The 115,343-nt window shown below is 45.5% G+C and carries 111 protein-coding genes, 1 tRNA gene and 2 pseudogenes (1 of these 114 running past the window's edge); 35 read left to right on the plus strand and 79 right to left on the minus strand.

What is annotated here, in order from left to right:
* The coding region (locus WC882_04455) for a hypothetical protein (protein ID MFA5842885.1) at window positions 1–254 on the minus strand (254 nt) is incomplete at its 3' end.
* Between the two features lie 624 nt (window positions 255–878).
* Here WC882_04455 and uvrB point away from each other — a divergent pair.
* Complete coding sequence (gene uvrB, locus WC882_04460; protein ID MFA5842886.1) at window positions 879–4,265, plus strand: excinuclease ABC subunit UvrB; 3,387 nt, start codon at window positions 879–881, stop codon at window positions 4,263–4,265.
* Window positions 4,266–4,407: 142 nt separating this feature from the next.
* A complete protein-coding gene (locus tag WC882_04465) occupies window positions 4,408–4,716 on the plus strand; it encodes a GIY-YIG nuclease family protein (protein MFA5842887.1) in 309 nt (102 codons plus the stop codon).
* Window positions 4,717–4,882: 166 nt separating this feature from the next.
* On the opposite strand, the gene WC882_04470 is transcribed toward WC882_04465, so the two are convergent.
* The 4 genes from WC882_04470 to carA form a co-directional block, all read right to left on the minus strand.
* A complete protein-coding gene (locus tag WC882_04470; protein MFA5842888.1) occupies window positions 4,883–5,179 on the minus strand; it encodes a type II toxin-antitoxin system RelB/DinJ family antitoxin in 297 nt (98 codons plus the stop codon).
* A gap of 84 nt (window positions 5,180–5,263) precedes the next feature.
* Window positions 5,264–6,082 carry a zinc transporter ZupT gene (gene zupT, locus WC882_04475; protein ID MFA5842889.1) on the minus strand — a complete coding sequence of 273 codons (819 nt, stop codon included), beginning with the start codon at window positions 6,080–6,082 and terminating at the stop codon, window positions 5,264–5,266.
* A gap of 20 nt (window positions 6,083–6,102) precedes the next feature.
* On the minus strand, window positions 6,103–8,472 hold the full coding sequence (locus WC882_04480; protein MFA5842890.1) for an exonuclease domain-containing protein: 2,370 nt from the start codon (window positions 8,470–8,472) through the stop codon (window positions 6,103–6,105).
* Entirely contained in the window at window positions 8,472–9,635 is a 1,164-nt protein-coding gene (gene carA, locus WC882_04485) for a glutamine-hydrolyzing carbamoyl-phosphate synthase small subunit (protein ID MFA5842891.1), read from the minus strand. Before carA ends, WC882_04480 begins: the two co-directional genes overlap by 1 nt.
* A gap of 120 nt (window positions 9,636–9,755) precedes the next feature.
* Here carA and WC882_04490 point away from each other — a divergent pair, with 120 nt between their 5' ends.
* The 3 genes from WC882_04490 to purQ all read left to right on the plus strand — a co-directional run bounded on the left by WC882_04490 (window position 9,756) and on the right by purQ (window position 16,377).
* Window positions 9,756–12,407, plus strand: a complete 2,652-nt coding sequence (locus WC882_04490; GenBank protein ID MFA5842892.1) for a hypothetical protein — start codon at window positions 9,756–9,758, stop codon at window positions 12,405–12,407.
* Window positions 12,408–12,543: 136 nt separating this feature from the next.
* The gene (locus WC882_04495; GenBank protein MFA5842893.1) at window positions 12,544–15,516 is read left to right on the plus strand and encodes an AIR synthase-related protein; all 2,973 of its coding nucleotides are present in this window, start codon (window positions 12,544–12,546) and stop codon (window positions 15,514–15,516) included.
* A gap of 45 nt (window positions 15,517–15,561) precedes the next feature.
* The gene (purQ, locus tag WC882_04500; GenBank protein ID MFA5842894.1) at window positions 15,562–16,377 is read left to right on the plus strand and encodes a phosphoribosylformylglycinamidine synthase I; all 816 of its coding nucleotides are present in this window, start codon (window positions 15,562–15,564) and stop codon (window positions 16,375–16,377) included.
* On the opposite strand, the gene WC882_04505 is transcribed toward purQ, so the two are convergent.
* Window positions 16,370–17,389 (minus strand): hypothetical protein, encoded by a 1,020-nt coding sequence (locus WC882_04505; protein ID MFA5842895.1) that lies wholly within the window; start codon window positions 17,387–17,389, stop codon window positions 16,370–16,372. The genes purQ and WC882_04505 overlap by 8 nt on opposite strands.
* Before the next feature lie 156 nt (window positions 17,390–17,545).
* Here WC882_04505 and WC882_04510 point away from each other — a divergent pair, with 156 nt between their 5' ends.
* From WC882_04510 to WC882_04550, 9 genes are all read left to right on the plus strand, one after another.
* Window positions 17,546–18,628, plus strand: a complete 1,083-nt coding sequence (locus WC882_04510) for an AIR synthase-related protein (protein MFA5842896.1) — start codon at window positions 17,546–17,548, stop codon at window positions 18,626–18,628.
* Window positions 18,629–18,640: 12 nt separating this feature from the next.
* Window positions 18,641–19,591 (plus strand): aspartate carbamoyltransferase, encoded by a 951-nt coding sequence (pyrB, locus tag WC882_04515; GenBank protein ID MFA5842897.1) that lies wholly within the window; start codon window positions 18,641–18,643, stop codon window positions 19,589–19,591.
* Between the two features lie 16 nt (window positions 19,592–19,607).
* Window positions 19,608–21,056 carry a dihydroorotase gene (gene pyrC, locus WC882_04520; protein MFA5842898.1) on the plus strand — a complete coding sequence of 483 codons (1,449 nt, stop codon included), beginning with the start codon at window positions 19,608–19,610 and terminating at the stop codon, window positions 21,054–21,056.
* Window positions 21,043–21,789: a hypothetical protein gene (locus WC882_04525; GenBank protein MFA5842899.1), complete on the plus strand. Its 747-nt coding sequence runs from the start codon at window positions 21,043–21,045 to the stop codon at window positions 21,787–21,789. The genes pyrC and WC882_04525 overlap by 14 nt, the downstream gene beginning before the upstream one ends.
* A gap of 76 nt (window positions 21,790–21,865) precedes the next feature.
* On the plus strand, window positions 21,866–22,813 hold the full coding sequence (locus tag WC882_04530; GenBank protein MFA5842900.1) for a dihydroorotate dehydrogenase: 948 nt from the start codon (window positions 21,866–21,868) through the stop codon (window positions 22,811–22,813).
* Window positions 22,814–22,843: 30 nt separating this feature from the next.
* Window positions 22,844–23,713 (plus strand): dihydroorotate dehydrogenase electron transfer subunit, encoded by an 870-nt coding sequence (locus WC882_04535; protein ID MFA5842901.1) that lies wholly within the window; start codon window positions 22,844–22,846, stop codon window positions 23,711–23,713.
* Window positions 23,714–23,777: 64 nt separating this feature from the next.
* Complete coding sequence (pyrE, locus tag WC882_04540) at window positions 23,778–24,440, plus strand: orotate phosphoribosyltransferase (protein ID MFA5842902.1); 663 nt, start codon at window positions 23,778–23,780, stop codon at window positions 24,438–24,440.
* Window positions 24,441–24,464: 24 nt separating this feature from the next.
* Complete coding sequence (gene pyrF / locus WC882_04545; GenBank protein ID MFA5842903.1) at window positions 24,465–25,460, plus strand: orotidine-5'-phosphate decarboxylase; 996 nt, start codon at window positions 24,465–24,467, stop codon at window positions 25,458–25,460.
* Between the two features lie 92 nt (window positions 25,461–25,552).
* Complete coding sequence (locus WC882_04550) at window positions 25,553–27,166, plus strand: hypothetical protein (protein ID MFA5842904.1); 1,614 nt, start codon at window positions 25,553–25,555, stop codon at window positions 27,164–27,166.
* A 1-nt stretch (window position 27,167) separates the two neighbouring features.
* Here the strand turns inward: WC882_04550 and WC882_04555 are convergent, their stop codons facing one another.
* The 4 genes and pseudogenes from WC882_04555 to WC882_04570 form a co-directional block, all read right to left on the minus strand.
* Window positions 27,168–27,551: a hypothetical protein gene (locus WC882_04555; GenBank protein MFA5842905.1), complete on the minus strand. Its 384-nt coding sequence runs from the start codon at window positions 27,549–27,551 to the stop codon at window positions 27,168–27,170.
* A gap of 11 nt (window positions 27,552–27,562) precedes the next feature.
* Entirely contained in the window at window positions 27,563–28,333 is a 771-nt protein-coding gene (gene rsmA, locus WC882_04560) for a 16S rRNA (adenine(1518)-N(6)/adenine(1519)-N(6))-dimethyltransferase RsmA (GenBank protein ID MFA5842906.1), read from the minus strand.
* A 17-nt stretch (window positions 28,334–28,350) separates the two neighbouring features.
* A pseudogene (locus WC882_04565) lies at window positions 28,351–28,560 on the minus strand (DUF167 domain-containing protein).
* A gap of 29 nt (window positions 28,561–28,589) precedes the next feature.
* Window positions 28,590–31,283, minus strand: a complete 2,694-nt coding sequence (locus WC882_04570) for a cation-translocating P-type ATPase (GenBank protein MFA5842907.1) — start codon at window positions 31,281–31,283, stop codon at window positions 28,590–28,592.
* Window positions 31,284–31,443: 160 nt separating this feature from the next.
* On the opposite strand from WC882_04570, the gene WC882_04575 reads away from it, so the two are divergent.
* Both WC882_04575 and WC882_04580 read left to right on the plus strand, forming a co-directional pair.
* Complete coding sequence (locus WC882_04575; GenBank protein MFA5842908.1) at window positions 31,444–31,809, plus strand: hypothetical protein; 366 nt, start codon at window positions 31,444–31,446, stop codon at window positions 31,807–31,809.
* 1 nt (window position 31,810) lies between these two features.
* Window positions 31,811–32,278, plus strand: a complete 468-nt coding sequence (locus WC882_04580) for a hypothetical protein (GenBank protein MFA5842909.1) — start codon at window positions 31,811–31,813, stop codon at window positions 32,276–32,278.
* Here the strand turns inward: WC882_04580 and trmD are convergent.
* Window positions 32,270–32,941 carry a tRNA (guanosine(37)-N1)-methyltransferase TrmD gene (gene trmD, locus WC882_04585; protein MFA5842910.1) on the minus strand — a complete coding sequence of 224 codons (672 nt, stop codon included), beginning with the start codon at window positions 32,939–32,941 and terminating at the stop codon, window positions 32,270–32,272. The genes WC882_04580 and trmD overlap by 9 nt on opposite strands.
* A 120-nt stretch (window positions 32,942–33,061) precedes the next feature.
* On the opposite strand from trmD, the gene WC882_04590 reads away from it, so the two are divergent.
* Entirely contained in the window at window positions 33,062–33,583 is a 522-nt protein-coding gene (locus WC882_04590; GenBank protein ID MFA5842911.1) for a hypothetical protein, read from the plus strand.
* 337 nt (window positions 33,584–33,920) lie between these two features.
* On the opposite strand, the gene rpsI is transcribed toward WC882_04590, so the two are convergent.
* From rpsI to rpsJ, 39 genes and pseudogenes are all read right to left on the minus strand, one after another.
* A complete protein-coding gene (gene rpsI / locus WC882_04595; protein ID MFA5842912.1) occupies window positions 33,921–34,322 on the minus strand; it encodes a 30S ribosomal protein S9 in 402 nt (133 codons plus the stop codon).
* An 89-nt stretch (window positions 34,323–34,411) separates the two neighbouring features.
* On the minus strand, window positions 34,412–34,849 hold the full coding sequence (rplM, locus tag WC882_04600; protein MFA5842913.1) for a 50S ribosomal protein L13: 438 nt from the start codon (window positions 34,847–34,849) through the stop codon (window positions 34,412–34,414).
* A gap of 11 nt (window positions 34,850–34,860) precedes the next feature.
* Window positions 34,861–35,232, minus strand: coding sequence for a 50S ribosomal protein L17 (rplQ, locus tag WC882_04605; protein ID MFA5842914.1), 372 nt, complete (start codon window positions 35,230–35,232; stop codon window positions 34,861–34,863).
* Window positions 35,233–35,269: 37 nt separating this feature from the next.
* On the minus strand, window positions 35,270–36,268 hold the full coding sequence (locus WC882_04610; protein ID MFA5842915.1) for a DNA-directed RNA polymerase subunit alpha: 999 nt from the start codon (window positions 36,266–36,268) through the stop codon (window positions 35,270–35,272).
* A gap of 93 nt (window positions 36,269–36,361) precedes the next feature.
* On the minus strand, window positions 36,362–36,982 hold the full coding sequence (gene rpsD / locus WC882_04615) for a 30S ribosomal protein S4 (protein MFA5842916.1): 621 nt from the start codon (window positions 36,980–36,982) through the stop codon (window positions 36,362–36,364).
* Between the two features lie 27 nt (window positions 36,983–37,009).
* On the minus strand, window positions 37,010–37,498 hold the full coding sequence (gene rpsK, locus WC882_04620; protein ID MFA5842917.1) for a 30S ribosomal protein S11: 489 nt from the start codon (window positions 37,496–37,498) through the stop codon (window positions 37,010–37,012).
* 99 nt (window positions 37,499–37,597) lie between these two features.
* Window positions 37,598–37,981 carry a 30S ribosomal protein S13 gene (rpsM, locus tag WC882_04625; GenBank protein ID MFA5842918.1) on the minus strand — a complete coding sequence of 128 codons (384 nt, stop codon included), beginning with the start codon at window positions 37,979–37,981 and terminating at the stop codon, window positions 37,598–37,600.
* A gap of 95 nt (window positions 37,982–38,076) precedes the next feature.
* Window positions 38,077–38,193 (minus strand): 50S ribosomal protein L36, encoded by a 117-nt coding sequence (gene rpmJ, locus WC882_04630; GenBank protein ID MFA5842919.1) that lies wholly within the window; start codon window positions 38,191–38,193, stop codon window positions 38,077–38,079.
* 20 nt (window positions 38,194–38,213) lie between these two features.
* Window positions 38,214–38,516, minus strand: coding sequence for a translation initiation factor IF-1 (infA, locus tag WC882_04635; GenBank protein ID MFA5842920.1), 303 nt, complete (start codon window positions 38,514–38,516; stop codon window positions 38,214–38,216).
* Between the two features lie 449 nt (window positions 38,517–38,965).
* On the minus strand, window positions 38,966–40,024 hold the full coding sequence (locus tag WC882_04640) for a prepilin-type N-terminal cleavage/methylation domain-containing protein (GenBank protein ID MFA5842921.1): 1,059 nt from the start codon (window positions 40,022–40,024) through the stop codon (window positions 38,966–38,968).
* A gap of 62 nt (window positions 40,025–40,086) precedes the next feature.
* On the minus strand, window positions 40,087–42,180 hold the full coding sequence (locus tag WC882_04645) for an adenylate/guanylate cyclase domain-containing protein (protein MFA5842922.1): 2,094 nt from the start codon (window positions 42,178–42,180) through the stop codon (window positions 40,087–40,089).
* A gap of 54 nt (window positions 42,181–42,234) precedes the next feature.
* A complete protein-coding gene (locus WC882_04650; protein MFA5842923.1) occupies window positions 42,235–44,679 on the minus strand; it encodes a putative metal-binding motif-containing protein in 2,445 nt (814 codons plus the stop codon).
* Between the two features lie 68 nt (window positions 44,680–44,747).
* Window positions 44,748–45,869 (minus strand): hypothetical protein, encoded by a 1,122-nt coding sequence (locus WC882_04655; protein MFA5842924.1) that lies wholly within the window; start codon window positions 45,867–45,869, stop codon window positions 44,748–44,750.
* A gap of 1 nt (window position 45,870) precedes the next feature.
* The gene (locus WC882_04660) at window positions 45,871–46,521 is read right to left on the minus strand and encodes a hypothetical protein (GenBank protein ID MFA5842925.1); all 651 of its coding nucleotides are present in this window, start codon (window positions 46,519–46,521) and stop codon (window positions 45,871–45,873) included.
* 67 nt (window positions 46,522–46,588) lie between these two features.
* Window positions 46,589–47,347, minus strand: coding sequence for a type I methionyl aminopeptidase (map, locus tag WC882_04665; GenBank protein ID MFA5842926.1), 759 nt, complete (start codon window positions 47,345–47,347; stop codon window positions 46,589–46,591).
* A gap of 12 nt (window positions 47,348–47,359) precedes the next feature.
* Window positions 47,360–48,025, minus strand: a complete 666-nt coding sequence (locus WC882_04670) for a nucleoside monophosphate kinase (GenBank protein MFA5842927.1) — start codon at window positions 48,023–48,025, stop codon at window positions 47,360–47,362.
* Window positions 48,026–48,135: 110 nt separating this feature from the next.
* Window positions 48,136–49,437, minus strand: a complete 1,302-nt coding sequence (gene secY, locus WC882_04675; GenBank protein ID MFA5842928.1) for a preprotein translocase subunit SecY — start codon at window positions 49,435–49,437, stop codon at window positions 48,136–48,138.
* A 27-nt stretch (window positions 49,438–49,464) separates the two neighbouring features.
* On the minus strand, window positions 49,465–49,926 hold the full coding sequence (rplO, locus tag WC882_04680; protein MFA5842929.1) for a 50S ribosomal protein L15: 462 nt from the start codon (window positions 49,924–49,926) through the stop codon (window positions 49,465–49,467).
* A gap of 11 nt (window positions 49,927–49,937) precedes the next feature.
* A complete protein-coding gene (gene rpsE / locus WC882_04685) occupies window positions 49,938–50,549 on the minus strand; it encodes a 30S ribosomal protein S5 (protein ID MFA5842930.1) in 612 nt (203 codons plus the stop codon).
* A 21-nt stretch (window positions 50,550–50,570) separates the two neighbouring features.
* The gene (rplR, locus tag WC882_04690; GenBank protein ID MFA5842931.1) at window positions 50,571–50,912 is read right to left on the minus strand and encodes a 50S ribosomal protein L18; all 342 of its coding nucleotides are present in this window, start codon (window positions 50,910–50,912) and stop codon (window positions 50,571–50,573) included.
* Between the two features lie 47 nt (window positions 50,913–50,959).
* A complete protein-coding gene (rplF, locus tag WC882_04695; protein MFA5842932.1) occupies window positions 50,960–51,517 on the minus strand; it encodes a 50S ribosomal protein L6 in 558 nt (185 codons plus the stop codon).
* Window positions 51,518–51,534: 17 nt separating this feature from the next.
* Window positions 51,535–51,921 (minus strand): 30S ribosomal protein S8, encoded by a 387-nt coding sequence (gene rpsH, locus WC882_04700; GenBank protein MFA5842933.1) that lies wholly within the window; start codon window positions 51,919–51,921, stop codon window positions 51,535–51,537.
* A gap of 102 nt (window positions 51,922–52,023) precedes the next feature.
* The gene (locus tag WC882_04705) at window positions 52,024–52,248 is read right to left on the minus strand and encodes a type Z 30S ribosomal protein S14 (protein ID MFA5842934.1); all 225 of its coding nucleotides are present in this window, start codon (window positions 52,246–52,248) and stop codon (window positions 52,024–52,026) included.
* Between the two features lie 34 nt (window positions 52,249–52,282).
* On the minus strand, window positions 52,283–52,837 hold the full coding sequence (rplE, locus tag WC882_04710; protein ID MFA5842935.1) for a 50S ribosomal protein L5: 555 nt from the start codon (window positions 52,835–52,837) through the stop codon (window positions 52,283–52,285).
* Between the two features lie 12 nt (window positions 52,838–52,849).
* The gene (gene rplX, locus WC882_04715; protein ID MFA5842936.1) at window positions 52,850–53,188 is read right to left on the minus strand and encodes a 50S ribosomal protein L24; all 339 of its coding nucleotides are present in this window, start codon (window positions 53,186–53,188) and stop codon (window positions 52,850–52,852) included.
* An 18-nt stretch (window positions 53,189–53,206) separates the two neighbouring features.
* Entirely contained in the window at window positions 53,207–53,575 is a 369-nt protein-coding gene (gene rplN, locus WC882_04720; protein MFA5842937.1) for a 50S ribosomal protein L14, read from the minus strand.
* 5 nt (window positions 53,576–53,580) lie between these two features.
* The gene (gene rpsQ, locus WC882_04725) at window positions 53,581–53,826 is read right to left on the minus strand and encodes a 30S ribosomal protein S17 (protein ID MFA5842938.1); all 246 of its coding nucleotides are present in this window, start codon (window positions 53,824–53,826) and stop codon (window positions 53,581–53,583) included.
* A gap of 30 nt (window positions 53,827–53,856) precedes the next feature.
* Complete coding sequence (locus tag WC882_04730; GenBank protein MFA5842939.1) at window positions 53,857–54,081, minus strand: hypothetical protein; 225 nt, start codon at window positions 54,079–54,081, stop codon at window positions 53,857–53,859.
* An 11-nt stretch (window positions 54,082–54,092) separates the two neighbouring features.
* The gene (rplP, locus tag WC882_04735) at window positions 54,093–54,512 is read right to left on the minus strand and encodes a 50S ribosomal protein L16 (GenBank protein ID MFA5842940.1); all 420 of its coding nucleotides are present in this window, start codon (window positions 54,510–54,512) and stop codon (window positions 54,093–54,095) included.
* 135 nt (window positions 54,513–54,647) lie between these two features.
* A pseudogene (rpsC, locus tag WC882_04740) lies at window positions 54,648–55,271 on the minus strand (30S ribosomal protein S3).
* A gap of 26 nt (window positions 55,272–55,297) precedes the next feature.
* A complete protein-coding gene (gene rplV, locus WC882_04745) occupies window positions 55,298–55,696 on the minus strand; it encodes a 50S ribosomal protein L22 (GenBank protein ID MFA5842941.1) in 399 nt (132 codons plus the stop codon).
* 58 nt (window positions 55,697–55,754) lie between these two features.
* On the minus strand, window positions 55,755–56,078 hold the full coding sequence (gene rpsS / locus WC882_04750; protein MFA5842942.1) for a 30S ribosomal protein S19: 324 nt from the start codon (window positions 56,076–56,078) through the stop codon (window positions 55,755–55,757).
* Window positions 56,079–56,165: 87 nt separating this feature from the next.
* Window positions 56,166–57,032 (minus strand): 50S ribosomal protein L2, encoded by an 867-nt coding sequence (gene rplB / locus WC882_04755; protein ID MFA5842943.1) that lies wholly within the window; start codon window positions 57,030–57,032, stop codon window positions 56,166–56,168.
* A 5-nt stretch (window positions 57,033–57,037) separates the two neighbouring features.
* Window positions 57,038–57,331: a 50S ribosomal protein L23 gene (locus WC882_04760; protein MFA5842944.1), complete on the minus strand. Its 294-nt coding sequence runs from the start codon at window positions 57,329–57,331 to the stop codon at window positions 57,038–57,040.
* 5 nt (window positions 57,332–57,336) lie between these two features.
* Window positions 57,337–57,963, minus strand: a complete 627-nt coding sequence (gene rplD, locus WC882_04765) for a 50S ribosomal protein L4 (protein MFA5842945.1) — start codon at window positions 57,961–57,963, stop codon at window positions 57,337–57,339.
* A gap of 35 nt (window positions 57,964–57,998) precedes the next feature.
* On the minus strand, window positions 57,999–58,604 hold the full coding sequence (gene rplC, locus WC882_04770) for a 50S ribosomal protein L3 (protein MFA5842946.1): 606 nt from the start codon (window positions 58,602–58,604) through the stop codon (window positions 57,999–58,001).
* Window positions 58,605–58,822: 218 nt separating this feature from the next.
* Window positions 58,823–59,482, minus strand: coding sequence for a hypothetical protein (locus WC882_04775; protein ID MFA5842947.1), 660 nt, complete (start codon window positions 59,480–59,482; stop codon window positions 58,823–58,825).
* 10 nt (window positions 59,483–59,492) lie between these two features.
* Entirely contained in the window at window positions 59,493–59,804 is a 312-nt protein-coding gene (locus WC882_04780; protein MFA5842948.1) for an SMR family transporter, read from the minus strand.
* A gap of 1 nt (window position 59,805) precedes the next feature.
* On the minus strand, window positions 59,806–60,192 hold the full coding sequence (gene rpsJ, locus WC882_04785) for a 30S ribosomal protein S10 (GenBank protein ID MFA5842949.1): 387 nt from the start codon (window positions 60,190–60,192) through the stop codon (window positions 59,806–59,808).
* Window positions 60,193–60,475: 283 nt separating this feature from the next.
* Here rpsJ and WC882_04790 point away from each other — a divergent pair, with 283 nt between their 5' ends.
* Window positions 60,476–60,730 (plus strand): hypothetical protein, encoded by a 255-nt coding sequence (locus tag WC882_04790; GenBank protein ID MFA5842950.1) that lies wholly within the window; start codon window positions 60,476–60,478, stop codon window positions 60,728–60,730.
* A gap of 93 nt (window positions 60,731–60,823) precedes the next feature.
* Here WC882_04790 and tuf read toward each other — a convergent pair whose 3' ends face one another.
* The 11 genes from tuf to WC882_04845 form a co-directional block, all read right to left on the minus strand.
* Window positions 60,824–62,014 carry an elongation factor Tu gene (gene tuf, locus WC882_04795; protein MFA5842951.1) on the minus strand — a complete coding sequence of 397 codons (1,191 nt, stop codon included), beginning with the start codon at window positions 62,012–62,014 and terminating at the stop codon, window positions 60,824–60,826.
* Between the two features lie 82 nt (window positions 62,015–62,096).
* Window positions 62,097–64,202, minus strand: a complete 2,106-nt coding sequence (gene fusA, locus WC882_04800; protein MFA5842952.1) for an elongation factor G — start codon at window positions 64,200–64,202, stop codon at window positions 62,097–62,099.
* A gap of 131 nt (window positions 64,203–64,333) precedes the next feature.
* Complete coding sequence (locus tag WC882_04805; GenBank protein ID MFA5842953.1) at window positions 64,334–64,846, minus strand: hypothetical protein; 513 nt, start codon at window positions 64,844–64,846, stop codon at window positions 64,334–64,336.
* A 155-nt stretch (window positions 64,847–65,001) separates the two neighbouring features.
* Window positions 65,002–65,502, minus strand: a complete 501-nt coding sequence (locus tag WC882_04810; GenBank protein ID MFA5842954.1) for a hypothetical protein — start codon at window positions 65,500–65,502, stop codon at window positions 65,002–65,004.
* Between the two features lie 130 nt (window positions 65,503–65,632).
* Window positions 65,633–66,091: a 30S ribosomal protein S7 gene (gene rpsG, locus WC882_04815; protein ID MFA5842955.1), complete on the minus strand. Its 459-nt coding sequence runs from the start codon at window positions 66,089–66,091 to the stop codon at window positions 65,633–65,635.
* A 24-nt stretch (window positions 66,092–66,115) separates the two neighbouring features.
* Complete coding sequence (rpsL, locus tag WC882_04820) at window positions 66,116–66,541, minus strand: 30S ribosomal protein S12 (protein ID MFA5842956.1); 426 nt, start codon at window positions 66,539–66,541, stop codon at window positions 66,116–66,118.
* A gap of 126 nt (window positions 66,542–66,667) precedes the next feature.
* On the minus strand, window positions 66,668–70,483 hold the full coding sequence (gene rpoC / locus WC882_04825; protein ID MFA5842957.1) for a DNA-directed RNA polymerase subunit beta': 3,816 nt from the start codon (window positions 70,481–70,483) through the stop codon (window positions 66,668–66,670).
* 74 nt (window positions 70,484–70,557) lie between these two features.
* Window positions 70,558–71,082, minus strand: a complete 525-nt coding sequence (gene ssb, locus WC882_04830; protein ID MFA5842958.1) for a single-stranded DNA-binding protein — start codon at window positions 71,080–71,082, stop codon at window positions 70,558–70,560.
* Window positions 71,083–71,131: 49 nt separating this feature from the next.
* Window positions 71,132–74,848 (minus strand): DNA-directed RNA polymerase subunit beta, encoded by a 3,717-nt coding sequence (locus WC882_04835; protein MFA5842959.1) that lies wholly within the window; start codon window positions 74,846–74,848, stop codon window positions 71,132–71,134.
* Between the two features lie 234 nt (window positions 74,849–75,082).
* On the minus strand, window positions 75,083–76,675 hold the full coding sequence (locus WC882_04840; GenBank protein MFA5842960.1) for a hypothetical protein: 1,593 nt from the start codon (window positions 76,673–76,675) through the stop codon (window positions 75,083–75,085).
* Window positions 76,676–76,859: 184 nt separating this feature from the next.
* Window positions 76,860–77,606: a sugar phosphate isomerase/epimerase gene (locus WC882_04845; GenBank protein MFA5842961.1), complete on the minus strand. Its 747-nt coding sequence runs from the start codon at window positions 77,604–77,606 to the stop codon at window positions 76,860–76,862.
* A 122-nt stretch (window positions 77,607–77,728) separates the two neighbouring features.
* Here WC882_04845 and WC882_04850 point away from each other — a divergent pair, with 122 nt between their 5' ends.
* Window positions 77,729–78,400: a hypothetical protein gene (locus WC882_04850; protein ID MFA5842962.1), complete on the plus strand. Its 672-nt coding sequence runs from the start codon at window positions 77,729–77,731 to the stop codon at window positions 78,398–78,400.
* Window positions 78,401–78,409: 9 nt separating this feature from the next.
* On the opposite strand, the gene serS is transcribed toward WC882_04850, so the two are convergent.
* Window positions 78,410–79,702, minus strand: coding sequence for a serine--tRNA ligase (gene serS / locus WC882_04855; protein MFA5842963.1), 1,293 nt, complete (start codon window positions 79,700–79,702; stop codon window positions 78,410–78,412).
* A gap of 117 nt (window positions 79,703–79,819) precedes the next feature.
* Between serS and WC882_04860 the strand changes: the two genes are divergently transcribed.
* Window positions 79,820–80,590 carry a hypothetical protein gene (locus tag WC882_04860; GenBank protein MFA5842964.1) on the plus strand — a complete coding sequence of 257 codons (771 nt, stop codon included), beginning with the start codon at window positions 79,820–79,822 and terminating at the stop codon, window positions 80,588–80,590.
* Window positions 80,591–80,593: 3 nt separating this feature from the next.
* Here the strand turns inward: WC882_04860 and dnaK are convergent, their stop codons facing one another.
* Both dnaK and WC882_04870 read right to left on the minus strand, forming a co-directional pair.
* Complete coding sequence (gene dnaK / locus WC882_04865; GenBank protein MFA5842965.1) at window positions 80,594–82,531, minus strand: molecular chaperone DnaK; 1,938 nt, start codon at window positions 82,529–82,531, stop codon at window positions 80,594–80,596.
* Window positions 82,532–82,621: 90 nt separating this feature from the next.
* Window positions 82,622–83,497, minus strand: coding sequence for a hypothetical protein (locus tag WC882_04870; protein ID MFA5842966.1), 876 nt, complete (start codon window positions 83,495–83,497; stop codon window positions 82,622–82,624).
* Between the two features lie 171 nt (window positions 83,498–83,668).
* Here WC882_04870 and WC882_04875 point away from each other — a divergent pair, with 171 nt between their 5' ends.
* Window positions 83,669–83,923 (plus strand): hypothetical protein, encoded by a 255-nt coding sequence (locus WC882_04875; protein ID MFA5842967.1) that lies wholly within the window; start codon window positions 83,669–83,671, stop codon window positions 83,921–83,923.
* A gap of 277 nt (window positions 83,924–84,200) precedes the next feature.
* Here the strand turns inward: WC882_04875 and WC882_04880 are convergent, their stop codons facing one another.
* The 5 genes from WC882_04880 to gap (WC882_04900) all read right to left on the minus strand — a co-directional run bounded on the left by WC882_04880 (window position 84,201) and on the right by gap (WC882_04900) (window position 88,188).
* Entirely contained in the window at window positions 84,201–84,809 is a 609-nt protein-coding gene (locus WC882_04880) for a nucleotide exchange factor GrpE (protein MFA5842968.1), read from the minus strand.
* Window positions 84,802–85,530 carry a hypothetical protein gene (locus WC882_04885; GenBank protein MFA5842969.1) on the minus strand — a complete coding sequence of 243 codons (729 nt, stop codon included), beginning with the start codon at window positions 85,528–85,530 and terminating at the stop codon, window positions 84,802–84,804. Before WC882_04885 ends, WC882_04880 begins: the two co-directional genes overlap by 8 nt.
* A 38-nt stretch (window positions 85,531–85,568) precedes the next feature.
* Window positions 85,569–86,348 carry a hypothetical protein gene (locus WC882_04890; GenBank protein MFA5842970.1) on the minus strand — a complete coding sequence of 260 codons (780 nt, stop codon included), beginning with the start codon at window positions 86,346–86,348 and terminating at the stop codon, window positions 85,569–85,571.
* Between the two features lie 62 nt (window positions 86,349–86,410).
* Window positions 86,411–87,097: a hypothetical protein gene (locus tag WC882_04895; protein MFA5842971.1), complete on the minus strand. Its 687-nt coding sequence runs from the start codon at window positions 87,095–87,097 to the stop codon at window positions 86,411–86,413.
* An 89-nt stretch (window positions 87,098–87,186) separates the two neighbouring features.
* Complete coding sequence (gene gap / locus WC882_04900; GenBank protein MFA5842972.1) at window positions 87,187–88,188, minus strand: type I glyceraldehyde-3-phosphate dehydrogenase; 1,002 nt, start codon at window positions 88,186–88,188, stop codon at window positions 87,187–87,189.
* Window positions 88,189–88,387: 199 nt separating this feature from the next.
* On the opposite strand from gap (WC882_04900), the gene WC882_04905 reads away from it, so the two are divergent.
* Window positions 88,388–89,095 (plus strand): L-threonylcarbamoyladenylate synthase, encoded by a 708-nt coding sequence (locus WC882_04905; protein ID MFA5842973.1) that lies wholly within the window; start codon window positions 88,388–88,390, stop codon window positions 89,093–89,095.
* 40 nt (window positions 89,096–89,135) lie between these two features.
* Here the strand turns inward: WC882_04905 and WC882_04910 are convergent, their stop codons facing one another.
* Window positions 89,136–89,624, minus strand: coding sequence for a small multi-drug export protein (locus WC882_04910; GenBank protein MFA5842974.1), 489 nt, complete (start codon window positions 89,622–89,624; stop codon window positions 89,136–89,138).
* A 9-nt stretch (window positions 89,625–89,633) separates the two neighbouring features.
* Complete coding sequence (locus WC882_04915; protein MFA5842975.1) at window positions 89,634–90,329, minus strand: hypothetical protein; 696 nt, start codon at window positions 90,327–90,329, stop codon at window positions 89,634–89,636.
* A gap of 253 nt (window positions 90,330–90,582) precedes the next feature.
* On the opposite strand from WC882_04915, the gene rsmH reads away from it, so the two are divergent.
* On the plus strand, window positions 90,583–91,518 hold the full coding sequence (gene rsmH / locus WC882_04920; protein ID MFA5842976.1) for a 16S rRNA (cytosine(1402)-N(4))-methyltransferase RsmH: 936 nt from the start codon (window positions 90,583–90,585) through the stop codon (window positions 91,516–91,518).
* Between the two features lie 18 nt (window positions 91,519–91,536).
* On the plus strand, window positions 91,537–91,908 hold the full coding sequence (locus tag WC882_04925; GenBank protein MFA5842977.1) for a hypothetical protein: 372 nt from the start codon (window positions 91,537–91,539) through the stop codon (window positions 91,906–91,908).
* Between the two features lie 429 nt (window positions 91,909–92,337).
* Here the strand turns inward: WC882_04925 and WC882_04930 are convergent, their stop codons facing one another.
* Both WC882_04930 and WC882_04935 read right to left on the minus strand, forming a co-directional pair.
* Window positions 92,338–92,733 carry a hypothetical protein gene (locus tag WC882_04930; GenBank protein MFA5842978.1) on the minus strand — a complete coding sequence of 132 codons (396 nt, stop codon included), beginning with the start codon at window positions 92,731–92,733 and terminating at the stop codon, window positions 92,338–92,340.
* Between the two features lie 116 nt (window positions 92,734–92,849).
* On the minus strand, window positions 92,850–93,845 hold the full coding sequence (locus WC882_04935; protein ID MFA5842979.1) for a class I fructose-bisphosphate aldolase: 996 nt from the start codon (window positions 93,843–93,845) through the stop codon (window positions 92,850–92,852).
* 118 nt (window positions 93,846–93,963) lie between these two features.
* Here WC882_04935 and gap (WC882_04940) point away from each other — a divergent pair, with 118 nt between their 5' ends.
* From gap (WC882_04940) to WC882_04955, 4 genes are all read left to right on the plus strand, one after another.
* Window positions 93,964–94,965, plus strand: a complete 1,002-nt coding sequence (gene gap, locus WC882_04940; protein ID MFA5842980.1) for a type I glyceraldehyde-3-phosphate dehydrogenase — start codon at window positions 93,964–93,966, stop codon at window positions 94,963–94,965.
* Window positions 94,966–94,974: 9 nt separating this feature from the next.
* Window positions 94,975–95,877, plus strand: a complete 903-nt coding sequence (locus WC882_04945) for a class 1 fructose-bisphosphatase (protein ID MFA5842981.1) — start codon at window positions 94,975–94,977, stop codon at window positions 95,875–95,877.
* Window positions 95,878–96,033: 156 nt separating this feature from the next.
* On the plus strand, window positions 96,034–96,696 hold the full coding sequence (locus tag WC882_04950; GenBank protein MFA5842982.1) for a sigma-70 family RNA polymerase sigma factor: 663 nt from the start codon (window positions 96,034–96,036) through the stop codon (window positions 96,694–96,696).
* A 28-nt stretch (window positions 96,697–96,724) separates the two neighbouring features.
* Window positions 96,725–98,773, plus strand: coding sequence for a DUF5667 domain-containing protein (locus WC882_04955; GenBank protein MFA5842983.1), 2,049 nt, complete (start codon window positions 96,725–96,727; stop codon window positions 98,771–98,773).
* Here the strand turns inward: WC882_04955 and mraY are convergent.
* From mraY to WC882_04970, 3 genes are read right to left on the minus strand one after another with little or no spacing between them, the layout of a single operon-like run.
* Window positions 98,770–100,803: a phospho-N-acetylmuramoyl-pentapeptide-transferase gene (mraY, locus tag WC882_04960; GenBank protein ID MFA5842984.1), complete on the minus strand. Its 2,034-nt coding sequence runs from the start codon at window positions 100,801–100,803 to the stop codon at window positions 98,770–98,772. The genes WC882_04955 and mraY overlap by 4 nt on opposite strands.
* A 23-nt stretch (window positions 100,804–100,826) precedes the next feature.
* On the minus strand, window positions 100,827–101,522 hold the full coding sequence (locus WC882_04965; GenBank protein ID MFA5842985.1) for a pseudouridine synthase: 696 nt from the start codon (window positions 101,520–101,522) through the stop codon (window positions 100,827–100,829).
* On the minus strand, window positions 101,509–103,074 hold the full coding sequence (locus WC882_04970) for an LCP family protein (GenBank protein MFA5842986.1): 1,566 nt from the start codon (window positions 103,072–103,074) through the stop codon (window positions 101,509–101,511). The genes WC882_04965 and WC882_04970 overlap by 14 nt, the downstream gene beginning before the upstream one ends.
* Before the next feature lie 112 nt (window positions 103,075–103,186).
* Between WC882_04970 and WC882_04975 the strand changes: the two genes are divergently transcribed.
* Both WC882_04975 and WC882_04980 read left to right on the plus strand, forming a co-directional pair.
* Window positions 103,187–104,608: a ComEC/Rec2 family competence protein gene (locus tag WC882_04975; GenBank protein ID MFA5842987.1), complete on the plus strand. Its 1,422-nt coding sequence runs from the start codon at window positions 103,187–103,189 to the stop codon at window positions 104,606–104,608.
* Between the two features lie 151 nt (window positions 104,609–104,759).
* The gene (locus tag WC882_04980) at window positions 104,760–105,590 is read left to right on the plus strand and encodes a Fic family protein (protein ID MFA5842988.1); all 831 of its coding nucleotides are present in this window, start codon (window positions 104,760–104,762) and stop codon (window positions 105,588–105,590) included.
* A gap of 612 nt (window positions 105,591–106,202) precedes the next feature.
* On the opposite strand, the gene WC882_04985 is transcribed toward WC882_04980, so the two are convergent.
* On the minus strand, window positions 106,203–106,733 hold the full coding sequence (locus WC882_04985; GenBank protein MFA5842989.1) for a hypothetical protein: 531 nt from the start codon (window positions 106,731–106,733) through the stop codon (window positions 106,203–106,205).
* Window positions 106,734–106,846: 113 nt separating this feature from the next.
* Window positions 106,847–107,056, minus strand: a complete 210-nt coding sequence (locus WC882_04990; GenBank protein ID MFA5842990.1) for a hypothetical protein — start codon at window positions 107,054–107,056, stop codon at window positions 106,847–106,849.
* Between the two features lie 250 nt (window positions 107,057–107,306).
* Here WC882_04990 and WC882_04995 point away from each other — a divergent pair.
* Window positions 107,307–107,381: transfer RNA gene (locus WC882_04995), tRNA-Glu, on the plus strand.
* Window positions 107,382–107,599: 218 nt separating this feature from the next.
* The gene (locus WC882_05000) at window positions 107,600–108,223 is read left to right on the plus strand and encodes a hypothetical protein (GenBank protein MFA5842991.1); all 624 of its coding nucleotides are present in this window, start codon (window positions 107,600–107,602) and stop codon (window positions 108,221–108,223) included.
* A 46-nt stretch (window positions 108,224–108,269) separates the two neighbouring features.
* Here WC882_05000 and WC882_05005 read toward each other — a convergent pair whose 3' ends face one another.
* Window positions 108,270–108,704 carry a hypothetical protein gene (locus WC882_05005; protein MFA5842992.1) on the minus strand — a complete coding sequence of 145 codons (435 nt, stop codon included), beginning with the start codon at window positions 108,702–108,704 and terminating at the stop codon, window positions 108,270–108,272.
* Window positions 108,705–108,834: 130 nt separating this feature from the next.
* Between WC882_05005 and WC882_05010 the strand changes: the two genes are divergently transcribed.
* From WC882_05010 to sufC, 3 genes are all read left to right on the plus strand, one after another.
* Window positions 108,835–113,826, plus strand: a complete 4,992-nt coding sequence (locus tag WC882_05010) for a hypothetical protein (GenBank protein MFA5842993.1) — start codon at window positions 108,835–108,837, stop codon at window positions 113,824–113,826.
* A gap of 184 nt (window positions 113,827–114,010) precedes the next feature.
* Complete coding sequence (locus tag WC882_05015; GenBank protein MFA5842994.1) at window positions 114,011–115,039, plus strand: DUF4349 domain-containing protein; 1,029 nt, start codon at window positions 114,011–114,013, stop codon at window positions 115,037–115,039.
* Between the two features lie 84 nt (window positions 115,040–115,123).
* A protein-coding gene (gene sufC, locus WC882_05020; protein MFA5842995.1) for a Fe-S cluster assembly ATPase SufC crosses the window boundary here: on the plus strand, window positions 115,124–115,343 show its start. Its footprint extends 530 nt past the window's final position; 220 of the gene's 750 nt are visible here — the first part of the coding sequence; it begins with the start codon at window positions 115,124–115,126; its stop codon lies beyond the right edge, outside the window.

Here is a 115,343-nt window from a genome sequence, read left to right on the forward strand (position 1 = left end):
CCGGCTCCGAGACCGACCCCGCCAGCGCCAGCGCCTACACAACCGGCTCCGAGACCGACCCCGCCAGCGCCAGCGCCTACACAACCGGCTCCGAGACCGACCCCGCCAGCGCCTGTAGCGGCGCCTTCGTCGCGATTAACCAGTGCTTCTTCCACTTCTTTAGAGCCAGAGTCTTTGACTAGGACCTCTCCTCGTTTAGAGAGAATTGCCGCTGTGGTTACGATTCTTAATGAACCCGTGCCTCCTGCTCCCACAAATCAATTTATTGTGTCTAGTCCGGATCCCCTTAGGCATTATAAGGGAGTTGTTTCCCGTGCTTATCTACGGGCTCAAGAATTGGGATTAATTAATGATAGATCTTTTGCAAATAATTCGCGTCAGCAAAGGGATTCATTAATTCAGGCTTTAGGAAGGAATAGTATTCCGAATATAATTTTAAGATGTAATTTTTAAGTGGGTTTTTAAAATTCTCTCTTAATTTTTTATTTATTCCACGTTATACTTCCTTTTACGTGAGTTTTTTAATATGTCTTTGAAAAATTATGCCCCCTAAGAAAAAACAACAGACTCAGAATGATAAGAAGATTCTCGGCGAGGAAGTCTCAACGACCCGCGAAGCTTCTATGCATGGCGTTCAAAGCAGTGATAAACCGGAGCAACTTTTTCAATTTGTTTCCGATTTTACTCCAAAAGGGGATCAACCGCGTGCCATTGCTCAACTTGTGGATGGACTTAAAAAAGGCCAGCGCCATCAGACGTTATTGGGAGCCACGGGAACAGGAAAAAGCCTTGTCGCGGATTCCAATGTTTGGCTTTATCGTTTACGACAAGGCCAATACGAATCTTTTGAGTCTTCCATCGGGGAAGTCGTGGATCATATGATTCATCAATCCAAACATGTTGTTCGAGATCGAGATGATGTTGAAATTGCTTTTGATACTTTTTGTCCGGAACTCCTTTATGCAGCTAGCATCAATCCAAATACCGGACAGTCTGAAATTAAGCGTATCACCGCTTATCAACGTCATCTTTCACCTGCTTATTTGTATGAAGTTGAAACTCGATGCGGGAGAAAAGTTCAAGTAACAGGAGATCATAATTTTTGGGTTTTGCGTAAGGGGCAATTGGTGTTAACTCGCACCGAAGCGCTTACGAAAAATGATTGTATTCCTTTGCCTCGTTGCCTGGAGTCTTTGGCTCCTCAAAAAGATTTAAAAACAATAGATTTGTTGCGTTATTTGGAACGTGAGGATCTTTTTGTGGAAGCGCAACAAGATTTAAAAGAAATGGTTTTGGCAGTTGGGGAAAATGCCGCGAGAAGAAATTTACATGGAGCTTTGTTGCGTCCGCGAGCTGAGAAATTTAGCGCTGTGAATTCCGGAAGAGAACGATTGTCTGCGGCCGCATATTCCCGTTTTATGGGAGGGAGGAATGGTCACGGAGTTCTTGGTTCTTTGCATTCGCCCACTTCATTCCTTTTGGATCTTCCCGTTACGTCGGATTTTTTGAAATTGCTTGGTTTATTCATCGCTGAAGGATGCACAACGTCTCGTAGTGTTTGTTTGTCGGTTCGTGAAGAAGAATTGGTTCGGCAAATTTCAGGGATTTTAGATCGAATGAAGTTTTCTTATGGCCGGAGAAAAACAGATGGAGATTTTTATGTGAATGATAAGACTTTCGCTGTATTTTTTAGGACGATTGCCGGTCATGGTGCTTTTAAAAAACAATTGCCGGATTTTTGGACGGAACTTTCGTTGGAACAGTTGGGCTTGTTGTTGAATATGTATTTTACCGGAGACGGATGGGTGGATAAAAATGACGTGAAATGTACGACGGCGAGTGAGAAATTGGCTTCACAACTTTTGTATGCGTTGAATCGATTTGGCATTTGGGGTCGGTTGAAAAAACGTTGGCAACGTGCCACCAATTCAACGAATCCGGGGAATTGGTATTATCAAATCACAATTTCCGGACAGTCTTCGCTTAAATGTTTTTCTGAAAATATTGGATTTTCTTTGGGGCGAAAAACTTGCAAATTGGAGCGTCTTTTAAAGAGGGTTTCTTGCGAGAATACCAATGTGGATTTGGCTCCCGGTGCAGGTGTCTTTTTGAAACGCCTTCGCGAAAAATATAGCTTATTCCAGCGGCAAATGGCTTGTTATGCGGGATTGGGACGTGCTGCAATAGGTATGATTGAGCAAGGGAAACGGCAGATTTCACAACAGGCTTTGAGACGATTTTTAGAACAATGGCCCCATGGGGAATCCGAGGATATTTTGAGCTTAAAACTTTTAACAAAATCGTATTGGACGCCGGTTGAATTTTCTAAAAAATATCTTTCCAAAGAAAAATACGTTTATGATTTTTCAGTGGAAGACAATGAGACTTTTTTGGCCGGATTTGGCGGAATGTATGTGCATAACACCATGACCATCGCGAAAGTCATTGCCGAGGTTCAGCGTCCCACCATCGTGATCGCGCACAATAAAACCCTTGCCGCTCAACTTTGCTCTGAGTTTCGGGAATTTTTTCCGAACAATTCCGTGCATTATTTTGTTTCGTATTACGACTATTATCAGCCTGAGGCGTACAACCCACACACAGATACGTACATTGAAAAAGACGCGGCCATCAATGAGGAAATCGATAAGTTTCGTCATGCGGCAACCATGCATCTTCTCACGCGGCGCGATGTGATTATTGTGGCTTCGGTTTCTTGTATTTACGGCCTCGGTTCTCCGAGCGAATACCTGGATCTCAGTATTGAAATTAAGGCCGGGGACAGCATTCCGCGCGACCGTTTGCTTCGTCGGCTCACGGATTTGTTGTACACGCGCGCGGCTATGGATTTTAAACCCGGCATGTTTCACGTGCTTGGCGATACGGTGGAGATTTTGCCGCCGGGCCAGGATTTTGCGTATCGGTTGGAGTTTTTTGGAGATGAAATTGAGCGAATTTCCGAGGTGGACGCGTTCACCGGGGAGCTTCAACATGAAATGGAATCCATTCGACTTTTTCCGGCCAAACACGCCATCACAACCAAGGAGCGTATTGAGAAATCGGTTCAGCAAATTCGCGCAGACCTTGAGGTTCGCGTGGAGGAATTGCAAAAAAGCGGGCGCATGATTGAGGCGCAACGCCTGCGCACCAAGACCGAATACGATCTCGAAATTTTGATCGAAACCGGGTATTGCCCGGGTGTTGAAAATTACACGCGCTATTTGAATGACCTTAAGCCCGGCCAGCCGTCCGCCACATTACTCGATTATTTTCCGGATGATTTTTTGATGGTGATTGATGAATCGCACATGACGGTTCCCCAAATCGGGGCCATGTACAACGGGAATTTCAGTCGCAAACAGACCTTGGTGGAGTATGGATTTCGTCTCCCGTCTGCGCACGACAATCGACCGCTCAAGTTTGAGGAGTTTGAAAATTATATGAAGCAGGTGATTTTTGTTTCCGCCACGCCGTCCAAATACGAGTACGAGCACACGCCAAAAGAATCGATTGCCGAACAAGTCATTCGTCCGACCGGTTTGTTGGATCCCGAAATTGAAGTGCGTCCGACCGAGGGTCAAGTCCCGGATTTACTCGAGGAAATTAAGAAACGCACGGTTCAAAAAGAACGAACCCTTGTCACGACTTTGACCAAACGGGCCTCAGAAACGCTGACCGATTTTTTGACGGAAAAAGGCATTGCGGTTCGCTATTTGCACTCGGATGTGGATACGCTCGAGCGTGTGGAAATTTTGCGCGATTTTCGATTGGGAAAATTTGATGTGTTGGTGGGAATCAACTTGCTGCGTGAGGGACTCGACTTGCCCGAGGTTTCATTGATTGGAATTTTGGATGCGGATAAACAAGGATTTTTGCGGTCTGCTACGGCGCTCATTCAAACCATTGGTCGTGCAGCGCGCAATGTGAATGGTCGGGTGATCATGTATGGCGATAAAATTACGGATGCCATGAAACAGGCGATTGATGAAACCGACCGTCGTCGTACGATTCAGCGTGAGTACAATACTAAGCATGGCATTACGCCGGAAACGATTGTAAAAGCCGTGAAAGATTTAATGCTTCATCGTCAAGATGCGGCCAAAAAACAGGTTCGTCATTACGACAAACGCAAGATTCCCAAGAGCGAAATCAGCCGACTTGTTGAGTCTTTGGAGGCGGAAATGGATTTGGCGTCGCAGAATATGGAATTTGAAAAAGCCGCGGAATTGAGGGATGAAATTGAGAGTCTGAGAGAGGGGCTTTAGGCGTCACACTGAGTTGGAATGTCACACTGAGCCTGTCGAAGTGTGACCTCAAGAAGAGGTTTGTCCTTGAATGTGTCCTTCGACAGGCTCAGGACGACATAAAAAAGCTCACCATGGCAAAAGGTTGGAGTATAATACTTGCATGAGAAAAACATACTGGGTTTATATTTTGAGATGTTCGGATAATTCTTTTTATACTGGAGTTACGAATCATTTGGATCGTCGCATGAATGAGCATTTTGAAAGTGATGATTTGAATGGATACACTTGCACTAGGAAGCCCTTAACATTGGTTTATTATGAGGAATTTGGGGATATTAAAGAGGCCATTATTCGTGAAAAACAAATCAAGAAATGGCGACGTGAAAAGAAACAAGCTTTGATTGATGAGAATTTTAAAAAGTTAAAAAATTTATCGAAAAATTATTCTCAATTTTTTAAGAACGAATAACGTTTGATATTTTATTTGTCATACTGAGCTCAGCCTGCCGTGAGCCTGTCGAACGGTCGAAGTATGACCTTAAGAATAGGTTTGTCCTTGAAGGTGTGGTTCGACAGGCTCACCACGACAAAAAAATAGGCTTACCATGACAAAGTATGTAACGAATTGAAGTATTTTATGCTTTTGTTTTTTTTGTTAAGCGTTTAAGGGCTTTGATGGCTTCTTTTGCGGTTTTAAAAGGGCCGATTTGGTCTTTTTGAGAAGAAGCTTTTAGAATTTCTTCTTCGAAGTCAGGAGTAAATCCGTTGATAGTTTTTTCGCTTTTGAGTTCGAAGGGAATTGATTTTAGTAAAACCAGTTTTTTTAAAAATAAACGGATTGCGGTGGGCATATCCAGCCCAATGTCTTCCAAAATAAAATCAGCGTCTTTTTTGAGTTGATCGTCTATTCTAATTTGTACAGCTTTTGCCATGCTTGTGTTGTTAAACTATATTAAAAACAATCTAATTGTATGCTTTTTGCATGATAAATGCAAGTATTTGATGTAAGCTCGTCTTTACTGGAGCAATAATAAACTCATGGCCATGGTTGCCATTCCTCCGATGAGCCCGTACATCGCAAGATGGTGTTCTCCGTATTTTTGTGCGGTGGGTAAAAGTTGGTCGAGTGAGATAAAAACCATGATTCCGGCAACGGCTCCAAAGGTGATCCCAAAGGCTATCCCCCCGAAAATGGAAGAGAGAATAAAGTAACCCAGGAGTCCGCCTATGGGTTCCGCCATCCCGGATAATAAAGAATATAAAAATGCCTTTTTGCGGCTGCCGGTTGCGTAAAAAATAGGAATGGAAATCGCGATACCTTCCGGAATGTTATGAATGGCGATAGCCAAAGCGATGATGATGCCCAGTTTTATGTCTTTTAATGCGCTGAAAAAAGTAGCGATTCCTTCGGGGAAATTATGAATGGCTATAATCATGGCCGTCAAAATTCCCATCTTGAAAAGTCTTCGGTATTTTTTAGCTAAATTTTTGTCCTCCATCTCTTCTATTTTGTGTATTTCATGCGGGTTTTCAAATGCAGGTAAAATTTTATCTATTATGGCAACGATAAATATTCCTATGAAAAAGGCCAATAAGCTGACCCACCCCCCAAGGGTTTCATTGACTTCCTCTGCAAAGCAAAGTCTTGAGGTGGGTAGAATTTCCATAAAAGAGACGTAGATCATCACTCCCGCGGAAAATCCGAGCGCTACGGAAAGAAATTTTGTATTGGTTCGTTTTGCAAAGATTGCAATGAGGCTTCCCAGTCCGGTGGATAATCCTGCAAAAAGAGTGAGGCTAAATGCGATTAACAGATTTTTGAATGTTTCGTTCATGAAGAAATGGGGGGGGTAATTTAAAGCTTCACCCCTTTGGGCAAGGCCATGAGAAATTTGCGGTCATAGTGTTCGAAGCGCGGGTCCAGGATGTGGATGTCTTCGACCGACGTGTGTTCGAGGAGGCGGTAGAGATGTTTTTTGAAGAGGATCATGGCGCGCGGCAGGCTGTATCCCATGAAGCTGTTTTGAAGTTGAGCCGCCATTTTTTCGTGCAAGGGGTGAGACGCGGGATAAAACGGCAAACGTAATAAAAGGAAGGTTTTAATGGCTGTGCTTTTTTCGCTTTTGAGTGCGGCTTGGAAGAGACGTTCGGTGCCGATGAGTACGCATTTTTCAGCTTCGTGTTCAAAGCGTTGAATGATTTTTCCGATGCCGCCGGTGACGTTTTGCCCGAGTAAAATGCGGCCTTGCGATTTGCAAAATCCGGCCATGCCGTCGTGAAATTGTTCGGTGGCTTGGTTGGAATTGGCGAGGATGAAAATCGCGCCGGGTTCACCAATTTTTCCCAGGAAAATGTTTTTGATCGTGCTCAATGAGGCGCTTAAATTTTTGGGAGAATTGGGGGTTGGGAGTTCAGGATAGAGATGGAGTTGAGGGAATGTGAGTTTTCCGGAAGACGCGGGCGGGAGTTGGATTTCCTCCAAATCCGGAGAAAGCGCGTTGTTGGTTTTCATCAAGGAAAAAGAGCCTTGAATCGTGGCGAATCCGCTGACAAAAAGTTGAGTTTTGTATCGGCTCCATATTTTTTGTTGAACCAATTCTGTGATTTGAGTGGGGCAGGATCGGATCATGGGTGAGCCGTCTTCTTTGAGTTGAATCCATGTGAGCATGGTGGGTTTTAAAGAGAGTGCTTTTTTAAGTTTTTCAAAATTAAGTCGCAGTAGAATGAGCGGGACCGAGGGGGTTTGATGGGGCTCACTTAAAAGTTCCTCAAGATTTTGCAAATTGCTTTCCAAATCTTGCCATTCTTTCGCGCCCGTGAGTTCGTTGCTGAGGATGAGCTTGGGCGTGTAGTCGTTATGGGCTGCGTATTTTTCAAATAAAATTCCAATGAGTCCGAAGAGAATCATGAGGCGATTTTTGAGGGCTTCGTTTTGGGTTTTATCCGCGAGTCTCAGGAATTTTTCAGAGTGAAAATAGCGCGTGAAAAGATCGAGCGTTGCGAGTTCGAAATTTTCAATTTTATCAAAAATGAGGGCGTTGCGTTGGGGGATGAGACGTTCTTGTTCGATCACGTTTTCAAGGAGGAGATCCGGGGAAATGAGAAGAACCGGGGCACGGTGCGCTTTTTCAAGAGCGCGGGCATAAAAACAATCGGGATCTGTGCAAGGATTGGGGAGAAGATGGCTGTAAGCCGAAAGTTCGAGCCATACGTTTTCTTCGTCATCGCAAAGTGTGATTTCGTGTTTGGCGCCTTCGTGGATTTGGTCTTGCCAGAGGATGATTTTGAGAAGGGTGCGGGTTTCGGCGTCCGTGAATTGCGGTTTTTCGAGTAAGGTTTTAAGAGCCGTGGTACAGAGATATTTTCCCGGGGCGTGAAGGTGCGAGACGCGGGCGTCGGGGTCGATTTGATTGAGGGCGTCGGTGGCGATGAGAACTTTTTCGCCTGTGGATTCCACGGCTTCGGCCGCGGCAATGACGAGGTCGATGGGATTGTAAAAAGGAGCTTCGATGATGGCGCTTTGGTTTTGTTCGAGTTTTTCACGCAGTAAATCTTTAAGCGCGAGATGGGTCGGAGTGAGCCGTTTTTGATCATCGGGAGGAATTGTTTTTTGGGCCGAGTCAGTGTGCGTTTCGTTGCTTGGATTTTTTCCGAAATTTTCTTTAAATATTTCTCGCCAAGCCCATCCACTTTTCTCTAAAATGGCTTGCATCTGCGGAATCATCGTTTCCGGAATTTTTGTAATTTTTTCTTTTAAAAATTGAAATAACGCGATGGTGGCTTTCACGTCGTCCAGGGCGCGGTGTTTGCTTTCGTGAAGAAGTTTGTATTTTTCGCTTAAAATTTCCAGGCTGTAGGAAGCCTCGTGAGGCAGGAGCGTTTGCGACAAATGAAGGGTGTCGAACACGGCGCCTGAGACCGGAATTCCGTTGGCGACAAAAAAATCGATGTCGAATTGAACCGAATGGCCGAGGATGGGCGCATCGCCGATAAAGGCGATGAGGTCGTTTTTTACGGATTCGATCGCAGGGGCGGTGCGGAGATCTTCGTCTTGGATGCCGGTGAGGTTTTTGATGAATTCCGAAAGCGCGATGCCGGGGTTGATCAACGTGTGAAACGTGTCGAGCACGGTTCCGTTTTCGTCGATTTTAAGAGCTGCGATTTCGATGAGGCGATCGTTTTTGGGATCCAAGCCGGTGGTTTCGGTGTCGAGGGCGATGAACATTATAATTGGGCGATGAATTGGTCGAATAAGCCGATGGTGTCGGTGGGTCCGGGAGTGGATTCGGGATGAAATTGAACGGAGGAGAAGGGAAGAGATTTGTGTTTGATGCCTTCCACGGTTTGGTCGTTGGCGTTCTGGAGCCAGACTTTCCAGTCTTTGTTCATGGATTTTGGGTCCACGGCGTAGCCATGATTTTGGGAGGTGATGTAACAACGTTTGGTTTCAAGATCGATGCAGGGTTGATTTTGTGAGCGGTGACCGAATTTGAGTTTGAAGGTGGTTCCTCCTGCGGCAATGCCCATGATTTGTGAGCCTAGACAGATGCCGAACGTGGGGATTTTTCGTCGGAAGGCTTCTTTCATGGTTTCAACGATTTCGGGAAGGCGTGCCGGATCGCCGGGGCCGTTGGAGAAAAAGATGCCATCAAATTTGGCTTTGGGATCCTTTTTCCAGGGGTTGTAGTTCCACGGTACGCGCGTGACGCTGATGTCACGCTCGAGAAAACTTCGTAAAATATTGAGTTTCATTCCGCAATCCACGAGAATGATGTGTTTGGGATGCTTTGGTTGTGGAAAATGAGGGGAAGAAGAAGGGAAGAGCGCACTTCGCTGCGCTGTGTGCGTGCGGTAAGTGATCGGGCGTTTTACGCTGACTTTTGCCACGAGATTTTCTTTGTTTGGGTCGTAGAATTTTTCGAGAATTATTTTTCCACGAGAATCGAAGAATTGTTCCGGGTGCTTGGTGAGGACGCCGAGCATGGCGCCTTTGCTGCGAATTTTTTGCGTGAGAGTGCGGGTGTCGATATCGGTGATGGCGGGAATGTTTTGCGATGTGAGCCAGTCTCCGAGCGATTGTTTTGCTTCCCAATGATTGAAATTTTCCGAATAGTTTGCGACTACAGCTCCGGAGATGCGAATGCGGTCGCTTTCGAAGTGTTTCTCGAGCTTGTGAGCGTTTTTTGACGAGCCAGGCACGCCATAATTGCCGATGAGCGGGTAAGTGAGGACTAAGATTTGACCGGTGTAGGAGGGGTCTGTGAAACTTTCGGGATAGCCCACCATGCCGGTGTTAAATACGACTTCGCCTGAGGTTTCGGTGTCCGCCCCAAATGATTCGCCGGGGAGAGCGGTGCCATCTTCGAGGAGGAGAGTGAGTTTTTTCATTGGGGGTATTGTAGAAGGAAATCGTGGCGGAAGCGAGTTGCTTTTTAGCTTCCTTTATGTTATAATTTCACGAAAATCGCTGTTTGGCGGTTTCAAAAATAAAATTTAACATCTTGAAATATGCCTTCCGACGATCTTAGTGCTCGAAGTACTCCTTCCGGTGAATTTTATGTGCCGAAAGAAAAATATGTTGGTATGACCGCGCAAGATCGCAGTAAGGTTTATAAATCCACCAAAGAGGCGCTTGCCGGAGATTTGAGCAAGGCTTCTCTTGAGTCTTTGGCTAAAAAAGCGTGGGATGATATTGCGAATCCTTCATTGAATTATTCTTTAAAAAAGAAAGCGTCCGATCTTAAAGGGATGCCGGTGAGTCAGGCGATTTTGGAGGCTTTTACTCAGGCGAAAAAAGGCAATGCCGAGGCCTTGGGTAAACGAACGCCCAGACAAGTGATGTTTTATTGTTTGGATTATCTTCAGAATAAAGAAAAAATGCCCAACATCGATTTGGTGAAGAGAGATGAATATGTTGAAGTTTACAAAGAAGCAAGCACTCAACGTTGGAAACTTCGCGTAACCAATGACAAAGGCGAGGTTCAACGCGGGATGGATTCTTATCTTTTTCCCCCTGCCACGAGGGTGTCAAAGGCTGTGCTTTCCGGAACCGTGACTGCCGGGCGGAAGGATCCAGATGAGGAGGGAGTGAAACCGGGCGAAAAAGTAGCTGCGAAAGCTCCGGAAGGCATTAATCGAAGTCCTTTAGTTATTGAAAAATTAAATAAAGATTGGGAAGACTTGAAAGATCAATTGCCGAAATCTTATTCTTCATTTGGATTGGATTGGGGTTTTTCCGGAAATAATTATTGGGATCGAAAGATCGAGCTCGGAAAAGGAGGCAAAAAGGTGGTTGTTGAACTTGCGGTTTCGAATGAAAATTTAAATACGCAAGATCTTTTAGATTATGGTTATAAGAGTAGTAAATTGGATCTTTTTTATAATGAAACACCGGAGAAACCCGAGGCAAAGAAAAAGGCTTTAACCGAGAATTTGATCATTTTATTGGATGATTTAGTGGGGAGGAATTTTTCTGTAAAAGTCGAAGAACCCAAAGTCGAAGAACCCAAAGTCGAAGAACCCAAAGTCGAAGAACCCAAAGTCGAAGAACCCAAAGTCGAAGATCCCAAAGTCGAAGATCTCAAAGTCGAAGATCTCAAAGTCGAAGATCTCAAAGTCGAAGATCCCAAAGTCGAAGATCCCAAAGTCGAAGATCCCAAAGTCGAAGATCCCAAAGTCGAAGATCCCAAAGTCGAAGAGCCCAAGGCCGAAGAGCCCAAGGCTGAAGAGCCCAAGGCTGAAGAACCCAAGGCTGAAGAGCCCAAGGTCGAAGAGCCCAAGGTCGAAGAGCCCAAGGCTGAAGAGCCCAAGGCTGAAGAACCCAAGGCTGAAGAGCCCAAGGCCGAAGAACCCAAGGCTGAAGAGCTTAAGGAATCTTCTTATGTTCGGATGCTCAAATTAGAAGGTGAATGTATGAGTATTCTTACCGGTTACAGCAAACAACCTTTTACCGCTTATCGTTCGTCAACGGGAGGATTGACCGTAGCGCGAGAGGGGTCCGATTATAAAGGAAATTATACGGTTAACTTAAATGTGAACGGGGAGGCTCGCTCTCTTGCTTTATCCGTCGTTGTTTCATCAACAGAGCTTATTGAAGAAGGGACAGACGCACAATTTTCCAGAGATGCGGATCTTTTTCAAAAAGTTAAGGATGCGTTGCCTCAATGGCTGGAACGGGAAAATGAAAATTTAATTGTTGAAGATGGGCTTTTACAAGATATCTCTCAATTGAAAGAACAAAGTCTTGAAATCATTAACACGTATTCGCCCTTAAAGGATTATCTTGTTGGGGAGCAAGTTGCTTTTCAATCTCTGGGTTTATCGGGTAATTCTTATTATGGATTTTTGCATGTTTATTTGAAGGTGAATGGGAAAAAGCTTGATTTAAGTTTCGGGGAGGCGCTTCCTATGGCCAAGGTTAACATTCCTGCTTCCGCTACACCTATTCAAACAGCACGCTTAATTAAGAAAATGTTGTGGGCAAAAGCTCAAAAAAGCCTTTCTGAGAATCTTGAAATGTCTAATGATAAGTTAAGACAAGAACTGGAAAAAGAAGAGGCTCGTAAAAATAGAGAAAAAGAATTAAAAAAACTAGTTGCAGATTTAGGTGAAGGCTCTGTGGAGCTTGATAATCCTGCTTTGTCTGAGAAAGAAGAAAAAGCGGAAGAAGGAGGATTAGATGAAGAAGCGCCGATTTTGATTGAAGGTGAACCAAAAGATGTTCCAGAGGCAGTAGATGACAAGGGTGAAGATGAGGACCTTGAGCGGCCAGTTCATTTTGATGATTCAGAATCCGTATTACCAGAAGCCTCTGTTGTTTTAGATCATTTTACGGAAAAAACAAATTATTATGAGTTTGGCTATCAAGGGCAAACGTTTCACATTATGAAAAATGTCACTCCCTATGATGTCCCGGCCCCGAGTCCTGCGCCGGGTCGTTATACATGGGTTTCTCCTGAGGATGCCCAACTTGTTCGGACTTTATTTGGCGCGGCTCAATTGAGAGTGGCTGCTATTGATAAAAAGGGAGGGTTTGTAAGAACAAATGTAGAGGGGAAATTCATTGACCCTGAAACAGGCGAAGTTATTGAGGTTAAACCGGGAAGTACGAATAAACCTTCGGTTATTACTCTTTTTAAGAAAATAGAAAAACCAAAATAGCTTTCTTCAGATGATGATAAAAAGGGTTCCTTAGGGGGCCCTTTTTGAGTTGAATTTTTTCGTGTTTCGTGCTTTGATCAGGCCCGTAGTGTTTTTATTCAAAATTCATCATTTCTAATTTTTAATTTCCTTAAAAATGGCTCATCGAATTGAAGTGTTTTCCCGTGTGCCCGATACCCGTGCTTCCGTGCGCAGGCGCAAATTGAGTGGATTCGGGTATGGTGCTCGGATTAAAGAGGTTTTTATTGTGGATGTGTACACGCTCGACAAAGATTTTTCTCCCGAAGAATTACAAAAAATAGGCGAAGCGTTGTCTAATCCGGTGACGCAAGGATTTGCGGTGGATAAACCCGCCGAGATGTCGGCATTCGATTTTGCGTTGGAGATTGGGTATCACCCCGGAGTGACGGACAATGTTGGGCATACGGCCAAGGAGATTATCCAAGATTTGTTAAAGATTAAATTTGTGGATCCCGAAGCGGTTTATACGTCGCAGGTGACGTTCATTCAGGGTTCTCTCACCAAGGAAGAAGTGCAAACCATTGGCGAATCCATGGCTAACTCACTCATTCAACGTATTTATGTAAAAAATGCGGAAGAATTTGCCAAAGAAGGCGGGATGGGACTTCGTGTTCCTCGTGTGAAATTGCCGCATGAACCGTCCGTAGATGAGGTGAATCTTGATGTTTCGGATGAAGAATTGCAGGCCATCGGGAAAGCCGGGGTTCCGAATAAAGATGGCACGCATCGAGGGCCACTCGCGCTCGATTTGGCTTCGGTAAAAGTGATCAAAGATTATTTTGAAAAAGAAGGTCGCAAACCCACGGATGTGGAAGTTGAATCTCTTGCGCAAACCTGGTCCGAGCATTGCAAGCACACGATTTTTGCCGCGTCCATGGATGAAATTCAAGATGGGATTTACGATCATTATATCAAGCGCGCGACCAATGAAATCCGAAAAGAACGCGGGGGTAAAGATTTCTGCGTATCGGTTTTTAAAGATAATTCCGGAGGAATTGCTTTTGATGATCAATGGTTGGTCACGGATAAGGTTGAGACACACAACAGTCCGTCGGCGTTGGATCCGTTTGGAGGTTCCATCACCGGGATTGTGGGTGTGAATCGCGATGCCATTGGCTTTGGAAAAGGCGCTAAGCCGATCGCGAATCGCTATGGTTTTTGTTTTGCCGATCCCAAGGATGACAAGCCTCTTTATAAAGGCGCGAATAAGACGCAAAAGATGCTTTCCCCGAAACGCATTATGGATGGGGTGATCGATGGGGTGAATGCCGGAGGCAATTGTTCCGGGATTCCGACGCCGCAAGGATTTATGTATTTTGATGCGAAATATAAAGGAAAACCCCTTGTTTTTGTGGGCACACTTGGGTTGATTCCACGAAAAGTGTGTGGTCAAAATGGATGGGAAAAGAAAGTCAATGCCGGAGATAAAATCGTGATCATTGGAGGACGCGTGGGACTTGATGGAATTCATGGTGCGACATTTTCCTCCGAAGCCATGGACAGTGGAAGTCCCTCGACCGCGGTTCAAATCGGAGATCCGATTACTCAGAAAAAATTGAGCGATGCCGTGGTGAAAGAAGCGCGCGATCTGGATCTTTATACCAGTATTACTGACAATGGAGCCGGAGGTTTATCTTGTTCGGTTGCAGAAATGGCGAAAGAATGCGGAGGTTGTGACGTGAATCTCGACGATGTTCCGTTGAAATATCCGGGACTTGATCCGTGGCAAATTTGGATCAGTGAATCGCAAGAACGTATGACGCTTTCGGTCCCGCCGGCTAAACTCGCTGCGTTTATTGATTTGATGGAACGTCGTGGAGTGGAGACCGTGGTGATTGGAGATTTTAATGATTCTGGTCGATGCACGGTGACGTATCATGGCCAAAAAGTGATGGATATTGATTTGATATTTTTGCACGACGGACTTCCGTCCAAACATCTTGAAACCACGTATACCAAAATGGTTTACCCCGAACCCGAAGGCGCTTGCCCTAATGATTTGACCGAAACTTTGAGTATGATTTTGGCACGTCCCAATGTGTGCAGTTATGATTTTATCTCTCATCAATACGATCATGTGGTTCAGGCCGCTACGATCCTCGGGCCGGTGCAGGGTAAGGGTCGGGTGAACAGTCGCGCGTCCGTGATTGCCCCGGTGCTTTCTTCTGAAAAAGGAGTGGTTCTTTCACAAGGGTTGTATCCGCGTTACAGCGAAATCGACACGTATCATATGGCGGCGTGTTCGATCGATACCGCGATTCGTAATGCCGTGTCTGTAGGAGGCGACCTCGATGAGCTCGCGTTGCTCGACAATTTCTGTTGGTGCAGTTCGGATGAAAAAGAACGTCTCGGCCAACTCAAGGAAGCGGCAAAGGCGTGTTACGACTATGCCACGGTGTACAAAACGCCGTTTGTGTCAGGGAAAGACAGTATGTTCAATGATTTTAAAGGCTATGATGAAGAAGGGAATAAAGTGAAAATTTCTGTTCCACCCACGTTGCTCATTTCTTCATTTGGTGTGATTCCGGATTATCGAAAATGCGTGAGCTTTGATGTAAAAGTGCCCGGGGATTTGGTGTATGTCTTAGGCGAAACCGGAGAGGAATTGGGGGGAAGTGAATATTTTGATCATTTGGGCTTTTTGGGAAATCATGTGCCCCAAGTGGATGCGAAAAAGGCGTTTGAAATGTATCGAGTTTTGCAATCCGCGATTCGAAAAGGATTGGTGGCTTCTGCGGAAAGTGTGGCCATGGGGGGGCTGGGAGTTTCCTTGGCCCGTATGGCCATTGCCGGACAACTCGGCTTGGAAATTTCCTTACGCAATGTGCCGCTCAAGGATGTGAAAGATGGATTGATTCGTCCCGATTATTTGTTGTTTTCCGAATCGCAAAGTCGTCTCATCGTGACCGTAAATCCCAAGAAACAAAAAGCGTTTGAAACGTTGTTTGAGGGATTGTCGTTTGGGCTTGTGGGGGAAGTGCGTGATGACAAACGATTTATTGTAAAAGGCGTGCGTGACAATATTGTGGTGAACACGGATGTGGGGGCGTTGGATCAAGCGTATCGGTCCACGTTTAAGGGGTATTAATGGAAATTTTAGATTTTAAATTTTAGATTTTAAATTCATTAAACAATGACAAATTCATCTCAACCTTCGGTTCTTGTTCTCGCCGGTTACGGCATCAATTGTGAAGAAGAAACTAAATTTATTTCCGAAAAAGTCGGGGCCAAAGCCTCGGTGGTTCATATCAATGATTTGATCGCCAATCCCAAGCAAATGGAGGCGCATCAAATTATGGTTTTCCCCGGAGGATTTTCGTACGGGGATGATGTGGGTTCCGGAATTGCGTACGCGAATAAAGTGAAAAATAATATTTGGGACGATGTGGTGAAATTTGTGAAAGAAGATAAGTTGGTTTTGGGAATTTGTAACGGATGTCAGATCATGGCGAATTTGGGATTGGTCCCCGGATTCAATGGAGAATATGGCAAGCGTGAAATTGCGTTGTGTTGGAATGCGTCGGCGCGTTACGAATGTCGTTGGGTGGACATGAAAACCGTGAGTCAAAAATGCGTGTGGATGAAAGGGATTGAACGTTTGCATTGTCCAATTTCTCATGGAGAAGGCCGATTTTATATGGAGAAAGAGGTGCTTGAGGCGTTGAAAGCCGGGGATCAAATCGTAACTCAATACGTGAAGCCTGACGGTTCTCCTGCTAAGGGAGAATTTCCGTACAATCCGAATGGTGCGATGGAAGATATTGCCGGAGTGTGTGATCCGACCGGACGTGTGTTGGCGCTCATGCCGCACCCGGAACGCAATTGGAATTTTTACAACGAAGACGACTGGACTTTGCTCCGTGAACAAGCGGATCGCGATGGTGAAAAATTGCCCGAAGAAGGTCCTGGGGTTCAGATTTTCAGGAATGCGGTGGAGTATTTTAAGTAGAAATTTTGCGAAGTTCGAGCGAATGGCGCGTGATTGTAATACTGCCAAAATATTCAGAGCAAGTTTTCCCTGATCGATCATAGATGTGCATGATGTTTAGCACCCAGATTTCCTTGTCATTTCTTTTATATAAAGGGTTTATTTGGAAACTCCAGTGCTCATCGTTGTCGGGTTGATCTTCATTGACTATTCCTTCTGCCTTTAAGCCTTCACTTGCTTTTTCTAAAAGAGCTAATCGACTTTCTATTTCTACGTTTTTTGTATAAAGATTTTTGGGGTTGAGAAGGGCATTAATATGTTCTGGTGAAATATTAAAAATATCACTTAAATAGATACACATTTCCATAAAACCATCACATTTAACTTCAAGGGTTATGTTTGAATCCATGTGGTGGCTTTCGGTTTCTAATTCAATGGTTTTTCTCCAGCCTGCACTTAAAGAGAGTGCGTCTTTATTTAAAGTGGTTCGATCCCCATTTGGAATTTTTATTTCCCATGCTTCTCCCAGTTCTTCATCAAAAATTTCCATTGGTGTTGCTGTGTCGCAACGATAATAAAGGTCTTCCTCAAACACATCTCTTGTAGAGGCGCGCGTTGCGGAGAGTACAAGATATCCGGACTCTTCATCGTCTTCCTTGGTGTGGACATACAAAGCCATAAGATTTCCTTGAGAATCATTTTCCCATTCTACGGTTAAATCAGCCTCATGCCATTCTTCTTCTAAGAGAGTGCGATGATGAATGATGAAATTTTCAATTAAAGAAAATTCATCTTGACGATGGAGCCAGTTTCTTAGCCATCTTGTAAATTCCGCGAATGTATTAAAATATTCTTCTCCCTCAGTGGGGTAACCCTTCGTATCGTTGGCGGCTGATAGGGCGTTAATGTATCCTTCTACCGGGGCCTGGATTTCCGGGATAGCCTCTGGAGGTAATAGATGAAGGAGAGCTACTTTATGAGTGGTTTTCGGAGAGGATTCTTCTTCTTCTTGTCCTTGGGATGGGGTATCCATAAAAATAAATATCAATGGAGATGGCTGAGGAAGTGCCGTAGTTTTACTTATTTTTTTATTTTTGTCAACCCTGTACCGTTCGATGATTTTGCTTTTATCTGATTTTCTTTTACACTAACGCTTGATTTAGATTCACTATTATTAATTTTTACCTTTATGACCACTTATGCCGACTCGGGTGTGAACATTGAATTGGGCGATGATGCCTCAAAAGTGATGTATGAAGCGGCCAAGTTGACATGGAAGAATCGTGAAGGGCGGTTGGGGGAGGTTGTGACCCCGAAAGATGATTTTTCCGGAGTGCGCGTGATGAATGTGGGAGGATTGCCCGAGGGAAGCGTGATGTGTATGGGATTTGATGGGGTGGGGACCAAAGTGGAGCTCGCGGAACGGCTTGAACGGCACGATACCGTGGCTTTTGATTTGTTCGCCATGGTTTGTGATGATGCGGTGGTTTATGGCGGGGAGCCGGTGTTGATTGGTTCGATTTTGGATGTGAATTCGCTTGGGAAAGAGGGGGCCTCGTATTTGAATTTCATGAAACAGCTTGCGACCGGGTATGTCACTGCGGCCAAGGCGGCGCGTGTGGCCGTGATCAATGGGGAAATTGCAGAGCTTGGGGCGCGAATTTCCGGGTATGGGGCGTTCAATTACAATTGGGGTTCGGCGGCGATTTGGTTTGCGAAAAAGGATCGACTGTTTACCGGGGCCGAGATTAAAGTGGGCGATAAAGTCGTGACGCTTCGAGAAAAAGGGTTTCGATCGAATGGGTTTTCATTATTGAGAAAAGTGATGAAAGACAATTATGGTGAAAAATGGCATGCGGAAAAACTGGATGGAAAGTCGATGGGTGAACTGGCATTGGAACCTTCTCAGTTATATTGTGCGGCGGTGTGTGATATGTTTGGTGGATTTGCGGATGAAAAACAATGCGAAGTTCATGGTGTGGCGCATATCACCGGAGGCGGGATTGTTGGTAAATTGGGGCGTGTGTTAAAACGGGCCGGACTCGGAGTAAAATTGCCGACTCTTTTTGAACCGTGCGCGTTGATGCAACACGCGATTAAGGTGGGAAATGTGGCGCGTGACGAGGCGTATCGTTCTTGGAATATGGGGAATGGAATGGTGGTGATTGTGGCTCCCGGGGAAGAACAAAAAGCGATTGCGATTGCGGTACAGCATGGGATCGAGGCGCAAGTGTGCGGAGAAATTGTGAAGGAGCCCGGGATTGTGCTATAAATAGTGCACCCCATGATTAATTTCAAAGGAAAATCCATTTTGTCCGCCGCACAGTTTTCCAAGCGGGAAATTGAGCGCGTTTTGGAGGTGGCAAAACAAATGGAACCTTTTGCGCGAAAAGAAAAAACATCGAATTTATTGAAAGGGAAAGTGTTGGCCACGTTATTTTTTGAGCCGTCCACACGCACGCGATTCAGTTTTGAAACCGCGATGTTGCGACTCGGCGGTAAAGTGATTTCCAATTATATGATGATGGAAACCTCGTCCGTGAAAAAGCGTGAAACGTTGCAGGATACCGGGCGCGTGGTGAGTGCTTTTGCAGATGTGATTGCCATGCGTCATCCGGTTGCCGGATCGGTGGCTGAGTTGGCTCAAGGCGCGATGGTACCGGTGCTGAATGCCGGAGATGGGCCTGCGGATCATCCTACGCAGGGGTTGTTGGATTTATTTACGATTCATAAGGAATTTGGATATTTCGGCGGATTGAAATACGGGTTGGTTGGAGATCTTAAAAACAGTCGAGTGGTGCATGCGCAGTGTCAATTGCTCAAGCATTTTGGTCCGACCGGATTTAAGCCGGCTTTTATTTGTGTGGCGCCGCGCGGGTTGGAATTGCCTGTAACGATTAAAAAAGAATTGAAAGAAATGGGTTGTTCGATTCGCGAAACTGATGATTTGGAATCAGTGATTGGTGAGCTGGATGTGCTTTCCAATACGCGGATTCAAGAGGAACGATTTGCCACGAAAAAAGAGTTTGAAAAATTCCGCGGAGCGTATTCGATTTCAAATAAATTGATGAAAAAAGTCAAGAAAAAGATGATTGTGATTGATCCGTTGCCTCGCGTGGACGGGCAGTTGAAAACCGAAGTGGATTTGGATCCGCGCGCTAAATACTTCGAACAAGTCACGAATGGAGTGGCGGTGAGGATGGCGTTGATGGCGTTGGTGCTTGGAAAAGTTTAAATTTTATAAAAATTTTATGACTTCATTGCTTTTTAAAGGCGGGGTTTTGGTCACGTCAAAGGGGCAGGAGAAGATGGATATTTTAGTGAAAGACGGGAAAGTGGAGGAGATGGGGAGGGAAGAAGGAATGCGGGATGCGGGGGAGCGCACTTCGCTGCGCTCCGTGCGTGGACTTTTTATCTTTTCAAATGTCACGGATGGGCATGTGCATTTTCGGGAACCGGGAGGCACGCAAAAGGAGGATTTTGAGACCGGGAGTCGGGCTGCGGCAGCGGGTGGGATTACGACGATTTTGGATATGCCCAATAATCAGCCGTCGATTGCGTCACGTGAGACATTGGAGGAAAAACGCAAATTGATTTCAAGAAAAGCGTATGTGAATTATGGGCTTTATATGGGTGCGACTTTTGATTCGGCGACGGGCCACACCAACATTGATGAATATTTGGCATCGGATGCCGTGGCGTTTAAGGTTTACATGGGGAGTTCAACCGGAAATTTGTTGGTGGATCAGCCGTCGTATTTGGAGGAAATTTTTAAAAAAGCCTCAGAAAAGGATCGGCTCATTGTGGTTCATGCCGAGGATGAGGCGTTGATGAAAGAAAATTTAAAACGATTTTCGGGATTGGAAGACCCCACGCTTCATTCCAAAATTCGAGATGGGGAAGTGGCGTATCGTTCGGTGAAATTGGCGCTTCATTTGGCGAAAAAATACGGAACGCGTATGCACATTGCACATTTGAGTACAGGGCGAGAATTGGAGGAATTTGCGAAATTTAAGTCGGATCGAATTTCGTGCGAAGTGGCGCCGCACCATTTGTTTTTGACCGAAGAAGAACTCGCGAAACAGGGAAATTTTGCCAAAATGAATCCGCCGTTACGCACTGAGGCGGATTGCAAAGCGCTTTTGGAAGGGATTCGGTCCGGGTTGGTGGATATGGTGGCCACGGATCATGCGCCGCATACCATGGATGAAAAGAAACAGCCGTATTCCAAGGCGCCGTCCGGGGTTCCGGGGGAGGAAACGATGTTGCCGTTGTTGTTGGATGTTGTTCATCATGGAGATTTGACGCTCGAGCAGGTGGCGCGAGTGGTTTCCGAGGGGCCGGCGCGCGTGTTCCGATTGAAGTCTGGAGGAGAGTTAAAGGTGGGGAGTTCGGCGAGTTTTACAGGAGTGGATATGACGGATGAACATACGGTGGAGAATGGCGGTTTTGGCGCGCGGTATACTAAATGCGGGTGGAGCGCGTATGCGGGCCGTTTGTTGCGCGGCTGGCCGGTTTTGACCGTGGTGAATGGGGAGGTCGTGTTTCGCGATGGGGAAATTTTGGGGAAGCCGTTGGGGAGAGAAATTGAGGTAGCTTGATTTCCCCTTCCCTCTGCGGTTTCATGGACTTTTTGATGTATTTGTTGTACGATGAGGACAGGCTCATTCTTTAACCTTTCTATTTATGGCAGACGATAAAAATGTGGATGTTTACGATGATCAAGGCCCGGATTCTTCAAATTCAGATGCACGACCTTCTCGGGAAACTAAGAAAGTTCTTAAATTTGAGAAAAAACCTGAGCCTTATGAAGGTGATAATTTGCCTGATGATGGAAAGCCTTCTAACGAAGATAGTGAATCCCCGGAAAAAGACGCATCTCTTGGTGAATTGTTGGCAGCCTTGAAATCGGTTTTGGCGGGTTCAAAAGAACTTGGTTCGGAAGAGGCGGTTGAGGCTGTGGCGGACGTGGTGGAGGGCTTAAAAAAGAATTCCATTGTTTTAGGATTTGCTGAAAAATGGAATGCAAAGCCCCGAGAGGAACAAGTTCGAATTGCAAGCGATTTTACGTTATTGGAAAATTTTATAATAACGGTTTTGCCTTTGGGGCCTCTTGCAAGAATGCCTTATGATGCACGGTCCGCTTTTTTGAAAGCGTTGTTGTATTATGGCGTTTTGGAATTCAATTCGGCAGATCGCGCTACCAATGAAAAATTGATTAAAAAATTACAAGGTTCAGCCAAAACACGAGAGACGGTGGGGTTGGCTTTGGTGAGGGGAGCTGCGTTTTTGATGGGGCAAGGAGAATTGGGGGAAATCGCACACGCTTTGGTTGAGATTTTTACACGGAATCGTACGATTGCCGCGAAAGTTCGAGTGCATCTTCACAATCGAATGGTGGCGGAAATGGAGGGAGTTAAAGCTGTGGCTTAGAAGAGAATTTTCACTTTTATCCGCGTAGTGCTCGTTATATACTGAGTCCCGGTTTTAATATTCTCAAATTTTCCCTATGGATTCTTCTATTTCATTTTGCAATGTGATGTTTCCCAATCCTGTGGTTTTGGCATCCGGGATTTTGGGCGTGACCGGGAATTCGCTTAAAAATGTGGTGGAAAATGGCGCGGGTGGCGTGACCATTAAGTCTATTTGGACGCAGGAGCACAAGGGCCATCCCAATCCCACCATGTTTGGGACTCCGCATTTTTTTATCAATGCTGTGGGTTTGCCGGATGCGGGAATGGAAAAAGCGTGTGAGGAAATTGGGATTTATTTGAAATGGGCCACGCAAGAGGATGGGTCGTGCAAAGCGCCGCTCATTGCCAGTATTGTGGCCGGGAAGGCGGATGATTTTGGCGAGGTGGCGGAAAAGGTTTCGGAGCTCAAGCCGCATCTTATTGAGGTGAATATTTCGTGTCCGAATGTGGAGGATGAATTGGGAAAACCGTTTGCGTGTGGTTGTTTTTCTGCGGCACAGGTGACGAAATTGGTGAAAGAAAAAGTCGCACCTTTCGGGATCCCGGTTGTCGTGAAATTGTCTCCGAATGTGGATAACGTGGCAGAAATTGCCAAGGCGTGTGAAGATGCGGGGGCTGATGGGCTCACGTGCTTTAATACGTTTGGGCCTGGGATGGTGATTGATATTGATACGGCTCAGCCGATTTTGGCGAATAAGGTTGGCGGTGTTTCCGGGCCGGGATATAAACCGTTGGTGGTGAAGAAAATTTTTGATGTGTACAAGGCTGTGAAAATTCCAATCATTGGGACCGGAAGTGTGCTCACCGGGCGCGATGCGCTTGAGTTGATGATGGCCGGCGCCACGTTGGTGGGAGTGGGGACGGCGACGTATTATCGTGGGCCTTTGGTGTTTGGAGCCATTGCTCATGAGATTCAAGAATGGTGTGAACAAAATAATATTAAAGACATGTCTGAGGTGGTGGGGATGGCGCACCGAGTTTAAGAAATTTTAAATCATTTAAATTCCATTATTATGTCGTGTTGCTCTGAAAATGAAGGCGGATGTTGCTGTGGCGGGGAAGACATCGCCATGGGCTGGGATATGCCCCGATCCGTTAAAATCCTTGAAATCAAAGATGAAAATCCGTTTGTGAAAACCTTCACATTGGATGTGACCATGGGCGCTTTGCCCGGGCAATTTGTGATGTTGTGGATTCCTCGCGTGAATGAAAAACCGTTCAGTGTGTCGTTTGATGACGGCGTTTCTTTGCAATGTTCGATCGCAAAAGTGGGGCCTTTTACCGAAACGTTGTTTGCGAAAAAAGTGGGGGATAAAGTGGGGATTCGTGGGCCTTACGGGCAACCGTTTGAGTATGAAAAAGGCGAACATTTGGCAGTGGTGGGAGGAGGGTATGGAGCTGCCCCGTTGTACTTTTTGGCCCATGAGGCTGCGAGAAACGGGTGCATTGTGGATTTTATTGTTGGCGCTCGATCTTCGGATTTGCTTTTGTTCACTGAACGGGCCGGGTTGTTGAAAAATACGACGGTTCATATTGCCACGGACGATGGAAGTCGAGGGGAAAAAGGTTTTAATACGGTTCTTTTGAAGCGTGTTTTGGAGGAAGGAAAGAAAAACGGTAAAAAGGTGAATCGCATTTTGACGGTCGGGCCCGAAGGCATGATGAAAGCGGTTTCGAATCTCGCGCTCGAATTTGAAGTGCCGTGCGAAGTGAGCGTCGAACGCTACATGAAATGCGGATTTGGAGTGTGCGGGCAGTGCGTGATTGATGATAGTGGAATTCCGACATGTTTGGCCGGGCCGGTGATGGATCATCGGTTTGCTCGTGAACAATCGGAATTTGGGAATTACCATCGAGATGCGGTGGGGAGAAAGGTGAAATAACTGCCTCTTGTCCCGTTCTTCCAAATTGATTATTATCTTTTTGGCTTATTTTTAACCTTTTTTTATGGACTCAATTGCAGACCAGATTGCAGGTCGTTTATTGGATATTGGAGCGGTAAAGGTGAAAACCGATCCGCCGTTTACGTGGGTTTCCGGGATTAAATCTCCGGTGTATTGCGACAACCGACGTCTTATCTCTTATCCGGAACATCGCAAGGCTGTGGTTGAGGCCTGGAAAACGGTTTTGCAGGATAAAGTGGCCAAAGGTGAAATTAAGATGCCGGACGTGATTGGGGGGACGGCGACCGCTGCGATTCCGTGGGCTGCGTTTTTGGCGTATGAATTGAATTTGCCCATGATTTATATTCGGCCAGAACCTAAGGATCATGGCGCAGGCAAACAGGTTGAAGGCGATCTTAAAGCCGGACAAACGGTTTTGATTGTGGAAGATTTGATCTCTACGGGCGGCAGTTCGGTGAAAGCGGCGGAAGCGGTTCGACGCGAAGGCCCGGCCACAGTCACGGATATTTTTTCTATTGTGTCGTGGGAATTACCCAAGGCGGATCCGATTTTAAATGACGCTGGCATCAAACTCACGTATTTGACCGGTTTCAGGTCTCTTATCGGACTTGCGGCCAAACGCGGTTCGATCAAGCCGGAACAGGAGGCTGTGGTGTTGGAATTTAAAGAAAATCCACCGGCGTGGGGCGCGAAGATGGGGTTCTAATCATCCTTTTAAAATTTCTATCTTATGACAAACAAAGTTGAAGGTCCCAAAGCCAAAGGTCATTTTGCCGATCGTTTGGTGGCTGCGATCAAGGCGAAAAAGAACCCGGTGTGCGTGGGATTAGATCCGCGCCTTAAGAGTATCCCGGAATTCATTAAAGCGCGTTATATTGCACAATATGGCGAAACGCTTGCCGCGGCCGCGAATGCGATTCTCGAGTTTAATAAAGGAATTATCGATTCGGTGTGTGATTTGGTTCCGATTGTTAAGCCGCAAATTGCATTTTATGAACAATATGGTTTTTCCGGATTTTGGGCATTTGAAGAGACGTGCAAATACGCGCAATCCAAGGGTTTGCTCGTGATTGCGGATGCCAAACGTAATGATATTGGGTCCACGGCCGAGGGGTATGCGAATGCGTTTTTGGGAGAAGTGGAATTGTTTAATGGGAAAGTTCCGTCACTCGATGTGGATGCGATCACCGTGAATCCGTATCTCGGATATGATGGCATTAAGCCGTTCAATGAAGTTTGTCGCAAGCATGGCAAAGGCATGTTTGTGTTGCTCAAGACCTCGAATCCGTCGTCCGGTGATTTGCAGGATCAAGTTTTGGATGAAAAAGTGAATGAAGGGTTTGGCTCCGAGGGTCGTATGACCAATTATGAGCTTATGGCGCATTTGATTGAGTCATGGGGAGCGGAGGATGTGGGTGAAAGCGGGTATGGATTTATGGGTGCCGTGGTGGGTGCGACGTATCCGGCGCAGGCTCAGGTGATTCGTAAATTGTTGCCCACTGCGATTTTTCTCGTTCCGGGTTATGGGGCGCAAGGGGGAGGAGCGGCTGATGTTAAGCCTTGCTTTAATGCGGATGGTTTGGGCGCAATTGTGAATTCCTCTCGTGGGATTACGTTTGCGTATCAAGCTGAAAAATACGCAGGGCTCTATCAACCCGAGGCCTATGCCGAGGCGGCCAGAGCGGCGACCCTGGAGATGATTGAGGATTTGAAGGGGGTGGCGTAAAGGTTGATAAATGGCTTATGTATGCTGTCTTTGGCTTGCCTTTTTGGGTGCATGGTTTATAATCGCTTCTTCATTTTTTAAAATGAATTGGTATGAGTGGCGAGCGAGAGCTTCCGGGCATTAAGGTTTGTTTTATAGAAGATGATCCTAAGATTGTTGGAATGGAAAAGGTTTTTTTAGCGCGATTTAGTTCTTTTTTATCCGACGAGGGGCATGAAATGATTGATACGGTTCAGGGATTAAGGTCGCGTTTATCTCAATTTGGGACAGAGACGGAAGAGGCTCATCCCTTGCTGTTGTTTGTTGATTCTACGTTGAAAAAGGAGGAGAGAGTTTGTCCCGAGGAAGTTTTACGTGCTCTGATTAAGGCTCGGAGACGTGTGGCTGTTATTTTTCAGAGTGCGGCAGGATTTGAAACGGTCCAAGAGCAAGTGGATGGATGGAAAACTCAACAAAAGCCTGGAAGTTTGGGTGATTTAAGTATTGGTTATTTTGCAAAGCCTGTATCGTGTGAGACTTTTGGTCGAGTCGTTGCTTTGGCGCTGGGCCATTTGTTAAACATAGAGGTATCTGTGCCTTCAATGCAAGTAGAAGCAGAAATGGAAGAGAGGACCGCAGTTAAGTCTTCCCCTAGCGAGAAGAAAGTCCCTGTAGGGCCGATTGATGTTTTTTCTTATTCGAATTTAGGGGATTTAATACGAGCTTTGCCCACCGATGCTTCCAATATTGTTCTTAAAGGGAGTGATTCTTCTCAAGATTCTGCTGCGCGTTTTTTAGCAATGGCTCATTTATTGGATCAATTTTTAGATAAAATGCAGTGGTTGACTGGCCACTCTTGGGGCAATGATACTCAAGAGCGAACAAACTTTTCTTTTTCTGATGTGGAAAAAATGTGGTCAAGATATTTTCCTGCGGATAGAAATGAGAGTCGTCGACGTTTTTTTGAGATGATTTTTGAGGGACTTGAAGGAGCGAATATTATTGTTTCGGGTTGTGTTCATGATGTGAATAATATTTTTTCTCATTATGACGGACAGGAGCCTTCCCTTGAAGTATGGAAAAAAGATCGCAAAAAGATTGGAGACATTGTATGGAAAGGATTGAATGTTTTTAGAGAGTATTTGACTTCTCGAAATCCCGATTGTTTTTTTGAAAATCAAAATGTGGGGCAGGCTTTGGCCGCCGAGTTTTCCGAACAAGAGAATTCCGAGGGAATTTTTTTACAAAATAATCTTTCCGATGGCGAGGAGGATTTATCTGTGAATTTGCCGGCAGGAACTTTGGCCAGTATTTTTAGAACTTTTCGATCCAATTATTGGAAAGTGAGAAATCGTTGTTCAACTCCGAGTGATGCTCGAATGGAAGTGGAGGCTCATGTGGAGGGAAATGAGATTGTGATTTCATTTCAAAATAATTTGGGCCCTTTCTCGGATAAAAATTTAGAGAAATTATTTGATGAACTTTTGGGGAGTGAGCATGGGCATGGGAGCGGGACCGGGTTGAATTGGACGGCAAAAGTTGCAAAAATGGGGAAGGGAAGCATCACTTCTTATCATCGTCGAGACGATGGAAAAATTTTAGAAAAAAAGCCGGGGAGTTTGGCTGAAAAGGTGCTCGCTGGAGAAGAAGGCATTCCGCCGGTTTTGGCTGAGGGCATGAATACTCGGTTTGAGCTGAGGTTTCCGATCGTGATGGGAAGAAAATAGATTATTGTTCCGGTCTAAGAGGAATTCCCATGAGGATGAATTCCATTACATTGATAATATTTATTAGTCTTATTGAACTCCTTCCGTTCATTGCTTTGTTTAGAAGATCTTGAAATATAATGTTGTTTTCGTCTAAGTGTAATAAAGGTGTTTGTTTAGGATCATAAATGGCATGGCAAGTGAGATCTTCTGTTTGTAATTTTCGGATTCGAGCTAGTTCTCCTAAGAGTTCTGCTTTAAATTCTTCTTTTTTGGCTAATGAGTAGATGAATAAAATTAATTCTTTATTATCTGGGATTATTTTTTCTGCAGTTTCAAGTAATCGTTCTTCTTCCGGGGAACGAGGGGGATCCTCTTCGTTATTTTCTGTTAAGCCTTTGCTCATTGAGCTCTATCTTAAGCCAAAAATTCTACCCATTCAAGTAAATTTAGTTCTTCGGCGCGCGCATTTTCACTCAAGCCCATTTCTTTAAATAACGTTTGGAGTTTTTCTTTTGGTAGCACGGTTTCGAGATTTCGGATCAATTTTTTGCGCTTGTGGGCAAACCCGGCGTGCACAAGGATGAAAAAACGGCGGATGTCTTTTTCAGCCAAGGGCGGTTCATTTATTTTAATATGCAGGATGGCGGAATCGACTTTTGGGGGTGGAGCAAAATGACTTGCGGGAATGGTCGCGATTATTTTTGGCGTGCCAAACAGTTGGACTTGAATGGCAAGAACACTGAGATCCCCAGGTTTGGCACAAATTTTTTCAGCGACTTCTTTTTGCACGAGCAATGTGATGCTTTGGGGGCGTTGATTTGCGGGTTGTTCGCGTAAAAAGTGATTGATCAACGGCGATGTGATGTAATAAGGGATGTTGGCTACGATATGGTATGGCGTTTTTGGTGGAGTAAAATCGAGGGCATCGCCTTCAATGATTTTTACGTTTTTCTTTGATGCAAATTGAGCCGTGAGTCCCTGGATGAGGTCGCGGTCGAGTTCGATGGAAGTTAAATTTACTCCCTTTTTTCCCAAGGCATGGGTGAGTACGCCGTGTCCCGGGCCAATTTCAATCACCGTGTCATCTTTTTTAACGCCTGAGGCCTCGACGATTTTTTGAAGCGTTGAAGTATTGTTGAGAAAATGCTGGCCCAGATATTTTTTCGCACTATGAGGAGAGGTCATTCTTTATCGATTTTAATGAGTTTGAGAGCATCGGTTTTTCCGCTGAGAATCGAGATGGCGTTTTTGGGAACGTTGTAATGCTTGCCGAGAAAATGAATGAGTTCTTTGTTGGCTTTTCCTTTTTCCGGAGGCGCGGCCACACGGATTTTAAGGGTGCCGTCCGCCAGGGTGTCGATGAGTTCTGTTTTGGGGCTTTTGGGAAGGACTTTGATGCGGAGATAGAGCATGGGAAATTAGAAATTTTGAATTTTAGATTTTAAATTGAAATGCGAGAGAATAATTTTCTTATTTCTTCCACGACAATAATTGTAAAAGCGGCGAGAGCGATGAGGCCCCATTCTTCCAGCGAAAGGCCGGTGGTGTGCAGGAATTTTTGAAAAAATGATATTTGTACAAAGGCGATCACGGTTAAAATTGAAATCAACACCGCCCCTAAAAGCCATCGATTTGTAAGCATCCCCATTTTGAAAATAGAATGATGCGTACTACGGGCGTTCCATGCATTGGCCATTTGGATGAATACGAGAAGGGCAAAAGAAGAAGTGGAAGCTTTTAAATAAATTAAATTTTCCGTATCGAGCGGTTCTCCCCAATGCCATCCGTAGCGATGGAGGATCCAGAAATACATGCTGATTACAATGACTCCAATCCATATTCCAACGTAGAAAAAACGAATTAAGAATTCTTTTTTGATGATGTGTTCTTTTTGAGATCTTGGGGCTTGTTGCATGAGTCCGGATTCGGGTGGCTCTACTCCGAGGGCGATTGCGGGGAGTACATCGGTTCCAAGGTTTATCGCAAGAATTAAGATTGCGGTGAGCGGAGCCGGAATATTGAGAATAATGGCGGTGAATATGGTGATCAATTCCCCAATGTTTCCGGAAAAAATATAAAATACGAATTTTTTGAGATTGTTGTAAACGGTTCGGCCTTCTTCTATGGCGGTGACGATCGTGTTAAAGCTGTCGTCTGTGAGAATCATGTCTGCGGCTTCTTTGGAAACATCGGTGCCCGTGATGCCCATGGCCACGCCAATGTCGGCTCGTTTTAACGCCGGAGCGTCGTTGACTCCATCACCGGTCATGGCCACGATTTCGCCGTTTTTTTTGAGTGCGTGAACGATCTTAAGTTTGTGCTCCGGGCTTACTCTTGCAAAAACAAAGTCATAGTCTTTTTGTTTGAAAAGTTTTGTCAATGAAGATTCGGAAATGTTTTTGAGTTCGTCTCCGGTAATTATTTTAATTTTTTTTCGTGTCAGAATTTTTAATTCTTTGGCAATGGCGTACGCGGTTTCACCGTAGTCTCCGGTGATCACAATGATGCGAATTCCGGCTTCATGTGCCAGCCTTACCGCTTCATAGACTTCGGGCCTTGGCGGATCGATCATGCCCATGAGCCCGATGAAAACCATGCCTTTTTCAATTGATTTTTTGTCGCAGCCTTTTTTGATTTTTGGTAATTCCGTAGCTTTGAGCGGACGTTCGGCAAACGCGAGGACACGGAGTGCACGGCCGGCCATGAGTGTATTCATAGACTCAATTTCTTTTCGTTTTTGAGGAGTGAGAAGAACCACTTTCCCTTTTTCATAAACGTGTGTGCAAATTTTCAACACTTCATCGGGGGCGCCCTTGAGATGCACCGTCACTTCGTGTGTTTTTTTCTCTTGATCGAGAGTGGTCATCATTTTTCGATTGGAGTCAAAAGGGAATTCATACAGTCGTTTGTAAAATTGATTCATTTTTTCCATCGTGAATGAGGCTTTGGCTGCGGCGGTGAGCAGTGACCCTTCGGTGGGATCTCCGATGATTTGCCATGTGTTTTTTGTGCGAGTAAGGGTGGCGTTGTTGCATAAGACTGCGGTGCGACAAAGGGGCTCGATTTTACTTAAGTGTTCGATATTGCTCCATTCCCCGACGGGAGAATAGCCGGTGCCTTTTACGGTTATTTTTTCGCCCAAGAGATAGACTTCAACCACCGTCATTTCGTTTTTGGTTAGGGTTCCGGTTTTGTCAGAGCAGATGGTGGTCGTGGAGCCTAGCGTTTCCACGGAGGAGAGTTTTTTGACAATTGCGCGTTTTTTGGCAAGGCGTTGGACGCCGATGGCGAGAGCGATGGTGATGGTGGCCGGGAGACCTTCGGGTACGGCGGCGACAGCCACGGAGGTTGCAAATAACAGAGAAGAAGTGAATGCTTTTCCTTGTAAAATCCATCCGGTCAAAAATAGGATCGAAGAAATAACCAGTGTGATTTTTCCAACAAAAATTCCAATTTTAAGCAGTTCTTTTTGTAGCGGACTTTTATCTTTTTTAGTGTCTTGGGTGAGATGCGCGATTTTGCCGAATTCGGTGTTCATGCCGGTGCTTAGAACTACGGCGTGTGCGGTGCCGTGAGTGACCGAGGTTCCCATGAAAATTTGTGTTTCATGGGCTTGATACGCCGGATTTTTTTCATTTATGGCAATGACATTTTTGATTGCGGGAGTGGATTCTCCGGTGAGCGCGGATTCATTGACTTCGAGTTCATTTTCTTCGAGAAGTTGGGCGTCGGCCACAATGTTGTCGCCTTCATTTAAAATAAGAATATCACCGGGTACGACTTGTGAAGCGTTGATTTGGATGACTTTTCCGTCACGCAGGACGCGGGCGCTGGGGGAAAGCATTTTTTGTAGAGCTTCGAGTGCTTTTTCCGCTTTGAATTTTTGAATAAATCCAATCATGGCATTGAGCACCACAATAAATAAGATCACACTTGCGTCTATGGGTTCACCTCCGATGCCGGCGATGATTGCCGCAAAGATTAAAATAATCACCATAAGGTCTTTGAATTCCTCTAAAAACAAAACGATGAGCGGCTTTTTATGATGTTTTTTTAGAATGTTGGGGCCGTATTGCAAAAGTCGGGCTTGCGCGTCTTTGGAGGTGAGGCCGGAAGGGGAGCTTGAATTTGGCATTGAGCAGTGAGGGAGGAGATTTTGAATTCATGAAAATTATACACGAAAATCATTGGGAATTTTGTGGATAAATTTGGTGTCTCAGTGAATAGGTTGACATTTTCCGATAAAGTGTTAGGATTTTATCCTTTTTTAGTGAAATTTTTTAATAAAAATAATTATGGGATTAGGTCATGGATTGAGATCATTGGTTTTGCCTCTCTTGTTGGCGTCAACAGGTTGCGTTGCCCCTTCTGTGGCTTTTGAAGTTGTGGAAAAGCACTGTGAAGTAGTGAGTAGTCAAGGTCCCCTTATCGTAATGGATCAGGCTTTTGCTATTAAGGAGGAAATAGCTCGTGAAGGGTTAGCGCGATGCCAGAAGGATGGGGGTGATTGTGTGGTAGCTCAAGTAGCGTTAAGTTCTGCTCAAGCATCAAGGCAAGCGAATGAATTGGAAATTCGACGGGCTTTTAATGGGAGATGTTTGTCTAGTATCAATTCTATTTATCCCGAATGATTTTTTAAAGGATCAGTTATCAATATTTAAGATGTCGCTTCATATTAAAGATAATTTTGATGCCGTGTCGGATCCTGTGCCTTTTCGACGCAATTGTGATTTGTCTTTTTCTTTCGAAGAAATGCAGGCAATATTAGGGGATCGTATGAGAGAAGTGAATAGTCCTGATGGAGGAAAGTTTTGGATTGTTGATTACGAGGAAAATTTTCCTGTGGTGATTTTACAAGATTTTAAAACCGGGATTCTTTATGTGACTCATAAATCTTCTCGGGGTTTAATTGAAGAATTGATGGCAGAGTTTGCCCCGAGGCGTGAGTTAATGGAAGAGGGAAGGCAAAGAAGGGAAGAACTTTTTTTATTTAAAAAAGGATTAGAAAAAGAAGAGAGAGAAATTTTAAGGCAACAAAGAATAGAAAGAGAAATTTTAGAGCGACAAAAGGCAACAATAGAAATCGCTCGAGAAGAGGCTTATCGCGCGGAATGGAATTCTTTACTTTAATTTTCCCCTTCTCCACTTTTCAATCTCAGCATGATTGCCGGAGCGAAGCACGTCCGGGACTGCGAGGCCTTTGTAGTCTGCGGGTTTTGTGTAGTGCGGGTATTCTTTTTTGCGATCCAGGCGTTTGCTGAACGATTCTTCTTCCGGAGAATCGGAATTGCCTAGGATGCCGGGCAAAAGGCGGACCATGGAATCGATCATCATCATGGCTGGGAGTTCGCCGCCGGTGACGACATAAGGGCCGATGCAGATTTCTTCGTCCACGAGCGTGTCGCGCACGCGTTGGTCAATGCCTTCGTAGCGACCGGAGAGCAAGATGAGGCCGTCGTATTTTTTAACGTATTGTTCCGCGCGGATTTGGGTCCATGGTTTGCCGTGCGGGGTGAGAAAAATGACGGGCCCGGATTTTTTTAATGCTTTTTTTTGAAGTTTTTTGACCGCGTTGATGGAATCGAACAGCGGTTGGCAGGTCATGACCATGCCTGCGCCTCCGCCATAGGGCGTGTCGTCGACTTTTTTGTGCTTTTCCTTGGAGTACGCGCGAATGTCGTGTGCGTTCAGCTCAAAGGCTCCTTTTTTGAGGGCTTCGCCCAAGACCCCAAATTCAAAATAGGGATTTTGGGTGAAAAAGGATGGAAAAAGGGTGAGAATGTCGAAGCGCATAGGGTTATTGTATAGGAAAATGCTTTGTGGCGCAGGAGGGAAAATGATAAGGATGGGCTTGACTAAACTGCTTTTATTGTGTTTAATTTTTTCGTAATTTTAAATTTAAATCCATTTTTTATGGCTGTAGAAGAGCAATCATCCAAAGATCTAATCTTGGTTACACAACATTGCGCAGAACCGAGACCCACCATGACTTTTTTACTCGATGAGTCTGTGCGATTGGTTCCTTTGGCTGATCATACAAATGTAGCGGATTGTGTCGGAACAGGAGGGAGTGGATGTCCTGAATTTGAAGAGCTTTATTTGGATCCGCGCACAAATGTAGTAGGAGTTTGTTGCAAATTAAGAGAAGCTCTCGAAAAAGGCAAGGTTATAAGCCAAGCTCGAAAAGATAAATTTTTTATGATGGCTCGATGGCGAAGGAATAGGGGCTTTCAATCAGGGGAAAAAGGGCCTAGGGCTGCCAGGACGGCTTACGCTCAATGCCCTGGTTGTTTGGCTGGGACGCAGCTTTGGAATCTTTTTAAAAAGGAGGGAGAACCTGATGCCGTTTTTGATCGTGATCGTGCGTTAGAGGCATTTTTAGCAGATCAACGAGCGTTAGAGGAAAGACAAAAGGCAGAAGATAAAGCTGAATAAAAGATTTTTTGGGGAGGGGAGGATCTGGTGAGCCTATTTGTTGGTCTGAAGCCTCTCTTCAAAGACGTTTGGCTTCTAGGGCTAGAGCGGAGGGCAAGCATGTTTCTGAACAACCCCTTTTTGATAAAGCCGCTGCTTTAGAGGCTTGGATTGCACACCAAGTTCCTGCATAAAATTTAACAGATAAAGAATCCTTCCTGGGGAGGATTTTGCAGAGTAGAATTTATCATGTGGCTAAAAATTGAAAAGCCGTTTTCAACGTTTACGTGAAAATTTAGCGGTAAGCCAAATTCAATCGCTACTCAAGGCGCTCTGTCCCGCGTTGCGGGACTTCGCGTTAGCGTTTGCTGAATTGCGGAGCTCGGCGAGCACGTTTGAGACCGTATTTCTTGCGTTCTTTGATACGAGAGTCGCGCGTGAGGAGTCCGGCTTTTTTCAATGTGGGGCGAAGCAACATGTCGAGAGAAATCAAAGCACGAGAAATGCCATGACGAATGGCTTCAGCTTGGGCATGAGAGCCTCCGCCTTCCACCAAGGCCGAAACATCGACATCTTTTAAATGGTCGGTGAGTTTGAGTGGAAATTGTACGATTTCGTACGTTTCTTTGATGGTGAGGTATTTTTTATAGGGTTCTCCGTTGATCACAATTCGTCCTTGCCCTTTTTCATAAAGATTCACGCGGGCCACGGCACATTTTCGTTTGCCGAGCGCGGAATAATAATGACCGGAAAAAGTCATGCCTTTTTCGCTTTTTTCGGCACGAGCTTCGGCTTTTGTTTCAGAAGATTCTTTTTTGGTGGGCATAGGAAGAAGTTAGTATGAAGTATTTAAGAAATTTTAATAGGTTTTGGATTTTGTCCGGTGTGTTTGTGTTCCGGACCGGCATAAATAAAGAGTTTTTTCATGAAATGATCGCGCAGTTTGTTCTTGGGCAACATGCCGTAGATTGAATCGCGTACAAGGCGGGTGGGCTGGCGTTCCACCACGGTTTTGGCTTGGACTTCTTGAAGATGTCCCCACCATCCGGTGTGTTTTCGATAAATTTTGGTTTCCATTTTGTTGCGAGTGAGTGCGACTTTTTCCGCATTGATCACCACCACATAATCCCCGCAGTCCACATGAGGACTGAAGGTGGTTTTTTCTTTTCCGCGGAGAATTTTGGCCACTTGAGTCGCTAGTTTTCCAACCACGACGTTTTCCGCATCCACGAGAAACCATTCTCGTTTGAAATCAGTGATTTTGGCCGCATGGGTTAATTTTTTCATCGTTTTTTAGGTTAAACAAGTTCAATATAAACAACCGGGGCCGCGTCACCGGGACGATTTTTAAAGTGGGTGATGCGGGTGAAACCGGAAGTGCGATCGGAATAACGTTTTGTCAATTCTTCGAGAAGTTTGCGAGAAGCATTCTCGTCAAAGAGTGAGGCCTTGAATTCGCGAATGATTTCGCGTTCGAGTTTGGCGCCCGAAGCCACGGATTTGGCTTTGGTGATTAGGCGTTCCACTCGAGGGGCAATGGCTTTGGCCTTGGCTTCGGTGGTTTTTATTTTTTCGTGCAAAATCAGAGAAGTGATCAGGTTTTTTACCAGCGCGTTGCGATGATCCGGTTCACGTCCGCCGATTTTTAATTTTTTGGTTCGATGCCGCATAAAGAGAAGTTAGAAATTTTGAATTTTAAATTTTAGGTTAATTTTCCACCGATTCTTCAGGATTGTTGTCGTCGGTCAAAGCGAGGTTGCGTCCTTTTAACGCATCGCTCACTTCGGTCAACGCTTTTTTACCGAACCCTCTCAGGTTGGACAATTTGCCTTCGGAGCATTTGACGAGTTGTTCAATGGATCCGATGCCACCGTTGATGAGAGAGTTTAACGTGCGAGGAGACAAACCCAGAATTTCAATCGGAGTGTAGGTCTCTTGAGCCGGTGTCTTTTGTTCTTCTTTGGACGCTTTTTCCATGATTTTCTTGTAGTCGCTGACGAATTCGGGTTCCACATCTTTGTCTGTAATATCGAAGAGATTGTAGTAGGATTTGAGGATGTTGGCGGCGAATTTGAGGGCTTCTTCCGGAGTGAGAGCGCCGTTGGTTTGCACTTCCATCATCAATTTATCGAGGTTGGTCATTTGGCCGACACGAGTGTATTCCACATCGTAACGGATGTGTTTGAGCGGAGAGAAGTTGGCATCCACTTGCATCAAGCCCGGGACGTCGCTCTTTTCGAGTTGAACCGGTCGGTAACCTACGCCTTTTTCCACTGTGATTTCCATTTCCAATGTTGTGGTTTTGGAATCGAGGCTGGTGATGTATTGATCGGGATTTAAAACTTCAATGTCACTCGGGAATTCAAAATGTTTGGCCAAAATATCGCCGGGCCCGGTTTTTTTAAGTTTGACCGTGGTGGCTCCTCGGGATTCTTTTCTAAGTTGCACATTTTTAAGATTGAGAATGATATCAAGAATACTGTCTTTTACCCCTTTAAGAGTGCTGTATTCATGCGAAATTCCTTTGATTCTAACCGCGGTGATGGCGGCGCCGGGCAATGAAGAGATCAAAACACGTCGAAGTGCGTTTCCCAAAGTCATTCCATAACCTGGAGGGAGTGGGGCAAAAGTGAAAAGAACATGGTTGTCTCCAAGGCGTTTGAAATCGAATTTGGGGAGACCGATTTCTTCCTGAATGATATGCATGGGGTGAGGATTAAAAGGGTGAAGGGAAGTTAGTACTTTATGGAGGGTGAAGAGGGGAGAGAAAAAGAGGGACAAGTCACTGCGCTACACTTTTTAAGACTTGGAGTAGAACTCTACGATCAAACTGCTTTGGATGAGTTGTTCGAGATCGTCTTTTTCCGGAAGGGCCACCACTTCCAAGGTCAATTTTGCGGCTTCGGCTTTGAGCCAAGAGGGTGGTTTAATTTTTTCTTTGCCCGCTTTTACGCTTTCAAAAATGGGACTGTTTGCGTTTTTGGTGCGAATTTCAACTTTGTCACCGATTTTAACTTGAATGGAAGGGATCGTGATTCGTCGTCCGTTCATTTTAAATAAACCGTGGCCCACCATTTGGCGTGCTTGGGCGCGAGTTTTTGCGAATCCCGTGCGGTAAATCACATTGTCGAGGCGGCGTTCCAAAAGACGAAGTAATTCTTCTCCGGTAACTCCGTTTCCGCTTTCCGCTTTTTTGTAATAGTTATGGAATTGTTTTTCCGTGAGTCCGAACATGAGACGCGCCTTTTGTTTTTCCAATAATTGTTTGGCGTATTCCGTTTTTTTGGAAAAATGACTTTGGCCGTGCATTCCGGGTGGGAAATTGCGTTTTGCCAAAATTTTATCGAATTTTTCCGAGCCGTAAATGTTGACTCCGAGTCTTCGGCAGTGCCTCGCTCTGGGACCTCTGTATCGGGACATAAGAAAGAAGAATTAGTATATAGAAGATTAAACCTTGCGTTCACGGCGTTTGCGGCATCCGTTGTGTGGGACCGGTGTAACGTCGGTGATGGATAGAATTTCAATGCCTCCGGCGATCAATCCACGAATGGATTGTTCTCGGCCGTTGCCAATCCCTTTTACAAACACGTGTGCTTTCATCAAGCCGTAGGCTTTTGCTTTTTCGATCGCGTTTTCAGCGGCGACTTGCGCGGCATAAGGAGTGGATTTTTTGCTTCCGCGGAATCCGCTGGCTCCGGATGAAGCCCAAGCCAAAACGTTTCCGGACGGTTCGGCCACGGTCACGATGGTGTTGTTGAATCCTGCGTGAATGTTGACGCGACCTTCGGGCACATTGCGGCGTTTGCGACTCACTTTTTTGGGAGCCACCGCCGGTTCGGCACCGGATTTTCCGGCTCCGGCTTTTTCAGCATTTTTTGCAGCTCCTTTTTCAGGGGCTTTTTCCGACTTTTTTTCAGGGGGTGGGGTATTGGCCATAAAAGTTAGTATGAAGTATTTAGTATATAGAAGTTAGGATGGATGCAGAAGGGAAAGCTCATTTCGCTTCGCTCTGTGAATATGTTTCGTGAGCGGGGTTTAGGTCTTAGATTCTTTACTGCGACCGCTTCCGACTCCCACGGATTTTTTCCCTCGGAGAGTGCGAGCGTTGGATTTGGTTTTTTGTCCGCGGCACGGGAGGCGTTTGCGATGGCGAAAACCACGATAAGAACCAATGTCTTGAAGGCGCTTAATATCCATGGCGCGTTTACGACGAAGATCTCCTTCGGTGGTGATTTTTGTGATGGCTTCACGTAGTTTTTTTTCATCCGCCTCACTTAAATCTTTGGCATGAATATTTTTGTCGATATTGAGTTCGTCGAGAAGCTTTGTGCTGGCACTGCGACCCATTCCATAAATATAGGTAAGGGCAATTTCCATGCGTTTGTTTGGAGGAAGATTGACGCCGGCGATACGGACCATAAGTTAGGGGTTAGTTGGAAAGTATTTAGTATTGAGAAGTTAGTATGAAGAGAAGAAAATGCGAAATGCGGACCCTTCGTTTCGCTGCGGGTCTGTTATCCTTGACGTTGATTGTGGCGTCGTTTGGATTTGCACGTGACTCGAATAATACCTTTTCGTTTGATGACTTGGCATTTTTCGCAGATGGGTTTGACAGAGCTTCGGACTTTCATGAGATGAGGGATTTAAATTATTATTGAATTTCTTCATGAGGGACGTTTTCCGCGGAAGAATTTTCTTCGGCAATCGGTTTGGGGGGGCGTTTCCCTTTATGGCGGTAAACGATGCGGCCTTTGGAAAGATCGTAAGGAGTCAATTCAACAGTGACGTTGTCTCCGGGGATGATGCGAATGTAATTGACGCGCATCTTTCCGGACAAATGGCACAAAATAGGGTGATCACTCGGGTAATTGGCATCTTCAATCTTGACCTTGAAAGTTGCATTAGGCAGACATTCGAGTACCATTCCGTCAACCTGAATTACCTGTTTGACCATAAAGATTGAAAAGTGCTTACGTTAAGCGAAAGCTTAGGTTAAAGCGCTAGGATTCTACATGATGTGTTGAGGGCGTGCAAGATTTTATTTGATGATTTTTAAAGTGGGTGTTTTTCGAAATATCTATATTTTAACGGATTGGGTTGTTGGTTTTTGTCAAAATTGTTTGAAACTATTTAAAAAGAGGGACGGATATTCCCTCTATCGCATGGGGAGAACCTGCTCGGATCATGATCCTCGCAGAACCTCCCTTGAAAAAATGCGATCTCGGGAACATCCACCCCTCTTTTTTGGGTGGAAGGGGGGGGCATTCGGTCGCATGGGAGCAAAACGCCTCAGATCATGATCTTCGGCGTTTTTTCCTTGAAAATGCGACTCAGGAAACACACCGCCTCTCTTTTTTGGGTGGAGGGGGGGGGCAAGCGGTCGCATGGGAGCGAAATGCCTTTTTACGGAGAAGTGTAGGCCGGGATCACGTTCGTCACCCCTGTTCCCACCGTGGTTTGCAAAGTGAGGGTTGGGGCTTGGCCCAAGAGATGGCCGGCCTCGGAAAAATCGATGGGCGTAATCCCGTCTGCGCTGAACGTTTGATAGTGTGCTTTTAATACAATTGTGACGCGAGGTTGAAGTTGAACACTTTCAAAAGTGCCCCCGCTTGTTGTGCTACTTTCGGCATATCCTTTAAACGGATCTTCGAGCGGGGTGATGTAAAAAGTGAGTTCGTCGATGTAGAGGGTTTGAGGGGAGATGGATTTGAAGTCTTCGTTGTCGTCATTTCCCTTGGTTAGATCTGCCGGGTCGGGGAGTTGGTTTCCGTAAGAGTCGAAAGTGCACATGTATTCGTCGGAACAATGCCAGGCATCCACAAGTCCGTTTCCGTCGGTATCGGTTCCGGTGAGTTTAACGGTATTGATGCTTGGGACCGTCCCGTTGTGAAGGATAAAATACGTGCGTTCGGTTCCGGATTTATTGATGAGAAAAAGTTCGTTGGTTTTGTAATAGGAGTTTTCACTCGAACAATCCGAACTCCCTTCGCAAAAAGCATTGGCTGTGTCCGGATTGGACAACGATCCATTGTAAGGATTCATTCCGGTGTCGTAGTCAAATGTGCTTGTGTTCGGAGAGCATCCGGATCCCAAGGGGTCAGGATAGGAAATGGATCCTCCCACACAAAGGGCTCCATAATCGTCATCGGATCCGGGATTGAAAAATTGTTTATGATATTCTCCGTAGTTTTCCCCAAATGTTTTTGCGGTGATGGGGTCTACGCTGACTTGGATTACATTGCGGCTGTAGTACTCCTCGTAGTCGATGCCTGAGGCTTGAATTTCTCGCGCTATTTTTTCGAGGAGGTTTTGCGCCTCGGTGTACAGGTATTCTTCCATCTCCACTTTGCGTGCGGCATTGGAAACATTGCTCACCATGACCACGCCTGCGGTTGCCAAAATCGCGAACAAAGTGATTGCGACCGTGATTTCGATGAGGGTAAAGGAGGGGCGGAAGGACATGGCCCCATTTTATAGGAAAAAATTAAATTCGGGTATTGAAAATAAATGGAAAATGGATTTTTTTATTTCGTCTCCAGCGTCCACGTTCCATCCCAGTTTGCGGGTGGGTTTTGCTTGAGCGTCGCGAGGCGGGTGAGATAGATGTCCGTGGTTTTGTCGAGGGGAGCGAGTTTTTTCACCTCTTGGAATTTTTGTTCGGCTTCTGTGAATTTCCCATCATGATACAACGTCATTGCGGCATGGAAGGTGTCGATGATTTGGCGATGGCGATCCTCGAGTTTTCCTTTGAATGTGAGCAATTCGTACACGTCGACCGGGTGTTCTTTGCCTTTGACGCGGAGGTGGTCGAGGTGGCGGGTTTCAAATTCGTCCTTAATTGCGGCAAAAGTGAGGTCTGAAATCATGATGCGTGTGCCGTATTCTTTATTCGCGCCTTCGAGGCGGGAGCCGAGGTTGACGATGTCGCCCATGACTGTGTAGTCGAAGCGGTCTTGAGATCCGATGTTTCCGGCAATGACTTCCCCTGACGCAAGGCCGATGCGGAATTCGATGAGAGGTTTGTTGCCTTCTTTGAGCCATTTTTCGTGAAGGGTTTTGATGGCCACGCGGCATTCGATCGCGCTTTGGGCTGCGAGCATGGCGTGTTGCGGTTCCGGAATTGGCGCGCCCCAGAATGCCATGATGGCGTCACCTTCGAATTTATTCACCGTGCCTTTATTTTTGAGAATGATGTCGGTCATGGCCGTGAAATATTCGTTGAGAAGGGAGACGAGGGCTTCAGGATCCATTTTTTCGGAGAGAGAGGTCGAGTTTTCGATGTCGGAAAAGAAGACGGTGACCGTGCGTTTTTCTCCGCCAAGCTTGAGTACGTCCGGGTTGTTGGCGATTTGGGCCACGAGGTCTTTGTTCACGTATTTGGAGAACGCGGAAGTGAGTTGTTTTTTCTCCTGAGTTTCGGCGAGGGATTTGTACAGCGTGATGGTGAGATAGGCCGCGAATAAGGCGAGAATCGGATACACAAAGTTGATGATGAGTCCGTGATTGAAAAAGAATTGGCCGGAAAGGTAGTAGCTGGCGATGGTGAGAATGGTGATCACGAGGCCGGGGATTACGCCGAGAATGAGGAGGGTGGTGACGAGCAGGGCGGTGAGGATTGAGATAGTTATTGTTTGGGACGCGACCGATTGCTCATGCAGGAATTTTTCTTCGAGGATGGTTTGAATGGCATTGGCATGGACCTCGACTCCGGGCATGGGGGTGTCGTAGGAGGTGGGGGTCATGGTGTGATCTTGGATCGATTTAGAAATAACCCCAATAAGAACGATTTTGTCTTTAATTTCGGATCCGTCAAAGGCCCCATTGTAGGCATCAATGAAAGAAATTATATTGTAAGAATAAGGTTTCCCGTTGTAATTGATTAAAAAGTTTTTGTTTTTATCTAAATTTTCATTTAAAGAAGTGATAAGTTCCTTGTTGTAAATTTCAATGATTTTTACAGCAAGGGTTTTTTGTGCTGTTTGCATTTGTTCATTCCAAACACTGAAGGGGATTCGTCTTATAATCTCGTCGGGATCCTTTTTCATATAAACATTTCCGATTTCAGTGTTTTCTTTGAATAGCTCTAAAGGGGGGTATGCTTGTTGGATTATGTTTGTTCCTGGTGCTGAAATAAAACTTTCTCCAAGGATAATATTATTAAATTGCTGGAGTGTTGTTGAGAAAATTTCATCTTCAGGATGGATGGCGTCAAGATAACTGATCGTTTCTTTTATGTATTCTTTGGCGGTTAGATTTTTTGCTAAAATTTCATTGAGTGCTTGTTCTGAGATGCCCCTGGATTTTTGAGAAAAAAGAATATCAAAAGTTACGGTTTTTGGATTGGCGGCTTCGATGTTTTTTAAAACCTGATCATAATAAAGGATGCTCCACCCATTGAATCTTCCAAGTCCTTTTTCATCGTCAATACTGTTTTCATCAATCCCGATAATGACAATGTCATCACTGGGGGCTTGGCGGTTATATAAATGGCTTGTCAGTTTGAGTTGCCATTTTCCGAGAGGATTTAAAAAGGCAAATAAACTCATTAAAAAAGTGATTCCAACCATGGTTAGAATCCCTGTAATGAGACGTTTTTTTGTTTTTGATTTTTGGATCATCCGAAATAAGGATAGAGTTTATCCTTATATTATACCTGAATTTAAGATGAAAAACTAGCTTTTATCAGCAGAATCTGGGCTTGATGGATATGGATTTTCTCCAAGTTCAATTATTTTTTTGCGGCGGCGCATTGTTGCAAGACCTAACGTCAATCCCAATCCTCCTAATCCCCATAAATCATTTGGTGATTCTTTTGGGGTTGAAGAACAGCCGCATACTTTAGGTTCTTCTGTGGGTTTGGTTAATTCTTCCGCACAAGCGTTTGGATTTTCTTGGCAGACATTTAAAATTTCTTTAGCCGTTGTTCCTTCTTGAGGTCTTCCATCTTCTGTAATTATCGTTGCACCTTTTTCTACTTTAAAGAAATCTCCAAAATTATTGGAATTAATTGGAGTGTCCGGGCTTCCTAAAGATATATTTTTATAAATCCCAAATTTTGATGTATCTACCATCTCGAGCGTAAAAATGCCTTTTTCGATAGAAGTCTTTGCATCAGAAAAGAAAATTGCGGCTGCTTCTGCCCCTCCAAGATCAAAAATTTCTCCTATTGGTTTGGCGGTTTCTAAATTGTCAGCGTCTAGTTGGTCTGATAATCCCATACCTAAACTTCCATCTCCTGTTGGTATTAATGTTACACTCCCATCATCGAGGGTATATGTATAGGGTCCTTCTTTAACTCCGTAGATGAATACATCACACTCCGGTTCATCGAAACAAATGATGTCACAATTTAGTGGGGCTGTTTCTCCGTCTAATACTTCCGGGGTGCAGCTTTCTCCCCCAGTATCTGTATCCGCATCAGAATCTGAGTCGGTGTCGGCATCAGAGTCGGCGTCCGTATCTGTATCCGAATCAGCATCTGTGTCAGTATCCGTGTCTGCGTCTGCATCCGTGTCGGCATCCGAGTCGCCAGTGTCACCGGTATCATCTCCTGTGTCTGTCGGGCAAGCCCCTATATCTTCTGAATCTGTTAGAGTATCGCAGTTGTTATCGATTCCATCTGTACAGATTTCTTCTGCATCTGGATTAACTCCTGCATTTAAATCGTTGCAATCGTAAGTATCACTTTCAACAGTGCCTCCCGCTTTAACTGTTGATATTAAATACATTGCTTCACCTCTATAGATTGCTGAATCATAGCCATCTCCATCCGCGTCCCAATCCGATGTGCCACTACAATCTTGATCTATGCCATCGTACCAAGTTTCTGTGGCGCCGGGGTGGATGGAGGCATTGGCGTCATCGCAATCGCTTCCGCCATAAGTAGTTGAGTCGTAAGTATCGCCGTCCTGGTCGTAATCGGATCCGCTACTGCAATCTTGATCTACGCCGTCATAATAAGTTTCTGTGGCGCCGGGATTGATCGAGGCGTTGGTGTCGTCGCAATCTGTGCCGCCATCGGCAAGGGAGTCGTAGCCGTCGCTGTCTGCGTCAGTGAGTGGAGGCGGGATAACAAATAAACTTTGAGGATTAATAGAAAGGCTATTTCTGGCAGTAGTTTCCATCGCTCCAGTTTCTAAATTTATTACTCCTAAGTTTCTATTGGTTTCTAAAGTTGTATAAATAGTGGTGGCTGCCGATTCAGAATCTACAGCTATTGAGCTGTAGCTCCCGAGATCATCTCCTAATGAGATTGTTCTTTCAAGAGTTAATGTCCCTCCGTCGGTAACATTAAATATTAATAAACTGTCATCCCAAGCGCCCGTCACATTAAGCCCCCCTGTTATAAGTTTTATTTCCCCGGTGCTCAAAGAAGTGACGCATTTAAGAACGTCTGGAACTATTGATAATGTTTCTGCCCCAATCTCAGCCGCAACAGTCGGATCCATGTCAATAATTCTCAGTTGCCCATTTCCTCCATCTGCTATGAAGGCATACCCCCCGCTAGGGCAAATAGTTAAATCTGTAGCATAATCAATTTCTCCGGCATCTCCGATAGGAGAATCATCAGTATCGAATATTTGCCATTCATGATCGGAAACGGCAATTTTTGTTCCATGTGTTTCTTCATCTATGGCATAAGCTAAGGAATCGGAAAGATCTGTTGGGTTCGTGGTACAAGAGGAAGGATCTGAACCTAAACATGTATAAGCTTCGCCGCTTGGTTCATCCATGAAATAAAGATGCCCAGTGGTTGTGCCGACGTTGAGTTTATAGACATCACTTCCAACTGGATAAAAGGTTCCATTTATGGTTAATGGATCCCCCGGATTTCTAATAACAAAAGGGCCTGCCGTTACATCCTCGGGATTATTTTTAATTGTTATGAGTTCTTCTGTTTCAGGATTATATTGACCATCCATTAAATATTCTTTGGTTGAGTCCATTAGTGTCGCTGCACGGGTGCTTGTTAAATCTGTAACAGATCTGAGCTCGACAATTTCTTGGTGATCGGAAGTGTCTACTAACAATGTTTCTGCTGCCGCTGGTGAGATCTCCGCCCCAAATGTGGCGGCTGCCAACGATGTGAGAATGAAATTTTTGGGTGAATTGTTCATATTTTATGGGTTAAATTGTTAACCCTTTATGGGAGTTGATAATAACACTCTACCTTAATTTTTGTCAACTAGTTCTGGATCACGAAATTAATGATGGAATTATTTTCTATTGATTGCGTGGCTTGCATGTGTCTTACATAAGTTTCAAGCTTTCCCATGGCTTTCCCATCAGAAATATAGACAATTTTGTTGTCTGCAATCGGGGTGTTGGTTATGAGTTGATATTCGAGGTAGGGGATGGATGTGATTCCATCTTCTGCGATGAGGGATTGAGGGAGGGTTATTTTGAAATAGGGTTGTTGGATAGTGCGTGTGGTTAAAAATTGGATAATCAAAACATTTTTGGTCCCTTGATCGTCTTCCCCTGCTTTGATTGTTTCTCCGAATCGATCTTGTATATCCATTACAATAAAATCGGTAGCATGGTTGATGGTTTCATCATAAATAAAAGTTTCCTCTTCTTTTCTTGTTCTTGGCGTTAAGTAACACGAATAATCATCTCCCCCATCATTGCACGTGCCATTGAATTCCCAATACATGATGACTTTATCTTCACCCTCATCAAGTTGGTAGCGAATTCCCGTATCCGGATCCATTGGTGTCCTCACCCTCAACTTGAATGTTTCACTCCCGGTAATGTACGAATTGACGAGATCTCCATCCGGAGAATCCGGGTCTGTATAAAATAATGGAATCGTCACCGTTTCCCCATACCCAATCCTATTCCAGTTGCAGTCATCGTCGGCCGCGTCGGCGCCAATAGCCCAGCTTGCCGAGCTGTCTTCAAAGTCGCAACTCGTGCCCACGTCGCCGGTGCCCGGGATTGGGATGTAGCAATCTTGAGTCCCGTCACAGGTGCTCCCGGCGCTTTGCCAATCCAATGGTTTGGCTTGGCTGAAAATTTCATACGTTCCGGTCACGTCCTCCGTGCCGTCTCGGTTGGTGTCCCATGAGATTGCTGTGTTTGAGAAATTTTCATAGCCGATGCCGTGATCCGCCACGTCGGCAATAGCTTTTTCCATGCTGGCACGGCTCGCGTAATACGCTTGAATCGAGCGAAAGAGATCCATATTGCGAGTGTTGGCGCGTAAAAATGAAGCACTCATGGTTCCTGCCACTACCATAATGATCGTCATCGTGATGATGGCGAAAATGAGAGAGAGGCCGGAGGGGTTTTTAAAATTTTTCATCTTAATAATTAGTTAATTCATCCATAAACGTGACGGTTTTCATGCGGTTTTTGAATTGCCATGAAACCGTTGAAGTAACGATCATGGTGTTGTCGATTTTTTCAATCCTTATAATTCTTTCATAAGGAGTTTCCGTGAGTGTTTCGCCCAAGGTATGCCACGGGTCATTTACATACAAAATATCGTCACCAAAAGGGTATTCGTAGATCATTGCATCCGTTCCGTCCGGGATTAGAATTTCCAATTTCCACGAAAAAAGATCCGTGGCCGGGTTTCCTCCTTCATCGGTTTCATTGAGTTGCGGGTAAATCACGTAATTTATTCCGGCTGCACTTCCTATTTTTACAGCTCCATCGGCTTCCTTGCATTTAGTGGGATCCGTGGTTTCAAGTGTCACATCCCAACAATCGGTTCGATTCCCCGGGAAGCGCAGCCAATTGGTGTCGCGAATATTTCGCACCGCTTCCACTCCTTCTCGCGCAAGGTTGTAGGCTTCAATGCGTTGCTCCCCTTCGGCATTGGCGGAAATGGAGACGTAGATCAAGGTCGAGGCTCCGGTTGCGCCAACGGCTAAAACAACCAAAGCAATAATGACTTCGGCCAGGGTTTCTGCGGTTTGAGAACGAAGAAGGGAAAGGAGGGAGCGTTTCATGATTTTATTATAGACGAAAAATGAATGAAAAACAGAGAAATGAGGGTTCACTCGCTCTTCGAGCTCGTTACGTGTCTGGTGTCAAAATTTCGTGGCCATTGGCGGTGACCAAAACCGTGTGCTCCCATTGGCAGCTTAAAGATCCGTCTCGCGTTACAATGGTCCAGTGGTCGTTGAGGGTTTTGATAAAGCGTTCGCCGGTGCAGGTGATGGGTTCGATGGCAATCGTCATGCCGGGTTTAAGAGCCGGCCCGTTGCCGCGTTTTCCATAATTGTAAATCGTGGGTTCTTCGTGAAGAGTTCGGCCCACGCCGTGTCCGGTGAGTTCGCGAATGATGGAAAATCCGGCTTGCTCGACGGTGCGTTGGATCATGAATGAAAGATCGCCGGTGCGTACTCCGGGTTTGATGAGTTTGATGGCGGAGTAGAGCGCTTTTCGTGTGATTGTGCTGAGTTTTTCCGCAAGAGGGTTTGCGGTTTTCCCTCCGATGACCACACTGATGGCGGCATCGGTGTTGAGGCCGTCCAGGATCAATCCGCAGTCGATTGTTACCAAATCTCCTTGCTTGAACGGAATTTCATCGGGGATGGAGTGGACCACGCGATCGTTTACGGAAATGCAACAAATCGCAGGATATCCGTTGTAGCCTTTGAATCCCGGGGTTACGTTTTCTTTTTCAAAGAGTTGTTTTGCGAAATGTTCAATGTCCACGGGGGTGATTCCGACGGTGACTTTTTCTCCCAGTTTTTTTAAAAATTCTCCTAAAAGATGTCCTCCTTTACGCATGGATTCGATTTCGGCCGGAGTTTTGATGGGAATGGACACGGAGAAAGGGGGTTATTTTTTTAACAGCGGATCCAGTTTTTCACATGTGTCTTCGTTCACTTGATCAATGGTTTGTTCTCCATTGATGCGAATGATTTTGCTCTCGGCTTCGTAGGCTTGAATCACGGGAAGGGTTTCGTCGTTGTAGGCGTTCAATCTGTTTTTAATACTGTCCATGTTGGCGTCATCGGTGCGAATCACGAGTTCACCTTCGCAAATTGTTCCATCGGCGAGAGTGGCTGAGCACATGGGCTTGTCGTAGGCCGCGGGGTACACGGTTTTGCATTGTTTACATAAACGGCGAGTGGAAAGGCGGTTCAATGCCGTGTCTTCGGAAATTTCAATCAAGACTCCGAGAAAATGACGGTTGAGGCGTTTCATCAAGTCGTTGAAGGATTTGGCTTGAGCTTCGTTCCGAGGGATGCCGTCGAAAAGAACGCTTTTTCCGGCCGGTAGATTTTTCATGAAATTTTCAATGATTTCCATAACCACTTCGTTGGACACCAGATGTCCGGCTTCGATGATGCTTTTTATTTTTTGGCCAAGAGGGGATGGCTCTTGCGCGAGACGACGGAGTTCATCGCCGGTGACGAAATTGACGAGCTCATAACGTTCCACAAGAAATTTACCTTGCGTGCCTTTGCCCGAGCCTTGCATACCAAAAAGAAGCAAATCCATAAAATAAAGAATGATAAATTTTAAATTGCCTCTACCTTAGCAAAAGAGCCGAGCGAAGGGAAGTGCGGCTTGAACGGTGAAAGAAAAATGCGGGGGAAAGCTCACTTCTGCTAATAAAATCTCTCGTAATGGTGCGAGACCATTTGTGCGTTGGTTTGGCGAATGATGTCGAGGACCACGCCGGTGACGATGATAAGGCTGGCTCCACCAATGATGGTGGGGATGCCTCCTGCGCTCGTTTGTTTAAATAAGAGTTGAATTAAGATGGGGGAAACCGCGATGCCGGCGATGAAGAGTCCGCCCCAGAGATTCAAGTGATTGGAAACTTTTCGGAGATAATCCGCGGTTTGTTTTCCCGGACGAAGCCCGGGGATAAAGCCTCCGCGTTTTTGAATATTTTCCGCCACATTATCGGGGTTGAAAGTCACACTCACGTAGAAATAGGTGAAGGCGATGATCAAAAGGAAATACAAGGTGAGATAAAGAGGGCTGCTGGATTGGAAATGATCTATAAAAAATTGCCCCATGACTTGAACCCATGTGGACTTAGCATTCACGAAGAATTGTCCCACCATGGAAGGGAAGGTCACAATGGAAACCGCAAAGATGATCGGGATCATACCGGCTTGGTTGACTCGGATGGGGAGATTGGCCTGTTCTCCTTTGGTGTTGCCGCGATTGTGTCCCGCATACGTGATGGGGATGCGACGATGGCCTTCGGTGACCAGAATGACGATCACGGTGAAAAGCAGAGTGATTAAAATAGTGGCCACTAAGGGGATTAAGCGTTGCGCATCTTGCTGAGCCAGTGCCAAAGAGGAAGCAATAACAGAAGGAATTCCGGCAATGATTCCGACAAAAATGATGATGGATGTTCCATTTCCGATGCCGTGTTCACTGATGAGTTCTCCGAGCCACATAAGAACCAAGGTTCCCGCAGAGATGGTAATCATGATGGGGATAATAACCGAGGGATCGTTTAAATTATCGATGATTGGAACTTGTGACGTGGCGTTTAAAATTCGAATCATTCCGTAGGATTGCAAAAAAGCGAGAGGAAAGGTGAGCCAGCGGGTGTATTTGTTGATGATGCGGCGACCTTCTTCTCCTTCTTTTGAAATCGCTTCCAGTTTGGGGGAAATGACGGTGAGCAATTGTAAAATAACCGAGGCGTTGATGTAGGGAGAAAGCCCCATGAGTACAATGGAGAAATTTTCAGAACTACCTCCTGTGAGCATACTGAATGCGCCCAACAGTTTATTTCGGTCAAAGACCATTTTTAAGGCTTCGATGTTGACGTCCGGAATTGAAATATGAGTCAAAAGGCGGACCACGATCACAATAAAAAGAGTGAAAAGAATTTTATTGCGTAAATCCTTCGACTGCCAGATTTGGGAGAGATATTTGAACATAAGGAGTGAGGAAGAAAAAATGTGACGTTACGCTTTAGGGCTTATGACGAGTTTGCCTTTGGCTTTTTCGATTTTTTCAATGGCGGATTTGGAGGCTTTTTCAGCGTGAATGGTGAGGGAGATAGAGAGTTCGCCATTGCCTAAAATTTTGACCGGAGTCTCGAGGTCTTTGATTAGATTTTTATGAAAAAGGCTTTCTTTGTTGACCACTTCACCGTCCTTGAAATTGGTGTTTAGGTCGCCCACATTCACTTCTTTGTGTTCGATGCGGCGCGGATTTCGGAATCCGCCCAATTTCGGCATGCGTAAATAGAGAGGGGTTTGACCTCCTTCAAATCCCGGGGCTTTGCAGCCGCCGGAACGAGCTTTTTGTCCTTTGCAACCGTGGGTGGAAAAATTTCCTTTGCCGGATCCTCCGCCTCGGCCCCATCGTTTTGTGGTTTTTCGGCTTCCGTATTTAGGTTTGATCGTATTGATTTTGAGCGTCATGATAAAGTGAGTTATTTAGAATTAGGCTTTTTGGGGGGAAGAGGAGACCCTCGCTTCGCTCCGGTCTGTTCGGCTTCAATTTTAACGCGTTCCACCGGCTTTACCGGAGCTTCGACTTTGGGTTCGGGTTTCTTTTCTTCGCGTTTTCGAAGTTGGATTAAGGCGTCAATGGTGGCTTTGCTGTTGTTTAAACGATTTGAAGATCCGAGAGATTTGCTGAGAATATTTTTAATCCCGGAAAGTTCGATGATGATGCGTGTGGCTCCTCCGGCAATGATTCCGGTTCCGGCGCCGGCGGGGATCAATAAGATTTTTGAAGCTTTGAATTTAGCGGAAACTCGGTGGGGGATGGTGTCATTGAAAATCGGGATATTGATCATGTGTTTTTTGGCTTCGGTAACCGCTTTTTTAATAGCTCCAACCACTTCGGCGGATTTGGCGATGCCTACGCCCACGCGTCCTTTTCGATTCCCGATGGCCACGGTGGCACGAAAACGCATACGGCGACCCCCTTTGACCACGCGAGTTACGCGATCCAATTGGATGACTTCTTCTTCGAACTCTTTAGGCTCTTGATTGCGAGGTCGGTTGCGATTATTGGAAGGATTATTGGGTTTTGGCATTGTTTTGAAAAATTATGAAAATTAGAATTTAAGACCGCTTTCGCGTGCGGTATCGGCTATGATTTTAACGCGGCCATGGTATTTATAACCGTTTCGATCAAACACGCAGGACGTGATGTTTTTTTCAAGTGCAAGTTTGGCGATTTCAGCCCCGATTTTTTTGGCGTGTTCGGTTTTGGTTCCTCCTTTAACCTTGAGATCCGAGGTGGAAGCCATTACTTTCCCGGTGGTATCGTCAATCAGTTGAGTGTATATCGCTTTCAAACTGCGATAGACCACCAAGCGAGGTCGTTCCGCGGTTCCCGATATTTTGGAACGGATGCGCGCGTGGCGTTTTTTTCGGAGTGTTATTTTTTTAAGCATTGTGTAATGAGTAATAAGTATGGGTATGGATTGCTAGGCGTGATCTTTTAGGCGGTGGTGGCTTTGGCAGCTGTTTTCCCGGCTTTTCGATGGATGATTTCATTTTCATATTTAATCCCTTTGCCTTTGTAAGGTTCTGGTTTTCGGAATTCTCGGATTTCGGCGGCCACTTGGCCCACTTTTTGTTTGTCGATACCGCTGACAGTGAGAGAATTTTTCTTTTCTTCATCGAGTTTAAATTCAATGCCGGCCGGGGCTAAGTATTCGATAGGATGAGAATAGCCAAGACTGAGGACGAGTTTTTTTCCTTGAACCAAGAAACGATATCCTACTCCGTTTACTTCGAGTTTTTTAAAAAATCCTTCGGAGACCCCTTTCAATATATTATTAATGAGCGTTCGGGTGAGTCCATGGAGTTCTTTGCTTTGGCGTTCATCGTTGGGGCGTTTCACGCGAATTTCTTTTTCAAGAATTTCGATTTTCATTAGAGGGGCGGGCGTCATTTTAAGTTCGCCTTTGGGGCCCTTGGCAGAGAACACGCCGGCTTCGAACGTGACGGTTACGCCTTGAGGGATGATGATGGGTTTTTTTCCGACTTTAGACATCGTTTTTAAGGTTAAAATTAAGCGATTTCACAGAGGAGTTCTCCTCCCAATTTATTTTTTCTGGCTTCTTTGCCACTCATGATTCCTTTGGGGGTGGAAAGAATCGTTATCCCGAGCCCACTCAACACAGCTTTGATTTTATCCGCTTTGACATAAATGCGTTGTCCGGGCTTGGAAATGCGGCGGATGTGCAATGGGGTGGGGCGTTTTTTCAACGTGACTGTAATTTCTTTGAACCCGTCTTTATTTTTTTCAACCTGGAAATTCGTGATGAGTCCTTGTTTTGTCATGATTTGAAGCATGGCTTCTTTGATTTTGGAATAAGGAGCATGGGTTTCGGCGAGTCCGGCGTGGTCCGCATTTCGGAGTCGAGTGAGTAGATCGGCGATAGGATCGGTATGCATTGTGGAAGTATTTAAGTGTTGAGTGTTTGGAGTGGAGAGGAAAGAAGAGGAGAAATTTAGAGGGGGGAAAATCTGTTTATGCCGCTGTGTGGCACTGCGGGGCTACCAAGAAGATTTTTTGATTCCCATGATCATGCCGGTGTTGGCGAATTCTCGGAAGCAAATGCGACAGAGACCAAAGCGCCTGATGTAACCTCTCACCTTACCGCATTTGGCGCAACGATTATAGATACGGGTGGAGTGACGCGGTTTTTTTCCGCTTTTTAACGCTTTTTCAAACGCTTCTTTGGTGCGGGTATTTTTGATTTTGAGGGCTGTTCTTGCCATGAGAAATTGGAAATTTTAAAATTTAAAATTTAAATTAAACTTTTTCAGGGGCCTTCACTTCATCTTTGAAGGGGAAACCTAATCCTTTTAGGAGACGATAACCTTGGTAATCGGTTTTTGCGGAGGTGCTGATCGTGATTTGGAGTCCATGATTTCGAGTGATGTTGTCCGGATTCACTTCAGGGAATACGGTAACCTCTTTAATGCCGATGCTGTAGTTTCCTTTTCCATCAAATCCTTTAACCGTAATTCCGCGGAAATCGCGAATACGGGGGAGAACGATATTCACCAAGCGACTTACAAAATCGTACATGCGTTGTCCTCGGAGGGTGACGGTGATTCCCACCGGCATTCCAATGCGAAGCTTGAAATTGGAAATGGCTTTTTTGGCCTTGGTGACCACGGGTTTTTGCCCGGCCAATCGCGTGATGTTTTCGAGGATGGTATCATAATTTTTATCTCCGGATTGAACATAACTTCCAATCCCTACGTTGATATTGACTTTCATCAAGCGAGGCAAAGCAAGCGTGTTTTTAATATTGAGTTCTTTTTTGAGAACGGGAACCAGTTTGTTGTAAGTCTCTTTCATGAGATTAAGGGGTTATTTTTTCTTGCCTTTGGTTGTGACCTTTTCCTCTATTTCGGTTCCGGATTTTTTGGCAATGCGGATTTTTTTACCGTTTTCGAGGATTTTGTAGCCGACACGAGTGGGTTTTTCGGTTTTGGGATCAATGAGCATGGCATTGGAGGCGTCAATGGGCGCTTCATATCGGATGATTTCTCCGGGCTTGGATTGCGTTTTTTTAATGTGACGGACGCGGATGTTCACTTTTTCAACCACAATTTTGTTGGTTTTTTTCATGACGCGCATGATTTTGCCTTTCTTCCCCTTGTCTTTTCCGGAGAGAATGATGACTTGATCGTTTGTCTTGAGCTTCATAGTGTGAGAAGTAATAGATTAAACTACATCTGGGGCTAAGGAAATAATTTTTTGGAATCCTTTTTCACGGAGTTCACGAGCCACGGGACCGAAGACGCGAGTTCCTTTGGGCATATTGTCTTTTCCAACGATCACGACCGCGTTTTCATCGAATCGAACATAGGATCCGTCGGCGCGTTTGAGTTCCTTTTTTTGTCGTACGATCACGGCGCGTTCCACCGCTTTTTTGCGGACCAGTCCGCGCGGGGCGGCGTTTTTTACCGAGACCACGATCACATCTCCAATTTGAGCGTAACGTCGTTTGGAGCCACCAAGGACCTTGAAGCACATGACTTCTTTCGCTCCGGTGTTATCGGCGACCACGAGACGGGTTTGAGTTTGAATCATAATTATTAAGATTTAGGTGTGGAAATTTTTGGTAGTTCCGTGGTCCAGCGTTTAAGTTTGCTGAGCGGTCGGGTTTCGTACACGGTGACGGTGTCTCCTTCTTTGAATTTATTTTCAGGATCGTGAGCGTGGAATTTTTTGGAAACCATATAACGTTTTTGATACTTGGGATCTTTGCGTTGGGAATCCACACGAATCACGATGGTTTTATCATTTTTTTTGCTGACGACGATACCGGTTTTGCTGTGCATGACAGAGAGAAATTAAAGGAATTAGAATTTTTAAATTTTAGAAGATTTTTTGTCGGCTTGAGCCTCTTTATTTAATTTATTCAATTGAGTTAAGGTTTGAGCCACATATTTTTTATTTTTGGTGATGGCGTCGGATTTCTTACTTTGCTTCATTTTAACACTGAGACGGGCGGCCAACAGATCTTTTCGACCGGTTTCGAGCTCTTGATTGAGCGTTTTGATGTCTTTTTTTTGAAGTTCAACAAAGGTGTACATAGGGAAAATTTTTAACGAAGAGCAGAAGTAACAAAAGTGGTTTTAACAGGGAGCTTGTGAGAGGCGAGGCGCATGGCTTCGCGCGCAGTGGCTTCATCGATTCCATCCATTTCAAATATAATGGTTCCGGGGAGTACGTGAGCGACATAATGATCGATTGATCCTTTTCCTCCTCCCATGCGGACTTCAGCCGGTTTTTTGGTGAGAGGGGTGTGAGGGAAAATGCGAATCCAGAGTTTTCCTCCGCGTTTTACGCAGTGAGTGACCGCACGGCGAGAGGCTTCAATTTGGCGGGATGTGATTTCACAGGCAGCCACAGCTTTAAGTCCATAAGCCCCGAACGCGAGACGGAATCCGCGAGTAGCCACTCCTTTTAACGCGCTTCGTGAGCGATGACTCTTTCTGAATTTCTGTTTTTTCGGAAGTAACATGGTGAAAAATTAATACGGTTAGAATTGACGAGGACGAGGGAATCGAGGGTTTCTTGGAGGAAATTTTTTCTCTTCATCTTTATCCGCTATTTTTTGAGCGGCTTCGGCGGCCATCATTTCGGAAACTTTTGTGAAGATATCTCCTTTATAGATCCAGACTTTAAGACCGATGATTCCATAGGTGGTCCTACAATGATAAACAGCGTAATCGATGTTCGCTCGGAAAGTGTGCAATGGGATTTTTCCTTCAGTGAAGGTTTCATCGCGTGCGATTTCCACTCCATTTAAGCGTCCGGCGGCTAAGATTTTAATTCCTTTGGCTCCGGCTTCCATGGCTCGTTGCACTGCGGTTTTTGCGGCGCGACGATAAGAAATACGTTTGACCACTTGCTGAGAGATGTTTTCTGCAACCAAGTAGGCATCGATATCCGGATTTTTAATTTCTTTTACTGTGATATTGAATCGAGATGGTTTGAATTTTACTTCAAGAACTTTTTGGAATTCTTCAATGCCTTCGCCTTGGCGTCCAATGATCATTCCGGGACGTGAGGTGTGGATTACAAGTTGAGTATTTCCGGCGTTACGAAGAATTTCAACCTTGGAAATGTGCCCTTCTTTGAAATGATTTTTGATGAAGGCGCGAACCGCAATGTCCTCATGTAGGAGTTTGCGATACAAGTGTTTGTTCGCAAACCATTTAGAGTCCCAAGTGAAGATGATGCCGATGCGTAGGCCTTTTGGATTGATTTTCTGTCCCATACAATGAGGGGTGAATTAAGAGGTGATTATTTGGAAGATTTTGATTTTTTGACCGGTTTTTCTTTTTTTTCAGCTTTAGGTGCAGTTTTGATTAAATTAGGATCTGCTTCGACTTTAACCGTGATATGACAGGTGCGCTTTTTAATGGGGTGAGCTCGGCCGCGAGAGGCGGGCATAGAGCGCTTGTAGGTCATTCCTTCGGTCACAATAATTTCTTTAATTACGAGGGTTTCGAGATCTTGCTTAAAGTTATTTTTAGCATTGGAAGCGGCGGATTGAATGGTTTTGTAGAGAGGTCTTGCGCCGACTTTTGTCGTGTACTTGAGGAGATCTAGGGCTTCTTGTACCGGTTTTCGTCGGACCATTCCTGCAACCAGGTTCACTTTTTTAGAAGAGATTCGAATTTTTCGTAAGTGGGCAATCATGGGATAAGGGCTAAGGGAAAATTAATTTTAGATTTTGAATTGAGAGAGAAAGAAGGGGCTATTTTTTCGCAGGAGCCGGAGTGGCGGCGGGAGCAGGGGATCCTCCTTCCGCTGCTTTGGCGAGTTTTCCGCCATGTCCTCTGAATTTACGTGTGGGAGAGAATTCTCCGAGACGATGTCCCACCATTTCTTCGGTGACAAAGACGGGGACGTGATCTTTTCCGTTGTGAACCCCGAAGGTGTGTCCAACGAACTCGGGAGCAATCACACAGGCGCGCGCCCATGTTTTAATCAATTTCTTTTGATTCGTTTCATTGAGTTTGGCGACTTTTTTGATGAGTTTCGGATCGAGGTAAGGGCCTTTTTTTGAACTTCGAGACATGGGGGTTTGAAATTAGAAATTTTAGATTTTGAATTTTGAATTGGGGGAGAGAAATAGGGGAGCGCACTTCGCTTCGCTTCGTGCGTTTTAGATAACCAATGTGGTCTTGATTAAGTTGCGGCCACGGCGGTCACGAATGCGATAAATATCGGTCCTATTTTTGCGTTTTCGAGTCTTAACTCCGAGAGCGGGGGCACCCCAAGGCGTTTTTGGCCCCGGCATACCCACAGGACAACATCCTTCTCCTCCACCATGAGGATGATCTACCGGGTTCATGGCTTTTCCACGAACTTCGGGGCGTTGACCTTTCCAGCGATTTCGTCCCGCTTTTCCAATTTTCAGATTTGAAATATCACCATTACTTACAATTCCCACTGTGGCATAGGCATCTTTCGGGATAAAGCGAATTTCTCCGGAAGGAAGTTGGATTTGAACCATGGCTCCTTCGAGAGATACCAGTTTGGCGCATGCTCCGGCGCTACGGACAATTTGTCCTCCTTTCCCGGAAACAAGTTCCACATTGAAAACATTAAAACCAACAGGGATGTTTTTGACTTGAAGTCTATTCCCGATTCGCAATTTGGCGCGTTCGGCGGTTAAAATTTTATCTCCGACCTTAATGCCTTGAGGAGCAAGATGATAGCGTCGATCTCCATTTTTATAACAAACCAAAATAATGTAGGCGTTTCGATTGGGATCGTATTCAATGGAACGAACGGATCCTTCCACTCCTTTATTATCAACACACTTAAAATCTATAATGCGATAATGACGTCGTACTCCGCCGCCACGATGTCGAATGGTGATTCTTCCTTGGTTGTTGCGTCCAGAACATCGGTTTTGGGGAGAACAAAGCGATTTTAACGGTTTGCCTACGGTCACTTCTTCAAACGTGGAAACATTCATTTGTCGTCGTCCCGCGGTTGTGCCTTTTACTTTTTTGATAGTGGTCATAAAAATTATTTTTTGAATTTATAGGGATCCAGGGTTTTCCCTTTTTCCAATGTTATGGTGATTTTTTTACCCGCACTTCTCTTTGTGAGAACACGACCGCGTCCCACCAATCGAGTTTTTTCCAAAACTTGACGAACGGATACCTTTTCAACCTTTACTCCATAAAGCATTTTGATTGCATTTTGGATGTCGATTTTAGTGGCATGATCGTTGACGAGAAAGGTGTATTTCCCTTTTGCCTCTTCACGAGTGCTTTTTTCAGTAACAACGGGTTTTAATAGAATTTGACTGAGATCCATAAAAATTATTTAAGAAAGATGCTTTCCGCTTTTGGAAGAGCGTCCTTGAAGAATAAAAGAGTTTCATACTTGAGGAGATCGTGCACATTGAGATAGTTGACCAGGATTGTTTTGGAGTTTTCGAGATTGCGGGATGATTTTTGAACAAGGTCGTTTTTTTCGGAAATGATAACAAGCGTATTTCGAGTGGCGGGGAGTTTTTTAAGCATGGCGGCAAAAGACTTGGATTTGGTTTCCTTGGCTTCGTATCCGTCGAGAACAATGATTTGTTTGTCGCTTGCTTTTCCGGATAATGCGGAAAAAAGAGCTTGTCTACGTTGTTTTTTTGGCATTGCGAGCGTGAAGTTGCGAACATTACGAGGTCCGAATACCACACCTCCTCCCTTATAATGAGGAGCGCGGATGGAACCTTGGCGAGCGCGACCCGTGTGTTTTTGCTTGTAGGGCTTTCGGCCACCTCCACGGACTTCTCCGCGTAATTTGGTGTGAGCGATCGGATGGCGAGAATTAGCTTCTTGGAGCATGAGAGCTTGTTGAATCAAACCCAAGTTCATTTTGGCCCCAAAAATAGTTTCATTGAGAGGAACTTCTCCGATGGATTCGCCTTTCTGGTTGTAAAGAGGTGCTTTCATGACGCTTAATTAAGTATTTAGAATAAAGTATTAAATTACTTCGCTAGGCTACGTGACTGGCGGATAATAACGAGAGAGCCATTGGCGCCCGGAACGGGACCCTTGACTCCGATGAGATTCTTTTCAAGATCAACATAGGCGATTTGAACGCGACCCACGGTGACTTTTTCATCCCCCATGTGTCCGGCCATTCGATGTCCCTTATTCACACAACCCGGTTTGGCACGCATACCGATGGATCCCGGTTCGCGATGGAAGTGAGAACCGTGAGTGGCTCGTCCTCCGGAAAAGTGATGACGCTTTACGACCCCTTGGAACCCTTTTCCTTTGGAAGTCCCGGTTACATTGACTCGATCTCCGATTGTAAAGACATCTACCTTAACTTCTTCTCCTTTTTTGGGGAGTTCTTCTCCCTCCTTGATTTCGATTTTGAATTCGCGGATGTGGCGAAATGCTTGGGTCTTAAACGGTTTTTTGAACGCGTCAAACCCAAGGACTATCGCCGGATATCCGTCCTTTTCGGGGGTCTTCACTTGCGTGATGACATTGGGGGTACATTCGACCACCGTAAGGGGGATCACACAGCCATCATCTTGAATGATGCGCGTCATACCGATTTTTTTGCCTAGTATTCCTAACATGGTTGGCAGAGGTTATGAGGTTAAATCCTCGAGAGTGTTGATCGATCGGCAATGCCGGGACCTCGACTCTGTTTTAACAGATTAGCTCGCCTAGATTAGCGGTGGAAGGGGTTGGAGTCAAGAGAATTTTTAAACGCGAAGGGGAACGGCTGGTTTTCCCTTGCGAACTCTCTTTCCGACTTGGTTTTTATTTGTGTGTTTTTTCCGCATCATAAATTTTACTCGAATAATTCAATGGAATCCTCTTGATAAAAAGACGGACTACAGTTCAATCCCGGCAAGAAAACGATTTTATTTTGGTTGTTGTAAATGAATTTACTTCCAATGGTTTTGCATGTGCCCAACCCAAGAGGTTCTGCGTATTCCGAACAGGCTTGGACCAGCCTTTGGTTGTAAATTTCTTTTTTCTTCCATTCTCCATTAAAGGGGCCGCCTTCTTGTGTCGCGGTTACATTGGCTTCTTCGATTTTTTCCAATTCTTCTTCCGTGTAGACGATGTTGGGATTTGCGAGGTCCAATATGTATTCTTCGTAGCTTGGGTTTCCCCAATAGGCTCCGCGATCGACCACCCTACATTTTGTTGAATCGTATCCTTTTTCTTTAACAATCCTGAGGATTGCTTCTTCGATGGTTTCGTTTTCATTTTTAGTGAATAAGGCGATGTATTCGGTAATTCCGTTTTCCGGAGATAAATAAAAGATTTGGTTGTCTTGGGTGGCTAATTGCCCCTTCCACTCCTCGGCGGAATAGGTGAATTTTATTCCCAGTCTTTCGTTGATAAAAATTGAGGGATCGGTGGGTTTTGTTTCCGATTCTTTATTTAAAAAACATCCTCCTAAACAAAGAAGAAGCGTTGTAATAATGAGTATTTTTTTCATTGGATTTAGGTTATTTCCAACTGACGAGAATTAATCCTATTAAAATCACTCCTATTCCGATCCATTGTAATAAGGAGATGGTTTCTTTGAAGTAAAAATAACCGACCAGGGTGACGAGAATGGTGGATAATGCTACCCAAAGAATGTTGGTAATGGCCATTCCTTCAAAGCGAAGCGATTTGGCGAAAAGGAAACCGGCAAGCCCGAAAAAGACTATGGTTAGCCATAAAAACCAATTATTTTTGGTCAGATCGTGATATTTTGCCGCGATTTCTCCGGCAAGATCCGCGAGCGCGGTGGCGAGAACGGAGAGGAGGAGCATTTTAGTCCGTAATCATTTTGATTTCGATGTCCACGCCGGCGGGAAGACTTAAATTGGAAAGCATTTCAATGGTTTTTGGAGTGCTGTCCGTGATGTCAATCAAGCGTTTGTGGGTGCGCATTTCGAATTGTTCGCGGGAAGTCTTATGGACAAAAGTGGAACGGTTGACGGTGAATTTTTCAATTTTAGTGGGGAGTGGGATGGGGCCGCAAATCATGGCGCCACTGCGTTCCGCGGTTTCGATGATCAGTTTTGTTGTGTCATCGATGACTTTGTGGTCAAAAGCTTTGATTTTGATGCGGATGCGTTGTTTCCCGGGAGTTGTTTTTGGGGCAACGGGTTTGGTTGCGGTCTTCGAAGGGGTGGATGCTTTTTTCTTGGCTGGCATAGAAGAGAAGAGATAAAAAATAAAAAGTTTTAAAAAGAAACCGACGTGGATCCTCGGATGGATGGCTTTTCCCGATGAATGGGAAAGCGATTAGAATCCGAGGTGTCCCGCTCCATACTCTTGAGAGTTGAGGAGCGAGGGAGGCCCTAAAAGCAGAACCTCACATTTTGTGCGTGTTATTTGTAGCGGAAAGCGATGGAATGGTCAAGGGAAATAAAATGATATTGCTAGTGAATTTTTATTATGATAATTTTTCTTTCTTCTTTTTATTTACATGTTATTTATGGGTTTAACTAAAGTTTATTTTAGAGGAGAATGTTATGGATTATATGGGCCTGGTGATTTTATTCAGGCAATTAGAGGTGATGGGGTTGTTCAATGTGGTCAAATTTATCAAATTGCGGCAATAAATCCAGGGACCGAAGCTTGCAGGAATGCCAATGAGGTTACATTGGTTGGCGTAGAAGGAGTTTTTAGTAAAAATATTTTCAAAGTTACTGAAGCTTGTAGAGAAAGAATGGGGCAAGTTTTTGAGTAAATGGGATGCGAGACATTTCGCTTCGTGTTTGATATAAAAAACCCCTGATTTTATTCAGGGGTTTTTTGGGGTCTCATGAAATTCTTTTTTTAATTACTCCAAGATTTTGGCAACCACTCCGGCTCCAACGGTTCGACCTCCTTCGCGAATGGCGAAGCGCGTTCCGTTGTCCAAAGCGATCTTACAGCCCAAGGTTACAACCATCTTGATTTCATCACCGGGCATAACCATTTCAACTCCGGCCGGGAGTTCGATGGTTCCGGTCACATCCGTGGTGCGGATATAGAATTGAGGTTTGTATCCTTTGAAGAAGGGCGTATGTCGGCCACCTTCTTCTTTGGTGAGAATATAAAGTTCAGCTTCGAATTTGGTATGAGGCGTGATGGAACCGGGTTTGGCAATGACTTGCCCTCGTTCGATTTCTTCACGTTCAATACCGCGGAGGAGCAATCCGACGTTGTCCCCGGCTTGTCCTTGATCCAAAGTCTTTTTGAACATTTCAACACCCGTGACGGTGACTTTTCGTGTGTCTTTGACTCCGACGATTTCGACTTCTTCATTGATTTTTACAATTCCTTGTTCGATACGACCCGTGGCCACGGTTCCTCGACCCTTGATGGAGAATACATCTTCCACAGACATGAGGAAGGGTTTGTCGAGTTCGCGTTTCGGTTCCGGGATAAAAGAATCGAGAGCGTCAAAGAGTTCAAGAATAGGTTTGATGGCAGCTTCGTCATCCGGATTTTCGAGAGCCTTGAGAGCGGATCCACGAATGACCGGTGTTTTGTCCCCGGGGAATTCGTATTTGGTGAGAAGATCGCGGACTTCCATTTCGGAGAGTTCGGCGATTTCCGGATCAGCCACGTCCATTTTGTTTAAGAAAACGAGGACTGAAGGCACCATCACTTGGCGAGCCAAGAGAATGTGTTCTCGGGTTTGAGGCATCGGGCCGTCTGCGGCGGATACTACGAGAATAGCACCATCCATTTGAGCGGCGCCGGTGATCATGTTCTTGATATAGTCGGCATGCCCGGGGCAGTCCACGTGAGCGTAGTGGCGGTTGGCGGTTTCATATTCTTGATGAGAGGTGGCGATAGTGATACCGCGTGCCTTCTCTTCCGGAGCGTTGTCGATTTGATCGTAAGCAACGGCCTTATTAAGACCTCCGAATTTTTTGGAAGCAACCACTGTCATGGCAGCGGTCAAGGTTGTTTTGCCATGGTCGACGTGACCGATTGTCCCGACATTGACGTGGGGTTTTGAACGTGTGTAAACAGGAGACATGGATGGTGAGTTAAATAATTAGAGAAATAAAATGCGGAGCGAATATACTTGAATTGGATACGTTTCGCAAGGCTTTTTCGGTTTATTTTCCCATGCCGCGCTCAGTTTTGATTTTTTCCATGACATTGGTTGGCGTTTTTTCATAGTGACCAAATTCCATGGAATAACTGGCACGCCCTTGAGTCATGGAGCGGAGATCCGTGGCGTATCCGAACATTTCGGAAAGAGGAACCGTGGCTTTGATGAATTTGGCGGTTGCGCGATCGCCCATTTCCGAGATTTGACCGCGACGGGAACTGATATTTCCCATTACATCTCCCATGTATTCTTCCGGAGTGACGACTTCGACTTTCATGATGGGTTCGAGCAAAACCGGGCTGGCGGTAAGCGCTCCTTTTTTGAAACAAATCGAGCCCGCGATTTTGAAGGCCATTTCCGAGGAGTCGACTTCATGGTAGGACCCATCGTAAAGTTCCACCTTGACGTCCACCACCGGATAGCCGGCGAGTACTCCGCGGGACACGGCTTCTTCCACACCTTTTTGGACGGCGGGAATGTATTCTTTAGGGATTTTTCCTCCGACAATGGAGTTGATGAATTCGAATCCTTTTCCGGTTTCGTTTGGCCCAATATTCATGAGCACATGACCGTATTGTCCGCGACCTCCGGATTGTTTGGCGTATTTTTCTTCCGCTTTCACGGTTTTTTGAACGGTTTCACGATAAGCAACCTGCGGTTTACCGACATTGGCTTCCACTTTGAATTCTCGGCGCATACGATCCACAATGATATCAAGGTGAAGCTCACCCATTCCTCCGATGATGGTTTGGCTGGTTTCTTCATCTGTGTGCATGCGGAACGTCGGATCTTCTTCGGCCAATTTTTGGAGAGCAAATCCCATTTTTTCTTGGTCGGCTTTGGTTTTGGGTTCAATGGCGATGTGAATAACGGGTTCCGGGAATTCAATGGATTCGAGCACAATGGGTTTGTCTTCGGAGCAGAGGGTGTGTCCGGTGAAGGTGCGCTTGAGACCCACGGCTGCGGCAATGTCTCCGGCTCTTACGACTTTGACTTCTTCTCGAGAGTTGGCGTGCATTTGAACCAAACGGCCCATGCGTTCTTTTTCATCCGAAGAAGAGTTGTACACATAACTTCCGGCTTCGAGGGTTCCGGAATAAACGCGGAAGAAGCAGAGTTTTCCGACAAACGGATCGGCTGCGATTTTAAAAGCGAGTGCGGAAAAGGGTTCCGTGTCTTTGGCTTCACGCGTTTCTTCGTTTCCGGTTTCGGGGTTGGTGCCTTTGACTGCGGGAAGATCGAGAGGAGAAGGAAGGTAATCAATGACCGCATCGAGCATGAGTTGAACCCCCATGTTTTGCAGGGCCGAACCGCAAAGAACCGGAACTAAAATAAAATGGATGGTCGCTTTGCGAAGCGCGGCTTTGAGTTCTTCGAGGTTACATTCTTGATTGTTGAGATATTTTTCCGTGAGAGCTTCGTCGGTTTCGGCGATTCTTTCAACAAGCGTGTGGCGATAGTCTTCGACTTTAGCGACCATGTCTTCTGGGATTGGAATTTCCTTGACGATTTCGCCGTTTTTCCCTTCAAATGTGTAGGCTTTTTTGGTGAGAAGATCGATGAGCCCCTTGAAGGTGTTTTCTTCTCCGATCGGGAGTTGGATGGCTACGGCGTTTTTGTTGAGACGGGAATGAATGGAATCTAAGCTCATATAAAAATCTCCACCGATTTTATCCATTTTGTTTACAAAAGCGATGCGCGGAACATTGTATTTGTCCGCTTGACGCCAAACGGTTTCGGATTGAGGTTCCACCCCTTGAGATCCGTCGAACACCACCACGGCTCCGTCGAGAACGCGAAGAGAGCGTTCAACTTCAACCGTAAAATCCACGTGCCCGGGAGTGTCGATGATGTTGATACGATGAAGAGGCGCCATTTTGTGAGTGGGTTGCCAGAAACAAGTGGTGCAAGCGGAGGTGATGGTAATGCCGCGTTCTTGTTCTTGTTCCATCCAGTCCATAATGGCTGCGCCTTCGTGCACTTCACCGATTTTATGACTTTTCCCGGTATAAAAAAGAACACGCTCGGAACACGTTGTTTTCCCGGCGTCGATATGGGCGCAAATTCCAATATTGCGGAGTTTTGTTAGGTCTGCATAGGTGTCGGACATGGATGAAAAGTTTAAATTTTAAATAATAAATTTTAAATGGGGAACATTAAATTCCCTTAAAAAAGCGTGGCCATTATAAGGATTGGAATAAAAAATACAAGCCTTTCGTTCGCCTTATGGCTCATTGTGACTTATTGAACGTACTCACTTAATATGTCTACGAGATTATTGTTTGCGTCGATGAGCTCGTTGTAGGTTGAGTGTAAGGCATCGTCATAGGAAGAAACTTTTTCCAGATCGCTTGAGAATGTTCCATTGGTGTAATAAGCGGTCATTTCCGCATACAATATTAAATATTCTTGGCTCAGGCCGAGATAATTTTTGAATTCTTGGAGCACGGCGGTTTCTTGTTCCGCGTTTTTACTTTTTAACGAAAGGATTGAGGAGGCATTTTGAATGTGGGTTTCCATTTCCGTGTAAGCGATTTGAAGTGGGGTGATGTCGATGGTGGACGTTTCGGTGACGATGGAGGGGATGGCCGCGTCATAGACCGTGGTGCTGTTTTGGACCGAAGCCGATGTTTTATTCAGTACCTCCACGACCGCATTGTTGTATTCGATGGGGGAAAGTCCGCGAGAACAGCCAAAGGCGAGGGCTGTTAAGGCGATGAAAAAGCTCGTAAGGAGAATCTTTTTTAAAAACATGAGGGAAGGAATTTTAAATAATGGATTGTAAATGAAGAATTTCCAGATTTTAATTTATCAGATTTGGGTGAAATTGTAAAAAATTTAAAAAATAAAAAAAATCTCTCGGCCCCATTGAATGAAGCCGAGAGAAGAAATGCTTTGCGTTATTTCTGTTAAAATAATTCGAGCACATCCACCAACGCATTGTGAGAATCCACCAAATCGTTGTAAGCGTTGTAAAGTTTTTCATCCAAAATAGCCACCTGGTCCAAATCACTGCCAAAATCACCCGTATAATAATCAATCATTTCACGATAACCCGTCACGTAAACGGTTCCTTTTGTATAATAATCGGTTAACGCGGTTCGAACGGCGGTTTCCTGTTCTTTATTTTGGCTTTCCAAAAGCAAAAGATCGGAGGAAATATAATCGATTTTTTCTTTGAGCTCGGTGTAGGCGGATTCCATGGCTACGAGATCGATGGTGGAATCCTCATAAACCGTATCCGGTACGCTGACATCATAGGTGTCGGCTGACACTTCGACGGCATCGAGGGTTGGATTGAAGTGATCCACGATGGCATTGTTGTAATCAATGTAATCCATACCCGTGGTGCAACCCACTCCAAATAATAAAGCCAGAGAGAGGCCAAGGATGAGAGATATTTTTCTCATGAGAGGAAATTAAAAAATAAAGAGTTTAGTAAAACCGAGTTAAAGTTTAACAAAGGAGGGAATAAGAGTAAATCCCAAATATTGAAATGCGGGGGAGAAGATGGGGAGACCTTTCGCTGGCGTTGCGGGTCTAATATCTGGCAAAATGGGCGAAGGCTTTATTCGCGGCTGCCATTTTGTGCGTGTCTTCTTTTTTACGAATTGCGGTTCCGGTTTCGGAAGCGGCATCCATGAGTTCCTTGGCAATACGAACCGCGACACGACCGCCTTTGCTTTTGCGTGCGGCTTCAAGAATCCAGCGGAAAGAAAGCATGACGCGTCGGCTCGGGGTCACTTCCATCGGAATTTGATACACGGCGCCTCCGATACGTTTGGGGCGAATTTCCATGGAAGGTTTTACGTTTTCAATGGCTTTTTCAAATGTTTGTTCCGGGTTGTTGATGCCTTTCTTTTGCATCTCTTCCATGGTTTCCTGGAAAATGCGGCGAGCAATGCTTTTTTTGCCGCGTTTCATGATGTAGTTGATGAACTTTTCTTTGAGAGGAGTGGACCCTTCCGGAATGTGAGTGTGATGCTTGCTTGTTTGCATTTTAGAAATTATAGATTATAAATTTTAGATTTTAAATCACTTTTTTGGTTTTTTTGCTCCGTAAAGTGAGCGGGATTGCTTGCGATCTTTGACTCCTTGAGTATCGAGAGAGCCACGAAGAATATGATAGCGAACACCCGGGAGGTCTTTGACGCGGCCCCCGCGGACAAGAACCACGGAGTGTTCTTGAAGGTTGTGTCCTTCGCCGGGGATGTAAGCATTGATTTCAACTCCATTGGTGAGACGAACACGAGCGATTTTTCGAAGAGCGGAATTCGGTTTTTTCGGAGTCATGGTTGTGACTTTTACACACACCCCGCGTTTGAGCGGACAATTCAAATCAATGGGTCGGTTCTTGATGGTGTTAAAAATGCGGAGCAACGCCGGAGATTTACTCTTTTTTTTGGGAGTTCGGCGATTTTTTCGAACAAGTTGGTTGATGGTTGGCATGTAGGAAAGGGGTTTTGAATTAGGAATTAGTATTCAGGGATTGAGAGAGAAGTCTCTCCGCTTTGGTTCTGGCTTCGGGACTGTAATTGAAAATTAAAAAGAAATCAAACTATTTTGGAATGAACCTTACATGGGATCTTGTTCTTTCACTCCATGTCGTTTTCGGAAAACTTCTCCGGCCGGGATGAGTTTTCCGATGATGACGTTTTCTTTTAATCCTTCAAGTCCGTCCACACGACGGGTGGTGGAAGCCTCCACAAGTACGCGAATGGTTTCTTGGAATGAGGCGGCGGAAAGCCAACTGTTGGTTTGGAGAGAAATGCGAGTCAGACCCAAGAGTAGACGTTCGCCCTTGGCCGGCATTTTGCCTTTCTTTTTGAGTTCTTCACAGTTTTTCTCAAAAGAAATATTGTCGATGATTTCTCCCGGAAGATAGGTGCTGTCGTTAGGATCGGTGACACGCAATTTGGAGAACATTTGGCGCACAATGATTTCAATGTGCTTGTCGTCGATGTTCTGCCCTTGCGAGGCGTAGATCTTTTGGACTTCATGGAGAATGTATCCTTCCGCTTCTTCGATGCAAGAATATTTCATGATTTCACGAAGGTTTCGATGGCCTGTGGTTAACCCTTGGCCCGGCCCCACAAGATCTCCATTTTTTACGAGAGGAGATCGGCCTCCCGGAACTTTAAGCAATTCTTTGACCGCTTCATCGCTTTCAATCGTCATTTTATCGGCATCGAGTTTAACCACTTTTCCGTTTTCATCCGCCTTTACCGTCATTTTGGTTTCCGGATTTTCCGCTAAAACATCTTTGGCTTTAAAGCTTTGACCCACTTTGAAATGCGCTTTGGCTCCGGAAGGAAGAGCGTAAACTTTTGTGGTTTGCTCTTCCGAAACGATGGCGATTTCCATGGTTTTTCCTTTGTGGATGATTTTTACGCGGCCCGTTTGTTTGGCTAACAAAGAAGGACTCTTTGGGGGACGCGCTTCAAATAATTCTTCTACGCGAGTCAACCCTTGAGTGATGTCCCCGCCTTCGGCCACCCCTCCCATGTGGAAGGTTCTCATGGTGAGCTGGGTTCCCGGTTCTCCGATACTCTGTGCGGCGATGATTCCCACCGCGGTTCCCAGTTGAACCGGACGATTGTTTCCAAGATCTCGGCCGTAACACATTTGGCAAATTCCATTCGGTGTTTGACATCCGAGAATGTTGCGTACAAACACTTCTTCGATTTTAGCGGCTTCGATTTTTTCCAATACTTCGGGTGAAATTTCCATATTTTTCTTGGAAATAACTTTATTTGTGGAAGGATCTCTTACTTCTTTGGCTAAAATACGGCCAAGGATGCGTTTCCCGAATTCTTCTCCAATTTCTTTGCTTTGAGCTCGAGAAATGGGGAAGGCTTGCGTGGTGCCGCAATCTTGTTCCTTGATGACCACGTCTTGGACCGCATCGACCAAACGGCGGGTGAGATACCCGGCTTCGGCGGTTTTAAGAGCGGTGTCGGATTTTCCTTTGCGTCCTCCGTGAGTGGCAATGAAGTATTCCAAGATACTGAATCCTTCTTTTAGGTTGGCTTTGATCGGGAGTTCGATGGTTTCTCCAGCCGGATTGGCTACGAGCCCTTTCATTCCGCAAAGCTGCGTAACCTGGCCCCAGTTTCCACGAGCGCCGGAGTCAACCATGTAGAAAATATCATTATTGGGAGAGAAGTTTTGAATCATTATTTTGGCAATGTCGGATTTGGTTTGAGACCAGATTTTGATGGTGTGGTCATAGCGTTCTTTATCCGTGACCATTCCTTTCCAATATTGATTGTTGATTTTCTTGACCATTTCCGAGGCTTCTTCCACAATTTTTTCTTTTTCTTTTGGTACGATCATGTCCGCAAAGCTGATGGATAGCCCGGAGACGGTGGCGTACGTAAAACCGGTTTTTTTGATTTTATCGCACGCTTCGGCCGCCACTTCGGTACCGTGAGAGTTGTAGATTCGGGCGATGAGTCGAAGCAATGCTTTTTTGGTCATGGGCTCGTTGAGGTAAGCCATATCTTCGGGCAAGAGGTCGTTGAAAATCATACGACCCACCGAGGTTTCTCGAATTTCTCCTTTGACGCGAGCTTTGATCAAGGCTTGGAGGTGGACGTATCCGAGTTGATACGCGAGCAAAGCTTCATTCAAATTTCCAAACACCATTCCTTCCCCTTTTTTGCCGGCATGGGTTTGCGTGAGGTAGTAACAACCGAGCACCATATCTTGCGTGGGGTTGACCACCGGTTCTCCGGCGGATGGTTTCAATAAGTTGCGGCGAGAAAGCATGAGCATATTGGCCTCTTCTTGAGCCTTTTTTGAAAGGGGAACGTGCACGGCCATTTGGTCTCCATCAAAGTCGGCGTTGAAAGCCGGACAGACGAGGGGATGGACCATGATGGCTTTTCCTTCCACCAAGACCGGTTGGAAGGCTTGAATTCCAAGGCGATGTAAGGTTGGAGCGCGATTGAGCAATACAAAATGTTCTTTGGTGACTTGTTCGAGGATGTCCCACACCTCTTTTTTCCCGGACGTGATGAGTCGTTCGGCGTTTTTGATGTTATGAGCGTAGCCGTCTCGGATGAGTTGGCCGATTACAAAAGGTTTGAACAGTTCGAGGGCCATGGTCTTAGGCAATCCGCATTGATGCATCTTGAGGTGAGGTCCGACCACAATCACGGAACGACCGGAGTAGTCGACGCGTTTCCCGAGTAAATTTTGACGGAAACGACCTTGTTTCCCTTTTAACATGTCGGACAGGGAACGCAGTTTTCGTTTATCTCCGGTGTTGAATACGGCGCGAGTTTGGCGGGCGCTGTTGTTGAGTAAAGCGTCCACGGCTTCTTGAAGCATTCGTTTTTCATTGCGGCAAATGACCTCGGGAGCGCCAATGGACATGAGTCTTTTGAGACGATTGTTGCGGTTGATGACACGGCGATACAGATCGTTTAAATCCGAAGCGGCAAAACGACCTCCATCGAGTTGGACCATGGGACGAAGATCCGGCGGGATCACGGGGAGCACGGTCATGATCATCCATTCGGGTTTGATGTTGGCTTTCATTAATCCTCGCATGAATTTAATGCGTTTGGTGAGTTTTTTGTGCTTTTGGCCACTGGCTTTTTTGAGTTGTTCGGCGAGTTCATCCGTGATTTTGGGGAGATCCATATTTTTAATCACTTCACGGATGGCTTCGGCCCCGGTTCCGGCTTTGAACACATGTCCGAATTTCATGGACATGTCGCGGTAGGAAAGCTCGGTCAAGATCGAACCCACTTGCAAGTCGTGCAATTCTTGACGTGCGGTGTTGTGTTTAAGGGTGAGTTCTTCGATTTCGTAAGCCATGCTAGATTCGAGTTTTTGGCGTTCTTCGTCGGTCTTGGTTTCTTCCTGTTTCTTTTTAAAATCGCGTTGAATTTGAGATTTGTAATTTTTGAATTCTTCCTTGAGTTGTTCGTAGGTTTCTTCCTTTGATTTTTCTTCCACTTGGGTCACGATGTAGGCTGCAAAATAAACCACTTGTTCAATGGTTTTGACCGGGAGATTGATTAAAAGTCCGATACGGCTCGGGGTTGAACGAAGGAACCAAATGTGCGTCACCGGCACCGCGAGTTTGATATGCCCCATTCGTTCGCGGCGGACGATGGAACGGGTGACTTCGACTCCGCATTTTTCGCAAATAACTCCTTTGTAACGGATGCGTTTGTATTTTCCGCAGTAACATTCCCAGTTTTTGGTGGGACCGAAAATACGTTCACAAAACAGACCGTCCCGTTCCGGTTTTTGGGTGCGGTAGTTGATGGTTTCCGGTTTTTTAACTTCACCGTGAGACCATGACAACATTTCTTCCGGAGAAGCCACGGAAATGGCGATTCCACAGAAGTCGATGGGGGTTTGAGGAGTGGGCATGAGTTGGGGTTAGCGATTAGCGTTGAGAAAATGCGAGGAGGGAAGAAGGCCGAAAATTGCCTTTCAATTTTTGCTTAAAGACCAAGGTCGGCATCGATGATGTCGTCTCTTTTTTCGGATTTGGGTTTGTCTTCAACCGGGATGGATTTGGGTTCCGGGCTTGGAGTGGGTTCAAAATGATCTTCTCCTTCCGGGGAATTTTCACCTTCAAATCCGCCTTCATCAGCTATGGCTTGAGAAACTTCGAGATCGGCTTCTTCGCCGTCACGTCGTTTTTCGAGCATGATCATATCTTGAATGACCACTTCGGTTTTGAATTTACGAATGCCTTCCGGAGTGTCCCAGCTGCGGGTTTTGAGATAACCTTCCACATAAAGAAGTTTCCCTTTGCGAACGTATTTTTCGCAAATTTCGGAAAGGCGAGCCCACGCCACGACTTCGTGGTATTCGGCGGAAGATTTTTTTCGGCCGTCCGAAGTGATCCATTCGCGGTTTGTGGCTAAACCAAAAGTGCAGACGGTTTGTCCGCTTTGTGTTTTTCGGATTTCCGGGTCGCGAGTAACGTTCCCGATGATGATGACCTTGTTAACACTTCTCATTGTGAGTGGTTTTAAGGATTAAAAAGAAATTAAGTGAAAAATTTAAATATTAGAGTTTTTCTTCTTCATGTTCGAGGATTTCCTCGGGGTCTCCGGAGGCTTCGATCACAGGATCTTTTTCGTCTCCTTCGACCAAATTCTCTTCTCCAAGCTCGTCTTTGAGATCATTGATGAGGGGAACCTCTTCTGCCGGGGCTGCGACCTCAATGTCTTCCATTTCTTTTTCTCGAGGATCGATGAATTCATCTTCATCTTCCGCTCCGGGGGCCTTTTCAATGAGTTCTACGTTGAGCCCGAGACTTTGTAATTCTTTAACCAATACGTTAAAGGATTCCGGTGTACGCGGTTTTCGGATGGCTTCGCCTTTTACAATGGATTCGTAGGCTTTGGCGCGGCCGTACACATCATCGGATTTGATGGTGAGCATTTCTTGAAGGATATGGGAAGCGCCGTAAGCTTCGAGAGCCCAGACTTCCATTTCCCCGAAACGCTGACCTCCGTGTTGGGCTTTTCCTCCGAGCGGTTGTTGGGTGACAAGTGAGTAGGGTCCGACGGAACGAGCATGAATTTTGTCCTCAACAAGGTGATTCAATTTCATCATGTAGGCGATTCCGACCGTGGTTTTGCGATCAAAGGGTTCGCCGGTGCGACCGTCGTACAATTGAATTTTCCCATCGTCGGGAAGGTCTGCTTTTTTTAACATTTTTTGAATTTCTTCGGTGGGAACTCCGTTTAAAGCCGGAGTGGCCATTTTGATGCCGAGTTTTTTGCACGCCCAACCCAAGTGGGTTTCCAGGATTTGCCCGATATTCATACGACTCGTGACCCCTAACGGGTTGAGCACGATGTCAACGTGTGTTCCATCCGGGAGATAAGGCATGTCTTCTTGAGGTACGATGATTGAAATGACCCCTTTGTTTCCATGACGTCCGGCGACTTTGTCTCCGACTTCTATTTTTCGGGTTTGGGCTACGCAGACACGGATTTGTTGGATGACTCCGGTGGGGAGTTCGTCTCCGGCATCGCGATTGAAGATTTCAATTTTAACGACTTTTCCTCCTTCTCCGCCGGGGAGGCGGAGCGAGGTATCTTTCACGTCACGAGCTTTGTCTCCAAAAATGGCACGAAGTAAGCGTTCTTCAGGGGTTAGTTCGGTTTCTCCCTTGGGGGTTATTTTCCCGACTAAGATGTCGCCTTCTCTGACCGTGGCGCCGATGCGCACAATCCCGGTTTGATCGAGATCTTTGAGGCGAGCTTCTCCCACATTGGGGATATCCGGCGTTACCACTTCGGGCCCGAGTTTGGTGTCGCGCACATCCATGGTAAAGGTTTCGATGTGCACGGAACTGAAAGAGTCTTTTCTGATTAAACGATCGGAAATTACGACCGCGTCTTCGAAGTTGTACCCTTGCCAGCTTAAGTAAGCGACAAAGAGATTTTGTCCCAGAGCGAGATCTCCTTCGTCGGAACAGGCTCCGTCGGAAAGCACGGTGCCCTTACTGACGCGTTGGCCTTTTGCGGCTTTGGCACGTTGGTGATAACAGGTGGCTTGATTGGTTCGAGCGTAGACGAACAGGTTGTAGGTTTTCTTTTTTCCATTGTCATACATCACGGTGACTTGGTCGGCGTCCACACTGGAAACCGTTCCAGGGCCTTCGGCCACGATCACTTGTTTAGAGCTTTCGGCTGCGGTTTTTTCCATTCCGGTTCCGACCAACGGGGTCGTGGGGGACAACAAAGGAACGGCTTGGCGTTGCATGTTGGAACCCATGGAAGCGCGAGTGTTATCGTCGTGTTCCAAGAAGGGGATGAGAGCGGTGGAAGTGGAAATGATTTGTTGAGGAGAAACGTCGATGTGGGTGAGATCCCGAATGTGAGACAAAATCGGTTCGTTGTTTTTACGAGCCGCCACACGATTCTTAGTGAATTCGCCGTGTTCGTTGATTTCGGAATTGGCCTGAGCGATTAGGAGCTCTTTTTCATCTTCGGCATCGAAATAACTTACCACTTTGCCGCAGAACGCGACCACCTTAACTTCATCCGTGGTTTCTTTGGCAATGCGTTTGGCGAGTTTTTCATCGATTAGGGTATCGGCTTTGGCGATGACATTTCCTTTTTTATCTTTTACGTCCGCGTCCAATGTATGATTTATGAGTTCTTTTTCAATGGGTTTCACGGTGTGGCAAACTTCACGGAAAGGAGACTCAATGAATCCGTATTTGTTGAGACGGGCGTAGCTGGCCAAGTGGACGACGAGACCGATGTTCGGTCCTTCCGGAGTGGCGACCGGGCAGATGCGACCGTAGTGAGATTGATGCACGTCGCGAACGTCAAAGGAGGCACGTTCTCTGGAAAGACCTCCGGGCCCCATGGCGGATAAACGGCGTTTGTGTTCGAGTTCGGCGAGCGGATTGGTTTGATCCATGAATTGCGATAACTGAGAGCTGGCGAAAAATTCACGGAGCGCTGCGGTGATCGGGCGAGAGTTGACAAGATCGGTCGGGGTTACGGTTTCGAGATCCATGACGGTCATGCGATCTTTGGCAATACGCTCGGTACGCATTAAACCCACGCGGAATTTGTTTTGAACCAATTCTCCGACCGGGCGAATGCGACGATTGCTCAAATGATCGATGTCATCGGGTTGCATTTCGCCCCCGTTGAGTTTGAAGAGATGTTTTAAAATTTGAAGAAGATCCGGGATTTGGAAGGTGTGATATTTGCGATTATTGGGAGTATTGATTCCAAAACGGCGATTCAATTTATAGCGAGCCACGGCACCCATGTCGTATTTATGATAATCGAAGAACATGGATTGAATGAGGCTTTTTGCGTTTTCCGGAGTGGCCAAGTCGCCGGGACGAATTTTTCGATAAATGGCTTTGTAGGCTTCATCCACGGTTTTTGCCGGGTCTTTGTCGAGCGTGATTTTGATGTGATTCAACATTTCGTCCTTAATATCGTCGTTGAACAAGGCGAGCATTTCTTCATCTTTGGTGTATCCGAAGATGCGAAGTAAGCTGGTGATGTGAATCTTGCGTTTGCGATCGATTTTTACGGTGACCACGCCTTTTTTGTCGGTTTCGATTTCAAGCCAAGCCCCGCGCTTGGGGATGATTTTGGCATTGCAAAATCGGGGGGCGGCCGCGTTTCGAGAGAAAAACACGCCCGGAGAACGTACGATTTGGCTGACCACCACGCGCTCGATTCCGTTGACGATGAAACTTCCTTGTTCGGTCATGAGGGGGATTCCTCCCAAAAACACATCTTGTTCTTTGATTTCACCGGTTTCTTTGTTGATGAGTTGGACATGGACTTTGAGGGGCGCTTCGTAGGTCAGGTTTTTTTGCTTGGCTGTGTCGGCGTCGTATTTGGGTTCTCCGATGGAGTGATCCAAGAAATGGAGTTCCATTTTCTTCCCCGAGAAGTCGGAAATGGGGGAAACTTCATCGAGAAGTTCACGAATTCCTTCATTTAAAAACCACTTACAAGAGTCGGTTTGAATTTCAATTAAGTTGGGGATGAGTGATTCGGCTTGCGGGTTCAAAAAAACTCGGTCCTTGAGTTTGGGCGGCATGGCGATTTTTTCGGAAAGAGAAGTGTCTTCGTGTTTGGCTTTGGGCGTAGAGGTTTTGACGGGCTTGGTCGGTTTTTCGGATTGTTTGACGGTTTTTTTGGAAGGGGCGATTTTAACGGGCTTTTTTGGGGCTGATGTTTTTGATGTTGGTTTTTTATTTTTGGAGTGAGAAGCGTTTTTTGGCGTCATTTTGAGAAAAAAAGGAATTGAATAAATCCGAGGTCCCGTCTAAAGGACGCGTTTCCCTTTTCAGTCGTAACACATTCATATCGGGGAAAACGCATCGTTTATATTACTTAAAGAACAGGTTATGTCAAAAATAAAGCCAATGCCAAGTAAAAAATCTATTGCAGATTTATCGGAATGTTGCGTAATCATGTTCTTTGGTGGGGCTTTAGTAAGCCAAGCCGGAAGGAAGAATTTTTAATAAATCGTTTTCAGGTAACATGACTCACAGTATACGATTTCCGGTCTATTCGGCGCGTAGGTGGTTTGAATTTCCACGTTGCATTTGGCGCACTGCCTATTCCACAGTGTTCGCGGATTGCGTTTTGTCATTCGGGAAAGATGTCGGCAATTCGGGCAAATTGAGGGAAGCGGAAGTTTCATTAAACGATAGAATTTAAGCTCTTGGACAACCGTCAGGTATTTTTTTCCGCACAGGGCGCAATTGAAAACTTCATTTGTATTTGGATGATTTTGCTCTGTAAAATTTGATATATTTTTTATTTCCCAGTTGAAACCTTTTGTAATTATTTCTTGTTTGGAGGAGGGGAAAAAGTCTTCCGCCAGAGATTCATTGTAGTCAAACGGAGACATATTTATCGGGAAAAATTCTCCCCACTCTCCGGTTTTTTTCATGTGCTCAATGATTTTTATCCTGAGCTTTTCGTATTCTTCTTTTGAATATTTTGTATTGAGAATGCAATATTCATGCCCTTTCATCCCCACGCAACCCAAAAGATTTTTGGAATTAAAACAAAAAATACAATACGTGCAGTAGGACGCATGTTCTCCGGCCACAAAGAAATTACAAGAATAATAATCTCCCCCTCCAATGCATTCATAACACATTTGCGCTTCTGCGGCCCGGGTCATGTCGTGGCAATCGGTGTTTTTATAGGTGTCTTGATTGTAATTACAGTCTTGCAAAATATCGCTGTAAAAAGAATTTTGCGTGTTTTTACAGTGAACGAGTCGATCGCCGGTGCATTGGTCGCAATTTATTAAAAAGAGTGCGCGTCTGGGGATTTTTAAATATATATTTTGTAAATCTTTTATAAAAGATTCGGCATTGAAGTTTTTTATTTTTTCTTGATATGCGGCTTCCGTTAGCGGTTCATTTAAAAAGCAGAATTTTTGATGGCGTAACCCCACACAGCCGAAACAGTTTGAACAAGAGTGGCAGTCGTAACAATAATGGCAAGTGGTTAGTACGGAGGAGTCTTGGCAATGCGTGGATTGGTACATTTTTTTACAATCGATAAGTTCGTAACACAGTTCAATGTCATGGGAACCCAAAATATCCATGGAGTTTTTCGCATAGTTGGTCCAATTTGTATATAAACAATCTTCCATATAACCCGAGCCGGAACATACATAACAGTTTTTTGAATGATCTTGGTAGGTTGTGTATTCGCAATTCTCGGATTGAAAACGATACCCTACGGCTGGGTGCGGCACCGCAAGTAGAAGTTCTTTGTATTGGTCAAAAAAAGGGCGCGAAAAATCAAATACTTTGCCATAATTTGTCTCGTCCCATTTATTGCTCCACCAGGCATCTTGTTGATATATTTTGTATGGTTTCTCCGGCGAATAAATAGAAATTATGGATTGTTTTGTCAGATCACAGTTGCGACGATACAAATTTCGTTCATTGCGGAATGCAAGGCGTGTTTTTAGGCGGCAGTCCGGGCAACGTTTTGGGGATGAAAGATTAAGCTTTTCGTAAAATTTATGATCAGAGTCATTGATCTGAAAGGATTTTGCGCATTGTGTGCAAGTTTGAATGGTCATGGGTTTTTAATAAATCATTTTTATTCGGAATACAATATAAAAAATAAAGCCACACATGAAGTGTTAACGGAATGTGTTTGAGAAGAATCTGAAAATAAACCATTTTCGACATCTACGTGAAAAATTAGCGGTTGACTGAAATTCAATCGCTACTCAAGGGCACTTCGCTTCGCTCGTGCCTGGCCTATTGATTCAAATATTTTAAGCAATATTTAAGGCTGTCTCCGAGGCTTTCCATCATTTTTTCTCTATGGCCTACGTGGAAATTGGAGGGTTTGACACGGAGGGAAATCACGCCTTGGAAATCGTCTTGTTTCAATTTGGCGAGAAAGCTTTCCAAAGGCAAAACTCCCACTTCCGGGGCGGCATAGGGTTTGCCTCGATACACGTTGGAAAGGTGAATGTGTACAAGAAATTTTTGAAGGGCTTTGTACACGCGAATGAGGTCTTCCTTTTTTTCCGCCACACGAGAGGTGTCGAGGGAGGCGTGTTTGAATTTTTTAAGCTCATTGATGCTGTTCATGGCGTTTTCCGGAATAAAGCCGAGCATGGTTTTGGAAGCTGCGTTTTCTAAGGCAATGGAGATGCTTTCTTTTTGGCGAATTTTTGGGATCACGTTTTTGACCCATTTGATGAGTTTGAGGTCGAAGATTTTTGGAGATTGGATGATGACTATTTTAACCCCGAGTTTTTTGGCCATGGTCACTGAGTCTTCCACGCCACTTTCAGATGTTTTTTTCGGAGCTTGAACCACAAGAACCGGGAGTCCGATTTGGTCGACCAAGGTTTGGACGTAGTCTGCGTCGCAAGTGTCGAAATCCGCAGGATCCATGGCTAAGTTAATGCCGTTGTATCCGGCGTCTTTTGCAAATTGAAAGATGCGGGCGAGTCCGTAACCTTTGAGGCATTCGGTGGAGAGGGCGAGTAGCATGGGGGAGGGGGAGTTAAATGACTATTTTCTTCGTAACATTATACCTGTTTTTTAGGGGAGGAGCAACCGGGTTGACAAAATTATATAAAAATCTATTATTATCTCCTTTTAATATAGAATGTATGGGTTTACGAGAGTCTTTTGATTCTGTTTTGGATCAGGTGGGGCAAGTGGCGCGTACGATGGCTGTGCCGGTGATGTTGGCTGTGATGCCGGGATGTGCGGGGCCCGCTCCTTCCACTCTTAATGAAAATTCAAATCTAGGGGAGCAAGAGCTAATCCATGAAAATCGAGAATATTTAGATCCGGCAGTTATCCCTTCTTCTTCTATTGATTCTCGTTATCTTTTACTTATACAAGGAGATATACAAACGGCTATGAAAAGAGTTTTAAGCCAGGAATGTACAGATCATGGATTGGAATGCACTTCTTTTTTATTTTTTGTTGAAGGAGGGATTTTTAAACAAAAGTATTTACCAAATACTTCAGGTTATACATTAATTCCTGTTGGTATGAGGTGCGAGGATCCAGAAAGTACCGAGACTGTTTCTTGCACAACGGTATGTGCTGAATATCAAAATGGCGTTAATTTTAGCGGATTTACCGTTACCGGGATTGGACTGGATTCTTCTGTGGGTTCAACGGTTCGAAAATCAATGGAGGGACGAGGGATGAAAGAAACACTGGATTTAACTCCTGTTTTTAAGGGCCCCCCAAAAAAATCTCCAAAACAAGAAGATCCTGGTTCAAAGGATCGCCCTAGATATTCGAGTAGCGCACGGGTTCCGGTGTAAGCGAAGTTTTTATCGAATCTCCTTTTTTCCTCCCATCCACGGTTGCAATACCTCGGGGATTTGGATCGAGCCGTCTTTTTGTTGGTAGTTTTCCAGGATGGCGACCAGGGTTCGGCCCATGGCGCAGGCCGTGCCGTTTAAGGTATGTATAAATTCGTTTTTCCCGGTTTTGGCGTCTTTGTAGCGAATTTTTGAGCGGCGGGCTTGGTAGTCGGTGCAATTGGAGCAGGAGGTGAGCTCGCGGTATTTCCCTTGGGACGGGATCCAGGCTTCGATGTCGTATTTTTTGGCAGCCGGATAGCCGAGATCGCCGGAGCAAATGTTTAATACTTGATACGCGAACCCGAGTTCGGTCATGATTTCTTCTTCAATACTGCGAATGAGTTCGTGTTCGGCCCATGATTTGTCCGGGTGGCAAAAGCTGAACATCTCGATTTTGTCGAATTGGTGGACGCGGATGATGCCTTGCGTGTCTTTGCCTGAGGCCCCGGCTTCGCGACGGAAACAGGTGGAGAATCCGACGTAGCGCAACGGGAGTTTTTCGGGGTCGAGAATTTTGTCCGCATGAATCATGGTGAGCGGAACTTCGGCCGTGCCTACCAAATAGAGATCGTCGTTGTCCTTGTCGTTTTCGTCAACTTTTGGATTCACATGATAGATTTCACTGCGGTCTGCAGGGAAAAATCCGGTGGCGAACATGGCGTGCTCGCGGACCAGGACCGGCGGGATCACAGGAGTGAATCCTTTTTTGACGAGTTTGTGGATCACAAATTGCATGAGCGCGAATTCGAGCAAGGCCGCGTCTCCCATGAGGTAGGCGAATCGGGTTCCGGACATGCGCGCCGCGTCTTCGATGTTGAGAATCTCGAGGTTGGTGCCGAGCGCCACATGGTCTTTGACTTCAAAGTCGAACTTTTTGGGTTTGCCGTGCGTTTTTTCGACTTTGTTGCCGCTTTCATCCGGGCCTTCGGGCGTGGTGGAGTGGGTGAGGTTGGGGAAGTTGAGAAGCAGTGCGTTGAGTTCGGCTTGAATGGCTTCTTGTTTTTCGTGGGCAATTTTTTCTTCTTCCCCGACTTTTTTCATTTCTGCGATGGCCGCTTGTTTTTCTTCTCCTTTGAGCTTCGCGATTTTGTCAGACGCTTCATTTTTTTGGGCTCGAGCGGATTCTACCTTTTTAAGATTTTCTCGATTTTGGGCGTCGAGTGCGATGACTTGGTCCACGGTTTTTAGGTCGCGGTGGCGTTTTTTGAGGTCAGCGCGGATGAGATCCGGGTTGTCACGAAAGAGGGCGAGGTCGAGCATGGGGGAAATTTTTAATTTTAAATTAGGGATATGCCGGTACTTTAGCGGCAAAAAAAATCCATTGCAATCTTGCGAGGATCCGATAGAGTAGGCCCTCGGTTATTTTTAACGAAAAATATGGGTGGAACAGAGGGGCGACATGACGGCGAGAATGAAGATGGGCAAGTTGTTCTTATGCCTGAAGTAGGGACTCCTGCGCCTGCCAGAATCATTTGTGGACCTTGTGATTTTTCTCGGGAAGAATGGGATTCATTAATCCCGGCAGAACAAGGAATTGTCGGAATGATTTGTCCTTCCTTGTTAAAAGGGAAGCAACTTGGGGTGCTTCGCATGAGTGGAAATAAATTACGTTTTTTAGAAGAAGTTCGTTACGCGTTTTTTACTGCCCTTCAATCTAAAAAAGAGATTTTAAAAATGTATGCGGAAGGGATAAGAGAAGCTTTGATTGCGGCGATTGAATGTATAGCGGATGAAGATTTGAGCTCAGAAGAAATTGAATTGTTTCGTAAGTGTCAAAAAATTGAAGCGGATGAAGAGGTAGGAATTGTCGTAGAACAATTGCGCCGTAAAATTAGGGAATTTGTAACGGGTATACGCAATCAAGTTTTCGTTGGGAACCAATGTTTTGCATCAGATTTAGTTTCTTATCCTGGGCTTCGTGGAGAATTGGTTTATATTCGTAAACTTAATATTATTCCATGTATTGATGAGGATGAGGGAGATATACTCCCTGTCTCTTGGGAAAGATTAAAGCAAATGGGGTATGTTAGAGTCGATGAAGATGGGAATGTTTTGGTTACTAAAAAAGGGCAACAGGTTTATTTGCCTGAAATGGATGAGTGAAGGTTCATTTTGAATGTGTGGTTCGACAAGCTCACCACGACATAAGTATTATTTTTTTTCTTTCTTATCCTCTTCTTCCACCACTTCCGCATCGACCACGTTGTCATCCTTTTTTTCGTTTTTGCCTTCGTCTTTTTCATTCATGTCTTTGACGTTCACGTTGTTTTCGGGTTCGGATTTGCCGGTGTTTTGATACATGGCAGCTCCGACTTTTTGGATTTCGGTGTTAAGGGCGTCGCTTGCGGCTTGGATTTCTTCGGGAGTGGCGTCTTTTTTAGCCAAAAGATCTTTGACCACTTTGATTTTTTCTTCCACGGGTTTTTTGATGGCGTCCGGGACTTTTTCACCTGCGTCTTTGAGCGTGCGTTCGGCTTGGGTGGCGAGAATTTCCGCGTGATTGCGGGTTTCTATGCTTTCTTTTTTCTTCTTGTCTTCTTCGGCGTAAATTTCCGCTTCTTTTTTCATTTTTTGAATTTCTTCTTCCTTGAGACCGCTGGATCCGGTGATCACGATGTTTTGCGTTTTGTTCGTGGCTTTGTCCATGGCTTTGACATTGAGAATTCCGTTGGCGTCGATGTCAAAAGAGACTTCCACTTGCGGGATGCCACGGGGCGCGGGCGGGATTCCGTCGAGGACGAATTTTCCAAGAGATTTGTTGTCATTGGCCATGGGGCGTTCGCCTTGAACTACGTGAATTTCCACTGAGGTTTGACTGTCGGAGGCGGTGGAGAAAACTTGAGATTTTGAGGTTGGGATCGTGGAATTGCGTTCGATCAACGGAGTGGCGACTCCGCCTAAGGTTTCAATCCCGAGCGTGAGGGGAGTGACGTCGAGAAGGAGCACGTCTTTGACTTCGCCTTTCAAAACTCCACCTTGAATCGCAGCGCCCAAGGCCACGACTTCATCCGGGTTGATGCCACGATGGGGTTCTCGTCCAAAAATGCGTTTCACTTTTTCTTGAACTGCGGGCATGCGGGTCATGCCTCCGACTAAAATGATTTCATTGAGGTCGCTGTTGAAAATTTTGGCGTCTTCCATGGCTTTTGAACACGGGCCTTCGCAACGGTCGATCATGTGGGCCACGAGATCTTCCAGTTTGGCGCGACTCATTTTGATGTTGAAGTGTTTGGGGCCGTTGGCATCTGCGGTGATGAACGGGAGATTGACGTCGGTTTCATGCGTTGAGGAAAGTTCGATTTTGGCTTTTTCCGCAGCTTCTTTGAGGCGTTGAAGCGCCATTTTGTCTTTTTTGAGATCGATTCCGGATTCTTTTTTGAATTCTTCCACGAGCCATTCCAGGATAACTTCGTCAAAATCATCGCCGCCGAGTTGGGTGTCTCCGTTGGTGGACAAGACTTCAAATACTCCATCGCCGAGGTCAAGAATGGAGACATCAAAGGTGCCTCCTCCAAGATCGAAGACCGCGACTTTTTTGTCTCCGCCTTTTTTGTCCAGACCGTAGGCCAAGGCTGCGGCCGTGGGTTCGTTGATGATGCGTTTGACGTCGAGGCCTGCAACGCGTCCCGCGTCTTTTGTGGCTTGACGTTGAGAGTCGTTGAAGTAAGCCGGGACCGTGATCACGGCTTCGGTTACGGTTTCTCCGAGGTATTTTTCCGCGTCGGCCTTGAGTTTTTGCAACACCATGGCAGAAATTTCCGCAGGTCGGTGTTGCTTTCCGTTCACGACGATTTCCGCTTCGCCTTTGTCTCCTTTGACGACTTTGAAGGGCATGCGTTTGGCCGTGTCTTCGATTTCCTCATATTGGCGTCCAATGAATCGTTTGGCGGAGAAAATCGTGTTTTCCGCGTTGGTTACGGCTTGGCGTTTGGCCGTGACTCCCACGAGGCGTTCGTTGTCTTTATAAGCGACAATCGAGGGCGTGGTGCGTTGCCCTTCGATGTTGGAAATGACAGTGGGTTCACCTCCTTCCATGATGGCTACGCAAGAGTTGGTGGTTCCGAGATCGATTCCAATGATTTTTCCCATGGTTTTTTAGTTTAAATGTATTAAAAATGTTAGCACTTACTATTATAGAGTGCTAACTTGGGGAGGTCAAGGGGGAAAAAATTGAAATTACTATCTTTGTTTTGCTAAAAGGCCGGTACTTGTATTTCTGATTGGATTATCGCCAGTGGGTTCTTTGCTTGCCTGTTCACGGATCCTTATTAGAAGTGGAGGGAATGATTGATCGGTGGGTTTTTGTTCAAAAACAGGACTGCCCCAGAGGGTGGGAGGAGGGATTATTCCGTTTTCTCCGGGAAGAGATACGGCGACCCATTTTTGTCTTTTTGATGGTATGCCTTCCATCATATGTGCGATTTGGGTTAATATTACCCTTCTTGTATTTCGTGGTATTTCCTTAAATGTACTTTCCGTTAATTCGGGAGCGAGCCAGGTGGGGGTGTTGGGTTGTTGTGGGTTGCGATAGTCAATGCCTAAGACTCCCATTTTTAGAAGCGGATTGGTTCTTATAACGGCTTTACTGGATGCGCTTAATCGTTGGTTCCAAATTGTAGCTTTCCATGCGGTTAATCTTGCGACATGAGGGGAATTAGAGAGAGTTAAATCCCAAGTAGGATTTTGTTCCCAGTTGCGAAATTCTTGGACGCCTTGGATGGAGGGGTCGTTCAAAGAAAGAATTATGTTGAGGTCGCTTAATAAACCCGAGAGATCTGTAATAAGACGGATGTAATCAGGCGAAATCCCATACTGATTGATTAGGCTTGTTATTGTTTCAGTCAGTTTGTTTGCTAGTTTTAGAGCGTCACTGTTTAGCTTAGCTCCTCCAGTATTCTTAGGATTAGGATCTAATTTCCGAATTAAGGCTGGGATGCTTTCTGTGTCCGAGAGGCTAATCCCACGTAAAAAATCTCTTGTTTCTGTTATTAGTTCTTGAGCTTTTTCTTTAGGGGTTTTTTCAGCTGGAGCTGAGGGTGGGGCTTTTTGTGCCATTTTTTAATATTTAATAAGGTTGCTAAAATAGCATTCTTATGCGAAAAAGCAAGGTTTTTTTGTGGGAATGTTTGGTGTGATTTAATTTTAGGTCGAGCGGGAAAATAGTTTGCGTTTGTTTTAAATTTGGTATATAATTTATATATAAATTTGTTAATAAATTTATTACTTATGCTCAGCCAACAAGTGGTCTCGATTACGGATTTGCGCAAGAAAACCAAAGAGTGTTTTGAGAATTTGGAGCAAACTCCCAAGTTTATTTTTATCAATAATAAAATTGTGGCCGTGCTTTTGGCTGTGAATGAATACGAGTCGTTGATTCGGCCGGATTTGATGGAGTTGCCAATCGCTCAAGTGATCCCGGCGATGAAGAAAAGGGCTCAAAAGGCCAAAAAATTGTCTCGAAACGATTTGATTGACCTCTAATTCATGCCTAAGATTCATCATATTTTTGAGAAAAAATCGGTGTATCCTTATCTTTTGAAGCGAGGGCTTTTAGAGCAATATAAAAAAGCGAAACGGTATTTACTTGAAGGGCGTTTATTGAGCGTTCGATTTAAGGAAAGAAATCCCAAGGGGAGTGGGATTTGGTATTTTCGAATTAATAAACAGTTTCGGGCGCTGGCGGTTTTTAATAAAGAGGGGGATTTGATTGTGTTCGAGGTGGATAACCATTCATGAAAATACGGGGGAGCGCACTTCGCTACGCTTCGTGCGTGCCGTCTCCTACTTTTACTCGTGCCGGGCGGATGGTTTGGCCTTTAAAGGTGTAGCCTTTTTCAAAGCATTCGAGGATTGCGTCTTTTTGGCCCGGGCCTTGCGTCACGACTTCGTGGAAATTGGGATTGAACGGGGAGCCGATGAGAGTTGGGATTTCCTCGAGGCCGAGATTATTTAAGGTGGAGATCAATTGTTTTTCGATGGCGTACAAGCCTTTGACCCATTCGTTGGTTTGGACGTCTTCGGGGATGTGTTGGAAGGCGCGTTGAAGGTTGTCGATTACTGGGAAAATGCCTTGTAAAAAGTGGGTGTTGGCAAACAAAATCAGGCTTCCGCGTTCTTCTTCGTTACGGCGTTTGAAGTTTTGCAAATCCGCGGTGGCGCGCTTGGCGATTTCCGTCATCTCGTTGACCCTTTGTTGGGCGTTGGCCAGGGCGAGTTGAAGGGATTCCAAATCTTGCGGTGGGAGGGGCGCTTGTTGAGTGGAAGCCGTGGAGCTGGCGTTTTGATCCGTGATTGGAGCGGTTGGATTTTGTGAAGCTGGCGTTGTGTTTTGCGCAGCGGCAGAGGAATCGGATTTGGGTTTAGTCATTGGAATTTATGGTGTTTAAGACTTCAGTAAGAGCGGCGAGATTGTAGGCGTACGGCATGCGCATGGGGCCGAGGAGTCCAAGAAATCCTTCGTAATCATCGAATTGATATTTTCCAACAATGAGACTGCAACTTTCGATTTGCGGGAGTAAATTTTCTTCGCCGATAAAAATTTTGGGCTCCGGCGTGAGGTCGAGGGAATTGAGAGTTTTCAGGAAACAAGTTCCTTCTTCCAGGGCTTCGACCACTTGGCTGGCCGCGAGTGGGTGTTCGAGAAATTCGGGTTGTTTCAACATATTGGAAACCCCGAGATAAAAGGTGCGTTGATTCTCCGGGATGCTGGCAAATGCGATGTTGGGAATGGCTTGAGCGAGGAGTGAAACCGCATCGTAAACTCGTTCTTTGGCTTTGAGCGCGTGGCGTTGTTTTTGGATTTTTTCGAGATTGGTGCGCGCGAGACGTTCGGCTTTTTCGTAATCCGCAAGTTTGTCGATGTAGAGGCGATATCCCTTGGTGGTGGGAATGCGGCCTGCGGACGTGTGAGGTTGGAAAATAAATCCTTCGTCCTCGAGAAAAGCCATGTCATTGCGAATCGTGGCCGGGCTTACGGATAGTTGGTATTTCACCAAAATCGTCTTGGAGCCCACGGGTTCCGCGGTTTGAATGAAGTGCTGAATGATGGAAGCGAGAATTTTTTCTTTGCGAGGGTCGATGGGAAGCATGAGGGTATTATAGAGGGCCGAAGAGGGAAAGAAAAGTGCTAAACATAAGATTGTTCACCTGGAGCAATGCCTAAGATACGGTCAATGAGCTCTGCGGGATTTTGATGAGTCTCTAGAAATTTTTGAAAGCAATTTTCGTCTGGGCTGGGGTGTTCCTGGCATAGGGGGAGGTTTTTTCCTAGGGTTAAAAATGATTTCGGGATTGATGTATTGGAATCGCTTGATTCTATAGTCATTTTTGCGCTGATTTCTTTCATTATTTTTTCGATTTTTTCCGGTGCTAAATGTCGGTTTAATGCAGGGTGGAGTTGGGTTGTTTCCTCTTCTGGGCATTCTTCAATCCATTGAGAGGCGAGTGTTGAGAGAAATTTTTGACGCAATTTCGGGGTGATGTTTTCTCCGGTCATTATGTTTAGAAATAAAGCATAAGATCTAAGATTGATATAATTCCCTCGTGCTCTTTCTTCCCTTGTGTCGCAAGGGAGTTCTGTCTCATGTAAACTTAAAATTCCTATAATTCCCATGCGCGTTCCGTCTTTTTTATAGGTAGGTTCTAAGTCTAACTTTTGGATAAATTCCACTTCAAAGGCTGGGCTATCTATAATTTCCCATTCGATGTCAGTCCAAGGGGGAGTTATGTCTTGAAATAAATAAGCGCTTATTTGATCGGCAGAAATAGAAGTTGCAAGGCCTTTTTTCTTAATGAGCTCAGCAAGAATTCGGCCTCTTCTGTCGCAGACTTTTTTAAATATTTCTTCCGACTGTTGTTCATTTGATTCTTCCTCGGATTGTGATGAATCATTCTTTAAAGAATTCATGATTAATATCTTAGTAATATTTTTTCTTTTGCCGCTATGGCTACATTGATTTCATCATCTGGTTATTTATGTTTTAAAATTGCTCCGATATGCTTGTTCCCGGGGAGTGGTTCCCATTCTTTTTCCGTACTCCATCCTTCGATCCTTTCTAAAATTGTACGGACATAAGTAGAAACTTGTGGAATCGCGGTCTCCGAGCAAGGTTCAACCACATATAATAAACGATTTTTTTTCCCTAGAGCTTTCAGTACATGACTTAATCGAGTCTCGCGTGTAATGCCTGAGGCGGTTTTTTGGAGATCTGTGGGGTCGAGTAAGTGATGGCTTCTCGGTACAGCTAAACCGGTAGATATCATTGTCACTTGCTCAGTAGAAGGTAAAGCGTCGCTTGAAGTCTCAGCCCCTAAAGTCAATAAAATTTGATTTATTCGATTTTCTATTTCAAAAAACTCAATAAGTTTTCTCAACATTTCTTGATCTGGTGAGAAATTATTAACAGCGGTTAATTTACTAATATGATCGGTTAGGACCAGTGGAGCTACTCGAAGACTGGTTCCTGAAAAAAGGTCAAGGACTTCACTGCCTTGAGGTATATTTTCTGCAAGCCATGTGGTTACACGGGGGCCCTTTTTTCTTTGTTTAGCTGCTTCTGAAGTTATTCCAACCCGTGGATCTGCATGGGAAACAGCAATGGTTTGGGCTTTTACTCGATCTGAATATTCTCGGTAAGCCTCTTTTAATGAACGCATAATTTTTAATTTAAAAGGAGAGGCATAATAAAATATAAAACAAAAATTGTCAATACTCCTTGGAGGTTTTTTGAATTTTATTGGATTTTTTATCCCATCATGTATCCCACCAAATCCACGACACGGTTGGAGTAGCCCCATTCGTTGTCGTACCAGGCCAGGACTTTGACGAGGTTGTCGCCCATGACCATGGTTGAGAGTCCGTCTACAATGGAGGAATGCGGATCGCCTTTGTAATCAATGGAGACGAGTGGTTTTTCACTGAATTTGAGAATGTTTTTCATCGGACCTTCCGCGGCTTTTTTAAGAGCAGCGTTGATCTCTTCGACGGTCGCGGGTTTGCTCACTTCCACCACAAGATCCACGATGGAAACTGTGGGGGTTGGCACGCGAATCGCGAGTCCGTGGAGTTTTCCTTTGAGTTCCGGAATCACGAGGCTGATGGCTTTGGCTGCACCGGTGGTGGTGGGGATCATGGAGAGGTTGGCGGCTCGGGCGCGGCGCAGGTCCTCGTGCGGGAGGTCGAGAATGCGCTGATCGTTGGTGTACGCGTGAATCGTGGTCATGAGACCTTTTACAATGCCCCAGTTGTCTTGAAGCACTTTGGCGACTGGAGCGAGACAGTTGGTGGTGCAGGAGGCGTTGGAAATGATGTGGTGTTTGGTTGCGTCGTAATCTTTTTCATTCACTCCCATGACTACGGTGAGGTCCATTTCTTTTCCCGGAGCGCTGACAATCACTTTTTTGGCGCCGGCATCGATGTGTTTTTGGGCGCCTGCGCGATCGGTGAAAAATCCCGTGCATTCGAGCACCACGTCGACTTTTTCTTTGGCCCAGGGGAGTTTGGAGGGATCTCTTTCCGAGAGCATGAGGATTTTTTGGCCATCCACGGTCATTTCGTTTTCACCTGTGACTTGGATGTCGGCTTTGAATTCTCCATATAAGGAATCATATTGAAGTAAATGCGCGAGGGTGGCGTTGTCGCCGAGGTCATTGATGGCCACGATATCGAACATTTTTTTGAGGGCATTGGCGCGGAACACATTGCGCCCGATTCGACCGAATCCGTTGATGGCAACGCGAGGAAGCATGGGAAGAAATTTTAAATTATAAATTTTAGATTGAGAATGCGGGGAGATCATTCCTTGACAGTGAAATGGCTTAAATAAGCCATTATTTTATGTGAAAAGTGTGCCCGGGCACACTTTTAGTATGTCCAAGACGTAGGATATACGCGGAGAGGATGAAGGGTCAATGGCGTGTGGGGATTTTTTTTGTTAAATTAAAGCCATGGATCAAGCTTTTATTCAACATGTGGTTCAAGTTCTACGCCAAGGCGGAGTGGTGGCTCACCCGACTGATACCTGTTATGGGTTGGCCGCGGATATTTTTAATGAAAAAGCACTACGCCATTTATATGAAATGAAAGGCATGGCGTCGGAGAAGCCCGTGAGTATTTTGGTTCGATCCTTGGAGGAGGCGAAACGGTTTGGAGAATTTTCTCTGTTGGCAATACGATTGGCGGAACGATTTTGGCCCGGGCCGCTGACGTTGGTGGTGCCGCGAACGCCAGAGTTGCCTTTGTTTTTAAATCCTGAAGTGAGTGAAGTGGGGATTCGATTCATTGATGAGCCGATTTCGAAAGCGATGTTGGCGGCATTTGGTGGCCCGGTTACGACGACAAGCGCAAACGCGCATGGGAAGCCGAGTCCTTATGGTGTGGAGGAGATTTCCGTGGAAGCGGATGCGATTTTGGATGGAGGCGGGTTGAATCGTGCCCAAAAACCCTCGACCTTGATTCGGGTGGTTGGGGATAAGGCGGAAATTTTACGAGAGGGGAGTCGGGTGGAGGAGTATAAGAAGGCGATTCAGGAATTGGAGAGATGAAAAAGAGGGTGTAAGGGGGGGGGGCGCACTTCGCTAACGCTTCGTGCGTGTTGTAATTTAATAGGTTTGCACGCCGTACCGGTACGGCGAAGTCAGGTTGAAAATCCGTAATTCTCGAGTTTCTCAAGCAAAAATGTCAAGGCGTTGATTTTTATGCTTTGATCCATTCAATTAATTCCGTTACGGAGTGTACCCCGAAAATCACCAGAGCTCCGGAACACAAAATTCCAATGGATAAGAGAATCAAGGCGTTCCAATAACGAACCCCAAATAAAAAGGCGATCAGGGAGCCCAGCCATGCGCCGGCCATAGGCAAGGGGAGTGCAACGATTCCGATTAAAAACAGGGAACCGAATTCTTTGAATTTTTTGGAATGTTCGTGCCGCGTTTTTTGGAAAAGACGTGTGAGGGTGGTGTTCCACCAAGGGTATCGTGCCATGAGAAATTGGCTTACCGGGTCTAAAAATCGCAAGACCAAGGATACGGCTAGAATATTTCCCAGGGCGGCCAAGAGAAAAGCTTCCCATAAATTCATATGAAATAATCCTAGGGCCATAGAGAGTGCTCCCCTTACTTCAAAAATGGGAAGCGCTCCCATTCCGATGGTCGTCAAAACTTGAAGAATTTTTTCCGTGAGCATTTGTGGAGTTTATTTTTTGAGAAATTTTGGATTTTTCCGAACTCCAATCAGAGCGAGCAGAGCGAAGAGGAGAGCAAAGTGACAATAAACGGATGGGAATATAACTCTTAGTGAGGGCAAAACGACAATAAAAATGAAGGCAGGGAGAAGGGAAAGGAGAACCGCAAGAAGGGTATAGAGATAAATGTTATGCCATGCTTTTTCATGTTTTTGATTCAATGCCAAAAGAAGAAGAATGGAACTGATGGCGATGTAGCCAAAGTAGTACCACCAATAAATGGTCATGAGTACGATCCCGCCTATTTCTCTATAGAAGAGGTGTTTGATAGTGACGAAAAAGGTGCCGCAACTGGCTTCGGCGATAAAATTGGGGGCCAGGAGTGCGAAAATCCCGAATACGATTGTTGGGAGATAAATTAAAAAGCTGAGCCAAAGCGGGGAGGGTTTGTTTCGCGTGATGTGAACGACAAAGTCCAAACCCAAGGCGGGAAGAAGGTGGTAAGAAAGGAATCCGATTTTGGCCCACAACATTTTTTGTTCGGTCGAGCACAGCATGAATTCCGAGAATTGGTACATGCCCAAGGCGTAAAGAAAAATCACTAAAATTTTTACCGCAGTGGTTCGTTTGGCGGTGAAGTAAATGTAGGCTCCGGTGAAGAATTCAATGGCTGCGGTGATGAAGGATACCTTAGGAGTGAAGCACATGGGCTTTAATGGATTTTTAATAAATATTTAAAGAGATTATGTAGGAATTTTTAAAGAAAGAAAAGAAGAAATTCGGGGAAGGCACTTCGCTCACCTACGGCTCGCTTCGTGCCTGGCGTATAAAATTGTTATACAATATTTGTATCTGTCCGCAAGTCGATTCTTTTGGTTTTATGCAATTCATTGTTGACATTGTTTTTGTGGGTGAGTAATTTTATGCACATAACAAGCGATCAAAAAAATTATACACAAGTTGTACACAAGTTTTGAACATCAATCCGTACTGCTTCAAGAGACCCTTGAATATTTGAAAATCGAGCCCAAGGATCAAGTGGTGGATGGCACCCTGGGTTTAGGGGGGCATGCTCTCTCCATTTTGGGTCAACTCGGTTCTGGCGGACACTATTATGGCTTTGATCTTGATGAAACGAATCTCGCTCAAGCCAAACAACGACTCAAGGAGTTCTCGTCTCACGTTACTTTCTTTCACGATAATTTTGCTCATTGTCAGGATCGGCTTAACTCGATAGGAGTGAGTTCGGTTTCAAAGATTTTATTGGATTTGGGGCTTTCTTCGCCTCATGTCGATGATTCGACTCGCGGGTTTTCCCTTCAAAAAGAGGGTCCGCTCGATATGCGATTTGATCGTTCTTCCGGTATGACTGCGGCCGAGGTTTTAAACACTTGGTCTGAAGAGGATTTGCGCCATATCTTTTATCGCTATGGCGAGGAACGGTACGCGCCCAAGGCGGCGTCTCTCATTGTAGAGAGGCGTCGAGAAAAGAAATTTGAAACCACGTCCGAGCTTCGCGCTGTGATTCATGAGATTATGACACATCCCGCGGATGAGCGGCGCATGTCCACCCGCATTTTTCAGGCCTTACGCATTGCAGTGAATGACGAACTTGAGGTCTTAGGGAAAGCCATCCCTCCTTTGCTTTCCCTCCTCAAGCCCGGTGGTCGTATGGTGGTTCTGAGTTATCACTCCTTGGAAGATCGGATCGTAAAACAGGCGTTCAAGTACGCGGTTCAAACCTGCCATTGTCCGCCTCAAGTGCTTCAATGCACCTGTCCTCGTGATCCTTCCTTTCGTCTCCTCACAAAAAAGCCGATTGTTCCCACAGATTTAGAAATTCAATCCAATCCTCGCAGTCGCAGTGCCAAGCTTCGCGCTATAGAGCGCTTGTAAATTTCCCTTCTCCTCCCCATGTCTCATCTTATTCTCACTCACGAACAGAATCCTGATTTTACGCCCTCGTCGCATCGGTCGACCGCCACTGCCTTTAAGATTCAGATGGGGCCAATGACTGCTGTGATTTTGATGTTTATTTTGATTGCGTTTATGGGGTTGATTTCATTGACGCATCTAAATTCGATGTCTACGAAAGGTTATGTTTATAGCAAACTTGAGGATGATTACAACCGGTTGGTGGAAGATGGAGAGATCAATGAAATGCTGATTTTGCAGGCACGTTCGATTCAAAATATTCAAAATAGTCCTTATGTTGCAGGGATGGTGAAGCCGGATCGTATCGCGTATGTGGAAAGTCTCACCGGGGTTGCGAATGTAGAGCAGTAGTTGAAGAATTCGAGATAAGGTTTTAAGTCAGTTATTCCTGGGTTAGGAATAAGCCAGTCAAGATTCCCCACATGGGTCCGTAGGGAGTCTTGATTTATCTTGGGAAGAGAAAATGCGGGGGAGCGCACTTCGCTGCGCTTCGTGCGTGGGGTCCGGGGGGGATTTTTGAATAAGTGGACAGAAGGAAATGCTGGAAAAATGCAGGCTTCCTTCGCTTCGCTACGGAAGTGGGGTCCGTAGGGAGTCTTGATTTATCTTGGGAAGAGAAAATGCGGGGGAGCGCACTTCGCTGCGCTTCGTGCGTGGTGGAGAGATTTTTGAATAAGCAAAAATAGCGAGAGAAAAAATGCAGGCTTCCTCCGCTTCGCTCCGGAAGTGGGGTCCGGGGGGGGGATTTTTGATTGAGTATGAAGGGGGACGATTTTATTTTTATTGTAACATTTTTTCAGCCTCTTCTTGTTCTTGAAGCATTACTGCGGTACGAAGCTCTTCTTGCAATCCTTTTATGAATTGATCGAATTTTGTACGATAAGCTTTTACGTCTTCTAAGAGAGGTGTTTCTGTGGTGTCGGCAAAACTTCCTGAACGGTTTTTTAGTTTGTTAAATTCAACTTTTAATTCTCTCCAGGTTGTATCTATTTGGTCTTTTTTATTTTGTGAGATTTTGGGTTGAGCATATATAGATTGAAATAAAGTCCCGAATTCGGGTGAATTTATATAGGTTTTAATCTCTGTTACTAATTCTTGAGCGGTGGGCTCCTTTTTTTCTTCTGGAGTTTTTTTTGCTGAAGGTGGTTCTGGAGGTTGATTTTCAAGTTTTCCCATATTTATTTTTGTTGAAATGTTAATGTTCTTATTATTATAACAAAAAATAAGGAAAATTTCTAGGTTAACTTGTTTGAATTTTTTCGTGATTTTCAGTTGGGATGGGCATGGGGGACTTAAAGGCCCATCCTTGCTTTCGAATTGGCGGTGAGGCGTTCGGTGAAGATTTCGCGGGCTTTGGGAAGGTTTTCGGGTTTGCCGGCCCAGGCTGCAAGAGGCGGGCCTTGGAGAGCGCGAGCGTAGGAGAAGGTGAGTTGCCAGGGAGCGTTGAGTTTTTTGCCGACTTGATTGATGGCTCGTAAGTTTTCTGTGGCTTGTTCCGCGGTTTGGCCTCCGGAAAGGAATACGATTCCCGGGACTTCTGCGGGTACGGTTTTTTTGAGGCAGCGAATGGTGGCTTCGGCGATTTGTTCCGGGGAAGATTGAGCCGGGCATTTGTTGCCCGGGATCACCATAGAAGATTTGAGAATAAGGCCCTTGAGATCGACGTGGTATTCGCGAAGCGCATCGAAACAGATTTCTAGGGTGCGGGTTGTGACTTCTTCGGCGCGTTGAATGTCGTGGTCGCCGTCGAGCATCACTTCGGGCTCGATCATGGGAACGATATTGGCGGCCTGGCAGAATCCGGCGTACAAGGCCATTACCATTGCATTGGCTTTGATGCAGGCTTCAGTGGGGAGGTTGGGGCCGATGGTGATGACACTGCGCCATTTGGCGAACCGGGCACCCATGGCGTAATACTCTTTCAATCGAGTGTCGAGAGCGTCGAGGCCCACGCTGATTTTTTCTCCGAGAAATCCGGGCATGTCCTTGAGCCCCATATCGACTTTGATTCCGGGAAGGACACCGATGGACTCAAGGTGTTTTGTAAAAAGAGTGCCGTCGGACATGGTTTGGCGGATGGTTTCATCGTACAAGATTACACCACTGAGTGCGTTTTCAATGCTTTGAGTGCCGAGAAAAAGCTCGCGGTATTGGCAACGATTTTCAGGAGTGGATTCCATTTGGATCGAGGCGAGGCGTTTGGTTGCCGTGGCATTGCTTTCGTCTGCGGCTAAGATGCCTTTGTTTGGGGCCACCATTTTTTGAGCAATCGAGTAAAGATCCGTCATACGTCGGAGGAGTTAGAAAATAGCGGTTTGAGCATAGCAAAATGATGTAAATTGCAAAAGAGTTTCGGACACGCTATTCTTCGCGTGTAAATTTTCCTTATTCTTTAATGCTTTTTATATGATTCGAGTTGGCATCAACGGGTACGGTCGTATTGGTCGTGATTTTCATCGACAAATTTTAAAACGAGACGACATTCAAGTCGTTGCGGTGAATAGCCGTGCGGATGCGGCGTCGCATGTGCTTTTGTTAAAATACGATTCGATTTATGGAATTTTGGATGCGGACATTAAAGTGGTGGGCAATGATTTTTCCGTGAATGGAAATGTGGTGAAAGTTTTTCAGGAAGCCAAGCAGGAAAATGTGCCATGGGGATCGTTGGATGTAGATGTCGTGATTGAGGCCACGGGACGATTTACAACTCGAGAAACAACAGAACCACATCTCAAGGCCGGGGCGAAAAAAGTGTTGGTTACTGCGCCGTGTAGCGATCCTACGATTCAAACCATCGTGATGGGAGTGAATAACCACGAACATGATCCGAAAAAATACGATATTTTATCGAATGCTTCTTGCACCACGAATGCGTTGGCTCCAACCATGAAAGTGTTGGAAGAAACGTTTGGCATTGAGTCTGCGATTGTGACTACGATTCACGCGTTCACGTACACGCAAAATTTGCTCGACAATTCCAATCCGGAAGACATGCGTCGCGCGCGTGCCACCACGCAATCCGTTATTCCCACCACGACCGGGGCTATGGCTGCGATTTGGAAAGTGATTCCTTCCCTTAAAGGCAAAGTGGATGGGATGGCGTTCCGCGTGCCGGTGGCCACGGTGTCGGTGTTGGATTTGAAAGTGGATTTGAACCGCGATGTGTCGGTGGGGGAATTGAATAAAGCGTTTTTGAAGGCTGAGGAAGGAGCGTTGGCCGGGATTTTGGCCACCTCGAATGAACCGTTGGTTTCCATTGATTACAGTGGAAATACGCATTCCGCGATCGTGGACATGCTTTCCACTAAGGTGGTGTTGGGGCGAAAAGCGCAAATTATTGTTTGGTATGACAATGAATGGGGGTATGTGGCTAGGATTATTGATCTTATCAAGTGGATGGCCTCATAATTTTCTCCTATGAAACCTAAAAACCATCCGGATCTCAGTCGTGTGTTGGAGGCGATCGGCAACTCGGTCAAGGAAATTGCCACGCATATTCATACCGTGGATCTCGGCAAAGTCGGGACCGTGAATGCGTTTGGTGAGGAGCAGCTCGCGCTCGACATGCTTTCCAATAAAATCGTTCAAGATCATTTGACCCGAACCGGGCTTGTGGCGCTCATGGCGTCCGAGGAAATGGAGCAGGAGGTTCGGTTGCCGGAGGGGCGATTTTCTGTGGTTTTTGATCCGTTGGACGGGTCGTCGCTCGTGGATGTGAATTTGGCGGTGGGCACGATTTTTGGCGTGTATGAAGGGAGAGAAGTGGTGGGGCGAAAGGGACGTGAAATGATTGCCGCCGGGTTTGCGGTGTATGGGCCACGGACCACATTGGTGATTTCGCACGGGGAAGGTGTGAATGAGTATCGATTGGTGCGGGGAGCCGAGTCAGGGGTGGAATGGCAGTCGGCGCGACAGGGGATTATGGTGAAGGAAGGCAAAATGTTTGCTCCCGGGAATTTGCGTGCGGTGGCGGATCGTGCGGATTATCTCGAGTTGGTGCGATGGTGGATGGAACAGGGCTACACATTGCGTTATTCCGGGGGAATGGTGCCGGACATCAATCAGATTTTGCTCAAGGGAAAGGGAATTTTTTCGTATCCCGGATACAGTGAAGCGCCGCAGGGTAAGTTGCGTCTTTTGTTCGAGTGCGCGCCCATGGCGTACTTGCTCGAGCAGGCGGGCGGTGCGGGCTCGGATGGGACAATGCCGATTTTGGATAAAACCATTGAGTCGATTCATCAACGAACGCCGGTGTATTTGGGGTCTAAGGAGGAGGTGAAGCGGTGCGAGGAGAGGTTGGGCAGACACGGAGCATTTTAGATTCAAAGGGTTTGCTCATTGCTTGGTTTTTAAAAGTAAAATGTTTTAAATAAGCCAAAAATGGATGCAAAAACTCTGCCCGGGCAGAGTTTTTCTCTGGTGTTTTTTTGTCTTTCCATGATTTAATGGAACCCACAAAATCAGTTTATTTTTTTCATGCAAAAATCGTTTTTTTCATCCGCCATTCTAAAATTTGGGAAGAAAGAAAAAAATGCGGAGGAGCGTACTCCGCTACGCTTCGTGCGTGCCCTAAAAAGAAATAAGCCCAAGCCGGATGAAGATCGGGTGCAGCAGCTTGTGGCTTCGTGCCAAAACGGCGATGTGGAGGCGTTTGGGGTGTTGTACGATTTGTTTGTGGATTCGATTTATCGCTACGTGTATTACCGCATGGATAAGGAGGAAGTGGAGGATGTGGTGGAAAATATTTTTGTGCGGATTTGGGAAAATATCGACAAATACAAGCCCGGCGAATGTGCGTTTTCGGCGTGGCTTTTTCGCATCGCGCACAACTTGGTGGTGGATCATTATCGATTTCATCGTAAACACATTTCGCTTCGGGAACGTTTGCCCAAACATTTGAATCAATCGAGTGACGACCCGGTGGATTGGACGCAGAAAAAAATGAGCCAAAAAGTTTTACGAGAGGCGTTGATGGAATTGAAAGAACCGTATCAACAAGTTTTGGTTCTCAAATATTTGAATGGAATGAATAATCTTGAAATCGCATCTGTATTGCAGCGCAACGCAGGCAATGTGCGCATTTTGCAGTACCGTGCGCTCAAGGCGCTCAAGGATATCTTGAAAGAGCGTAACATTTAATCTTTTTGTACGTTGTACACCGTGGAATATGCTTACTAAATGGCTTCACTATCATCATCGGCTGGATCGGGTGGAAGAGATGCTCACGCGTCTCGCCTCGTTTGTGCCCGAGGTCCCGGCCGTGCAAAAAAAGCGGTTGAAAAATCGAGTGTTTTCGTGCGTGGAGAAGTCGATTGCCGAAGAGAGTTTAAATTTCGAAGATCTTGAAAATGAATTGCAGAAATTAACCTTAACCGTGGCGCCGACCGCGGCGTTTAAACTCAACACCAAACGCAATTTGTTGGATGTTTTTACATTGAGAAAACATCGCGTGTGGCTGGGGGATTTGGTGGCAAGTTTTTGGAGGCAAAGACGGCTTGCTTCGACGTTAGTGGCGTGTGTTTTGTTGCTCACGATCGGGTTTGGGTACATTGCTCAATTTCCTCAAGTGTTTGCGGCAAAGGTCAGTGGGATTCAGTCGTTCCAAGGCGAAGTGATGGTGGATCGCGGGGCTGAATCGTTGGCGGTGGAAGATGGATTTTTGGTCATGGAAGGAGATGTGGTGCGCACCGGAGGCAATGGGTGGGTGACCCTGGCTTTTGAGGATGATAGTTTGGTGACTTTAGGGCCTTCGACCATTGTGGTGTTGTCTCGAGTTTGGTCTGACCCGCAGAATGAGGCCAAAACCGCGGTTCATTTGGATTTACAACAAGGTTTGTTGTGGGCCACGGTTGTGAATTTATTGCCCGGAGAGTCTTCGTTTGTCATAAATATTGGACAGAGAGAGACCATGGCATCGTTTTCCGTGGATCGCAAAGCCATGTTTGATGTGTCGGCTTTGACTGAACAGCCTGTGACGTTGCGTGTTTTTGATCAATTGGTTGATTTTACAACTCAGGCGGGTGGCGTTTCTCGGGAAGGGACGTTGGGCCCGGATTTAATCTTGGTTTTGGCACAAGATGGGACGCTGACTACAAATCCGATTGCTGATTTGGAAGTATTGAAAACCAATGATGTTTGGGTAAAAACCAATGTTCAAAATAGTTTGGATTATGAAGCGAGTTTGCAAGATTTTTATGCCATGAGAATTCGGGAGGCTGCCGGCGCGTTGCCGGGAGAGGTTCAATATGTTGTAAAACGCAATGTTGAAAATGCTCGGGGGGTGTTTTTATTTGAAGAATCTTCGAAGCAAGATCATGTTTTTAGCCTTGCGAATCGACGTTTTTCCGAGGCGATTTTATTGAGGGAGCAAGGGGCCAACGAAGCGTCGGAGGCGGCGATTGAAGATTATGAAGTTTTGCTTACCAATGCGGCAGAACAATGGGGTTATGATTCGGTTAAACCCTTATTGGATGAGCATCGAAAAACCATTGCGAGTATGGCGTTGGGTGAAAATGTTGAGTTTTTGCAACAGGTCGTTGAGCAGACCGCAACGTTGGCGGCCGCGGGAAATTCTTCGGCGCAAAGTCAGGTTCAACTGCAGACTGCCGCGGATCGATTGGGGCTTGCGTTGGAGCTTATTCAAATCGGCGCGTATGACTTGGCAATAAAATCGTTGCAGGATTATCAAACGAATATGAATGAAGTGTTGGGGGATTTGGCGTCGTTGGATAGTGGCGCGCGGAAAGAAGTGGTTTTGCGAATTTTAGGACAAAAAGTGAGAGATCTTGAGATGCTTAAGTTGATTTCCGCGGAATTGGCGGTGCTTACAAACGGGGAAAAAGAGGCGAGCGTTGGGGTTCAGGTCGAGGTGAAGGCTGCGTACGAGGACACGTTGTATCAATTGAACACCTTGGTTTTGAATTTAAAGGAGCGAGCGGTGTTGCATTTGAGTACTTTTTTGCGCGATTCCAAAGGGGATCGTGCGGTTCAGGAAGAAATTTTGGGACGCCTCAAAAAAAGTGTGCCTCTTGATTTTGAAACCATTCAACTCATCAATGATATTGAAGAATTTTATGCGTCTTCGGATACGAATGTGATTCGGCTGAATGATACAAAAGCAAATACGTTGATTTTTCCACAAAATGAGGGAGCTTCAAATCCTTTAAATGAGGATGTGGTTCCTGTGTTTGAGGGAGTGGAAGTGAAAGGGGCCTAGATTCCCATTCCTACTAATCCAAGAATCAGCCCAAAACCCGCCACGATGGCGCCGATGATCCAAAATCGCATGGTGATTTGCGCTTCGGGCCAACCAAGACTTTCGAAATGATGATGCAGGGGGGCGATGCGGAAAACTTTTCGTTTAAAGAATTTTTTTGAAAAAAGTTGAATGATGACGGAAAGGGTTTCGATGACAAAAACGAATCCTACAAAAGGTAAAATCAATACGGAGTCCGTGAGCATAGCGATGACTCCCAAGGTCGCGCCCAAGGCCAGAGAGCCGGTGTCCCCCATGAAAAATCGCGCGGGTGGGATGTTGAACCACAAAAACGCAAGGGTGGCGCCGCAGATGACCATACAAAAGGCGGCCAAGATGAAGAGCCCTTGGGCGTAGGCGATGGCCGTGAAGGAGGCGTAGGCGATGATGGAAAGGCCTCCTGCAAGTCCGTCGAGCCCGTCGGTGATATTGACGGCATTGGCTGAGGCGATGATGATGAAAATGAACAGCGGAATGTACCACCATCCAATCACGAAATCGTTCACCCCCGGGATGTGGATTTGGTTGTAGCCGAGCTTAAAGTAGAACCAGAGCGCTCCGAGGGTCGCGAAGAGGGTGAGCCACAAAAATTTGGGTTTTACGGCAAGGCCTTTGCTTTTACCAAAACCTCGGATGTTGAGCCAATCGTCGAGCGCCCCGAGGAGCGCGACCATTAAAAGGGTAAAGATCGGGAGGTAGGTTTCTTTTCGATTGATGAGAGAGTGATCAAACCATCCCAGATAAGAAAGTAAACGTGAAAGAAGAATGACAAATAAAGAAATTCCCCAAATTAAAATTCCGCCCATGGTGGGAATACCGGTTTTCTTTTTGTGCATTGCATGAAAGAGGGTCGCGGCTTTTCCATCCGTGGCCACTTCTCGGATTTGTTTACCGACTTTCCATTTTTTGAGCAATGAAATGAATGGGCGCGCCATGATCAAGGCAAAACCAAATGAAAGGCTGAAAGAAACGAAAAGCAAAGAAAGATGGCGGACGGTGTCGGTGAAAGGGAGCATGGGGGAAGGATTAGTATGAAGTATGGGAGGATGGGATGCAGGGCGAGGGAGAGCTCACTCCGCTGTCGCTCCGTGAGTAAACGTATAGTTCGTATCGATCCATCGGAGTAAATTTTCCGTATCATTGAAACGATCCGCGCTCCCCAGCACCACGGTGAGGATTTGTTGATCGTTGTTGTAGGTGGCGAGGGTGATGAGGCATTCTCCGGCTTCGGGCGTGGTTCCGGTTTTAAGTCCACTGATTTCCACGTCATTCAGACCGATGTCTTCACTTAATAATTTATTGGTTGAAATGTATTCGTGGGTGATGCCGCTTTCGCTTTCCACTTCATATTTTTCAAGACTCACCGGTTCCATGAAAAAATCATTTTGAAGGGCGTACATACTGAGCAGCGCTAAGTCTTGAGCGGTGGAGTAATTGTCCGTGGTGTCCATTCCCACCGGGTTGGAATAATGAGTGTTTGTTAATCCCAGAAAGATCGCTTTTTGATTCATTTTTTTTATAAAATTTTCCGTCGAGCCTGCGTTGTATTCCGCCAAGGCCACGGCCGCGTCATTTCCGGAAGCAATGAGAAGTCCATACATTAAATCTTTGACCGTCATTTCTTCTCCGGCATTGAGCCATACGATGGATCCTTCGGTCCCCGCCGCATTTTCGCTGATTTGAACCACACTGTACGGGTTTTCTTCTTCGGCAATGATCAATCCGGTCATGATTTTGGTGAGGCTTGCGATCGGGCGTTGAAGGGAGCTGTTTTTTTCGTAAAGGATTTTGGCGGAATTGAGGTCTACGGCGATCACGGATTCCGCGCTTAAATTGAGCGGTTGCACGTCTTCATTTTGTTGCGGGAGAGGTTCCACTTTTAAAAGAGGGCTTGTTTGCCAATGAGGTTCGTATGTTAGTTTTGCCGCATCCATTGGGCCCGCGTGCAGTGCGGAAGCCATGAGGAAAGCGATAAAAGCCTTGAACATCATGGGGAAATTAAAAATTTTAGATTTTAAAACTCAAGGATGCGGAATTCTCCGATGGGTAAAGTCCCCAACGTGTAGGGGCCCATGGAAATTCGCTTCAAATATACCACGGGGCATCGGATGGAATCGAACATTTTTCGGATTTGGCGTTTGCGTCCTTCTTGAAGCGTTACCAGAAAAGAGTTTGGTTTTTTGAGCGCTTCGATTTTGCAGGGTTGAGTGATATAAAAACTGATTTTTTCATCCACTTCTTCTTTGATTCGGACTCCTTTTTCCAGGCGTTTGAGTTCTTCGGGAGTGGGTCGTTGTCGTACCGTGACTTCATATTTTTTTTCTCCGCCGTTTTTGGGATGCGTGAGTTGATAGGTGAGATCTCCGTCATCGGTTAAGAGTAAAAGTCCTTCCGTGTTTTTATCGAGGCGGCCGATGGAGTGGAGATGATGAAATTGTTTTGGCAAAAGGTCGTAAATGGTTTGTTCTCCTCGTGGGTCGTGACGGGTGGTGAGGACTCCCGCGGGTTTGTGAAAAAGGATCAGCGTTTTTTCATTGGGAAGACTCACGGCGTTGCCGTGGACCGTGATTTTATCTTTTTTAGGATCCAAGGTGCTGCCCAATTCGTTTACGATTTTTCCGTTCATTTTTACCGCGCCTTTTTCAATGAATTCATCCGCTTTTCTGCGTGAGCAATACCCGCTGTTGGCAATGAATTTATTGATTCTCAATTGAAGTAAATTTTAAATTTCAATAAAAATATTTTGAATTTTGCGCCATCCAATCTACATAATCTTGGCCCAGTTCAAGCACGATATCGGCTTCGGATTCCCATTCAACGGGAGAATATTCGGTCGGCACATCATTGAGTGTGAATCCGACGGGAATGAAATTTTCCATTAAAAATTTGAGACTGTCGTTGTCTATGGCTTTTTCCGGAGATTGTCCGGCAAGTAAGCCGGAAAGAGGGAGAATACGCGTGATGGGAACGGCTCGATTGGGCGCGTTTCCGTAACGCACGACATCAAATCCAAAACGAATGAGGTAATATAAGGTTTGGCTGGCCACTCCGTTTCTTGTGGTTCCGTTGAGCACTTGATACGTGGTGCCTGCGGCGTGCACTTCCGGGTGAAGGAGGACGAGATTTGCGAAGAGTTGAATGTCGGAATAATCGTTTACATAAGGCAAAAGAGAGAAGGCGTCGCCTTCTTCGCGCGGCGGGGTGTAAAGAAATCCGCCCATGGAAAGAGGATTGTCGTTGAGGCCCCATGAATACATGTGATCACGCTCGAATTTATCCGCGATTTTTGCCAAATATACAATTTCTTCCCAGGTAAGATCGCTGGTGAAATTGTCGCCAATGGCGTTGTAAAGGTTTTTGAGTTTGGTGGGACTGGTGAGAACGCCGAGACTTAGGGCTTTTTCCTTGATCGCATTGAGTACTTGTTGTTGTCGTTTTGATCTTGAGAAATCGCTTGTGGTTTCTCGGCTGCGAGCGTATTTGAGAGCGGTGTCGCCGTCGAAATGTTGGAGCCCCACGTCCACGAAAAACGTTTGATAAGCAATAGATCCATCGTCTGCGGGGTACAAAGGATCGTAAAGGGCTTCTTCAACATCGACGTCAATACCTTCGATGGCATCTACGATTTGAGTGAATCCGTCAAAATTGATGCGAGCGTAATAATGGATGGGGATATTGAGGATTTCGGAAACGGTTTGAGTGAGAATTTCATAGCCTTTTGTGTAGGCTTGCCCTTCGGTTATTGCGGGATTGTCGTACATCTCTTGTTGGGCGGTTAATTCGAGGAGGCTGTTGATGCGATTCCAGCCATACAGTGCATCGATTTCCACGTAAAGATCGCGGGGGATGGAAAGCATGGCTACCGTGCCCGAGCTTTTATCAATACTGGCCACGATGATGGTATCCGTTAAATTGGCTCCGTCGTGATTGGCGTTTCCGGTGCCGAGCAGCAGGATGTTGGTGTGTCCGTTTTCATCGGTTTCCAGGGGGTTGCTGAAGGCGGAAAAAACCAATTCTTTGAATGAAAAATCTTCGGCAAGGGTGAGGACGCGATAGGCGGCTTTGGTCACACCTATACATAGAACGAAAATGATCGCACTCCAGATGAAATGGCGCGTGATGAAACGGAGAATTTTTTTCCAAAATCCTTTTTTTTGAGGTTCGTCCGGAGAAAGAACGATTTCAGGTTTTTGAATCGGCTTTTGGGGGATTTTAGAGGGCGGTAAGCCTTTGCGAATTTTTTTGGTGGTGAATCCGTTCATGCGAAAAATTAGACTGGGGGAAATATACTCCGGAAAAGGGAGATTTTAAATGCTAAATTTTATTCATTTTTTTGTAATCTTTTTTTCATGACTCGCGTGGCAGGATGGGAGAATGGAAAATGGATTTTATCAGCATCGGACTGTGGTGATGGGAGTTTTGGGTTTTTTGACCGGGATTTGGATTGCAGCGTATGGGATTTCCTTGGGAAGTTTTTTATTCGTGGTGTTGTTGAGCGGGATGTGGTGGGGACTTAAAAGAGAGAAATTATTGGTATTATGGGCGTTGGTTTTTTTCGGAATTGGGATTTTACGTTATCAAATTGCAATGCAACGTTTTGAGCAATCTCCGTTGATGAATTTTTTGAATGAAAATGTCACGCTTGAAGGTGTGATTTTCGATTATCCCGACATTCGTAGTGATCAGGTGAAATTGACGCTGACGGTGGAGCAAATGCAAATGGACTTGGAGGGGAAACAAACCGGCACGCCGATTTTTGGCCAAGTGTTGATTTCCCTTCCGAGGTACCCGGATGATTTTACCTATGGGATGCGGATTCGCGTGAGTGGAATGTTGGAAGAGCCTCCGGAGTTTGAGGATTTTTCATATAAAAATTACTTGCGCAGGTATGGGACCGTGGCGGTTTTGTATCGGCCTTTTATTGATGTTTTGGAGTCGGCGAGTCGATGGAATATTCGATTTTGGATTGGGCAATTTAAAGCGGCGGCCGAGAATCGGTTGAATCGGTTGTTTCCCGAGCCGTATGCGAGTTTTGCGGCCGGGCTTTTGTTGGGATCGCGACGCGGGATTCCCGCAGATTTGACTGAGGATTTTATGCAATGCGGGATCACGCACATTATTGCGATTTCCGGATATAATATTACGTTGATGATTGTTTTTGCGTCCGGGCTTTTGCGATTTTTGCCGAAAAAGGCGCAAATCCTCGGGTCTATTGTGTTTATTGTGGCGTTTGTGGCTTTGGTGGGTGCGTCAGCGGCGGTGTTGCGGGCCGCGGTGATGGGAATTTTGGGACTGGTGGCGGCGTTGGGCGGACGTAAGGCGGAGGTGACCCGGCTTTTGGCCCTGACCGCGGCGGGGATGGTGCTGTGGAATCCGTTTATTTTGGTGGATGATTTGGGGTTTCGATTGTCGTTTTCCGCGACCGCGGGGTTGGTTTATATGTCCGGGTATGTGGAAAATTTTTTCAAATGGATTCGCGTGTACGATTGGATCCCGGAATTTTTTTCCATTCGCGAGGCGTTTTTGACCACGATGTCGGCACAGACGTTTTCGGTGCCTGTGATTTTGATGAGTTTTGGCCGTGTGTCATTGATCGCGCCGCTGGCCAATGTGATGGTGGCGCCGTTTATTCCGTTGGCCATGTTGTTTTCGTTTGTGGCGCTGGTGGTGTCCTGCGTTTGGCCATGGCTGGGGCTTTTGGTGGCGTATGGGGCGTGGTTTTTTCTCAAATTCATTATTTGGATTTCCGGGATTTTGGCTGCCGTGCCGTGGGCGTCGGTGGAAGTATGATTTTAACGATTTAACATTCAAAACCGTGAAAAATCATAAATTTAACACTCATTTTCACGATTTTGTTGACAAAAACGTGAAAAAGGACTATCATGGGGCTATGACAAAGGTATCCAATGTTTATAGCAAAATTAGGATTTTGAGGGAGCGTTACTACATGTCTTCCACGGGTAAGCAGGATCTTTTAGTTTTACTCAATGAAACCGAAGTGGCGGAGCAAGTTTACAACTCCAATGCCATTGAAAACAGCACGTTGTCCCTTGATGAAACGGAGAAGATTCTTTTGCAAATCGACCTCGATCGATACATTTCCGAGCGGGAAATTTTTGAAGCGAAAAATTTGGCACGCGTGGTTTCTTACATTGATCAGAAGGCCAAAGAACAGGAGCTCACGCTCGATGGGATTTTGTTGTTGCACAAAATGTTGCTTTCCAATATTCGCGATGAGGTGGCGGGACGATTTAGGAATGAAAAGGAGTGGGTGAAAGTGGGAAATCACATCGCCGTGAACCCGAAAGAGGTGGTCCCGCGCCTGGAGAAAATGCTTGCGACGTATTATGCGAGCAGTCATGAAAATATCATCAAGCGCATGGCGTTGTTGCATCTCACGTTTGAAAATATTCATCCTTTTGTGGATGGCAATGGCCGCATCGGGCGAGTGATCAACAATTATTTGCTCATTCGCGAGGGATTTGTGTCCATGAATATTAAGTTTATGGATCGAAAAATGTATTACGAGGCGTTCAAGGAATTTGATAAAAAAGGCACCACTGCATTGATGGAAGAGATTGTAGGAAAAGCCATCACCAACAGTTATCACAAGCGGTTGGCTTATCTCGAGGGCGCAACGATCCTGACGTTGGCGGATTATGCGAAGCAATTTAAAATTTCACATCCCAATTTGATCAATAAGGCCCATCGCCAGACCATTGAAGCGTTTTTGGAAAAAGGGGTTTGGAAGATTGGGGTTCAATCGGATAAAAAATAATCATTTTTTCACTTTATCGCTCTCCCCAATCGTATACAGCCACAGCGGGCAAAAGGATTTTTTTCGGATGCGTTTTTGGCGGTGCGTGGGCGTCCAGCCTTCAATTTGAAACGCGTAAGACACGATGCGTGTGCCTTTTTTAAGCTCTTTTTTCCACTTGGGTTTGAGCTTTTGGATGGCGTGGGGGAGAAGATAAAAGACGATCACATTCGCATCGCTGAGGTCTTTTTTGTAAAAATTGCGGAATTGGATTTTGGCACGAGAACCTTTGAGCCAATAAATGGGTTGAAACATTTTTGCCATGGTATAAATCAGGGGAGAAAATTCGAGGCCCACGGCTTTGGCCTTGTATAAAATGGAAGCGAAATGAACCATGCGTCCGTCGCCGCAGCCCAAGTCGTAGACTTTTTCACCGGGTTTGATTTTGGCCAGGGCCAGCATTTTTTTGACTCGATCCGAGGGCGTGGGGACCCAGGGGGCACTTAAGAGGGCAATGGTGGTTGGGATTAAAATGATGATCATCAAAACACACTGAAATCGCGTGAGGGTGGGGAAGGGGAGATTGGAGATGAAGTCAAAGAAACGGGACATGGGGGAGGGGAAGATAAATGACTAAATTTTATAAATGTACACGGTTTTGGTTTTATTTTTTTTGTTTTTCGGAAATATTTTGAAAGGCTTAAATCCCGGGAGATGAAAGGTGTTGCTGATGATGAGGGTTCCGCGATGACATTCTTTTTTGAGTTTGGGCGCGAGTTTAACTTGAACTTCCGGCCCGAGATAAAGAAAGATGAAATTCGCGTCTTTGAGAGAAGATTTAAAAAAGTTTTTAAAACGAAGCGAAACGTGAGAACGATGGAAAAATTTATTTAAAAGAGCCAATAAGAAAGCAATGGGTGCGTTTTCGTAGCCGATGCCTTTGATGCCGCATTTTTTTTCAGCGCGAATGAGCAGACGGCCATCCCCGCATCCGAGATCGTAAACAAGGGCTCCTTTTTTTAGGTGGGCCTCTTTTAACATTAAGTCTAAAGTTCGGCGATTGCTGGGTACAAACGGCGATCCCGAAATCATGTTCACCACTGCGGTACAGAGCAGTAATAAGGTGAAAACGAGGATTAAAATGAGGAGGGCGTTGATGAACATTGCATACATTTTACTCTTTTAAGCAGGGGGAGGGGAGGGATTTTTTTTGCAGGCAAAAAAAATCCCCCATCTTTCGATAGGGGATTTTAAAGTATTGCGAAATGTTCGCGACTTTATTTCTTGGGTTTGTTCTTGCGGAGCATGGGCAATCCGGTTCTCTTGTTTTCAACCACTTGGTAGTTTTCCGGAAGAGCATCCAAAGCATCTTTCTTCTCTACGCGGGCGAAATAGTAAATTTGTTGTTTTCGGCCACCGCGGAGGGTTACCATTTTTCCATGGAGGAAATAGGTTTGGCCCTTGCTGTTCTTATGACTGTAAGCCATATTTAAAAGGGTTAAGGATAGACCGTGGATAGGATAGGTTCAGGTTAGGGCGATGTAAAGGGCTTTTGATTTTTGGCCCCTAGACGTAACCTGAAAAAAGGTCTTCTTTTGACTGTTTACAGGTTGGGTGATTTTTTTGGATTTTCATTGACTTTATTTGGTTTTATTTTATTTCTATATCCTTCAGGAATAGAAATTGATATGTTTGACACGGCAAAGAGCATCAGTATACTGGCTTTGCTTATTTTGAGGCGCTATCGTCTAGTGGTTAGGACATCGGGTTTTCATCCCGGCAACAGGGGTTCGATTCCCCTTAGCGCTACCAGTTCCGGAGTGCCGTAACGCGGCGCGAAGGAACTTGAGAAGCGGTTATTTTTTAAATCGCTTGTTGAGTTTTTAGTGAATTGTTGATCTTTAACGTTTTTTTTTCTTTGTGTTTTCCCCTGCTTGGATATTAGCAAAGCATTGATTCGATTTTGGCTACTGTTTGCGTTATTTTTGCTTTACTGCTAATTTTTTATTCTGTTTTTTTTAGAATAATCTATGCCGTTGAATTTCCCTGGAAAGTTAGTCATGAGTGGGGTGCTGGCACTTGCCGTGACTTATCCTCCTGTAGCCCTCGTTTCTACGCAGGGAGAGACCGCTATTCGTATTTCTGAGGCTATGGCTTCGTCCTCAGAAGCTGCTGCTGGAAAAGTTGAATATGTTACAGAAGGGAACCAACGTATCTTGCGTGTGAGAGGTATGGATTTGAATCATCTCCATGAGACTGCTTATCGTGAATTTATTCGTAGAATTGGAGAAGAAATTAAAAAGCCCGGGGCTCAATTGACTATTGCTGATTTTAAAACGAGTGTGCGCTTTGAAAATGGCCAATTCGTTTTTGAATATAAAGTGAATCTAAATCCAGCTCAAAATCAAAATGAAGTGCATACGTTAGTTGATATGAGAGGAACTGTTTTATGTGAGCCTAATGCTGAAGATGGGGTTTTAAAAATAGACTCAACCAAGATCCCTGAATGGCAGGGGAAAATGAATAAGGCCTATTCGAGAATGAAAATTTGGTATGAAACAGCACATTCTAGCAGTGTTCCTTCCGGGGATAACGTTCTTTGTAGTCCGATTTTTCACGAGGCAGTGCTTGCTAAGGGAGCTGTTCAGCACTAAGAATTGATCTCTATTTTAAATCGCATAGCGATTTTCCCTCTTTTTTCTAAATTGTTTGCATGTTTTCTCTCGGATAAACCGCCAAGAAAGCAATCAATCCAACGATCATCATTCCAAATCCTTTTGTTGTAAAACCGGTGATAAGGAAAAGTATGAATCCATAGATTGCAACGGAATCCGGGAGCGCTATGGTGAGCAATTGAAATGTCATTTTTTCTTTTGAGAGTGCTTCTTGTTGTTCAGGGGGGAGTGTTTTTAGGGTTTCCAGTTTTTTATAAACGAATATTTGGCCCACAAGCATGAGTGCGGAAATTCCTACGAGGATATAAAAAAGGAGATTTGCGGTGGCAATATTTTCTCCAAAAACAGGTTCAAAATGAATAATACCTTTTTGGATGAGTCCGGCGATTGTAAAAATGGCGATTTGGATTAAAAGACAATAGCCCCAGGCTATTTTTAAGACGAGAGCGGGTTTCATCATGGTTTGAAAAATTAAAATATTTGTGTGAATTGTAGCATGATTGAAATTTTGATGAACAGAGCCTTTACTTTGGGGTATTTTTCAGGTATAATAATTAGATAAATTTTTAATTTAAATAAAAACAAATCTTATGAAAGACTTTCGTCTTTTTTCTCTCGTTGGTCGAATTTTTGGCTTAACCTTGAGTTCTCTTTGTGTCGGGTTTTTGTGGTTTATCCCTTCTTCGTTTGCCGCAACTTATATTGTGGACACGGCGGCGGATGCACAAGATGGGGAATGCGTGGTGGATACGACTTTTTCCGAAGCCATCAATTGCGCGAATGCAAACGCCGGAGCGGATACGATTAATTTTAGTATAGGAACGGTTAATCTTGTCTCCAATCCGCCGGCTATGACCGAAGCGGTGGATATGGATGGGAATGGGACGGTTACTATTTCCGCGGCGTCTTCTGTCACATGGGCGGTTACGGCCTCAGGAGCGGCTTCCAATGTGACCATTCGAGGTTTGACGATCACGGGATTTTCTCAATGTGGAATCAGCATCATTGCCAGTAATATAACGGTCGGAGGAACGGATGCAACGGATCGAAACGTGATTTATTCTCCGGAAGGTGCGGTTGGGGTTTGTATCCGAGGAAGTAATAATACGGTGATTAATAATTATATCGGAGTGGAAGCGGATGGAGTGACGCCCGGATCTTTGCTTGCCGGAATTTCTTTTGATGGATTTGGTACCGGGAACGTGGTGGGAGGCGATGCTTCAAATGAACGTAATGTGATCTCCGGAAATACGCAGTATGGAATTCGTTTTTGGGAAGGAGATGCCGGAGCCACGGTGTTGGGAAATTATATTGGACTTGATGCCGGTGGAACCGTGGCGGTTCCAAATGGCATTGGTGTTTTTTTTACCAATGATACGTATCCCAATGCGGTTCAAATTGGAGGGACTACGGCCGGAGAACGCAATATTATTTCCGGGAATACGAATTATGGCATTTCAATTTCCGGGACTCATCAAAATACAAAAATTATTGGAAATTATATCGGGACCAATGTGGCCGGAACGGCGGCGCTTGCCAATGGACAAAGCGGGATTAGATTTGATAATGGAGCGTGTTCCGCGGTGGGCAATTGTTTGATTGGAGGGACTGCGAGCGGTGAAGGGAATGTGATCTCCGGGAATACAAATTACGGGATTGAGACTGCCGGAAGTACGCCGGCTTCTCTCTGGCAAATCACAGCCAATTATATTGGAACGAATGCAGTGGGAAACGCGGCTGTCCCAAATAATATTGGTATTTATCTTGCCGGTGGAGGCACTTCGGTGGTGATTGGTAAAAACGATACTTCGGCCACCAATTATAATGTGATTTCAGGGAATACGATTACGGGGATTAAGGTGCAAGATTTTTCCGGAAGTTCAACGATTTCTTCAAATTATATCGGACTCAATGCCGCAGGAACCGCAGCGATTCCCAATGGGGATCAAGGCATTTTGGTCTCAAGTCTTGATGCAACCGGAGTTGTAACGATTGGGTCTTCTTCAGCAACCAGCCCGACTAACGTGATTTCAGGAAATTCGGATGAAGGAATTCGTTTGAATGATTCGGATGGCACCGCTTATATTTACAGCTCAATCCTTGGACTTTCCGCGGCGCAAGATGCGGATCTGGGAAATAGTTATGGCGTTTATTGTGTGAATGGATCTGGTACGGCAACGATTGGAAATACTTTAACGCAGGGATTTAATGTGATGGCCGGGAATACGAATCATGGAATTTTTATGTCGGTCTCGGATGGTCAAGTTTTGGGAAATTATATTGGGGTGAACAGCGGGCTTACTTCTGTGTTTAAAAATGATCAAAATGGTATTTATGTGGATTCCGGAACTTGGGTGCTCGGAGGATCGGAGTCGGGGCAAGGGAATATTATCACCGGACATACAACCGGGACCGCTGCTCAAATTTATATTAGTTCCAGCGCAAGTGATGTTCAAATTTTAGGGAATTATATTGGTATGGATACGGACGGGGATGTTCTCGGTTCCGGGACCGATGGGATTTACGTTCAGGGTACGAACACCGTCATCGGGTCTTCGGTTTCCGGAGGACGTAATTATATCGGGAATATGACAGATTCCGGAATTGAATTGAGTGCTGCGACCCAAGCAACGATTGTGAATAATTATATTGGGGTTAAGCCGGACGGAGTGTCGAATATTGGAAATGGAGGATCCGGGATATTTGTTGTTGGCGGGACGAATAATGTCATTGGTTATGATTATGGAGAAACCGTGGGTTCGGATAAACGCAATCTTGTTCAATTCAATACTACGGCTCAGATTAAGTTGGATGGAGCTGGAGTCGGAGATAAGGTCACTACCCTTCGTGGAAATTATTTGGGAACGACCAATCCAACGACTTTCGTTAATTCTCCTAATAATGGTGTGAGTTTGGTCGGCACTTCGATTACGACTTCCAGTACGAGTCGATTTGTAATTACAACGGGTTTTGCAGATGGTTCTAAAGTTGATATATTCAGCGTGACCGGAGCCGGGGTCATTACTTATGAAGGAACCGCAACGGTTGCAAGTGGCACGGCTCAACTTGATAAAGATTTTACCGCTACTGGGGGAGATAATTATTTTTTCCAAATCACCGAAGCGGATGGAGATTCCACCGTGGTTAGCGGCTCCTCTTTAGTCAATCCGGACATTTCGGCTCCGAGTGCTTTAACCGTGACTTCAAGCACGAGTGCCACCAATGTGGCGGCTTATACGTTTACGGGGACAAAAGATGCGTATTCCAGTGTTTGGTATGGGGATACTCAGCGTGTTGCCGTTGATTCGAGCACGGCATGGACGTACGCCGTAACTCTTTCGGAAGGGGCAAACGCTTTTAGTTTTACTTCCAAGGATTATTCATCGAATGAATCGGATGCCACTGCCGTGAGTATTACATTGGATACAATCGTTCCTTCGGTTTCCTCAATCACGTCGGCGATTTCATATTCGGGCACAGGCTCGACGTATAGTGCAACGATCACCGGGACTAAGGAAGCCGGTTCTTCAGTAAAAAATAACGGCACGGAAATTGTGGCTGCGAATGATTCCACCACTTGGTCCTATGCTTCGACCTTGGCGGTGGGGAGTAATACCTATTCTTTTGTCGTGACGGATGCGGTTGGAAATCCTTCCGGTGCAACGGCTCACACCATTACGTATACTCAATTGGCTGCCACCACGGATAATTCGGGGACGGTTGGGGGTGGAAGCGGATCAAACGGTTATGAAAGTAATCATTATTCCGACACATTGATTGATGAAGAAGAGGAGGGAGAGGAAGAAGAGGCAGGAGAAGAAATTGTCGAACCCGTAGAAGAGGATATTCCCATGGAAATTTTGGATCCCGCTGAAGCATCGGAAGATCAGTTTGGGACTCAGGTGGGGACTGAAGAATCTTTTAATCAAATGGATGCGTCCGATTTTGCGGAAGAAGTGGAACAACTTTATCCCGTCAGTGATGTTTATGTTTTGCCATCGGTTTCTTTTGGAGAAGTTCAACCTCAAGCGATGGTTTTGCCCGAAACCGCTGTAACGCGTGAAGATGTTTTTATTCAACCCGTTTTGCAAGGAGAAATGGGAGAAGTGGAATCTGATGAGGATAGCGATACGGTTCCGGATTGGTGGGAACAAGCGAATTTTAATACGATGTTTGTGAATAAAACCGCGGACTCGGACAATGATGGAGTTACGGATTCGATGGAATGGATGAATGGAACGAATCCTGTGAGCGCTGATTCTGATGCGGATGGAGTGGAGGATGGCGTGGAAATCACTTTCGGCCTTAATCCCGGCAATTGGGATTCGGATGAAGATGGGCTTTCGGATTTTCGTGAAATCGAATTGGGTACCAATCCTTTGTCTGCGGATTCCGATGGAGATGGCGTCATTGATAATATTGAAGTCGGTGCAGGTTCGAATCCTTTAAATGTAAAAAATGCACCGGTGATTACCATGATCGGAGGGGTTCCGGATCAATGGTTGAAAGATTACGGGCTTGATAATGTACTTTATGGTCAACCTGCTTTTATCTCAGAACTCAATCTGAATGTGGAACGCACCTTGGCTTGGGATACGGATAAGGATGGGCTTTCGGATAGGGATGAACTTAATTATGGAACCAATCCTTTGGAAGCCGATAGTGATGACGATGGGGTTTCCGACGGTGCTGAAGTGCATGTGTATCAAACCGATCCGAATGTAATGACGCGATCGGGGCAGTTGTTCCAAACACGCATTTCGAGTCTTAAGAGTTATGCGCGAAATACGTATATGGATGGGTATCCTTTGATTGCCGGGACTTCCAAACCGGACACGCACGTTCAAATTTCATTTGTTTTATTAAAAGGGAATGCCGCTTCCACTGGAGTGCAACAATCTTTATTGCAGCGATTGAGTCATCTTTTATTGGCGAATCTTTTTGGGGAAGTGGAAAATACGGGAGATACAATGACTCTTGAAACTCAAACCGGAGGGCATGGAAAATTTCTTGTGCGTCCGGAAGATGAGCTCTCCGCGGGTCGATATGCGGTGGTGGTTCGTTCATTCGATGCAGAAGGGAATATCACTTCCGAAACTTTGCCTTATGATTTGACGATTGATCCCACTGCTGCGATGTCCCTTGTGGATCCCAAACAATTGGATACTCAATTGATCGATGTCGCCAATCTTGAAGTGTTTAAGATTCAAAACAGCCAACCGTATCTTTATGGAGTGGCGGAAAAAGGGTATGAAGTGGTGACTTCTTGGGAAAGTGAATTGTTTACTTCTTCTCTTGTGGTGGACACCATGAAAGGAGAATTCTTAACCGCTTCTCCGAGCGAACTTGAACAAGGCGACCACAATGTGTTTGTGTATGCGGTTGAACCTTCCAAAAATTTGTATTCTTCAGTGATTGATGTGGGCTTCCAAGTGGTGGGAGCCGGGGCTCTGTATTCCTCTGCCGAGGAAGGACATGCCTCTCCCTTTGTGATTTTTGGATTGGGTGGCGTGTTGTTAATTCTTGGATTGGGATTTGTGGCGTACAAGAATACGCACGAAGCGAAGCGAAGTGCGCTTTAGAAGCGGTTGAATTCGGTCAACAGTTGAAAATTCAGTAGTTGAAAAAATACGGGGAAACCTTCACTGCGTTCAGGTTGACACTCCGTTCGTCCTACGGACTCACTCCGTGTCTGGTAATATTTACTTATTTGTATTGGTTTCTATATAGTGAAAGTATCTCTCTATTTTTTTAAAATTACTTTTTATGGTTTTTGATGTTGAGGCCCTGAAAGCGTTTTTTACGCGACGTCGTGTGGCTTCCGGCGTATTGATCGTTTTTGTTTTATTGGTGGGGATGAAATTGGGATCTTTGGGGTCGGGAAGTGTTGGAAGTCCTTATTATCAAACCGAATCTACCGGTTCTTATAATGATTACGCCACGGATAAGGATTATGAAAGTTATGGCGGGGAGATGATGGAAGATCGGATTATGACGAATGAGTCGATGCCGCTCAGTGCTCCTTCTTACAATGCAGGGAGTACGCAATATGCTACAACGGCTTCGGATATAACGGTTACAGAACCCGAAACAGAGCAAACTCGTATCATTAAAACCGGAGATTTAACCATGACTGTAAAGTCTACGCCCGATACGATTGCGGCGTTGACCACGCTTGCGGAAACGTATGATGGATTTGTTCAAAGTTCCGGGACATGGCTTGAATATGATGAGACCACGTCCGGGAGTGTGACGTTACGTGTTCAATCGGAAGATTTTGAGAAAGCCATGATTGATATTCGCGCTTTGGCCGAGGTGATCAAAAGCGAATCCGTTTCGGGCCAAGATGTGACTGCCGAGTTTGTGGATTTGCAGGCTCAATTGAAAGCTCGACAAGCGGAAGAAGCTCAATTTTTGAAAATTTTGGAATCCGCTGAAAATGTGGAGGAAATGTTGAATACGCAGAGTTATTTATCCGATGTTCGTGCTGAAATTGAAAGCCTTCAAGGGATGCTTAAATATTATGAAGATCGGACGGATTATTCCACGATCACGATTTCCCTCTCTGAAGAAGCCTCGATCCTTGCTCCGACCAGTGATTGGAATCCGGTGTTGCAGGCTAAGGAAGCGCTCAATGATTTGATCGTTTTCGGACAGGATATTGTGAATTTTGTAATCTATTTCGTGATCAGCGATTTGCCTCAGTTGTTGGTGGCTTTGTTGTTTATTTTTGTGGTTTATCGTGTGGTTCGATGGGGTTATCGTCGATTTGTAAAAGAAGGGAAGAAAAAATAAGTTGAGCGAAGTGAAAATGTAATCATAAAAAGCCCCTCGATTTTTGAGGGGCTTTTTTGATAAGATCAATTTATGAGAAAAGTATTGCTTGCAATTAAGGGGCTTCATGCTCGGGTTCAAAATCAAGAGATTCTTCACGGACTTGATCTTGAAATTCGGTCCGGGGAGTTTCATGTTTTGATGGGGCCGAACGGGTCGGGGAAAAGTACGCTTTCTTCGGTTTTGATGGGGCATACAAGCTATGAAGTGTCTGCGGGGGCGGTTCAATGGGAGGGTAAAAATTTATTAAAAATGAAACCCGAGG

Source organism: Candidatus Gracilibacteria bacterium (genome assembly GCA_041658685.1).
In the GTDB taxonomy this organism is placed as follows: domain Bacteria; phylum Patescibacteriota; class Gracilibacteria; order UBA1369; family UBA12473; genus JBAZZS01.